At 68.3% G+C, this 110,534-nt stretch carries 113 protein-coding genes, 1 tRNA gene and 1 riboswitch (2 of these 115 only partly in view); of the genes, 55 read left to right on the top strand and 59 right to left on the bottom strand.

Annotation, left to right across the window (positions count from 1 at the left end; genetic code table 11):
- The 3 genes from bglX to asd all read left to right on the top strand — a co-directional run.
- A protein-coding gene (gene bglX, locus ACLBWH_RS12485; protein ID WP_447799213.1) for a beta-glucosidase BglX crosses the window boundary here: on the top strand, positions 1 to 1,940 show its 3' portion. Its footprint begins 337 nt before the window's first position; 1,940 of the gene's 2,277 nt are visible here — the last part of the coding sequence; its start codon lies beyond the left edge, outside the window; it ends in the stop codon at positions 1,938 to 1,940.
- Between the two features lie 115 nt (positions 1,941 to 2,055).
- Positions 2,056 to 3,144, top strand: coding sequence for an NAD-dependent epimerase/dehydratase family protein (locus tag ACLBWH_RS12480; protein WP_447799211.1), 1,089 nt, complete (start codon positions 2,056 to 2,058; stop codon positions 3,142 to 3,144).
- 29 nt (positions 3,145 to 3,173) lie between these two features.
- A complete protein-coding gene (gene asd / locus ACLBWH_RS12475) occupies positions 3,174 to 4,028 on the top strand; it encodes an archaetidylserine decarboxylase (RefSeq protein ID WP_447799209.1) in 855 nt (284 codons plus the stop codon).
- A gap of 21 nt (positions 4,029 to 4,049) precedes the next feature.
- On the opposite strand, the gene ACLBWH_RS12470 is transcribed toward asd, so the two are convergent.
- The 8 genes from ACLBWH_RS12470 to ACLBWH_RS12435 all read right to left on the bottom strand — a co-directional run bounded on the left by ACLBWH_RS12470 (position 4,050) and on the right by ACLBWH_RS12435 (position 11,008).
- A complete protein-coding gene (locus ACLBWH_RS12470; RefSeq protein ID WP_322850734.1) occupies positions 4,050 to 4,628 on the bottom strand; it encodes a class I SAM-dependent methyltransferase in 579 nt (192 codons plus the stop codon).
- Positions 4,625 to 5,284, bottom strand: a complete 660-nt coding sequence (locus ACLBWH_RS12465) for a PIG-L deacetylase family protein (RefSeq protein WP_447799208.1) — start codon at positions 5,282 to 5,284, stop codon at positions 4,625 to 4,627. Before ACLBWH_RS12465 ends, ACLBWH_RS12470 begins: the two co-directional genes overlap by 4 nt.
- Positions 5,281 to 6,270: an acyl-CoA dehydrogenase gene (locus ACLBWH_RS12460; protein ID WP_447799206.1), complete on the bottom strand. Its 990-nt coding sequence runs from the start codon at positions 6,268 to 6,270 to the stop codon at positions 5,281 to 5,283. The genes ACLBWH_RS12465 and ACLBWH_RS12460 overlap by 4 nt, the downstream gene beginning before the upstream one ends.
- A complete protein-coding gene (locus tag ACLBWH_RS12455) occupies positions 6,267 to 7,262 on the bottom strand; it encodes a glycosyltransferase (RefSeq protein WP_447799205.1) in 996 nt (331 codons plus the stop codon). The genes ACLBWH_RS12460 and ACLBWH_RS12455 overlap by 4 nt, the downstream gene beginning before the upstream one ends.
- Positions 7,263 to 7,278: 16 nt before the next feature.
- Positions 7,279 to 7,470 carry a hypothetical protein gene (locus tag ACLBWH_RS12450; RefSeq protein ID WP_447799203.1) on the bottom strand — a complete coding sequence of 64 codons (192 nt, stop codon included), beginning with the start codon at positions 7,468 to 7,470 and terminating at the stop codon, positions 7,279 to 7,281.
- Positions 7,471 to 7,473: 3 nt separating this feature from the next.
- Positions 7,474 to 8,607 (bottom strand): epoxide hydrolase family protein, encoded by a 1,134-nt coding sequence (locus ACLBWH_RS12445; protein WP_447799201.1) that lies wholly within the window; start codon positions 8,605 to 8,607, stop codon positions 7,474 to 7,476.
- Between the two features lie 401 nt (positions 8,608 to 9,008).
- Positions 9,009 to 9,995, bottom strand: coding sequence for an outer membrane protein assembly factor BamB family protein (locus ACLBWH_RS12440; RefSeq protein ID WP_447799200.1), 987 nt, complete (start codon positions 9,993 to 9,995; stop codon positions 9,009 to 9,011).
- Between the two features lie 110 nt (positions 9,996 to 10,105).
- Complete coding sequence (locus ACLBWH_RS12435) at positions 10,106 to 11,008, bottom strand: SDR family oxidoreductase (protein ID WP_322850727.1); 903 nt, start codon at positions 11,006 to 11,008, stop codon at positions 10,106 to 10,108.
- A gap of 94 nt (positions 11,009 to 11,102) precedes the next feature.
- Between ACLBWH_RS12435 and ACLBWH_RS12430 the strand changes: the two genes are divergently transcribed.
- Positions 11,103 to 11,969, top strand: a complete 867-nt coding sequence (locus tag ACLBWH_RS12430) for a helix-turn-helix transcriptional regulator (protein WP_447799197.1) — start codon at positions 11,103 to 11,105, stop codon at positions 11,967 to 11,969.
- Here the strand turns inward: ACLBWH_RS12430 and ACLBWH_RS12425 are convergent.
- Positions 11,919 to 13,697 (bottom strand): DUF885 domain-containing protein, encoded by a 1,779-nt coding sequence (locus tag ACLBWH_RS12425; RefSeq protein ID WP_447799195.1) that lies wholly within the window; start codon positions 13,695 to 13,697, stop codon positions 11,919 to 11,921. The genes ACLBWH_RS12430 and ACLBWH_RS12425 overlap by 51 nt on opposite strands.
- 152 nt (positions 13,698 to 13,849) lie before the next feature.
- On the opposite strand from ACLBWH_RS12425, the gene ACLBWH_RS12420 reads away from it, so the two are divergent.
- The gene (locus tag ACLBWH_RS12420) at positions 13,850 to 15,592 is read left to right on the top strand and encodes an adenylyl cyclase (protein ID WP_447799193.1); all 1,743 of its coding nucleotides are present in this window, start codon (positions 13,850 to 13,852) and stop codon (positions 15,590 to 15,592) included.
- A gap of 118 nt (positions 15,593 to 15,710) precedes the next feature.
- Positions 15,711 to 16,592 (top strand): alpha/beta hydrolase, encoded by an 882-nt coding sequence (locus tag ACLBWH_RS12415; RefSeq protein WP_447799192.1) that lies wholly within the window; start codon positions 15,711 to 15,713, stop codon positions 16,590 to 16,592.
- Positions 16,593 to 16,642: 50 nt separating this feature from the next.
- Here ACLBWH_RS12415 and ACLBWH_RS12410 read toward each other — a convergent pair whose 3' ends face one another.
- The 3 genes from ACLBWH_RS12410 to ACLBWH_RS12400 form a co-directional block, all read right to left on the bottom strand.
- Positions 16,643 to 18,097 carry a deoxyribodipyrimidine photo-lyase gene (locus tag ACLBWH_RS12410; RefSeq protein ID WP_447799190.1) on the bottom strand — a complete coding sequence of 485 codons (1,455 nt, stop codon included), beginning with the start codon at positions 18,095 to 18,097 and terminating at the stop codon, positions 16,643 to 16,645.
- Positions 18,094 to 18,588: a DUF427 domain-containing protein gene (locus ACLBWH_RS12405; RefSeq protein ID WP_447799188.1), complete on the bottom strand. Its 495-nt coding sequence runs from the start codon at positions 18,586 to 18,588 to the stop codon at positions 18,094 to 18,096. The genes ACLBWH_RS12410 and ACLBWH_RS12405 overlap by 4 nt, the downstream gene beginning before the upstream one ends.
- 130 nt (positions 18,589 to 18,718) lie before the next feature.
- On the bottom strand, positions 18,719 to 18,967 hold the full coding sequence (locus ACLBWH_RS12400) for a DUF3253 domain-containing protein (protein WP_447799440.1): 249 nt from the start codon (positions 18,965 to 18,967) through the stop codon (positions 18,719 to 18,721).
- A 185-nt stretch (positions 18,968 to 19,152) separates the two neighbouring features.
- Here ACLBWH_RS12400 and ACLBWH_RS12395 point away from each other — a divergent pair, with 185 nt between their 5' ends.
- The 3 genes from ACLBWH_RS12395 to ACLBWH_RS12385 all read left to right on the top strand — a co-directional run bounded on the left by ACLBWH_RS12395 (position 19,153) and on the right by ACLBWH_RS12385 (position 22,213).
- A complete protein-coding gene (locus ACLBWH_RS12395; RefSeq protein WP_447799186.1) occupies positions 19,153 to 19,749 on the top strand; it encodes an FKBP-type peptidyl-prolyl cis-trans isomerase in 597 nt (198 codons plus the stop codon).
- A 134-nt stretch (positions 19,750 to 19,883) separates the two neighbouring features.
- A complete protein-coding gene (locus ACLBWH_RS12390) occupies positions 19,884 to 21,056 on the top strand; it encodes an alpha-hydroxy acid oxidase (RefSeq protein ID WP_447799184.1) in 1,173 nt (390 codons plus the stop codon).
- A 143-nt stretch (positions 21,057 to 21,199) separates the two neighbouring features.
- On the top strand, positions 21,200 to 22,213 hold the full coding sequence (locus tag ACLBWH_RS12385) for a cupin-like domain-containing protein (protein WP_447799182.1): 1,014 nt from the start codon (positions 21,200 to 21,202) through the stop codon (positions 22,211 to 22,213).
- Positions 22,214 to 22,336: 123 nt separating this feature from the next.
- On the opposite strand, the gene ACLBWH_RS12380 is transcribed toward ACLBWH_RS12385, so the two are convergent.
- Genes ACLBWH_RS12380 through ACLBWH_RS12360 form a run of 5 tightly spaced genes read right to left on the bottom strand, consistent with a single transcriptional unit; the run spans position 22,337 to position 29,406 of the window.
- Entirely contained in the window at positions 22,337 to 23,347 is a 1,011-nt protein-coding gene (locus tag ACLBWH_RS12380) for a cupin-like domain-containing protein (protein WP_322850716.1), read from the bottom strand.
- A complete protein-coding gene (locus tag ACLBWH_RS12375; RefSeq protein ID WP_447799181.1) occupies positions 23,344 to 24,870 on the bottom strand; it encodes a tryptophan halogenase family protein in 1,527 nt (508 codons plus the stop codon). Before ACLBWH_RS12375 ends, ACLBWH_RS12380 begins: the two co-directional genes overlap by 4 nt.
- On the bottom strand, positions 24,867 to 26,471 hold the full coding sequence (locus tag ACLBWH_RS12370; protein WP_322850714.1) for a tryptophan halogenase family protein: 1,605 nt from the start codon (positions 26,469 to 26,471) through the stop codon (positions 24,867 to 24,869). The genes ACLBWH_RS12375 and ACLBWH_RS12370 overlap by 4 nt, the downstream gene beginning before the upstream one ends.
- Complete coding sequence (locus tag ACLBWH_RS12365; RefSeq protein ID WP_447799179.1) at positions 26,468 to 27,952, bottom strand: tryptophan halogenase family protein; 1,485 nt, start codon at positions 27,950 to 27,952, stop codon at positions 26,468 to 26,470. The genes ACLBWH_RS12370 and ACLBWH_RS12365 overlap by 4 nt, the downstream gene beginning before the upstream one ends.
- Positions 27,949 to 29,406: a tryptophan halogenase family protein gene (locus tag ACLBWH_RS12360; RefSeq protein ID WP_447799177.1), complete on the bottom strand. Its 1,458-nt coding sequence runs from the start codon at positions 29,404 to 29,406 to the stop codon at positions 27,949 to 27,951. Before ACLBWH_RS12360 ends, ACLBWH_RS12365 begins: the two co-directional genes overlap by 4 nt.
- Positions 29,407 to 29,768: 362 nt before the next feature.
- Here ACLBWH_RS12360 and ACLBWH_RS12355 point away from each other — a divergent pair, with 362 nt between their 5' ends.
- From ACLBWH_RS12355 to ACLBWH_RS12340, 4 genes are all read left to right on the top strand, one after another.
- Positions 29,769 to 33,221 carry a TonB-dependent receptor gene (locus ACLBWH_RS12355; RefSeq protein ID WP_322850711.1) on the top strand — a complete coding sequence of 1,151 codons (3,453 nt, stop codon included), beginning with the start codon at positions 29,769 to 29,771 and terminating at the stop codon, positions 33,219 to 33,221.
- A 267-nt stretch (positions 33,222 to 33,488) separates the two neighbouring features.
- Positions 33,489 to 36,941, top strand: a complete 3,453-nt coding sequence (locus ACLBWH_RS12350; RefSeq protein ID WP_447799175.1) for a glycosyl hydrolase 2 galactose-binding domain-containing protein — start codon at positions 33,489 to 33,491, stop codon at positions 36,939 to 36,941.
- Between the two features lie 96 nt (positions 36,942 to 37,037).
- Positions 37,038 to 38,564, top strand: coding sequence for a sialate O-acetylesterase (locus ACLBWH_RS12345; protein WP_447799173.1), 1,527 nt, complete (start codon positions 37,038 to 37,040; stop codon positions 38,562 to 38,564).
- Between the two features lie 106 nt (positions 38,565 to 38,670).
- On the top strand, positions 38,671 to 39,900 hold the full coding sequence (locus ACLBWH_RS12340; protein ID WP_447799171.1) for a glycoside hydrolase family 27 protein: 1,230 nt from the start codon (positions 38,671 to 38,673) through the stop codon (positions 39,898 to 39,900).
- Positions 39,901 to 39,914: 14 nt separating this feature from the next.
- Here ACLBWH_RS12340 and ACLBWH_RS12335 read toward each other — a convergent pair whose 3' ends face one another.
- The 3 genes from ACLBWH_RS12335 to ACLBWH_RS12325 form a co-directional block, all read right to left on the bottom strand.
- Positions 39,915 to 40,121 carry a hypothetical protein gene (locus tag ACLBWH_RS12335; RefSeq protein WP_447799169.1) on the bottom strand — a complete coding sequence of 69 codons (207 nt, stop codon included), beginning with the start codon at positions 40,119 to 40,121 and terminating at the stop codon, positions 39,915 to 39,917.
- Positions 40,122 to 40,296: 175 nt separating this feature from the next.
- Entirely contained in the window at positions 40,297 to 40,545 is a 249-nt protein-coding gene (locus ACLBWH_RS12330; protein ID WP_447799168.1) for a hypothetical protein, read from the bottom strand.
- A gap of 124 nt (positions 40,546 to 40,669) precedes the next feature.
- The gene (locus ACLBWH_RS12325; RefSeq protein WP_447799166.1) at positions 40,670 to 40,894 is read right to left on the bottom strand and encodes a hypothetical protein; all 225 of its coding nucleotides are present in this window, start codon (positions 40,892 to 40,894) and stop codon (positions 40,670 to 40,672) included.
- A 140-nt stretch (positions 40,895 to 41,034) separates the two neighbouring features.
- Between ACLBWH_RS12325 and ACLBWH_RS12320 the strand changes: the two genes are divergently transcribed.
- The gene (locus tag ACLBWH_RS12320) at positions 41,035 to 41,160 is read left to right on the top strand and encodes a hypothetical protein (protein ID WP_322850704.1); all 126 of its coding nucleotides are present in this window, start codon (positions 41,035 to 41,037) and stop codon (positions 41,158 to 41,160) included.
- Between the two features lie 145 nt (positions 41,161 to 41,305).
- Positions 41,306 to 42,118, top strand: a complete 813-nt coding sequence (locus ACLBWH_RS12315; protein WP_447799164.1) for a hypothetical protein — start codon at positions 41,306 to 41,308, stop codon at positions 42,116 to 42,118.
- A gap of 180 nt (positions 42,119 to 42,298) precedes the next feature.
- On the opposite strand, the gene ACLBWH_RS12310 is transcribed toward ACLBWH_RS12315, so the two are convergent.
- The 5 genes from ACLBWH_RS12310 to paoC all read right to left on the bottom strand — a co-directional run bounded on the left by ACLBWH_RS12310 (position 42,299) and on the right by paoC (position 47,771).
- The gene (locus ACLBWH_RS12310) at positions 42,299 to 43,912 is read right to left on the bottom strand and encodes a Na+/H+ antiporter (RefSeq protein WP_447799162.1); all 1,614 of its coding nucleotides are present in this window, start codon (positions 43,910 to 43,912) and stop codon (positions 42,299 to 42,301) included.
- 90 nt (positions 43,913 to 44,002) lie between these two features.
- Positions 44,003 to 44,758 carry an SDR family NAD(P)-dependent oxidoreductase gene (locus tag ACLBWH_RS12305; protein WP_447799161.1) on the bottom strand — a complete coding sequence of 252 codons (756 nt, stop codon included), beginning with the start codon at positions 44,756 to 44,758 and terminating at the stop codon, positions 44,003 to 44,005.
- A gap of 40 nt (positions 44,759 to 44,798) precedes the next feature.
- Complete coding sequence (locus tag ACLBWH_RS12300) at positions 44,799 to 45,038, bottom strand: tautomerase family protein (RefSeq protein WP_447799159.1); 240 nt, start codon at positions 45,036 to 45,038, stop codon at positions 44,799 to 44,801.
- Between the two features lie 4 nt (positions 45,039 to 45,042).
- A complete protein-coding gene (locus ACLBWH_RS12295; protein WP_447799158.1) occupies positions 45,043 to 45,528 on the bottom strand; it encodes a (R)-mandelonitrile lyase in 486 nt (161 codons plus the stop codon).
- Positions 45,529 to 45,560: 32 nt separating this feature from the next.
- Positions 45,561 to 47,771, bottom strand: coding sequence for an aldehyde oxidoreductase molybdenum-binding subunit PaoC (gene paoC / locus ACLBWH_RS12290; protein WP_447799156.1), 2,211 nt, complete (start codon positions 47,769 to 47,771; stop codon positions 45,561 to 45,563).
- 200 nt (positions 47,772 to 47,971) lie between these two features.
- Between paoC and ACLBWH_RS12285 the strand changes: the two genes are divergently transcribed.
- Positions 47,972 to 48,856 carry a LysR family transcriptional regulator gene (locus tag ACLBWH_RS12285; RefSeq protein ID WP_447799154.1) on the top strand — a complete coding sequence of 295 codons (885 nt, stop codon included), beginning with the start codon at positions 47,972 to 47,974 and terminating at the stop codon, positions 48,854 to 48,856.
- Positions 48,857 to 49,185: 329 nt separating this feature from the next.
- On the opposite strand, the gene ACLBWH_RS12280 is transcribed toward ACLBWH_RS12285, so the two are convergent.
- Positions 49,186 to 49,845 (bottom strand): hypothetical protein, encoded by a 660-nt coding sequence (locus tag ACLBWH_RS12280; RefSeq protein ID WP_447799152.1) that lies wholly within the window; start codon positions 49,843 to 49,845, stop codon positions 49,186 to 49,188.
- Positions 49,845 to 50,618, bottom strand: coding sequence for a DNA-processing protein DprA (locus tag ACLBWH_RS12275; RefSeq protein ID WP_447799151.1), 774 nt, complete (start codon positions 50,616 to 50,618; stop codon positions 49,845 to 49,847). The genes ACLBWH_RS12280 and ACLBWH_RS12275 overlap by 1 nt, the downstream gene beginning before the upstream one ends.
- A gap of 107 nt (positions 50,619 to 50,725) precedes the next feature.
- On the opposite strand from ACLBWH_RS12275, the gene ACLBWH_RS12270 reads away from it, so the two are divergent.
- From ACLBWH_RS12270 to ACLBWH_RS12255, 4 genes are all read left to right on the top strand, one after another.
- A complete protein-coding gene (locus ACLBWH_RS12270; protein WP_447799149.1) occupies positions 50,726 to 50,905 on the top strand; it encodes a hypothetical protein in 180 nt (59 codons plus the stop codon).
- Positions 50,906 to 51,028: 123 nt separating this feature from the next.
- Entirely contained in the window at positions 51,029 to 51,235 is a 207-nt protein-coding gene (locus ACLBWH_RS12265; RefSeq protein WP_447799147.1) for a hypothetical protein, read from the top strand.
- A gap of 141 nt (positions 51,236 to 51,376) precedes the next feature.
- On the top strand, positions 51,377 to 51,652 hold the full coding sequence (locus ACLBWH_RS12260; protein ID WP_447799145.1) for a hypothetical protein: 276 nt from the start codon (positions 51,377 to 51,379) through the stop codon (positions 51,650 to 51,652).
- A 354-nt stretch (positions 51,653 to 52,006) separates the two neighbouring features.
- A complete protein-coding gene (locus ACLBWH_RS12255) occupies positions 52,007 to 52,786 on the top strand; it encodes a helix-turn-helix domain-containing protein (protein ID WP_447799144.1) in 780 nt (259 codons plus the stop codon).
- Between the two features lie 71 nt (positions 52,787 to 52,857).
- On the opposite strand, the gene ACLBWH_RS12250 is transcribed toward ACLBWH_RS12255, so the two are convergent.
- The 3 genes from ACLBWH_RS12250 to ACLBWH_RS12240 form a co-directional block, all read right to left on the bottom strand.
- Positions 52,858 to 53,658 carry an antA/AntB antirepressor family protein gene (locus ACLBWH_RS12250; RefSeq protein WP_447799142.1) on the bottom strand — a complete coding sequence of 267 codons (801 nt, stop codon included), beginning with the start codon at positions 53,656 to 53,658 and terminating at the stop codon, positions 52,858 to 52,860.
- 591 nt (positions 53,659 to 54,249) lie between these two features.
- Entirely contained in the window at positions 54,250 to 54,504 is a 255-nt protein-coding gene (locus ACLBWH_RS12245; protein WP_447799140.1) for a hypothetical protein, read from the bottom strand.
- Positions 54,501 to 54,674 carry a hypothetical protein gene (locus tag ACLBWH_RS12240; protein ID WP_447799138.1) on the bottom strand — a complete coding sequence of 58 codons (174 nt, stop codon included), beginning with the start codon at positions 54,672 to 54,674 and terminating at the stop codon, positions 54,501 to 54,503. The genes ACLBWH_RS12245 and ACLBWH_RS12240 overlap by 4 nt, the downstream gene beginning before the upstream one ends.
- A gap of 32 nt (positions 54,675 to 54,706) precedes the next feature.
- Between ACLBWH_RS12240 and ACLBWH_RS12235 the strand changes: the two genes are divergently transcribed.
- The 6 genes from ACLBWH_RS12235 (at position 54,707) to ACLBWH_RS12210 (ending at position 56,922) form a co-directional block, all read left to right on the top strand.
- Positions 54,707 to 55,516 carry a phage major capsid protein gene (locus tag ACLBWH_RS12235; protein ID WP_447799136.1) on the top strand — a complete coding sequence of 270 codons (810 nt, stop codon included), beginning with the start codon at positions 54,707 to 54,709 and terminating at the stop codon, positions 55,514 to 55,516.
- Positions 55,517 to 55,666: 150 nt separating this feature from the next.
- Entirely contained in the window at positions 55,667 to 55,888 is a 222-nt protein-coding gene (locus ACLBWH_RS12230) for a hypothetical protein (protein WP_447799134.1), read from the top strand.
- Positions 55,885 to 56,082: a hypothetical protein gene (locus tag ACLBWH_RS12225; protein ID WP_447799132.1), complete on the top strand. Its 198-nt coding sequence runs from the start codon at positions 55,885 to 55,887 to the stop codon at positions 56,080 to 56,082. The genes ACLBWH_RS12230 and ACLBWH_RS12225 overlap by 4 nt, the downstream gene beginning before the upstream one ends.
- On the top strand, positions 56,079 to 56,297 hold the full coding sequence (locus ACLBWH_RS12220; protein ID WP_447799131.1) for a hypothetical protein: 219 nt from the start codon (positions 56,079 to 56,081) through the stop codon (positions 56,295 to 56,297). The genes ACLBWH_RS12225 and ACLBWH_RS12220 overlap by 4 nt, the downstream gene beginning before the upstream one ends.
- Positions 56,294 to 56,593: a hypothetical protein gene (locus ACLBWH_RS12215; protein ID WP_447799130.1), complete on the top strand. Its 300-nt coding sequence runs from the start codon at positions 56,294 to 56,296 to the stop codon at positions 56,591 to 56,593. Before ACLBWH_RS12220 ends, ACLBWH_RS12215 begins: the two co-directional genes overlap by 4 nt.
- Positions 56,594 to 56,673: 80 nt before the next feature.
- Positions 56,674 to 56,922 carry a hypothetical protein gene (locus tag ACLBWH_RS12210; RefSeq protein ID WP_447799128.1) on the top strand — a complete coding sequence of 83 codons (249 nt, stop codon included), beginning with the start codon at positions 56,674 to 56,676 and terminating at the stop codon, positions 56,920 to 56,922.
- Here the strand turns inward: ACLBWH_RS12210 and ACLBWH_RS12205 are convergent.
- Entirely contained in the window at positions 56,916 to 57,080 is a 165-nt protein-coding gene (locus ACLBWH_RS12205) for a hypothetical protein (RefSeq protein WP_447799126.1), read from the bottom strand. The two genes, ACLBWH_RS12210 and ACLBWH_RS12205, sit on opposite strands and share 7 nt — an antisense overlap.
- A gap of 71 nt (positions 57,081 to 57,151) precedes the next feature.
- On the opposite strand from ACLBWH_RS12205, the gene ACLBWH_RS12200 reads away from it, so the two are divergent.
- Positions 57,152 to 57,397 (top strand): helix-turn-helix transcriptional regulator, encoded by a 246-nt coding sequence (locus ACLBWH_RS12200; protein ID WP_447799125.1) that lies wholly within the window; start codon positions 57,152 to 57,154, stop codon positions 57,395 to 57,397.
- Complete coding sequence (locus ACLBWH_RS12195) at positions 57,394 to 57,675, top strand: hypothetical protein (protein WP_447799123.1); 282 nt, start codon at positions 57,394 to 57,396, stop codon at positions 57,673 to 57,675. The genes ACLBWH_RS12200 and ACLBWH_RS12195 overlap by 4 nt, the downstream gene beginning before the upstream one ends.
- 17 nt (positions 57,676 to 57,692) lie before the next feature.
- Here ACLBWH_RS12195 and ACLBWH_RS12190 read toward each other — a convergent pair whose 3' ends face one another.
- From ACLBWH_RS12190 to ACLBWH_RS12165, 6 genes are all read right to left on the bottom strand, one after another.
- Entirely contained in the window at positions 57,693 to 58,199 is a 507-nt protein-coding gene (locus ACLBWH_RS12190) for a Fic family protein (protein WP_447799439.1), read from the bottom strand.
- A 132-nt stretch (positions 58,200 to 58,331) separates the two neighbouring features.
- A complete protein-coding gene (locus ACLBWH_RS12185; protein ID WP_447799121.1) occupies positions 58,332 to 58,529 on the bottom strand; it encodes a hypothetical protein in 198 nt (65 codons plus the stop codon).
- A 346-nt stretch (positions 58,530 to 58,875) separates the two neighbouring features.
- Positions 58,876 to 59,118 carry a hypothetical protein gene (locus ACLBWH_RS12180; RefSeq protein ID WP_447799120.1) on the bottom strand — a complete coding sequence of 81 codons (243 nt, stop codon included), beginning with the start codon at positions 59,116 to 59,118 and terminating at the stop codon, positions 58,876 to 58,878.
- A gap of 75 nt (positions 59,119 to 59,193) precedes the next feature.
- Positions 59,194 to 59,433: a hypothetical protein gene (locus ACLBWH_RS12175; RefSeq protein ID WP_447799118.1), complete on the bottom strand. Its 240-nt coding sequence runs from the start codon at positions 59,431 to 59,433 to the stop codon at positions 59,194 to 59,196.
- 14 nt (positions 59,434 to 59,447) lie between these two features.
- Positions 59,448 to 60,806, bottom strand: a complete 1,359-nt coding sequence (locus ACLBWH_RS12170) for a tyrosine-type recombinase/integrase (RefSeq protein WP_447799116.1) — start codon at positions 60,804 to 60,806, stop codon at positions 59,448 to 59,450.
- A 166-nt stretch (positions 60,807 to 60,972) separates the two neighbouring features.
- Positions 60,973 to 61,063 (bottom strand) — tRNA-Ser (locus tag ACLBWH_RS12165).
- An 86-nt stretch (positions 61,064 to 61,149) separates the two neighbouring features.
- On the opposite strand from ACLBWH_RS12165, the gene ACLBWH_RS12160 reads away from it, so the two are divergent.
- The gene (locus tag ACLBWH_RS12160; protein ID WP_447799115.1) at positions 61,150 to 62,001 is read left to right on the top strand and encodes a peptidylprolyl isomerase; all 852 of its coding nucleotides are present in this window, start codon (positions 61,150 to 61,152) and stop codon (positions 61,999 to 62,001) included.
- A gap of 4 nt (positions 62,002 to 62,005) precedes the next feature.
- Here the strand turns inward: ACLBWH_RS12160 and ACLBWH_RS12155 are convergent, their stop codons facing one another.
- The 7 genes from ACLBWH_RS12155 to ACLBWH_RS12125 all read right to left on the bottom strand — a co-directional run bounded on the left by ACLBWH_RS12155 (position 62,006) and on the right by ACLBWH_RS12125 (position 71,485).
- A complete protein-coding gene (locus tag ACLBWH_RS12155) occupies positions 62,006 to 62,593 on the bottom strand; it encodes an ABC-type transport auxiliary lipoprotein family protein (protein ID WP_447799113.1) in 588 nt (195 codons plus the stop codon).
- A gap of 4 nt (positions 62,594 to 62,597) precedes the next feature.
- Complete coding sequence (locus tag ACLBWH_RS12150) at positions 62,598 to 63,560, bottom strand: MlaD family protein (RefSeq protein WP_447799111.1); 963 nt, start codon at positions 63,558 to 63,560, stop codon at positions 62,598 to 62,600.
- Entirely contained in the window at positions 63,560 to 64,465 is a 906-nt protein-coding gene (locus tag ACLBWH_RS12145) for an ABC transporter ATP-binding protein (protein ID WP_322849896.1), read from the bottom strand. Before ACLBWH_RS12145 ends, ACLBWH_RS12150 begins: the two co-directional genes overlap by 1 nt.
- Positions 64,465 to 65,565: an ABC transporter permease gene (locus ACLBWH_RS12140; protein ID WP_322849897.1), complete on the bottom strand. Its 1,101-nt coding sequence runs from the start codon at positions 65,563 to 65,565 to the stop codon at positions 64,465 to 64,467. Before ACLBWH_RS12140 ends, ACLBWH_RS12145 begins: the two co-directional genes overlap by 1 nt.
- 82 nt (positions 65,566 to 65,647) lie before the next feature.
- Positions 65,648 to 66,913: a DUF445 domain-containing protein gene (locus tag ACLBWH_RS12135; RefSeq protein WP_447799109.1), complete on the bottom strand. Its 1,266-nt coding sequence runs from the start codon at positions 66,911 to 66,913 to the stop codon at positions 65,648 to 65,650.
- A 152-nt stretch (positions 66,914 to 67,065) separates the two neighbouring features.
- Positions 67,066 to 70,296 (bottom strand): efflux RND transporter permease subunit, encoded by a 3,231-nt coding sequence (locus ACLBWH_RS12130; protein ID WP_447799107.1) that lies wholly within the window; start codon positions 70,294 to 70,296, stop codon positions 67,066 to 67,068.
- 1 nt (position 70,297) lies between these two features.
- Complete coding sequence (locus tag ACLBWH_RS12125) at positions 70,298 to 71,485, bottom strand: efflux RND transporter periplasmic adaptor subunit (protein WP_322849900.1); 1,188 nt, start codon at positions 71,483 to 71,485, stop codon at positions 70,298 to 70,300.
- 241 nt (positions 71,486 to 71,726) lie between these two features.
- Here ACLBWH_RS12125 and ACLBWH_RS12120 point away from each other — a divergent pair, with 241 nt between their 5' ends.
- A complete protein-coding gene (locus ACLBWH_RS12120; protein WP_447799105.1) occupies positions 71,727 to 72,422 on the top strand; it encodes an SIMPL domain-containing protein in 696 nt (231 codons plus the stop codon).
- 62 nt (positions 72,423 to 72,484) lie between these two features.
- On the opposite strand, the gene ACLBWH_RS12115 is transcribed toward ACLBWH_RS12120, so the two are convergent.
- The 3 genes from ACLBWH_RS12115 to ACLBWH_RS12105 form a co-directional block, all read right to left on the bottom strand.
- On the bottom strand, positions 72,485 to 72,742 hold the full coding sequence (locus ACLBWH_RS12115; RefSeq protein ID WP_038665458.1) for a GlsB/YeaQ/YmgE family stress response membrane protein: 258 nt from the start codon (positions 72,740 to 72,742) through the stop codon (positions 72,485 to 72,487).
- A gap of 107 nt (positions 72,743 to 72,849) precedes the next feature.
- The gene (gene sciP / locus ACLBWH_RS12110; protein WP_037531838.1) at positions 72,850 to 73,149 is read right to left on the bottom strand and encodes a CtrA inhibitor SciP; all 300 of its coding nucleotides are present in this window, start codon (positions 73,147 to 73,149) and stop codon (positions 72,850 to 72,852) included.
- A 102-nt stretch (positions 73,150 to 73,251) separates the two neighbouring features.
- Positions 73,252 to 73,497: a hypothetical protein gene (locus tag ACLBWH_RS12105; protein WP_038665457.1), complete on the bottom strand. Its 246-nt coding sequence runs from the start codon at positions 73,495 to 73,497 to the stop codon at positions 73,252 to 73,254.
- Positions 73,498 to 73,652: 155 nt separating this feature from the next.
- On the opposite strand from ACLBWH_RS12105, the gene mnmA reads away from it, so the two are divergent.
- Both mnmA and ACLBWH_RS12095 read left to right on the top strand, forming a co-directional pair.
- Positions 73,653 to 74,771 carry a tRNA 2-thiouridine(34) synthase MnmA gene (gene mnmA / locus ACLBWH_RS12100; protein ID WP_447799102.1) on the top strand — a complete coding sequence of 373 codons (1,119 nt, stop codon included), beginning with the start codon at positions 73,653 to 73,655 and terminating at the stop codon, positions 74,769 to 74,771.
- A complete protein-coding gene (locus ACLBWH_RS12095) occupies positions 74,768 to 75,022 on the top strand; it encodes a UvrB/UvrC motif-containing protein (RefSeq protein ID WP_447799100.1) in 255 nt (84 codons plus the stop codon). The genes mnmA and ACLBWH_RS12095 overlap by 4 nt, the downstream gene beginning before the upstream one ends.
- 322 nt (positions 75,023 to 75,344) lie before the next feature.
- On the opposite strand, the gene ACLBWH_RS12090 is transcribed toward ACLBWH_RS12095, so the two are convergent.
- Genes ACLBWH_RS12090 through pdxH form a run of 3 tightly spaced genes read right to left on the bottom strand, consistent with a single transcriptional unit; the run spans position 75,345 to position 77,661 of the window.
- Positions 75,345 to 76,142 (bottom strand): PhzF family phenazine biosynthesis protein, encoded by a 798-nt coding sequence (locus ACLBWH_RS12090; RefSeq protein ID WP_447799098.1) that lies wholly within the window; start codon positions 76,140 to 76,142, stop codon positions 75,345 to 75,347.
- Entirely contained in the window at positions 76,139 to 77,086 is a 948-nt protein-coding gene (locus ACLBWH_RS12085) for a cation diffusion facilitator family transporter (RefSeq protein ID WP_447799096.1), read from the bottom strand. Before ACLBWH_RS12085 ends, ACLBWH_RS12090 begins: the two co-directional genes overlap by 4 nt.
- Positions 77,083 to 77,661: a pyridoxamine 5'-phosphate oxidase gene (gene pdxH, locus ACLBWH_RS12080; protein WP_447799094.1), complete on the bottom strand. Its 579-nt coding sequence runs from the start codon at positions 77,659 to 77,661 to the stop codon at positions 77,083 to 77,085. The genes ACLBWH_RS12085 and pdxH overlap by 4 nt, the downstream gene beginning before the upstream one ends.
- Before the next feature lie 274 nt (positions 77,662 to 77,935).
- Between pdxH and ku the strand changes: the two genes are divergently transcribed.
- Both ku and ligD read left to right on the top strand, forming a co-directional pair.
- A complete protein-coding gene (gene ku / locus ACLBWH_RS12075; protein ID WP_322849907.1) occupies positions 77,936 to 78,811 on the top strand; it encodes a non-homologous end joining protein Ku in 876 nt (291 codons plus the stop codon).
- A complete protein-coding gene (ligD, locus tag ACLBWH_RS12070) occupies positions 78,804 to 81,323 on the top strand; it encodes a DNA ligase D (protein ID WP_447799092.1) in 2,520 nt (839 codons plus the stop codon). Before ku ends, ligD begins: the two co-directional genes overlap by 8 nt.
- 162 nt (positions 81,324 to 81,485) lie before the next feature.
- Here the strand turns inward: ligD and ACLBWH_RS12065 are convergent, their stop codons facing one another.
- The 4 genes from ACLBWH_RS12065 to ACLBWH_RS12050 all read right to left on the bottom strand — a co-directional run bounded on the left by ACLBWH_RS12065 (position 81,486) and on the right by ACLBWH_RS12050 (position 87,535).
- Positions 81,486 to 82,370 carry a transglutaminase family protein gene (locus ACLBWH_RS12065; RefSeq protein WP_447799437.1) on the bottom strand — a complete coding sequence of 295 codons (885 nt, stop codon included), beginning with the start codon at positions 82,368 to 82,370 and terminating at the stop codon, positions 81,486 to 81,488.
- Positions 82,371 to 82,533: 163 nt separating this feature from the next.
- Positions 82,534 to 85,005, bottom strand: coding sequence for a circularly permuted type 2 ATP-grasp protein (locus ACLBWH_RS12060; protein ID WP_322849909.1), 2,472 nt, complete (start codon positions 85,003 to 85,005; stop codon positions 82,534 to 82,536).
- A 195-nt stretch (positions 85,006 to 85,200) separates the two neighbouring features.
- Positions 85,201 to 86,280, bottom strand: coding sequence for a LacI family DNA-binding transcriptional regulator (locus tag ACLBWH_RS12055; RefSeq protein WP_322849910.1), 1,080 nt, complete (start codon positions 86,278 to 86,280; stop codon positions 85,201 to 85,203).
- 256 nt (positions 86,281 to 86,536) lie between these two features.
- Positions 86,537 to 87,535, bottom strand: a complete 999-nt coding sequence (locus ACLBWH_RS12050; RefSeq protein ID WP_447799089.1) for an NAD(P)H-quinone oxidoreductase — start codon at positions 87,533 to 87,535, stop codon at positions 86,537 to 86,539.
- A gap of 92 nt (positions 87,536 to 87,627) precedes the next feature.
- On the opposite strand from ACLBWH_RS12050, the gene ACLBWH_RS12045 reads away from it, so the two are divergent.
- Positions 87,628 to 87,825, top strand: coding sequence for a DUF1192 domain-containing protein (locus ACLBWH_RS12045; RefSeq protein ID WP_447799088.1), 198 nt, complete (start codon positions 87,628 to 87,630; stop codon positions 87,823 to 87,825).
- Positions 87,826 to 87,959: 134 nt separating this feature from the next.
- Positions 87,960 to 90,275: an ATP-dependent Clp protease ATP-binding subunit ClpA gene (clpA, locus tag ACLBWH_RS12040; protein WP_447799086.1), complete on the top strand. Its 2,316-nt coding sequence runs from the start codon at positions 87,960 to 87,962 to the stop codon at positions 90,273 to 90,275.
- A gap of 317 nt (positions 90,276 to 90,592) precedes the next feature.
- Here clpA and ACLBWH_RS12035 read toward each other — a convergent pair whose 3' ends face one another.
- On the bottom strand, positions 90,593 to 91,000 hold the full coding sequence (locus tag ACLBWH_RS12035) for an NUDIX hydrolase (protein WP_322849915.1): 408 nt from the start codon (positions 90,998 to 91,000) through the stop codon (positions 90,593 to 90,595).
- 105 nt (positions 91,001 to 91,105) lie between these two features.
- On the opposite strand from ACLBWH_RS12035, the gene ACLBWH_RS12030 reads away from it, so the two are divergent.
- The 8 genes from ACLBWH_RS12030 to ACLBWH_RS11995 all read left to right on the top strand — a co-directional run bounded on the left by ACLBWH_RS12030 (position 91,106) and on the right by ACLBWH_RS11995 (position 97,319).
- Positions 91,106 to 92,791: a diguanylate cyclase gene (locus tag ACLBWH_RS12030; RefSeq protein ID WP_447799083.1), complete on the top strand. Its 1,686-nt coding sequence runs from the start codon at positions 91,106 to 91,108 to the stop codon at positions 92,789 to 92,791.
- A gap of 58 nt (positions 92,792 to 92,849) precedes the next feature.
- Positions 92,850 to 93,041 (top strand): hypothetical protein, encoded by a 192-nt coding sequence (locus ACLBWH_RS12025; protein WP_322849917.1) that lies wholly within the window; start codon positions 92,850 to 92,852, stop codon positions 93,039 to 93,041.
- 90 nt (positions 93,042 to 93,131) lie between these two features.
- Positions 93,132 to 93,371: an exodeoxyribonuclease VII small subunit gene (locus ACLBWH_RS12020; RefSeq protein WP_038665424.1), complete on the top strand. Its 240-nt coding sequence runs from the start codon at positions 93,132 to 93,134 to the stop codon at positions 93,369 to 93,371.
- Positions 93,372 to 93,408: 37 nt separating this feature from the next.
- The gene (locus tag ACLBWH_RS12015; protein ID WP_322850046.1) at positions 93,409 to 94,266 is read left to right on the top strand and encodes a polyprenyl synthetase family protein; all 858 of its coding nucleotides are present in this window, start codon (positions 93,409 to 93,411) and stop codon (positions 94,264 to 94,266) included.
- 11 nt (positions 94,267 to 94,277) lie between these two features.
- Positions 94,278 to 94,784, top strand: a complete 507-nt coding sequence (gene coaD, locus ACLBWH_RS12010; protein ID WP_322849918.1) for a pantetheine-phosphate adenylyltransferase — start codon at positions 94,278 to 94,280, stop codon at positions 94,782 to 94,784.
- A 326-nt stretch (positions 94,785 to 95,110) separates the two neighbouring features.
- Positions 95,111 to 95,830, top strand: coding sequence for a peptidylprolyl isomerase (locus ACLBWH_RS12005; RefSeq protein ID WP_322849919.1), 720 nt, complete (start codon positions 95,111 to 95,113; stop codon positions 95,828 to 95,830).
- The gene (queA, locus tag ACLBWH_RS12000; RefSeq protein ID WP_447799080.1) at positions 95,827 to 96,861 is read left to right on the top strand and encodes a tRNA preQ1(34) S-adenosylmethionine ribosyltransferase-isomerase QueA; all 1,035 of its coding nucleotides are present in this window, start codon (positions 95,827 to 95,829) and stop codon (positions 96,859 to 96,861) included. The genes ACLBWH_RS12005 and queA overlap by 4 nt, the downstream gene beginning before the upstream one ends.
- Positions 96,861 to 97,319 carry an EF-hand domain-containing protein gene (locus tag ACLBWH_RS11995; RefSeq protein ID WP_447799078.1) on the top strand — a complete coding sequence of 153 codons (459 nt, stop codon included), beginning with the start codon at positions 96,861 to 96,863 and terminating at the stop codon, positions 97,317 to 97,319. Before queA ends, ACLBWH_RS11995 begins: the two co-directional genes overlap by 1 nt.
- Positions 97,320 to 97,324: 5 nt before the next feature.
- Here the strand turns inward: ACLBWH_RS11995 and ACLBWH_RS11990 are convergent, their stop codons facing one another.
- Positions 97,325 to 97,489 carry a hypothetical protein gene (locus ACLBWH_RS11990; RefSeq protein WP_322849922.1) on the bottom strand — a complete coding sequence of 55 codons (165 nt, stop codon included), beginning with the start codon at positions 97,487 to 97,489 and terminating at the stop codon, positions 97,325 to 97,327.
- Positions 97,490 to 97,558: 69 nt separating this feature from the next.
- On the opposite strand from ACLBWH_RS11990, the gene tgt reads away from it, so the two are divergent.
- From tgt to ACLBWH_RS11970, 4 genes are all read left to right on the top strand, one after another.
- Positions 97,559 to 98,695: a tRNA guanosine(34) transglycosylase Tgt gene (tgt, locus tag ACLBWH_RS11985; protein ID WP_447799076.1), complete on the top strand. Its 1,137-nt coding sequence runs from the start codon at positions 97,559 to 97,561 to the stop codon at positions 98,693 to 98,695.
- A 1-nt stretch (position 98,696) separates the two neighbouring features.
- A complete protein-coding gene (locus ACLBWH_RS11980; protein ID WP_322849924.1) occupies positions 98,697 to 98,885 on the top strand; it encodes a hypothetical protein in 189 nt (62 codons plus the stop codon).
- Between the two features lie 334 nt (positions 98,886 to 99,219).
- On the top strand, positions 99,220 to 99,423 hold the full coding sequence (locus tag ACLBWH_RS11975; protein ID WP_322849925.1) for a DUF5818 domain-containing protein: 204 nt from the start codon (positions 99,220 to 99,222) through the stop codon (positions 99,421 to 99,423).
- A complete protein-coding gene (locus ACLBWH_RS11970; RefSeq protein ID WP_447799073.1) occupies positions 99,420 to 99,695 on the top strand; it encodes a hypothetical protein in 276 nt (91 codons plus the stop codon). Before ACLBWH_RS11975 ends, ACLBWH_RS11970 begins: the two co-directional genes overlap by 4 nt.
- 1 nt (position 99,696) lies before the next feature.
- Here ACLBWH_RS11970 and ACLBWH_RS11965 read toward each other — a convergent pair whose 3' ends face one another.
- A complete protein-coding gene (locus ACLBWH_RS11965; RefSeq protein ID WP_447799072.1) occupies positions 99,697 to 100,830 on the bottom strand; it encodes a metallophosphoesterase in 1,134 nt (377 codons plus the stop codon).
- Positions 100,831 to 100,883: 53 nt separating this feature from the next.
- Positions 100,884 to 101,099 (bottom strand): hypothetical protein, encoded by a 216-nt coding sequence (locus tag ACLBWH_RS11960; RefSeq protein ID WP_322849927.1) that lies wholly within the window; start codon positions 101,097 to 101,099, stop codon positions 100,884 to 100,886.
- 181 nt (positions 101,100 to 101,280) lie between these two features.
- Here ACLBWH_RS11960 and ACLBWH_RS11955 point away from each other — a divergent pair, with 181 nt between their 5' ends.
- From ACLBWH_RS11955 to cobJ, 7 genes are all read left to right on the top strand, one after another.
- A complete protein-coding gene (locus ACLBWH_RS11955) occupies positions 101,281 to 101,652 on the top strand; it encodes a hypothetical protein (protein WP_447799070.1) in 372 nt (123 codons plus the stop codon).
- Between the two features lie 238 nt (positions 101,653 to 101,890).
- Positions 101,891 to 102,121, top strand: a riboswitch (cobalamin riboswitch).
- Positions 102,122 to 102,301: 180 nt separating this feature from the next.
- Positions 102,302 to 103,363, top strand: a complete 1,062-nt coding sequence (gene cobW, locus ACLBWH_RS11950; protein WP_447799068.1) for a cobalamin biosynthesis protein CobW — start codon at positions 102,302 to 102,304, stop codon at positions 103,361 to 103,363.
- A gap of 9 nt (positions 103,364 to 103,372) precedes the next feature.
- Positions 103,373 to 106,627, top strand: coding sequence for a cobaltochelatase subunit CobN (gene cobN, locus ACLBWH_RS11945; RefSeq protein ID WP_447799067.1), 3,255 nt, complete (start codon positions 103,373 to 103,375; stop codon positions 106,625 to 106,627).
- Positions 106,624 to 107,742: a cobalamin biosynthesis protein CobG gene (locus tag ACLBWH_RS11940; protein WP_447799065.1), complete on the top strand. Its 1,119-nt coding sequence runs from the start codon at positions 106,624 to 106,626 to the stop codon at positions 107,740 to 107,742. Before cobN ends, ACLBWH_RS11940 begins: the two co-directional genes overlap by 4 nt.
- Entirely contained in the window at positions 107,732 to 108,361 is a 630-nt protein-coding gene (locus ACLBWH_RS11935; protein WP_447799063.1) for a precorrin-8X methylmutase, read from the top strand. The genes ACLBWH_RS11940 and ACLBWH_RS11935 overlap by 11 nt, the downstream gene beginning before the upstream one ends.
- Complete coding sequence (cobI, locus tag ACLBWH_RS11930; protein WP_447799061.1) at positions 108,358 to 109,083, top strand: precorrin-2 C(20)-methyltransferase; 726 nt, start codon at positions 108,358 to 108,360, stop codon at positions 109,081 to 109,083. Before ACLBWH_RS11935 ends, cobI begins: the two co-directional genes overlap by 4 nt.
- Positions 109,080 to 109,832 carry a precorrin-3B C(17)-methyltransferase gene (gene cobJ, locus ACLBWH_RS11925; RefSeq protein ID WP_447799059.1) on the top strand — a complete coding sequence of 251 codons (753 nt, stop codon included), beginning with the start codon at positions 109,080 to 109,082 and terminating at the stop codon, positions 109,830 to 109,832. The genes cobI and cobJ overlap by 4 nt, the downstream gene beginning before the upstream one ends.
- Here the strand turns inward: cobJ and ACLBWH_RS11920 are convergent.
- Positions 109,811 to 110,534 carry the 3' portion of a cobalt-precorrin-6A reductase gene (locus ACLBWH_RS11920; RefSeq protein ID WP_447799057.1) on the bottom strand. It continues 23 nt past the right edge of the window, so 724 of the gene's 747 nt are visible here — the last part of the coding sequence; its start codon lies beyond the right edge, outside the window; it ends in the stop codon at positions 109,811 to 109,813. The genes cobJ and ACLBWH_RS11920 overlap by 22 nt on opposite strands.

Below are 110,534 nucleotides of genomic sequence, written 5' to 3'. Positions count from 1 at the left end.
TGATGCGGGGATCGCGGCTGAAGATCCCGCTGATCTTCGCCGCCGACGTGATCCACGGTCATCGCACCATCTTCCCCGTGCCGGTGGCGGAGGCGGCCAGTTTCGACCCCGATCTGGCGATGCGCACCGCGCGCATGGCCGCCTATGAGGCGGCGGCGGCGGGGATCGACTGGACCTTCTTCCCGATGGTCGACATCGCCCGCGACCAGCGCTGGGGCCGGACGATGGAGGGCGCCGGCGAAGACCCGCTGCTCGGCCAGATGTTCGCCGCCGCGCGCGTGCGCGGCTTCCAGGGCAGATCGCTCGCCGCCGACGATGCGGTGATGGCCTGCATCAAGCATTTCGCCGCATATGGCGCGACGGAAAGCGGCCTCGACTACAATGCCGTCGATCTGTCCGAACGGACGCTCCGCGAAATCTATCTGCCGCCGTACAAGGCCGGTTTTGACGCCGGCGCGATGAGCGGCATGGCCTCGTTCAACGAGATCAACGGCGTTCCCGCAACCGGCAATCCCTGGCTGATGAAGCAGGTGCTGCGCGAGGAATGGAAGTTCCCCGGCATCATCGTCTCCGATTACACCGGCGACGAGGAGATGATCGCCGCCGGCTTCGCCAAGGACGGCAAGGATGCCGCACGCCTCGCCTTTCTGGCCGGAGTCGACATGAGCATGCAGTCGAATCTCTATGCGCTGCACCTTGCCGACCTCGTCCGCGAAGGCGCGGTGCCGCAGGCGACGCTCGACCGGTCGGTGCGGCGCGTGCTGGCGGTGAAGCATCGGCTCGGCCTGTTCGACGATCCCTTCCGGCGCATCGACAAGACGCGCGAAACCGCGCGCTCGCGCACCAGGGCGGCGATCGCGCTGTCGCGCGAGGCGGCGCAAAAGGCGATCGTGCTGCTCCGGAACGAGGGCGATCTGTTGCCGCTCGACCGTAATCGCCGGATCGCGCTGATCGGCCCGTTCGCGAGCGGTCAGCACGATCTCAACGGGCCATGGGTGGTCTATGGCGACAACAACCAGGCGGTCGACCTCGTCACCGGCATCAAGGCGGCGGGCGCCCGTGCGGTCAGCGTGACGCCCGGCTCCGGCGTCGAGGAGGCGCTGTCCGGCGGCATCGCCGCCGCGGTCGCGGCGGCGCAGGCGGCGGACGTCGTCGTGCTGGCGATCGGCGAGAGCGAGGGCATGTCGGGCGAGGCGCAGTCGCGCACGTCGATCACCATCCCCGCGCCGCAGATGGCATTGGCCGAAGCGGTCGCCCAGACGGGAAAGCCGGTCGTCGTGCTGCTCAAGAACGGTCGCGGGCTCGCGCTGGAGGGGGCGGTCCGGGATGCGGCGGCGATCATGGTCACCTGGTTCCTCGGTTCCGAAACCGGCCACGCCATCGCCGACGTGCTGTTCGGCAAGGTCGGCCCGTCCGGGCGCCTGCCGCTGAGCTTCCCCCATGAAAGCGGCCAGGAGCCGTATTATTACGCACACAAGGCGACCGGCCGCCCCGCCCCGGCGGGCCCGCGCGAACCCTACAAGACGCAGTGGCGCACCGCGCCCAATGCCGCGCTCTATCCGTTCGGCCACGGCCTGACCTACGGCAAGGTGACGTATGCGGCGCCCGACGTGCCGCCGACGCTCGCCTGGGACGGCCGCATCCGGCTGGCGGCGACGGTCAGCAACGGCGGCACCCGCGCCTGCGAGGAGCTGGTGCAGCTCTACATCCGCGACCGCGTCGCCAGCATCACCCGGCCGGTCCGCGAGCTGAAGGCGTTCCGCAAGGTGGCGCTGGCACCGGGCGCCCGCGAGACGGTGACCTTCACGCTGACCCGCGCGCAGCTCGAATTCCTCGGCCAAGACCTGCGGCCTACGGTCGAGCCCGGCACGTTCGACGTATGGATCGCCCCCTCGGCCCAAGCGGAAGGCGTCCACGGCACGTTCGAGCTGCTGCGCTGATCGTCGGCTGGCGGTGGAGGTGCGGGTCCGGCGCGTCCGCTGGCTCGTCCTGCGGATAGTTTGGCGGCGCGGATCGTTCTGTGACCCGTCCCCGCTGTGAACCCGGAGCAATTGCTTGACCAACGTCGCGCTCGTCGCCGGTGCCGGTGGCATCATCGGCAAGGCTCTGCTCGAAGAGATCGCCCGAACCCCGGGCTGGCGCGGCATGGCACTATCGCGCAGCCATGGCGATGTCGTCGCCGACCTCAGCGACGCGCCGGCAAGCCGCGCTGCCCTGGCGGGCGCGGGCGACGTCACCCACGTCTTCTACGCGGCCTATGGACCGGGCGGCGGCCTGGCGGAGGAGGACCGGCGCAATTCGGCCATGCTCCGCAATCTGCTCGACGGCCTGGCGGCGGCGGGCGCGCCCGTTGCGCGGATCGTGCTGTACCAGGGAGCGAAGGTCTACGGCGTCCACCTCGGACCGGTCACGACGCCGTTCTACGAGGACGAGAACCCGCGCCCGATCGGCCCGAACTTCTACTTCACGCAGGAGCGCGAGCTGCAACTGCGCCGCGCCGCCGGCGGACCGGAATGGTCGATCCTGCGACCGGACGTCGTGGTCGGCGACGCCGCCGGCAATGCGATGAACATCGCGACGGTGATCGGCGCCTACGCCGCTTTGTCGGCCGCGGACGGCGCGGCTTTCCGCTTCCCGGGCTCGCGCACGACCTACGACGACTGCCTGATGCAGGTGACCGATGCACACGCATTGGCGCGTGCCAGCCTGTGGGCCGCGACCGCCGGCGCGGCGGCGGACCAGGCGTTCAACTACGTGCACCCGCCGTTCCGCTGGCGGCGCATGTGGGAAAAGATCGCCCGGCATTTCGACCTCGAACTCGGCGAACCCAACCCGTTCGCGCTCGCCGACCACATGCCTGCGCTCGAACCTCTATGGCAGCGGATAGCCAAAGGCTTGGTCCAGCCCGACCTTACGAAGGCGGTGGGCTGGGATTTCGGCGACTTCACCTTCGGCACCGAGGCCGATGTGGTCTCCGACATGACCAAGATCCGCCTCGCCGGCTTCCACGACGATCTCGATCCCGTCGATGCGTTGATCCGGGCGATCGAGCGGCAGCAGGACGCAGGCGTGATCCCGCGGATCGAGCGAAATCGCCCGCCGGAGGCAGGCGCCGACGGTGGATCCCCCGGCGCATCCGACTAGAGGTGCATGGCCGACGTTTCGAGGTGCCGATGTCCGATCGTTTGAAGATCCTCCTGCAGCATATGCTGCCCAAGCAGCGGCTGACCGCATTGGCAGGTCGGGTCGCGGGTGCGGAGCGCGGGCGGTTGACGACCCGGCTGATCCGATGGTTCGTCCGCACCTATGCCGTCGACATGAGCGAGGCCGCGGACCCGGACATCGGCAGCTACGCGAGCTTCAACGCCTTCTTCACCCGCCCGCTCAAGGCCGGCGTCCGCCCGATGACCGGTGCCGATTTCGCCTGCCCGGTCGATGGCGCGATCAGCCAGTTCGGCGCGATCGACGATCATCACATCGTCCAGGCCAAGGGGCATCGCTTCACCACGACGGAACTGGTCGGCGGCGACCGGGATCTCGCCGCGCATTTCCGCCATGGCAGCTTCGCCAATCTGTATCTCTCCCCCAAGGATTATCACCGCATTCACATGCCGTGCGACGGCAAACTCGTGCGGATGATCCATGTGCCGGGCACGCTGTTCTCGGTGAACCCGACCACGGCCCGCGGCGTGCCCAATCTGTTCGCGCGCAACGAACGCGTCGTCTGCGTCTTCGATTCACCCGAGCATGGACCGTTCGTGATGGTGCTGGTCGGCGCGACCATCGTCGGCAGCATGGCGACCGTCTGGCACGGCGTCGTCAATCCCAAGCGCCTGCGTGCCCCGTCCGAATGGATCTATGCCGGGCAGGACATCGTATTGCGGAAGGGCGAGGAGATGGGCCGGTTCCTGCTCGGCTCGACCGTCGTGATGCTGTTCGGGCGGGGCGTGATCGCCTTCGACGCGAGCTGGCAGCCCGAACGGTCGGTGCGCCTCGGCGAGGCGATGGGCAGCGCCTGCCCCGCGTGACGCGGCGCTTTGGTTTGGCGGTCAGCCCGTGCAGGTCGCGACGCAGACCCGCCACCGGCGTCGCGCGCGCACGCGCCTGACCTGCCAGCACCGCCCGGTCTGGCGAAGGAAGCGGTCCTGGATGCCGTCGGCATGCTGGGCGAAATCGTAGAAGTCGATCCGGTGGTGCGCCAGCACCAGCCGCCCGCCGGGACGCAGCGCGGCCGCCACGTCGACCGCGACCCGCGCCATGTCGCGCTCCGACAGATAATAGAGCAATTCCGCGACCACGATCGCATCGTACACGCCGCGCGGAAACGCCGCGGGCAAGGCGAGCCGCGACGCCCGCGCACGCGGATAGCGCGCGATCGCCGCGGCGGTCAGGCGGGTGCCCTCCGCCGTCCCCTCGGTCGCATCGAGGCGCAGCGCGCGCGGCGCGATGCCCGCGCTGTTCGATCCGTTGCCGCTGGCGAGTTCCAGCACGCGGCCGATCGGTCCCGGACCCAGCGCCTGCACGATCGCGCGGCGCTTGACCGCCTCGTCGCGGTTGCTGAACGTGCCCCAGGGATCGTCGTCGTCAGCGAATTTGCCGGCGAAGCCGCCGAGATCGATCGCGGTCATCGCCGCACCTCCAGATAGGCTTCGAGGGGATGGGAGAAGGCGTCGAGTTCGTGCCGCGCGATCGCGAAGCCCGCCGGATCGTCGGCGATCGCGCCGAGCTGGGTGCGATGGACGCGGATCAACGATCGCTTGGCGGCCGATCCACCGGGCATCGCGACGAGGCGCGATCCGCGGCGCAGCGGCGATTGCGGCGGCCACACCTGATAGGACAATCGCCGCGACCCGCCGCCGATCCGGTGCAGCGCCGCGGCGACCGCCTGATGGTCGGGATGCGCGTCGGCGGCGGCCGGGCCGACGATCAGGTCCACGTCCGCCCCCGCCCCGGCCTGCACGATGCGGCGTAGCGCGCGCGTGAGGTCGGCGCGATGCGCGCCGACGGCGCCATCGGGCAAGTCGAGGCGGCGCACCGCCCCCGCCGCCACGCCGAGGCGACGCAGCGCGCGCCGCGATTCGCGATGGCGTTCGGCGATCAGCCGCGCGCGCGGCCAGCGCCGGCTGCCGGGATGTGAGGCGGCGCCGTCGCTGACGATCACCACCGTCACCCGCGATCCGCGCCGCGCCAGCGTCGCGATCAGCGCCGCCGCGCCGATGATCTCGTCATCGGGATGCGGCGCGACCACGACGACATGGCGCGGCCGGCCCGGACGGAGCCTCACAGCGATGGGACGAGCGCCCCGCCGGCGACCGCCGCACCGACTCGCAGGCGCTGCGCGTCCGGCGCCGGCTGCCGCAGATAGACCGCCAGATCGGTCAGGGTCGCGGCGAGCGGATGGTCGCGGAAATGGCCGGCGAGGCCGACCGACTGCTGCGCGAGCGCGATCGCACGCTCGGCCGCGTCGGCGACCGCCAGCCGCGCGGCCGCCACCCGCAGCAGCCGTGCGTCGTCGCCGGGATCGAACCAGCCGCTCGCGACCCGGCGCACGACGCCCGCCGCGCCCTCCGCCAGATTGTAGAGGTCGGCGAGCCGCGCCGCCTGGAACGGATCGCCGGCGCGGTCGGTCACGGCCAGATGGTCGCGCGTCCGGTCGCACAGGGCGGCGACGCCGCCGGCATGGACCGCGACGAAGCGCAGCGCACCGCCGCTGAAATACGGCTCGCGCACGTAATCCTCGGGATCACCGATCGCCGCCGCGGCATCGATCGCGGCGCCTTCCCAGCACACCTGATGCGTCTCGGACCGCTGCATGCCGGTCATCCGCCACCAGTCGCGGTCGATCGCCGGCGGCACCTCCGCCAGATCGACCAGCAGCAGGCGATTGCCCTCGTCCGTCTGCGCGGTCACCAGCGCATGCGTCAGCACCCCCGCCCCCGACGCATAGCTCTTGCCGCCGCGCAGCCGGCCGTCGGCGAGGATCAGCGGTTCGCCCGCCAGCCCCGCGTTCCACACGCCGAGCATCGCCCCCGCCGCCAGCGCCGCGTGCAGCCGGGCGACCTGCGCGATCGTGCCGTAGCGCCCGACGATCTGCACCGCGTCGACATGCCCCTCCAGCAACCGCCCGAGCGGCAGGTCGCGCCGGCCGGTGGCATAGAGCGTGCCGAGCAAAGCCAGATACGCCTGCGCCGTCGCGGGATCGCCGGGCGGGTCGCGATCCCACCCAGCCTGCGCGATCGCCGCACGCAATGCGTCGCGCATGTCGATCATGCCGCCGCCTCGCACCAGGTTGCTTCGAGCCGCGCCAGTGCGTCCTCGGCTTCGTCCAGCGTCACCAGATCGGCCGCCCCCGGCGGTGCCGGCACGATCCGCATCGCGAACGCCTCCGCATTCGGGCAGTCGCGCGCGACGCCGAGCACATGGTCGCCGCTCAGCCCCAGCCGCTCGCCCAGAGCGGCGCGGGTCCTGCCACGATCGATCGTCGAAAAGCCGAAGCGCATCGCGGCATGTTCGCGCCACTGCCACGCCATCTGCGCGGGATGCGCGACGCGCGGCACCTCGCCGACATCCGCGGCCCGCAACGCGCTGGCCAGGCCCTGCGGCGCCCGTCCGTGCCGGCGCGACGACGTTTCGACCAGCATCGCGCCGTCCCGCCGCACCCGGAAGCCGGCGCGCGCCGCATCGTCGAGCAGGGTCGCATCCTCGGCGAAGGGCAACGGCCGGAAGCCGCCGATCGCGCGATACGCCGACGCGCGGATCGCCAGATTGGCGCCGCCGCTGAAATGATGCGTGTCGTGCGCTTCCCAGCTCACCGGGTCGAGCAGCCGCCGATACGCATGCAGCCGGTTGTAATAATGCTCCAGCCGCGACTGTGCGCCGTCGCGCGAACCGTGGCGGCGGACGATCCGGCCCGCGACGACGTCGGCCTGGTCCAGCGCCGCACGGCCCGCGGCGATCCAGTCCCGCTGCGGCCGGCTGTCGGCATCGGTGGTGAACAGCATCCCGTCGGCGCCGCCCAGATGCGCCAATCCCATCGCCATCGCCGCGCGCCGCGCGACCCCCGCATTGGACGCCGCGCTGCCCGGTCCCTTTTGCATCCGCAGCGCGAACGGCATGTCGGCGGCGGCCTGCCGCACCAATGGTTCGCTGTCGTCGATGCATCCGTCCAGATAGAGGCACACCGTCAGCGTGCCGCGCGCATCCAGCCGGCCGAGCGCGGCGAGCAAGCCGGGCAAGGCCTGCGCCTCGTTGCGCGCCGGCACGCAAATCACCGCAGCATCAGTCAGGGATCGTCTCCAGCCAGCCGCGGATCTCGCGGCAGGGATATTGTGTCGGGCTCGCCGCCGTGTGCACGACATTAACCGTTCGAAAACAACAGTCTACAGCAGCGATGGTCGCTCTCGAACCCGCCCCGCCATCGCCGGTCGGCAGCGTGTCGATCCTGGCGAGGAACGGCGCGAGATCGTCCACGCGTCAGCCCGGCGAGACGGCGTCGAAAAAGCCGCGCATGTCGGCCAGCAGGCTCTCGGGCTGTTCCAGCGCCGCGAAATGGCCGCCCCTGGCCGGCTCGGTCCAGCGCACGACGTCATAGGTCTTCTCGACCTGCGAACGCGGTGGCGGCGGAAAGACGGGATCCGGAAAGGCGGCGACCGCGGTCGGCACGCGGAGGCGCGTTCCCGCCGGAAACTGTCCGGAATCCTCCAGCGTGCGTCCGCGATACATCCAGGTCGAGGTGACGAAGCGTTTCGGCCCCAGGTACAGCATCACGTTGTCGATCAGAGCGTCGGGATCGAACGCCGCCCACAGGTCCGGCCGCCCCGCGTCATCGCGGGGGACGTCCGCCCAGGCACCGAATTTCTCCAATATCCAGGCCGCGACGCCGATCGGGCTGTCGCTCATCGCGATCCCCAGCGTCTGCGGGCGACTGCCCTGCTCGTGGCTGTAGCCCGCTTCCTCCTTGGCGAGGTCGGCACGTTTCGCCGCCCAGGCCAGCTCCGGCGCCCGCGTGGGCACCGCATCGGCGGCCTGAACGATCACCATGTTGAGATGCAGCGCGGCGACCGCGTCGGGATGGCCGAAAGCCATCCAGGCGGTGATCGCCGCGCCCCAATCGCCGCCCTGAAGCAGATAGCGGCCGGCACCGTACAGCTCGACCATCAGCCGATGGAACAGCTCGGCGGTCTGCCGCGGCCCGATCGGCGTCGCGGGACGTCCCGAAAAGGCATAGCCGGGCAGCGAGGGCACGATCACGTCATGCCCCGCGGCGGTGAGCGGCGCGATCAGCGCCTCGAATTCGAGGAACGAGCCGGGCCAGCCGTGGATGAGCATCACCGGCAGCCGCGATCCGTCGCCGCGCACGTGGAGGAAGTGGAGCGTCTGCCCGAGGATCTCGGCGGTGAACTGCGGCAGCGCGTTGAGCCGCCGCTCGGTCGCGCGCCAGTCGTAGCCGCCGAGCCAGCGATCGGCGAGGCGGCGGAGATCGGCGAGGCCGACGCCCGAGGTCCAGCCGCCCGCGTCGGGAAAGTCGTCCCAGTCGAAACGCGCGATGCCGAGCCTGATTTCGGCGAGCCGCTCGTCGGGGATCGCGATGGTGAAGGGCTGCACCATCAGCCGCGCCGCCCGATCGCCACACCGGCGGGCACCGCGCCCGCCCTTCCGCCGGCGGGATCGAACCCGTGGGTCATGCAGGTGAACGGCGCCGGATGCATACGTCTTTCCCCCAAGCAACGGGTAACAATCCCTGCCTCAACGGCCGCGAAGCCGACGCGATCCGCGAGCCTGGACCGACGGCCCGTTTCGTAAGACCGAAAGGCCGATGGGATCCGTGCAGGGGCACGGAAAACGAAGCGCCCCACCCTCGGCGCTGCGCGCCTCCTCCCCTCTCCCATCGGGAGAGGGGACAAGCCGGCGCAGCCGGCGCGGGGTGAGGGCGAGTGCGCAACCTACGTTCGATCGGCGACACACTCGAACTTCGACGCCGCGATCGCCGCGTTCGGATCGGCCAGCCGCTAGAATAGCACCGACGAATCGGGCGCCGCGCCCGTCGCGAAGCCGCCGGTGATCGCCCACCGGCGCGTGTCGATGATCGCCACCCGGTCGTTTTCGAGCGAGGCGTACAACGTGTCGCCGGCGAGGTTCAGCCCCGGCGCGCCGGCGTCGAGCGACAGGCGATCCTGTTCGACGAGCGTGGTCGGGTCCAGCCGCGACAGGCTCTTGTCCGCGGTGTTCGACACGATCAGCCGGCCGTCGGCCTGCGTGACGATGCGCACCGCCTCGCCGCGCAACGGCCGGCGCGCGCGCTCGTCCAGCGTCGTCGCATCCAGTGCGTGGATGGTCCCGCTCGGCCGGTCGATGACGTAGAGCGTCCGTTCGTCCGCGCTCAGCGTCATGCCTTCGGGCGCGGTGCCGATCCGCCGGCGCACCGGGGCGACGCCGATATCCTCGGGATCGACCATGATGACCGCGCCGCTCAACGTGTCGGCGACATAGGCGCGGGCGCCGTCGCGCCGGACGATCAGATAATGGCTGCGCGCGCCCGTCACCGGGATCAGCCGGGACGGCGCGGTGTCCTTGGCGGGATCGTCGAACCGCGCCAGCATGCTGTCCTGCTCCGACAGGACGTACAGCCGCCCGCGCGCATCCATCCGGACGGCGTGGAGGCGGCCGAACGGCGCCATGTCGATCGTCCGCGCCAGCGTGCGCGCGTGCAGGTCGATCACCCAGATCTGGCTGCCGCCCGCGCCGGGCGCCTTCCAGCTCTCGACGCCGTAATGGCCGATATAGGCAAATCGCCCCGCCGGATCGGCGACGATCTCATGCGGTTGCGTCCCCAGCGCGATCGTACCGAGCCGCCTGCCGTCGGGCAGCGCATGGAAAGCGACGCGGCCCGCCTTCTTCTCGACCAGCGCGAGCGTCCGCCCCGGCGCTGCCAGCGCCTCTTTCGCCATCGCCCGCACGCCGAGCGCCGTCGCGGCGACGGCGCTCCCGGCCAGCATCCACAAACCTTGGCGACGATCGATCAGCTTCATAGTCTATCTCCCCTCGCTGAAGGATCGGGCGCTTCGGCGGTTCCGCGGGCCGGCAGAATTCGCCGCGCGGCGGTCGATCAGGCCATCGCGGGCGCCGAATAGTCCATCGCGGCAAGGTCGGTGAGCAGGTCGGGGCCGCTCGGCACCCACCCCAGCCGCGCACACGTCCAGGCGTTGGATGCGATCATGTCGAGCCCGGCGAACGGTGCCATCCAGCCGAAATAGCGCTCGATGTCCTCGTTCCCGATCGACCGGACGGGCAATCCCGTTCCCGCACCGATCGCGTCGGCGATGTCGCGGGCGGACACGCCGTCCTCCACCGACGCATGGTAGCGCGCGCCCGGCTCGCCCTTTTCCAGCGCCAGCACGTACAGCTTCGCCACGTCGCTGATATGCGCCGCGGCCCAGCGCGTCCGCCCCTCGCCCAGATACGCCACCGCCCCGGCGCGGCGTGCCTCGGCGACCAGCGGGGTGATCAGCCCCGCCTTGGTCGTATCGTGGACCTGCGGCAGGCGGATGGTGCGCACGTCGATGCGCCGCGCGATCAGCGCCGCGCCGGCGAGTTCGGTGGCGATGCGCGGATTGGCGTGGTGCGGGTTGAGCACGTCTTCGGTCGCCGCGCCGCCGTTCACCGGCGTACCGATACCGACGCCGGAAGTGATCAGGATCGGCTTGCCCGTGCCTTCGAGCGCCTCGCCCATCGCGGTGATGTTGCGGTCGTCCTTCTTGGTATTTTCGAAGAACGTCGCGAAATTGTGGTCGAACGCGCAATGGATCACCGCGTCCGCCGCCGCCGCACCGCTGGCGAGCGTCTCGGGCCGGTCCAGGTCGCCGCGATGGACCTCGGCGCCCACCGCTTCGAGCTGCCGCGCGCCGGCATCGGAGCGGGTGAGGCCGAGCACGCGATGACCGCGGCCGAGCAGTTCGGGAATGACGTGCGAGCCGATGAAGCCGGTCGCACCGGTCAGGAATACGCGCATGGGAAATCTCCTTCTTACCCCTGCGGTATCGCGAGCAATTCCAACGTGTTAAAGTAGGGACGATATCGTGGTATAACGTTCAACAGGATGTGCGATGGCCAGTGACGCGTCCAACCCGCTCGGCACCTATCTGCGCGATCGGCGCACCCGGCTCGATCCGGCGGCGTTCGGGGTCGCCGGCGGCCGGCGGCGCACGCCCGGCCTGCGCCGCGAGGAGGTGGCAAGCCGCGCCAACATCAGCCCGACCTGGTACACCTGGCTGGAGCAGGGGCGCGGCGGCGCGCCGTCCGCTGACGTGCTCGACCGCATCGCCAAGGGGCTGATGCTGACCGAGCCGGAGCGCGAGCACCTCTACATGCTCGGCCTCGGCCGCCTGCCGGAGGCGCGCTACCGGCCGGTCGACGGCATCTCGCCGCGGCTGCAACGCGTGCTCGACGGGATGGTGCTCAGCCCGGCGATCATCAAGACCGCGATGTGGGACGTGGTCGGCTGGAACCGCGCCGCCGCGGTGCTGCTGACCGATTACGCCAAGCTGCCGCGCGAGGGGCGCAACATCCTGCGCCTGATGTTCGGCAGCGACCATGTCCGCGCGCGCAACGCGGATTTCGCCGACATCGCCCGCTTCGTCGTCGGCGCCTTCCGCGCCGACGTGGCGCGCGCCGGCGCCAGCACCAGCGCCGAGGTCACGTCGCTCGTCGCCGAACTGTCCCGCCTCAGCCCCGATTTCGCGGCGCTGTGGCAGGATAACGACGTCGTCGCGCACGGCGAGGGCACGAAGCGCATCCATCACCCCGATGCGGGGCTGCTCGCGATGGAATTCTCATCCTTCGCCGTCGAGGGACGCCCGGAACTCGGCATGCTCATCTACAACCCCGCCACACCCGCCGATGCCGATCGCCTCGGCCGGCTGCTACTTGCGCGCGGCGATCCAGCCGTCGACCTGCCGCTCGAGGATCGGTAGCGGCAGCGAGCCGGAACCGATCAGCAGGTCGTGAAAGCCGCGAATATCGAATTTCGGACCCAAGGCAGCCTCCGCCTTGCGCCGCAGTTCCACGATCTTGAGCATCCCGATCTTATACCCCGTCGCCTGTCCCGGCAGCGTGATGTACCGGCGCACCTCGGACCGGCCCTGGTCGGGCGCGGCGCGGCCGGTGGTGACGATATAGTCGATCGCCTGCTGCTCGGTCCAACCCTTGGCGTGGATGCCGGTATCGACGACCAGTCGCGCCGCGCGGAACAGCTCGGCATCCAGTCGCATGAAATCGTCGGATGCTTCGGGGAACGCGCCCATCTCCTTGCACAGCGCCTCGGCATACAGGCCCCAGCCTTCGCCGAACGCGACGTAGCGCGTGCTCTGCCGGAACTTCGGGCCGCCACTCTGCCCGACCTGAATGTCTCCCTGCATCACATGGCCAGGCACCCCCTCATGACACATCAGATCGCGCAGCGCCGCGGGCGGGGTCGCGTCGGTGGTGCCGAGCAGGTGGACGTAGACGCGGCCCGGCCGAGCGCCGTCGCGGCTGGGTCCCGCCGCATGCGCCGCGCCGCCGGCGACCTCGCTGAACGACGGCTCGCGGACCACTTCCATGGCATGGACCGGCAGCTTGCCGAAATATTCCGGCAGCAGCGTGCGGTTGAAGGCCAGCGCGGCATTGGCGTCCTGCAGATATTTCGCGCGCAAGGCGTCGGTCCACGGCACCACCGGGAAGCGGCGGGCGATCTGCGCATAGAAGGCGTTGCGGTCCTTCAGCCCGGCGGCACGGGCGAGCGCGTCCTGCTCGCCTTCGATCCGCGTCACTTCGGCAAGACCGATTGCGTGGATCTGGTCGGCGGTGAGGTCGGTCGTCGTATTGAGCTTCAGCGCGGCCGCATACCAGACCGCGCCGTCGGGCAGCGTCAGCGCGCCGACCCGGCCGCTCGGCGCGGTCGGCAGATCCGCCTGCGCCCAGGCGATCACGCGGTCGTAAGCAGGCTTGATCGTCATCAGCGCCGCGCGGGTGTCGGCGAGGAGGGCTGCGGCCTGCGCCGCGTCGAGCGTCCCGCCAGCGCGCAGCTTCGCGACCTTCGCCTGAGCATCGGCCCACAGCGGCGACGCCGGGCCGGCATCGAACGGCGCGCCGGTCACGATCGCGCGGCTGCCGGAAATAACGCGCTCGATCTGGAATTTAGGCGCGCGCACGCCGGCGGCATCGGACACCCGGCTCAGCGCGATCGCGGTATCGAGCACGCCCGGGATCGCCCGCAACCGTGCCGCATATGCGCGCATGTCACCGGCATCCTGGACGGTGTGGGTGTTGATCAGGAAATTCGGGAGCTGCGCATGCACCGAATAGAGAAAGGAATAGAATGGCGGCGCCTGCAGCCGGTAACGATAGCTCAGCTCGGCGCGGTCGAGCTCCAGCGTCCAGATGTCGTAATTGACTTGCGCGTCCGGCGACAATTTCGCGCGATCGAACCGGGCCTTCAGCCGCGCCACGCTGGCGCGGCGCCATTGCAGCCGGCGCAACGTCGCGGCATCGCTGATATCGTCGAGCCGATCGTTGCCGTCCTTCTGCCCGAGCTGCGTCGCAAGCTGCGGACGATCCCGCAGCTCCTCGGCGAACTCCTGATCGAGAAACGCATAGAGCCGCGCATCCTCGGCGGGTGCCGGCGCCGCAACCGGCGCTTGCGCGACCTGCCCGCCCGGCATGGCGAATGCGAGAGCGGCGGCTCCGAGCCAAGGCAGTGCGTGCATTGTGATCCCCCGTTACGTGTCGGATGAACCCTATCGTCGTGACGCAAGACGGTGAAGCGTTAAGGTGCCAAATCGTCGCGGCGGGATTCGATCGGAAGGACAATGGGTTGACGGCAGAGACGACACGTCGCGGCGTATTGGCGGGCATCGCCGCCGTCGGGATAGCACCGGCCGGCGCGAGGCAGCGCGCGGCGCTGGACGAGCCCGATTTCGGTTCCAACGTGCTCGTCGTCGATCCGGGCATGCCGGGTGCGCAGCGCCGGATCGACGGCTGGTTCGCGCAGCAGGAACGCGCGCATTTCACCGACCGCCGTTATGCCGTGCTGCTCAAGCCGGGCGCGCACCGGCTCGACATCAACGTCGGGTTCTTCACGCAGGTGGCCGGCCTCGGCCTGCAGCCCGGCGACGTGACCGTCACCGGACACGTCCATGCCGAGGCCGATTGGGCCAAGGGCATGGCGCTGGTCAATTTCTGGCGTGCCGTGGAGAATCTGTCGGTCCGGCCGCCCGACGGCGCCGACCGCTGGGCGGTGTCGCAGGCCGCGCCCTATCGCCGCGTGCACCTGGCGGGCGATCTTGCGCTGGACGACGGCGGCTGGTCGAGCGGCGGCTTCATGGCCGATTGTCGCGTCGACGGCACGATCCATTCGGGCACGCAGCAGCAATGGTTCACTCGCAGCTCGCAGATCGGCGGCTGGCAGGGCGCCAATTGGAACATGATGTTCATGGGCGTCGTCGGCGCGCCGCCGGGCAGTTTCCCGGAGCCGCCCGTCACCACCCTGCCCTCCGTGCCCCTGATGCGCGAGAAGCCGTTTCTCCACGTCGCCGCCGATGGCCGCTGGGCGGTGTTCGTGCCGGCGCTCCGTCGCGACGCGACCGGGACCTCCTGGCAGGGCCGGCCCGCCGGGCGGGTCGTGGGGTTGGACGAGTTCCTGATCGCCACCCCTGCCACCCCGATCGCGGCGATCAACCGCGCGCTGGCGGCGGGGCGCCACCTGCTGCTCACGCCGGGCGTGTACCGGTTGCGCGAGCCGATCCGCGTCGTCCGGGCGAACACGATCGTCCTCGGGCTGGGGCTGGCGACGCTGCTGAGCGAGGCGGGCAACGCCGCGATGACGATTGCCGACGTGCCGGGCGTGTCGGTCGCCGGCCTGCTGATCGACGCCGGGCCGCGATCCTCACCGGTGTTGATGGAGGTCGGACCGCGGGGCGCGGCGCGCGACCACCGCACCGATCCGACGCTGCTCGCCGATTTGTTCTTCCGCGTCGGTGGCGCGGCGATCGGCAACGCCGGAACGTGTCTGGAGATCAACAGCCATCACGTGATCGCGGACCATCTGTGGATCTGGCGCGCCGATCACGGCGACCGGGACGGCGGTCGCGTCCATGTCGGCTGGAACGAAAGCCGCGGCGACCACGGACTGGTCGTCAACGGCGACGACGTGAGCTGTTACGGATTGTTCGTGGAGCATTTCCAGCGCTGGCAGACGGTGTGGAACGGAGAGAACGGCCGCACCTTCTTCTACCAGAACGAACTGCCCTACGATCCGCCGAGCCAGCACGCCTGGCGGCAGGATTCGCCCCGCGGCTGGGCAGCGTACAAGGTCGCCGACCGGGTTCGCCGTCACGAAGCGATCGGCATGGGCGTCTATGCGAACTTCACCGCGGACCCGACGATCGTTCTGGCCAGCGCGGTCGAGGTGCCAGACACCCCCGGCGTACAGGTAGAGAACGTCACCACCATCTCGCTGGGGGACGACAAAGGCACGATCGCGCATCTGGTGAACGATGCCGGCGCCGCCGCGCGGCCCGGCAGCATCCGCCAGACGCTGCGACGCTACCCGGCGTGATGCCCCCGTGCGCTGGCCCAAGCGGGCCATCGGAACGATGCGCGCCAGCGTTCGTCCTGCCCTCGCCCTTCCATAAAAAGGCCGCATGCGTGACCGCACATCCCACGACCCCGGCGGCATGATCCGTCCGCGGGTCACGTCCCGCCACCTCGGCGTGCTTGCCCTGCTTGGCGCGCTGTGCGCGGCGTGCTCGCCGCTGACCACCTTCGACACCTTGGTGCCGAAGGATCGGGGCGGCGTGCTCGTCGCCAGGAACCTCGCATATGGCGGCGCCCCGCGTCAGCGCCTCGACGTCTATGCGCCGCGCGCCGGTTGCGGGCAGGCGCGACCGGTCGTGGTGTTCTTCTATGGCGGCAGCTGGAACAGCGGCACGCGCGCCGGCTATGCCTTCGTCGGACGCGCGCTCGCGGCACGCGGGTTCGTCACCGTCGTGCCGGATTACCGCCTGGTGCCGGACGTCCATTATCCCGCTTTCGTCGAGGATGGCGCCGCGGCGGTGCGCTGGGCGGTCGCGCATGCCGGGGATTATTGCGGCGACGGTGCATCGGTGGTGCTGATGGGCCATTCGGCGGGCGCCTATATCGCCGCGATGCTGGCGGTGGACGCGCGCTGGCTGGGCGCATCGCGAACGGCGGTGAAGGGCCTGGTCGGGCTGGCCGGCCCCTATGATTTCGCGCCTTTCGACGTGGCTGCGAGCCGCGCCGCTTTCGGCCAGTCGTCCGACCCGGCCGAGACGCAGCCGGTCACCTGGGCCGGCGCCGGCGATCCCCCCGCGCTGCTGCTCTACGGGACCGACGACACCGTGGTGCAGCCGCGCAACAGCAAGGCCTTGGCCGCGAAGTTGCGCGCGGGCGGCGTGGCGGTAGACGAGCGCGCTTATGCCAAGCTGGGCCACGTCGGCATCCTGCTGGCGCTCGCGCGACCCTTCCGCGGTCGCGCGCCGGTGCTCGACGACGTTTCCAGCTTCGTCCGTCGGACCGCGCGCCCCGATCAGCGTTGACGGGCTAACGCGAACGAGCGCCGCGGCGGATCACCGGCGACGGCGCTGCGCTAGACATAGCGCCCCCGAGGCAATTCGGCCGGGACGGTGACCGCTGGTACGTCACGCGACGCCGCCTTGGCGAGCCACGCGTCGCCGCCCTCCCTCGCCCGTGTCGACCCGTCGCCGCGCGTGGCGACGCGGCCGTAGACGGGCCGGTCGGTGTCCGCCGGAGCGCCGCCGAACATCGCCGCGATGTTCCCGTACGTCGACGGGTCCCGCCCATCCAGGCTCAGCCGATCGTTGAGGTAACAGGCCGTCGCCCAGGCGGTTTCGGGATCGGGCGTCATCGCCAGGATGCGCTTCGCCCAATACATCCGCAGATTGTTGTGCATCCAGCCGAAGCGGAGGAACTGCCGCTGGCAGGCGTTCCAGGTCTCGTCGTGCGTCTCGCCGCGCAGCATCGCCGACAGGCTTTCGAGATGCGGCCTTGGGTCGTCGGCATGCTCGGCCAGGGTGGCGCGCGCCCAGCCGGCGACGCGGTCGTAACACGCGGGCGCGGCCAATGCGCGTGCCTGATAATGGAACCACTCGCGCCAGCCCAGCAGTTCGTCGGCGAATTTCGTCTTGTGCCGGGCGCCCGCCGGCGACGACGCCACTGCCCGCATCGCCTCGCGCGGGCCGAGCACCCCGAAATGCAGATAGGGTGACAGGCCGCTCGCCCCTTCGCGCCGCGTCGCATCGTTGCGGGTCGTGGCATAGCCGGGCAGCACGTCGCGGATCAGGCGGTGCAAGCGTGCCTCGCCAGCCGCGCGGCCGGCGGGGAAGGCCGCGCTCGGGGGCAGGCTGTGGTCGATGTCCAGCCCGGCGACGAGCGCCTCGATATCCCCATCCGGATCATCCGGCACGAACGGCAACGCGCCGTCATAGGCGGGAAGGTCGGTCTGCACGTCCTCGCCGTCTGCCCAGGCCGCCCGCGCGGGTTCGTGGCGGCGCAGGAAGCCCGACCGGCCGCCGATCCCGTCCCCCAGCACGGCGGGCGGCACCAGACAGGCGGCGTTGACCGCATAGGTCGGTATCGCGATCCGCTCCGCGACCCGTTCCGTCTGCCAGCGCGCGACGAAGGTCGGCTGATCCTCCAGCACCAGCGCCGCGGCATCGGCGCCAAGCCGATAGACCAGGCCCTTCTCACGATGATCCGCACGGTCGATATGCTGGACGCAGGCGAGACCGCGCGCGCGGCATCCCGCGGCGAGATCGCGGCTGGCGCCAAGGATGAAATGGTGCAGCCGGTCCGAGGCATATGGATAATCCTCGCGGACGCCGTGATAGACGAGCACCGGCAGTCCCAGCGCGTTGCCGAGCCGCACCGCGGCGTCGATCACCGGATTGTCGGTCGCGCGCAACGCCTGCTGAAGCCAGCACAGCACATAAAGAGCGCCGCTGGCGATCGGCCGATCGTTCATCGCGCGGACGCGCGGGCACTCGTGCCAATCGCCCAGCCCCGGTGGCAGCGCGCCGCTCACCAGCCCATGCTGCCCGGCACGCCCTTGAACGGGCCGGCGAGGTCGGAGGTGATCCAGCCGCCGTAGAAGCCGCCCGGCTGCGGCTGCACGCGCTCCCCGTCCACCGCGCAGCGGTCGAACGGTCCGGCGTAGAAGGCGATGTGATCGCGCAGGATCGCGAATGCCGGCGTGGGATTGGCATAGCTCCATCCGACGTCGCGGAACGTGTGTCCGCCGATCTCGATATGCCAATAGCGCGCCTCGCCCTTCCATTCGCAGAACGAACGGCGGGTCGATGAACGCAACAGGCCGGGCGTGATCGCATCGGGTGGAATGTACCAGCTCGGCGGATGGCTGGTCTCGATCGTGCGCACCGCCGCATCGCTGTCGGCGACGACGATGTCCGCATGCACGATCTGGATCCGCCGGCGGCTCGGCTCGGCGATCGCGGGGCGCGGATAGGACCAGACGCTTTCCTGTCCCGGCGCAGGCGTATCGGGTCGCGGCCTCATATGCGCGCCGCGGGACCGGGCTTGCGCCGGTCGGCCGCGCCGACGCTGGCGTCGGCGATAAAGTTACGACGGGACATGATCTTGCGCTCCTCTGCACGGCACAACGGTCGGGCAGCGATTCGGTCGCCTGTCACGCCGGGGGCATCGGACGACCGATGCGATAAGGCCCGTCGCGGACGGCCAGCGGCCTCCCTTTCCAACTGAGCCGCACGCGACCCTCCGCGACGAGACCATCGACCGCGGCATGCACCAGCGGCATCGCGTCGCGCCAGGCCTCCTTGGGCGCGATCGCGCGCGCTACCTCGCTCGGGCACACCGTCGCTTCCGGAGATCGCGACGCCAGCAGCGCGAGCGTCGTATCGCGCGCGCTCATCGTCATGCGCCGCGGGCGTCTGTTATCGGCGGTGCCGACGGCATTATCGCAGGATTCGTCACCATCGGCACCCGGATCCAACGCACGATGATGCGTCCCGGTCGCACGGCGATCCGCGTTCGGCACGCAGAACGGTCGACGTGCGACGATCGGGTTGGCGCGGATCGCCCGCCGTGCATATAGCCGGGTGCATGCCCTTCACTAAGCACGCTTCATCCCGCCTGATCCTCGCCGCGATCCTGCCGCTGCTCGCCGCGCCCTTGCCGGCGGATGCCGCGGCCACCCGCCGGCAGAAGCCGCGTGCCGCGGCCCCGGCCCCGGTCAGGGCGGACAATGCGATCATCGCCTTGCCGCTCAACCCCGTGGTGCCGGCCGGGCAGCGACTGTGTTCGACGACGGCGCCGTCCGGCCTGGGATCGACATTGCTGCGCGCCGGCACCGGTGCCAAGCCGGCGGCGGGCGATGTCGTGCTGGTCAATTACATCGGCTATATCGCGGCGACGGGGGTTGTGTTTGATCAGGGCATGCGATCTCCCCTGCCGGTGAACGGCGTGATCCCCGGGTTTTCGCAGGGATTGCAGACGATGGCCCGGTCCGGCGTCGCCCGGTTCTGCATTCCCGCGGCGCTGGGCTATGGCGCGCAGGCGTCGGGGCCGATCCCGGCGAATGCCGATCTCGTCTTCCAGGTCGAATTGCTCGACTTCAAGACCGCTGCCGAGGTCGAGAGCATGAACCGCGCGCAGGGCGGCGAACCGCCGGCGCCGAAGGATACGCCGCCGCAGCCATAGGCCCGCGCCGGCATGCACAGTCGGCCATCGCCCCGGCACACCCAAACAGCTTGGCGATCGGCGCCCGGCTGACGCAGCCTGCGGCGACGCAGGCGGCACGCGGGAGGCTTCAGGCGCGAAGGGACATAGGCACCATGACGCGACTCGAGCGGGCGAACAACGTCGCCGACCTGCGCCTGATGGCGCGTCGGCGGCTGCCGCGGCCGATCTTCGACTATATCGACGGCGGTGCCGACGACGAAGTGTCGCTGCGGCGGAACGTCGGCGCCTTCACCGACTATGAGCTGATCCCCGACGTCCTCAACGACGTGTCGGCGATCCGGACGCAGACGCGGATCTTCGGCCAGCCCGCGCGCTGGCCGCTGATGCTGTCGCCCACCGGACTCACCCGCATGTTCCACGGCCATGCCGAACTCGCCGTGGCCCGCGCGGCAGCGCGGCACGGCCTCCTCTACAGCCTCTCGACGATGGGCACGACCCGGCTGGAGGATCTGGCGCAGGCGTTTGCCGGGCCGAAGGTCTTCCAGATCTACATCTTCCGGGATCGCGGCCTCACCGCCGAATTCGTCGCGCGCTGTCGGGAGGCGGGCTTCCACGGCCTGGCGCTGACCGTCGACACGCCCGTCGCCGGCAATCGGGAACGCGACCGGGTCAGCGGCCTGTCGCTGCCCCCGGCGCTGACGCTGCGCTCGTTGCTCAGCTTCGCGCGCCACCCCGCCTGGTCGATCCCCGCGCTGACCGGATCGAAATTCGACCTCGCCAACGTCAGCCACAAGGTCGATGCGCTGGCGGCGGGGCCGATGAGCCTGTTCGACTATATCGGCGGTCAGTTCGATCGCTCGGTCGGCTGGCGCGATGTCGAATGGCTCGCGCGCGAATGGAACGGGCCGCTCGCGATCAAGGGCGTGATGACCCCCGAGGATGCGCGCCGTGCGGTCGAGTCCGGGGCGACCGGCGTCATGGTCTCCAACCACGGCGGGCGACAGCTGGACGGCGCCCCCGCCCCGATCGACCAGATCGAGGCGGTCCGCGCCGCCGTCGGCGATGCGCCGGATGTGATCTGCGACGGCGGGATCCGCCGCGGTTCGGACGTGGTGAAGGCGCTCGCCCTGGGGGCTACCGCCTGCGCGATCGGCCGCCCCTATCTCTACGGCCTCGCCGCGGGCGGCGAGCCGGGCGTCGATCGCCTCCTGACGCTGCTGCACGAGGAATTCGAGCGCACGCTGACGTTGGCGGGGGTCAACGATATCGGCGCGTTGTCCCGCCGCCACCTGCGCCATCGGCCGGGCCACCGCGCGGTCGCCTAACCGCATCATATGCTTGACAATTCCATGCCCGCGCCTGACCGGTACGATCGGATGACGCGCCTGCGTTCGCCGCGAAGCCGAGCCCCCCGAAGACAGGCGCCGCGCCACCAGCGAGAGGCAATAGCCATGGAAAGCCAGCGAGGATGACCTCGGCCGTAATCGAGCGCACCGCCGTCGACGCCGACACCTTCGCGCGCGACATTGCGGGCTGCTATGTGCCGGTCGTCCTGCGCGGGCAGGTCGAACATTGGGCCGCGGTGCGCGCCGGCAGCCGCGGCGACCGGGCGATGGCGACCTATCTCGCCGGATTCGAGGGTGGGCAGACGCTCGACGTGATGATCGGCGCCCCCGAAATCGCCGGCCGGTTCTTCTACAACGACGATCTGACCGGCTTCAACTTCCAGAAGCAGAAGGTCGCGTTGCGGCAATTGCTCGGCCAGCTCGTCCGCTACAGCGAAGACGCGGTCGCCGACGCGCACGCCCTCTATGCCAATGCGGCGACCGCGCCCGAGCATCTGCCGGGGTGGGACGCGGAGAATCGCCTCGACCTGCCGACCGGCGGTGCGCCCGCGCGGCTGTGGATCGGCAACGCCACCCGCGTCGCGACGCATTACGACGAATCGAGCAACATCGCCTGCGTCGTGCACGGGCGGCGGCGGTTCACGTTGTTCCCGCCCGATCAGATCGCCAACCTCTACGTCGGGCCGCTCGATCATACGATGGCCGGGCCGCCGTCGAGCATGGTCGATCCCGAACATCCCGATCTCGATCGGTATCCGCGGTTCGCCGAGGCGCTGGCGCACGCCCAAGTCGCGGAACTCGGGCCGGGCGATGCGATCTTCGTGCCGGCGATCTGGTGGCATCACGTCGCTGCGCTCGATCCGCTCAACGTCCTCGTCAATTACTGGTGGGGCGATGCGCAGGCGGCGTCGCCCTTCGGTGCGCTGGTGCACGCGCTGATGGCATTGCGCGATCTTCCGCCGGCGCAGCGCCAAGCCTGGCAGGGATGGTTCGATCACTATGTCTTCGCGGACGGCGCCGAAGCGGTCGGCGAGCATCTGCCCGTATCGGCGCGCGGCATCCTCGCCGCGGCCAGCCCCGCGCGGACCGAGCGACTACGCGACTTCCTCATCCGCCTGCTCGGCGGGACGCGCTAGCGAACCGGTCCGATGGTACCACGGCGGAGGCCGGGGCCCATCCGGCATTGCTTCGAGGTCCCGCTCAAGTCCGAAGGTATCGCAGCGGTTAGGCATGTCGATCGGCTTCAGGGCGGGCCGGTGTTACGGTCGGGCGAGGCTGTCGCGCAGCGTCGCGCGGATCCGTGCCGCGGTGGTCGCGTCGATCGGTCCCAATACGCCCTTCGCATTATCCGGCAGATGCCCCGACGGGTCGCCATGGCCGCGGAACACCAGATGTTCGAAGACGGCGCGGAACGCGTCGCGCTGGTCCTCCGGCAGCGGCGCGATCGCCAGAAGCGCGTGCAGCAGCGCGTCATAGGGATTGCCCAGCTCCGCGGGTGCCGCATTCCACCAGTAATTGACGAAGGCATTCACCGGATCGAGCGATTCGACCGCATGCCACCAGTGGAACGGAATGTAGATCGCGTCACCCGGCGCCAGCGTCGCGCTCTGGGCGACCTTGGCGGCGTCCGCGAAGCGCGGGAAGCGCGCGAGATCCGGCGCGTCGGGATCGACGAGGCTGACCGGCGTGCCCGCCGGCGTCAGCTCGAGCGGCCCCATGTACAGATTGGCGACCTGATCCGGCGGGAACAGCGTGAAGCGTCGCCGCCCCATTACCACCACGCCGACGTTCTCCATGAGGTCGTAATGTGTCGCGACGCGGATCGCATTGCCCAGCCAGATCCGCGGCACCACGTCCGGCGCGACCAGATCCGTCGCATTCGCCTCGGCGAACCCCGGCAGCAAGGTGGGCAGGGGCACCGACTGGACCGCCATCGCAAAGGGCTCGCTGCGATCCCGATCGCGCAGCAGCCGCGCGAGGAACGGGTCGAGCGGGGTTTGCCCGCGCACGAAGTTCATCCCGGTGAGATCGTCGTTGTAGAAGAACCGGCCGCCGATCGACGGTTCGCCGAGGATCGCGGCGACCGGTTCGCCGTGGCTGAACCGCCTGAGATAGGCGACGCCCTCTTCCGCCGAACGCTGCGCCGCCTGCACCGCGGGCCAGTCGCGCCCGACCTGCCGCAGCACCACGGGCCGGCCGGCGGGACGGATATCCTCCTCGAAGGTGCGCCGGTCGACGTTGGCGATCTCGGGCAAAGCCTGCGCGGTCATGCGGCGACGCCCGTCAGCGTGCATCCATATTGTGCCAGCAGGTCGTCCTGCCGCGGCAGCAGACCCGCCGTATCCGCGACCACGCGCCGGATATGGTCGAGCCGTGACAGCGTTTCGGCATCCGATAGCAGATCGGCGGCGGGGTGATATCCACCCGCCGGCACACCCTGCCCGACCATCACCGACAGCCAGCTCGTCTCGGTGAACAATTCGTCGTTCTCGCGGAACACGCGGCCGTTGGCGGCGAAGACGGCGAGTTTCTCGGCGAGGCCCGGCGGCGGTGCCAGCATGCGGCAATAATCCCAGAAGGCGGTGTCGCGACGCTGCGTCGCCTTATAGTGCAGCACGAGGAAATCGCGGATGTCGAGATAATCGGCGACGTGCGCGGCGTTGAACCGGTCGATCTCGACCTGGTCGAAGCGGCGCGTCGGCCAATAGGTCAGCAGGCGCGCGATCGCCGACTGGACGAGGTGGATGCTCGTCGATTCCAGCGGTTCGAGGAACCCGCCGGCCAGTCCCAGCGCGACGACGTTGCCGACCCACGCACGGCGGCGATGCCCGGCGGTGAAGCGCAGGAAGCGGGGATCGCCGAGCGGCGCGCCGTCGAGATTGGCGAGCAATGTCGCGGCCGCCTCGTCGTCGGACAGATAGTCGCTGGCATAGACATAACCGTTGCCGATGCGATGTTGCAGCGGGATGCGCCACTGCCACCCCGCCGCGCGCGCCGTCGAGCGGGTGAGCGGCTGCCGGTCGCCGCCATGCGCGCAGGGCACCGCCACCGCGCGGTCGCAGGGCAGCCATTGGCTCCAGTCCTCGAACCCGGCCTGCATCTCGCCTTCGATCAGCAGCCCGCGAAAGCCCGAACAGTCGATGAACAGGTCGCCGGCGACCCGCGTGCCCGAGGCGAGCGAGACCGCGCTGACATGGCCGGTCTCGCCGTCGCGTTCGGCCCCGACGATCCGCCCCTCGATACGGCGCACGCCGTTCGCCTCCGACAGCCGCCGCAGGAGCTGTGCGTACAGGCCCGCATCGAACTGGAAGGCATAGCTCAGCTTCGACAGCGGCGATCCCGGCTGGTCGGGACGCGGATGGCTGAACCGCCCCTGCATCCCGGCAACGATCGCCAGCGAATAGGCGTCGAGCGGCGTCGTATCGCCCAGCGCCTGCCCCTTCAGCCAGAAATGGTGGAATTCGATCCCCTTCATGTCGAGCCCGTAGGTGCCGAACGGGTGGACGTAGCGGTGGCCGGGACGCACCCAGTCGACGAACTCGATGCCGAGCTTGTAGGTCGCGCGCGTCTCGCGCATGAACATCGCCTCGTCCAGGCCGAGCATCTTGTTGAACAGGACGATCTGCGGGATCGTCGCCTCGCCGACGCCGACGGTGCCGATCTCGTCCGATTCGATCAGTTCGATGCTCAGTCCGGGCATCTCGCCGAGGACACGCGACATCGCCGCCGCCGCCATCCACCCGGCGGTGCCGCCGCCGACGATCACGACGCGGCGGATCGCATCCTCCCTCACAGCGGGTCCGCCGAAAAGTCGAACGGCGATTCCGACGCGAACGAAAAGGTCGGGCCGGCGGCCGCGGCCGGTGCCGCGGGGGCGGTCGCCGGCGCGGAGGGCTGGCCGGCGATATGGCGGAGGAAGTCGCCGTGGCTCGGCAGGCGGCCCGCGATGTCGAGATACTCGCGGCGCATCTCCTCCAAGGCCCCCGCGACCCGCTCTTCGTCGAGCGCGTCGACCGCGGGCTCGTAATCCTGCGGCACGATATCCTGGCCCAGGCACACGCTGACCCAGCTGGTCGTCGCGAACAATTCGCGGTTCTCGCGGAACACGCGTCCCTTGCCGCGGAACAGCTCGATCTTGCGCGCGAGGCTGTCGGGGATATCCATCGTGCGGCAGCGATCCCAGAACGGCGTGTCGCCGCGCCGCGTCGCCTTGTAATGGAGGATGACGAAGTCGCGGACGTCGGCATACAGCTCGTGCATCTGCGCGTTATATTCGTCGCGCTCGACCGGATCGAAGCGCCGGTCGGGGAACAGCGCGATCAGCCGTGCGATCCCGGACTGGACGAGGTGGATCGAGGTCGATTCGAGCGGCTCGATGAAGCCGCTCGCCAGCCCCAAAGCGACGACGTTGCGGTTCCACGCCAGCTTGCGACGGCCGGTGGTGAAGGAGAGATGGCGCGGCGCGGCGAGCGGTGCCCCCTCCAGATTGGCGAGCAATTCGCGCTCGGCGGCGTCGGGCTGCAGGAAGTCGCTGCAATAGACGAGCCCGTTGCCCATGCGCTGTTGCAACGGGATCCGCCATTGCCAGCCCGATCCGCGCGCGGTGGCGCGGGTGAACGGATCGGGATCGCCGCTATAGGCGCTGGGCACCGCGACGGCACGATCGCACGGCAACCAGTGCCGCCAATCCTCGTAGCCGGTCTCCAGCGCCTCCTCGATCAGAACGCCGCGGAAGCCGGAGCAATCGATGAACAGGTCGCCGCCGACGACCTGCCCGTCGTCCAGCCTGAGCGCGGTGACATGACCGTCCTCGGGCCGCTGCGCCACCGCGACGACCTTGCCCTCGACGCGCTGCACCCCGTTGCGTTCGGCGAAGCGGCGCAGGAAGCCGGCGTAGCGTACCGCGTCGAAATGATAGGCGTAGAACAGGTCCTTGACCGCCGATTGCGCCTGCGGTGCCGGCGGTGCGAACTTGCCGGCCTGCGCCGCGACCGCGCTCATCGACCAGGCGGAGATATCGGGCAGCACCCGCCGCTGCCGCTCGCGCAGGTAGAGCTGGTGGAAGTGCACCCCGCCGAGGTCGTGGCCGTGCGCGCCGAACGGATGGAAATAGCGTTCGCCGATGTCGCCCCAACCGACGAATTCGATCCCCAGCTTGTACGTGCCGCCGGTCTCGCGGATGAACTCATGCTCGTCGATGCCGAGCATGCTGTTGAAGGTACGCAGCGGCGGGATCGTCGCCTCGCCGACGCCGACGGTGCCGATCTCCTCGGACTCGATCAGCGTCACGCGCGTCACGCCGTTGTTGAGGAAGCGTGCCATCGCCGCCGCCGCCATCCAGCCTGCCGTTCCCCCGCCGAGGATCACCACGCTGCGGATCGTATGTTCGTTCATCTGCCCAGCCGTTTCCGCTGTGAGTGTAGATACGCGTCCAGATCGGGACACCGCGACACCGCCTGCCCGATCGCCGCGCGATAGGCGGCCATGGCGCGTTCGCTGTCCGCGACGTCGGTTGTCTCGATCAGCGGGTCGATGCGGCGCGGCATCGCCCCCTGCCCGATCAGCACCGTCAGCCAATCGTCGCGCGAGAAGGTCTCTTCCTCGAAGAACGGCAGGCGGCCGCGTTCCCGAAACGCCGCCAGCGTCCGGGCGAGGCTGTCGGGAAGCGCCGGCAAATCGCGCCAGAACGGTTCCGCTCGCTGCGCCGTGGCATAATGACACAGTACGAAGTCGCGTACGCGCACCACCTCCGCCTGCGCCTGCCGGTTGTAATCGGCGATCTCCAGCGGATGGCAGGCACGGCCCGGCAGCATCGCGACGATCCGGTCGATCGCGCTATGGGCGAGATGAAGGTTGGTGAATTCGAGCGGCTCGATCACCGTCGCGGCATCGCCGATCGCCACGCAATTGCGCGCCCACGGTTCCGGCCGGGTGCCCTGGCGGAAGGCCACCGCCGGCGCTATCGCCGTCGCGCCCGCCGTCGCCAGCGCCTGCTGCGCGTCGGCGTCCGACATGAAGGCGCTCGCATAGCAACAGCCGTGCGACGTCCGGTCCGGCGTCGGCGTGCGCCAGCGCCAGCCTGCCGGCATGGCCTGCACCCGGTCGAGCCCGGTCGACCGCTCCGCCGCGCCCTCCGCCGTGACGAGCCGGTCGCACCGCAGCCAGCGCTGCCAGTCCTCCCACATATCGTCGATCGCGCCGCGGACGACCGCGCCGGGACCGGCGGCGTCGACGAACACGTCCGCGGTCACCGCGCTGCCGTCCGCCAGCAGCACGGCGTCGACGAAACCGTCCTCGCCGCGCAACCGCACCGTCGCGACGTCCCCGTCGCGCACCTCGACCCCCAGATGCCGCGCGAACGCCTCCAGCATCGCCCGATAGCGGGGCACGTCCAGCATCACCGCGGCCTGCGCCTCCGCAACGATCCCCGTCGGCGGGATCGGCATCCGCCTGGCCCGCGCCAGCATCGCCGCGGGCGCGTGCGCCTCGAACGGGGCCGCGGTCCCGTCCCGCGCCGCGCGCAGCCAATGGTGGTGAAAGGAGGCCGTACCGAACGGCTGGCCGCACGGTCCGTATGCGTGGACGTAGGGCGGTCGTCCCGGCGCCCAGTCTTCGAACTCGGTGCCCAGCCGCCACACGCCGCCGGCGCGCAACACCGCATCGTCCTCGCCGAGTCCCAGATCGTCGTGGAAGCCGATCGTCGACGGCAGCGTCTGCGCGATGCGATCCGCAAGCGCGTCGGGCGGCGGCGGCGTCGCGACGATCGTCACCGCCACGCCGGGGACGCGCCGGCGCAGCGCCACCGCCGCCGACCAGCCGACGATGCCGCCGCCGATGACGGCGATCCGCGCGATGGGCGCATCGATCGACGTCACGTGGCGGCCGGCATCGGGCAATAGCCGGCCAGGAACGCGGCATGCGCCGGCATCGCGCCGACCGCCGCGGCGATCTCGCCCCGCATCCGGTCGAGCCCCGCGACGAGGCTGTCGGTGGACGGCGCCGCAACACGCGGGTCCGCACCCGTCGGAACGACGCGCTGCCCGAGATAGACCGACACCCAACTGGCATCGAGGAACGCGCCCTCGCGATATTTGACGACCCGACCGCGGCGTTTGAACAACGCCATCTTCTCCGCGAGACTCTCCGGGATCGGCATCGTCCGGACGTAGGTCCAGAACGGCGAATCGTCGCGCTCGGTCGCGTGATAATGCAGGATCAGGAAATCGCGGACGCGGTCATATTCCATGTTGATCAGGCGGTTGAACTCGTCGCGATCGACCGGCGCGATCCGTTTCTCCGGAAACAGCTCGATCAACGCGGTGATCGCCTGCTGTACCAGATAGAGACTCGTCGATTCCAGCGGCTCGAGGAATCCCGACGCCAACCCGACCGCGACGACGTTGTTCACCCAGCTGCGCGCGCGCCGTCCGGCCTTGAACCGCAGGATGCGCGGATCGGCGAGCGGCGTGCCCTCCACCGCGCCGAGCAGCGCGTCGGTCGCCGCGCTTTCGGACAGGAAGTCGCTGGCGAAGACATAGCCGTTGCCGGTGCGATGCTGCAGCGGGATACGCCAGCGCCAGCCCGACGGCATCGCGATCGCGCTGGTGTACGGCGTCACCGCCGTCGCGGTCCGGCACGGGACCGCGACGGCGCGATCGGCCGGCAACCATCGCGACCAGTCCTCGAACGGTTCGGCGAGTTCCTTGCCGATCAGCAGGGCGACGAAGCCCGAACAGTCGACGAACAGATCGCCTTCGACGCGCCGCCCGTCCTCCAGCACGAGAGCGGTGACGTCGCCGCTCTGCGAATCGCGCTCCGCCGCGACGATCCTGCCCTCGGTCCGGCGCGCGCCGAGCCCTTCGGCGATCCGCCGCAGATACGGTGCGAAGGCGACCGCATCGAACTGATAGGCATACCCGAAGGTCGAAGCGATCTGTTGCGGGTCGCGCGCGGGCTGGCCGAAGCGATTGGCCCGCGCCAGCGAACAGGCCATCGAATAGCTCTCGATCGGCGGCAGCGGCACGCCGTCGCGGAGCAGGCGGGTGTAATAATGGTGGAATTGCACTTCGCCGCTGCCGCGGCCGAAGGTGCCGAACGGATGGATGTAGCTATCTCCGATCCGCCCCCAGTCGCGGAACTCGATACCGAGTTTGAAGGTCGCGCGGGTCGCCGCCATGAACTCGGCTTCGACGATCCCGAGCCGTTCGTTGAAGGCGCGGATATGCGGAAGCGTTGCCTCGCCTACCCCAATGATTCCAATGGCTTCCGATTCGACGAGTTCGACGGTGCAGCGGCTGGGCAACAGCTTGGCGAGCGCGGTGGCGGCCATCCAGCCGGATGTGCCCCCTCCCACGACCACCACCCGCTGCCGCTCCGCCCGTTCCATCCACTCTGCCCATGATCGGCGCGGTAATGCTCTCCGCGTTTGTCCGCGTCATACCGGAAATTCGGTGGCCGGGAACCGTCTTTTGGCAGCGTGCGGGAAGTTAGTGGTAGCGCAAACAAATTGGCTTGCGTCCAACAAGTTCCGGTCGTACCTGATGCTGCAAGATGCCGCACGGTCTGCCGTGACGAGACATCGACAGGGAAGACGATGGGGATGTTATGATGGCCGACGATAGGCAGCTTGCGCGCGTGGTTCGTACCCGGATCCGCAGCGGGGCTATTCTCAGCAGTGTTTCGGCTACCGCGATGTGCGTGTTCGCACTCAGCGTACCCGCTTATGCACAGACCGGCGCGACCAGCGGCCAGAATACCGCAGGCAGCGCGACTCCGACCAACGTACCGGGCGGCGATCCGGCCGCGGCGCAGAGCGGCGAACCCGCTGCCCGCGATGATTCGGGCGCAAATGACATCGTTGTCACGGGTATCCGGCAGAGCCTGGCCAACGCGCAGACGATCAAGCGCAATTCCGATACCGTCGTCGACGCGATCACCGCGCAGGACATCGGCGCACTCCCCGATCGTTCGGTGACCGAGGCGCTGCAGCGCGTGCCGGGCGTGTCGATCAACCGCTTTGCCGGCAACAACGATCCGGACCATTTCTCGGTCGAAGGATCGGGCGTCAACGTGCGCGGGCTCAACTTCGTCCGCTCGGAATTCAACGGCCGCGACACCTTCTCGGCCGGTATCGGCGGTCAGGCGATCAACTTCGCCGACGTGCCCTCCGAACTGCTCGGCTCGGTCGAGGTCTACAAGAACGCGACTGCCGATCTGATCGAGGGCGGGCTCGCCGGCACGGTCAACCTCAACACGCGCAAGCCGTTCGACAACAAGGGCTTCCACATCGGCGGTGGGCTCGAGGCGAATTACGGCGACTTCGCGAAGAAGTGGGCGCCGACCGGATCGCTGCTCGTCTCGGACACCTGGGACACGCCGATCGGCCGGTTCGGCATCCTCGTCAACGGATCCTATTCGCAGCTGAAGAGCCGCGCCGACGGCATCCAGGTCACCAACTTCCAGACCCGCGACGGCATTCAGGCGGCGACCGGCACCGGGACTAATACGACGGTCACCTGCCGCAACCAGCTTCCGGGCACTACCGATGCCTTCACGCTGCTGCCCGGCACGGTCAACGGCCTCGACGGTTCGGCCCTGCCCAATCCGGCGAACCTCTGCGGCGCCACCGGCACGGCGGGCGCGGACGGCTTCGCCGATCCCACCGGCATCGCTTACGCCCCGATCGGCGGCCAGTTCCGCAGCCAGGACTATAACCGCAAGCGCGACGGTCAGGCGCTGGCGGTCCAGTGGGAAAGCACCGACGAGCGCACCACCTTCACCGCGCAGTTCCTGCGTACCCATTCCACCAATGCTTGGGGCGAACATACGTTCGAGACCGCGCCCGACCTGTCGGAATACAGCACCTATCCGGCCGGCTGTCAGCAGAATGCCAACGGCCCGCTCAACGGTGCAGGCAACGCCACGACGCGCGCGGAATGCCAGCTCAACGGTGCGGGCCAGTTCCAGTTCGGCACCGACCAGCGCGGCGGCGGCTACAATCCGGCCGGCGGCGCCTATCCGAACTTCGTCTACGACAACAACGGGCTGTTCCAGAGCGGCTTCGTCACGCTGCCCGGCGCCGGTTGGCGGACCGCGGGAAGCGGCACGGCGACCACCACCGTGCCGACCGGCGGCACGCAGCAATCGCTGTCGCGGCGGCAGGTCTATGACGAAAACCTCGTCAAGGATGCCGGCTTCAATCTGAAGATCAATCCGGACGACCATTGGTCGATCGGCCTCGACGTCGACTATACCTATGCCAAGCACGACGTCACCGATCTCAGCGTGTTCGGCTCGACCTTCGCCGATTCCGAGCTCGACCTGACCGGCAATCTGCCCGTCGTCGTCCCGCACAAGCCGCTTACGCTTGCGGCAAACTGGGCGACGCCGAATCCCGCGCTGGCGGCGGCCTCCGACAGCCAGTATTTCCAGAGCCGCGACTTCCAGTTCTGGCGCGCGGCGATGGATCACATCGAGCACAGCGTCGGTTCCGAATATCAGATCAAGGGCGATTTCGCCTACAAGTTCGACGACGGCAAGTTCCTGCAGCGTATCAAGTTCGGCGCCCGCTATGCGGAGCGGACGCAGGACGTGCGCTACACGGCATACAATTGGGGTGCGATCAGCGAAATCTGGTCGGGCGCGCCGGTCACCTTCAACCAGGGCGATACCAGCCGGTCGTCGCTGTACAATTTCGACAATTTCTTCCGGGGCAAGACCAGTGCCCCGCCGAGCGCTTATTATTATAACGGCGACCTGATCAACGGCTACAATTCGGCGACGAGCTTCTTCCAGACGCAGAACGACATCTGGCGCAACACCAACGGCGCCACCGCGACGAACCGGTTCCTGTCGGCGGGCCAGCGCGCCGGCGCGATCCCCGGGACGTCCTTCCTCCCCTCCGAAGTGTCGAACGTCACGCAGCAGGACAGCTCGGCCTATGCGATGTTGCAGTTCGGCAGCAACGACCCGATGTTCGGCAATATCCGCGTCTCGGGTAACGTCGGCCTGCGCTACGTCCGCACGACGGTCAATTCGCAGTCGGAAACCGCGGTGCCCAACCGCACCGAGCTGGGTGTCGTCGATCCCTATGCCACCCGCTGCGTCGCGACATCGCGAACCCTCCCGGACGGCACCGTCCAGGTCACGCAGCCGGGCGGCGTCTGCAACCTGGGCGCGACCGAATATGAGCGGCTGCGGTCGTTCGCGACGGCCGGCTATGCCTCGCAGGCAGCGTTCTTCACCAACAGCTACGGTTATTTCCTCCCCAGTGCGAACCTGAAGCTGGGCGTCACCCGCGACGTCATCATCCGCCTTGCGGGATCGAAGGTGCTGACGCGTCCGGACTTCGCCAACATCCGTCCCTATGTGACCTATGCACTGGAGCCGGGTTCGGGCACCGTCACGATCAACGCCGGCAACCCGTATCTCAAGCCGGCCACGGCGTGGCAGTTCGACGCTACCGCGGAATGGTATTTCGCCCGCGTCGGCCAGTTGTCGGTCGATGCCTTCTACAAGACGGTCGATGGCTTCTTCTATCAGTCGCTGGTCAATCGCTCGATCACCAACAACGGCATCACGCAGAACATCCAGGCGCGCGGTCCGGCCAATTACGACGGCAAGGGCAAGATCAAGGGCTTCGAGGTCGCCTATCAGCAGACGTTCGACTTCCTGCCCGGCTTCCTGAACGGCCTCGGCTTCAACGGCAACTATACGTTCATCAGCAGTTCCGGCCTGCCCAATTCGTTCCTGAACGGTGGCACGCCGTCGTCCGGCTCGACGATCGCCAAGGGCAATCTGCCGCTGGAAGGTCTGTCGAAGCACAACTTCAACGCCACGCTCTTCTACGAAAAGGGACCGATCTCCCTGCGCGCTGCCTACAATTGGCGTTCGCGGTTCCTCCTGACCGCAGCGGACGTGATCTTCCCGTATACGTCGATCTTCAACGACGCGACCGGGCAGCTCGACGCTTCGGCGTTCATCAATATCAACAAGTACCTCAAGCTTGGTGTTCAGGGCGTGAACCTGACGAATACGACCACCAAGCTGCTGCAGGCCTATAAGGCGGGCTCCGATGATCTTGCGCCTCGTTCGTACTTCACGAACGATCGCCGGTATTCGATCATCCTGCGGGCGAATTACTGAAGTCCGTCGACTACGCCTCGTTGCTAAGACCGTCTGCCTCCCAACATATAAGATGTTGGGGGGCAGATGCTTTACCGGCGCCACCGTCGATCATGTTCGATCGTGTGAGGAGCAATGGCGCGGCGCCACGCGGACCGCTCCCAATCACCCTCTTCTCCGCCGTCACGCTCGCCGCCACCATCGTCTGCTGGCTTTGACAATTGGGTCATGGCCATAAGACGACGATAGAGAGGTGCCGGCGAAGACCGCACGTCATCAGAGAGGATCATGATGCGACCATTGCCGCCCATTGCCGCCTTGCTGCTCGGCGCCGCGTCGCCCTTGCCGCTCGTCGCGCAGACCGTTCCGAGCGACACTCCGGGCGTCATCGGCAACGCCGGTCCCTATAATGTCGCGATCCTGGCCGGAGGCATCGGGGTCGAGCGCGCGCTCGACAATGCCGGCGACGCGGTCGCGGCGGGGGCATCATGGACCCTGTCCGCATGGGTGCGTCCCGATGCCGGCGCGGCCAACGGCATCCTCGTCGCCGTCGGCGACCCGCTCGGCGCCTGCCGTTGTCTCGGCCTGGTCGATGGGCGGCCGAACGTCACGGACGGGGCGGTGCGGATCACCGGTGGACGCACGCTTGCCGCCGGCCGCTGGACGCAGGTGGCGGCGGTTGCGGACGGACAGACGCTCACGCTCTATGTCGACGGTCGCGCGGTGGCGTCGCAGGCGAGCCGCTCGGTGGGGGTCGCGCGGCGGCTGGGGATCGCGCCGGTCGTCGGCGTGGGCGACGCACAGCGGCATTTCGGCGGTTCGCTCGCCGATGCCCGCTTCACCCCCGGCGCCCGCACCGCGGGCGAGATCGCCGCGGCGACGCGCGCCCGGCCCGATTTCGCCTCGGTTCAGTTCTGGCAGGTCGGCGTCGGCTGGCCTTTGCAGAGGCAGGCGAACATCGGCCTCACCCAGCAGCAAGACGCCTGGACGCTGCCACGGGCGCGGGGCGATGCGACGACGCCGCCGGGGGTGCATCTGCCGCTGCCGCCCACCGGCCTGGCACGCACCAGCGACGGGCGCTGGCGGGTCAATGGCTGGCAGCTCGCCGCCGCCCCCGACGTCCGCGAGGACGGCGCCGCCTTGTCCCGGCCGGGACGCGCGAGCGGCACCTGGCGCCCCGCGACCGTGCCCGGCACGGTGCTGACCACGCTCGTCGACCGCGGCGTCTATCCCGATCCCTATTACGGCCTGAACAACCTCAAGATCCCCGAAAGCCTCGCCCGACAGGATTATTGGTACCGCACCAGCTTCACGGTGCCGGCCGAAGCGGCAGGAAAGCGGCTGACGCTGGTGTTCGGCGGTATCAATTACGCCGCCGACATCTGGGCCAATGGCCGTAAGCTCGGCGACACCCGCGGGGCCTTCATCCGCGGCCAGTTCGACCTGACCCCCGTTGCCGGCGAAAACGTGCTCGCGGTCCGCGTCTCGCCACCGCCGCACCCCGGCATCCCGCACGAACAGTCGATCAGCGCCGGCGTCGGCGAAAATGGCGGTCAACTCGCGATCGACGGGCCGACCTTCGTCGCGACGGAAGGCTGGGACTGGATCCCCGGCATCCGCGACCGCGACACCGGGCTGTGGCGCCCGGTCGATCTGCTCGCGCACGGCGACATACGCCTGCTCGACCCGCACGTCGTGACCGATCTGCCGCTACCGCGCACCGATCGCGCCGACGTCTACGTCACCGTCCCGATCCGCAACGATGGCGCGACGCCGCGGCAGGTGACGGTGCGCGCCGCCTTCGGCGACGTTCGCGTCGAAAAGACGGTCGCCGCCCCACCCGGTGAAAGCCAAGTGGCGTTCACGCCCACCGACTTCGCGCAATTGCACGTCGCCAATCCCAAATTGTGGTGGCCGAACGGATATGGCGAGCAGGCTTTGTACCAGCTCTCGCTCGAGGTGCTGGCCGATGGCCGAATCTCCGACACCCGCACCGATCGCTTCGGGATGCGGGAGGTGAGTTACGATTTGTCGTTGTTCACCACGGTCGGCGGTTTGCGTCGGGTCAACGTGCAATTCACCGATGGCAGCCTGCGTGGCGAGCGGTTGGTCGACATTCGGCATGCGGCGATCAAGCAATCTCCCAAGGGCTGGGCGGAGTCGCTGACCGCAGCCGGCGAGCGATCGCCCGCGGTGACGTCTATCGCCACGACCATGCCGGAACCGCACCTGACGATCCGCGTCAACGGCGTGCCGATCGCCGCGCGCGGCGGCAATTGGGGGATGGACGACGCGATGAAGCGCGTCAGCCGCGACCGTCTGGCGCCGTATTTCCGGTTGCAGAAGGAGGCGCATATGAACGTCATCCGCAACTGGATGGGCAACAACACCGAAGAGGAATTCTACGATCTCGCCGACGAGACCGGCATGATGATCCTCAACGATTTCTGGCAGTCGACGCAGAATGCGCAGGTCGAACCGCAGGACCCGCAGCTGTTCCTCAAGAATGCCGACGATGTGGTGCGCCGCTACCGCAACCATCCGTCGATCATCCTGTGGTTCGGCCGCAACGAGGGCGTGCCCTATCCCGCGCTCAACGAAGGCCTCGACGACGTCATCGCGCGCGAGGACGGCACCCGCTGGTTCACCGGCAGCTCCAACGTCATCAACCTGCAGGGGTCCGGCCCCTATAACTACCGCCCGCCCGTGGGCTATTTCACCGGACTGGCGACCGGCTTCTCGGTGGAGACGGGAACGCCGTCGCTGTCGACGCTGGAATCGGTCCGCGCCACGATGCCCGACAGCGAGACCTGGCCGCTCAGCGACACGCTCGCCTACCATGACTGGCATTTCGGCGGCAACGGCGACACCAAGACGTTCATGGCGACGCTCGCCACGATGTTCGGTCCCGCGACGAGCTTCGCCGACTTCGAGCGCAAGGCGCAGATGATCAACCTCGAAACGCACAAGGCGATGTACGAGGGGTTCCTCGGCCATCTCTGGACCAAGAATTCGGGGCGCTTGCTGTGGATGACGCACCCGGCCTGGCCATCGAACACCTGGCAGATCTACAGCTGGGACTATGACACGCACGCCGCTTATTACGGCGCGAAGAAGGCGAGCGAACCGCTGCACGTCCAGCTCAACCTGCCCGGCAACGAGCTGGTCGTGCTCAACACCACGCGCGAGGCACGCAATGGCCTCAATATCCGCACCCGCGTCGTCGGCCTCGACAATGCCCAAGTGTTCACGCGCGAGGACCGGGTGGACGCCACCGCCAACGCCGCCACCCCCCTCGCCGCCATCCCGCTCGACCGGCTGTTCGCCGTGCATCCGATGCTGCTTGTCAAGATCGAGATGTCCGACCCGTCGGGGCGGATCGTCGCCGATAATTTCTATTGGCGCGGCAAGGACGAGGCCGCCTATCGCGCGCTGAACGATCTGCGGCCCGTCACGCTGACCGCATCGGCCGCGGCGACGCGGGTCGAGGGCGACGACCGCGTGGTGACGGTGACCCTTGCCAATCACACGGCCGTCCCCGCGCTCAGCGCCAAGCTCACCTTGGTCGACGCGCACGGCACGCGGGTTCTTCCGGCGTTCTACAGCGACAATTACATCGCGCTGTTGCCCGGTGAGGACCGTCGTATCGAGGTGCGTTATCCCAGGACCGGCAGCGCCGACGCGACCGCGCTGACGCTGCGGGGCTGGAACGTCGCGGCGGGCGACATCGCGATCCGCTGAGACAAGTTTTCGCAATCTTACTAGCCGGTTGCCCCGGTGCTGATAGGCTGCGCCAAGTCCGGCGCGACCGTCAGGCCGGGACGCCTGGAAGGACCCATGATGAAACGCCTGCTCGCCACTGCCGTGTTCGCCGCCGTCCTGGCCTCGCCCGCCGCCGCGCAGCTCAAGCTGCCGCACCTGTTCAGCGACCATGCCGTGCTGCAACGCGACCGGCCGCTGCATATCTGGGGTTGGGCGCATGCCGGGGCGACCGTCGCGGTCGCGCTGCACGACCGGCGCGCGACGGCGATCGCAGACCGTCTCGGCCGGTGGGAGGTGTGGCTGAAGCCCGCGGCGGCAGGCGGACCCTATGTCCTCACCGTCGACGGCGGCGCGACCGAGGGCACGTTGCGGGTCGAGGACGTCATGCTGGGCGACGTGTGGTTCGCATCGGGCCAGTCCAACATGGAGTTCCCCCTCAAGGGCTTCGACGGGGCGCCGTTGAAGAACGCCGCGGCCGAGATCGCCGCCGCGACGAACCCGCGTATCCGGTTGCTCCGTATCGCGCACAAGGCCAGCACCCTCCCGCTGCGCGACATCGACGCGACCTGGACGACCACGACGCCGGCGACCGCCATCGACTTTTCGGCGATCGGCTATTTCTTCGCGCGCGAGATCGCGGCGCGCGAGCACGTGACGGTCGGGGTGATCGATTCGACCTGGGGCGGAACGCCCGCCGACAGCTGGGTATCGACCGATGCCTTCGCGACCGACGCCGCGCTTGCCCCGGCGATCGACGCACGCGCGCGTTTCCAGCAGGACCAGACCGACGCCGACCTCGCCCTTGTCGCCGAGGCGCGGGAAGACGCCGCCATCCGGGCCACCGGCGGCACGCCGCCATCGCATCCCTGGCACCCGCCTGAGGAGGCGTATCGGCCGTCGTCGCTCTACAACGCCATGGTCGCTCCGTTCACCGGCTACGGCATCAAGGGCGTGATCTGGTATCAGGGCGAAACCAACAGCAACGTCGCCCGCGCGCCTTATTATGCCGATCTGTTCCGCGGCCTGATCACCGACTGGCGCCACAATTTCGCGCAAGGGGCGTTCCCGTTCCTCTACGCGCAGATCTCGTCGTTCAACTCGCCCGCCGAGGAATGGGGCTTGGTCCGCGACGCGCAGCGCCGTGCGCTGGGACTGGCCGGCACCGCGATGGCGGTGACCACCGACGTCGGCGATCCCGGCAACGTCCACCCCGCCGACAAGCAGACCGTCGCCGCCCGGCTCGCGCTCGCCGCGCGCAGCGTCGCTTATGGCGAGCGCGTCGCCTATGAAGGCCCGCTGTTCCGCCAGGCGAGCGGCGAACCGGGCGGGATGCGCATCTGGTTCGATCATGCCGCGGGATTGACCAGCCGCGGCGCGCCGGTGGCCGGTTTCGAGATCGCCGGGTCGGATCGCAGCTTCGTCGCGGCGACCGCCACGATCGACGGCGACACCGTGGTGGTGGCCGGGCCGGTACGGCAGCCGCGCTATGTGCGGTACAATTGGGCCAATGTCGTGCCCGGCAGCCTCTACAATGCCGCGGGCCTGCCGATGTCGACCTTCACCTCCGAGGAGCGCATCCAGGGGCATATGGCCTATCCCTAAGCGCATCGAACCCCTCGGCCTTCGGCGGAGACGCCGACCTCGGATGACGATCGGATGGCGCGTACCGAGGGCACGCCCGCACGCTCACAGGATTGGAAGATCAGGCATGGTTAGACAGGCGTTGTTCCAGATCATGGCGGCCGTGCTGCTGCTGCACGCCGCCCCGTCGTCGACGCAGGAGACGCTCGACCCCGACCCGAACACGCTGGCGCCGTCGAAGGACCCGAAGCGGGTCGCGAACGGCCTCGCGCAGACGCCGCCGATGGGCTGGAACAGCTGGAACAAATTCGCCTGCAAGGTCGACGAAGCGACCATCCGCGCCACCGCCGACGCGATCGCGTCCAACGGCATGAAGGCAGCCGGATATCGCTACGTCGTCATCGACGATTGCTGGCACGGTACCCGCGACACGAACGGCTTCATCACCGAGGACAAGGCGCGCTTCCCCGGCGGGATGAAAGCGCTGTCGGATTATGTCCATGCCAGGGGGCTCAAGTTCGGCATCTACTCGGACGCCGGCACGAAGACGTGCGGCGGCCGCCCCGGCAGCCAGGGGCACGAATATCAGGACGCGCTGCAATATGCGCGCTGGGGTGTCGACTATCTCAAATACGATTGGTGCTCGACAGGCGTCCGCAACGCCGAGGAGGCCTATGCCTTGATGTCGGACGCGCTGCGCGCCTCGGGTCGCGACATCCTGTTTTCGATCTGCGAATGGGGTACGGCCAAGCCGTGGCTGTGGGCGTCCAGGATCGGCAACATGTGGCGGACTACCGGCGACATCACCGACACATGGACCGGGCATCACGGCTATAGCTGGGGCGTGGCATCGATCGCCGACATGAACGAGCCGCTGTGGCCGTATGCGGGACCCGGCCATTGGAACGACCCCGACATGCTGGAGGTCGGCAACGGCGGCATGACCGACAGCGAATATCGCGCGCATTTCTCGCTTTGGGCGATGATGGCCGCACCGCTGATCGCGGGGAACGATGTGGCCCGGATGGACGAGGCGACGCGCGCGATCCTGCTCAACGCCGACGTCATCGCGGTCGATCAGGACGCAGCGGGCATCCAGGGCCACCGGGTGTGGAAGGACGGCGACCATGAAATCTGGTCCAAGCCGCTGGCGGACGGGGGTCGCGCGCTGTTGCTGTTCAACCGCGGCGATGCGCCCGCGACGATCGCCGCCGACTGGACGATGCTGGCATTGCCCCGATCGGTGCGGATGCGGGTGCGCGACCTGTGGCTGCACAAGGATCTGGGTAAATTTGCGGGCCGCTATGCGGCGTCCGTCGCTCCGCACGGCGTCGTGATGCTCCGGCTCACGCAATGATCGCGACATGCGCCCTATGGCGACGGATTGCCGATGCCGGCATCCTCGAGACGATCGGGATCACGGTAGGTCAAATCGATGCTTCTCATCCGGTGCAGGCTGAACAGATGCGCGTGCGCGACGGCTGACCTGGCGCAGCGGGCCCGGCGCATGCGCGCCTTTTCCTGTTCGCACCGCGTCTCGTGGTAAATCCTCAGCGCCCTTGATTCGTCGGTCAGCACGCGTCTCTCCTGATGACGCGTGCATCGTTGATGATCGGGATTATCCGGAGGTTAAACAGCCACTCTTATGACTATCCCGGCTCCGGGTCGGTCGGATTAGCCCAGAATCGCATCGATAAACGGCGCTGCGTCCTATCTCGCGACGTAACCGGCCAGCCGAAGCGGCAATAGCCGGTCAGTTCTTCGCGGTAAGGGGTACCGAGATCCGCCCATCCCGGCGCGGCATCGCTTTCGCAGCATCCGCCCCGCCCTCCCCCGCATGGCGAGTGGCGTACAAACGGCGGAGGATCAGCGCGAGATCGCGCTCGGTGAGTTGCGATGCGGGGTCGATGACCGCCCCCTCGGGCAGCGGCTCGACGAAGGCCGCCAGGCGGTTGCACACCGCGCCGAGTTCCGGGTCGAATGTGTCGTCGAAGTCAGCCATCGGCGGAATCTACGCATTCCACCGATGGCTGCAAGATGACGGGAGTAGGACGGATCGCCATTCAGAAAAATACCTCCCCCGCCAGGGGGAGGAATTTTGGCTAAATCCCGATTGTCGATCCGGCCTAGGCCTGCTCGGCGTCCGGATCGAAGGCTTTTCCCGCCGCTTCGTCGCTTGCCTCGGCTTTGTCATCGGTCTGATCGGTGCGGCCGGTATCGCTCTGTCCCTTGCCGTCATCGGTCCTGCCGGCGGTCGCGCGGCTTTCGGCGCTGAGCGCTGCGGCCTTGTCGATCGCCTCGCCGCGATCGTCCGAACGCGCGCTTCCGGTCGTCTGCTTGTCGTCGGGCATAAGGCTCTCCTGTTCCGCTGCTCAACGTCCAAGACACGGATTCGGCAGCCGATCTTCGGCGTGGGCGGAAATGGTGTGCAACGATCCCGGTGGAAGGGTGTACCGCAGAAACGGGCGCTCCGCCCCGAAGGATAACGACGATGGCCAAAAGCCAGCACAAGTCGAACAAGGAAGTCCGCAAACCCAAGGCAGAGAAGGTCAAGACGATCGCTGCCAATGCGTCTACCAAAGACAATCCGGTCGGCATGGTCACGATCCGGAAATAAGCGGACGCGACGGTCGGGGATTGCGGGCGGACACCGGAGAACGTCGCCAGCATGAGCGCGCGGCTGCGCTCGCCGGCGTCCGGCGCGCAACGGGATTTTAATGGCTGCGCGCTAGCTACCGGGCTCTTTCCGGAGCGAAATCAAAATGAAACGCCTCTTGCTCTGCCTCTTCTTGGTCGGAATCGGCGGGCCGGCATGGGCCGGCGGCAAGCCTCCCTATTACGGTCCGATAAAGAAGGGCGGGATCGGCTTCAAAGTCGGGTACGAGGATCGCGTCGAGAAGGACGGATCGTGGCGTATCGGTGCCACCACCCGCGGCGGTGGCGATGCCATCGACATGGCGCTGTATCGCGCTGCCGAACTCGCCAGAGATGCGGGCTACCGGTATGTCTTCCTTCTGGGTGGCCGATGGTCGAAGACGCCGGGGCTGGATGTCGCCGTTCTCTTCGCGCGCCCGAGCCACGAGGCGGTGGCGCCGATCGGGTGCAAGTCCAAGAAGGTGACCACCTGCTACACCGCCGACGCAGGCGAAGTGATGCGGATCCTCGGCGGACCCGGCGGGACGCAACCCGGCGTGCCGATCGTCGATCATCGCGACGAATACGGACGCGAGGTCTTCCTTTCCGGCTACGGTACCGGTGGTGTGGCGACGCTCGTGCCCGGGGCCGGAATCGGCAGCGGCATCACCACGATCGTCGATGGCAAGTTGCAGATCCGCACGCTCGGGCGATCGGTGGCGGCCCAGCCGGCTGCTGTGCCGCCCGCGACGGTCTTGCCAGCCCCTGCCCTGCTCCCGCCTCCTGCGCCGCTCGCTGCCGCCCCGATGCCGGTGATGATGACGGCGGAGGCCAGCGGATCCGCACGCGTCGACGCGATGGAACGCTTCGACCAGGCTCGTAATGCCGTGAAACCGATCCGCGGGGGCAGTCCGACGCAGGGCTGGACGATCAGCGACTGATCCCGTCGCCGCGTGATGCTCATCCGACCGCGACAGGCAGCTTCGCGCCCGGATCGGCGTCGCCCGTGCAACGGAGCGGACCAGCCTCCCGGCAATCGGAGACGCCCCGCCGTCCGTAGTGACACAAGCTGGCGGGGCGCCGGGCCGAATTGCCTTGGCGACCGCAATAGCCTGCTATGGTTAAGACGGAGCTAACGCGGCGCTGGGCGATTCGCCTTTCGCTGCCACGGCGGCGAGTTCCTCCAGGTCGAGGTCGTGTTCGAGGTCGTGGAGCGTCTCGTCGTCGATACGCCCGGCGCGGTGTAGGCGGACGAGCTCGGTGCGGCCGGCGGTGACCGCGGCGATGATGACGTCGAAATGGCTGGCGATCGCCACGTCGCGCTGCTCCGCCGTGCCGTCGAACGCATCCGCTGCGGTCGCGCGGGTGCGGTAACGCCGCAGCAATTGGGGGTGGATGACCGTGCCATCGGCCGCCACCGCCTCGCGTTCGACGACGACCAGCTGCGCGCGGAACAGCATCGTCTCGGCGGCATGAAGATCGAGCGATGGTCGCGTGCCGGCGTCTTCCGGCGGCTTCGCCCAGCGGATGATCCAGCCGAGCGAGGTGCCCTGCACCAGCACCGTGACCAGGATCACGGTGAAGGCGGTGACGAGCATCAGGTCCCGCGCCGGCATCGACTCGGGCAGCGAGAGCGCGACCGCCAGCGTCACCACGCCGCGCATCCCCGCCCAGCCCATCACCACCGCCGCGCGCGGCCCGAGCGGGTGCTGGCGCGTCCACCCGATACGGCGAACGGCCGCGACACCGGCATCGACACCGAAGATCCACAGGAAGCGCGCGGCGATCACCGCCGCGACGATGAGCAGCACGGGCTGCGCCATCGTATCCACCACCACGCCGAGCCCGCCGACGCGGTCCAGCAATCCCCGGAGCGACAGGCCGATCAGCAGAAAGACGGCGGCTTCGAGCAGGAAGACGAGTACCTGCCAGAAGGCGAACGCCCGGATGCGCACGCGCGCGCTGAAGACGACGTGCTGGAACCAGCCGCAGGTCAGGCCCGCGGTGACGACCGCGATGACGCCCGAGACGTGCAGCAGTTCGCCCGCGATATAGGCGCTCCAGCAGACCAGCACGGTCGCCGCGATCATCAGCGTATCGTCGCCGAGCCGGCGGAGCAGGGTCACCCACAATCCGCCGATCGCCGCGCCCACCGCGATGCCGCCCGCCACCAGCAGGAAGAAGGTCCCGGTCGCCGCACCCATATGGAAGCTGCCGGTCAGCACCGCCGCCACCGCAAAGCGGAACAGGACCAGCCCTGCGGCATCGTTCAACAGGCTTTCGCCTTCGAGCAGCGTGGTGAGCCGGCGCGGCAGCCTGACCCGCTGCAACACGGCGCGGGCGGATACGGCATCGGGCGGCGACAGGATCGCGCCCAATGCGACGCAGGCGGCCCACGGCAGCTCGGGCATCAGCAGCCTGGTCATGACCGCCACGACCGCGGTCGTGAAGAAGACCGCGCCGACCGCCAGCGACAGGATGCCCGCCATGTGCCGCCGGAACGGCGCGATGGCGGTGAACCACGCACCGTCCATCAGCAGAGGCGGGAGGAAAAGAACCAGAACCAGTTCCGGATCGATCGCGATGCCCTGCACGCCCGGAACGAAGGCCACCGCGCCCCCGCCGACGATCAGCGCGGCGGCGGGCGGCAGCGACAAGCGCCGAGCGAGATAGTGAAGCCCCACGACCACCAGGAACATGCCGATGATCAGCTCGAAGTTCGCCGCTGGATGCACGAAGCCGCCCTTTTCCCGCTCGTTATCGTGCTGTGCAGTTTGCCCCCAACGCCGTCAACGTGATCGCGGAGCGTATCGGGTCGCCGGCGATCAGAGCGACCAGCCGCCATCCACGGAGATCGCGGCACCGGTGACGAATCCGCCGAGATCGGCGCTCATCCAGAGCACGGCATCGGCGATCTCCTCCGGCTTGCCCAGGCGGCCGACCGGCTCGAGGTCGATGGCCTTCTGAATGTCGCCGTTGGTGAAGCGATCCATCATCGGCGTCTCGATATTGCCGGGAAGAATGGCGTTCACGCGGATATTCTGCTTCGCATAGTCGAGCGCGGCCGATTTCGTCAGGCCGATGATGGCGTGCTTGGAGGCCGCATAGGATGCACCGCCCGCCACGCCCCGGACACCCGCGCCCGACGAGGTATTGACGATCACGCCGCCGCCCTGACGGACCATCTGTGCCAGTTCGTGCTTCATGCAGACGAACGTGCCACGCAGGTTGATGTCGAGGATGCGGTCCCATTCGGCGAGGTCGATCTCGGCGACGGGCGCGGCCTTGTTCTCGACGCCGGCATTGTTGAAGGCGATGTCGAGCCGGCCGAAGGTCTCGACCACCCGTCCGATCGCCGCCTCGACCTGTTCCGGTCTGGACACGTCGCATGCCATCACCAGAACCTCTGCACCCGCGCTCCTGATGGCATCCGCGGTGTCGGTCAGCGCATCTTCGGTAAGATCGAGGATCGCGACACTGGCGCCCTCGGTGGCGAAGGCGACGGCCGTCGCGCGGCCGATACCGCTGGCTGCGCCGGTAACCAAGGCGACTTTGTCGGAAAAACGATGGATAGTAGACATAGGGATATCACTCAATTCTTGGTGGCTGGATCGCGGTCGATCAGTCGCTCGGCCGCATGCCGTATCCAGGCTGTTTGGTGAGACTTGGCCATTTGGCCAGGATGTCGGGCTCGTATACGCAGGGCGTCCATTCGGCGGGGGCGACCTCCTCGAAGGCGACCGACACGGCGTCCGCATCGTATTCCAGAACGTCCGTGACGCCGCGCGTGATCGCCTCGGTCAGGCGCTGCTTCTGGTCGTCGGATTTGCCAGGCCAGAGTTTCACGATAACGTGCGGCATGCGATCACTCCGTCCCCAGCGGCGCGAGATACTCGTCGTCCGTCACCTTCTCCATCCAGGTCACGGGCGATCCGTCGAGCGACTCCTGGATGGCGACATGGGTCATGCTCTCGTGCGGCGTCGCGCCATGCCAATGTTTGTGCTCGGCGGGGCACCACAGGATATCGCCCGCGGTGAATTCCAGCTTTGGACCACCCGCGATCTGCGTCCAGCCGATGCCTTCGGTCACGATCAGCGTCTGACCGGCGGGATGCGTGTGCCAGGCGGTCCGCGCGCCGGGTTCGAAGTGAACGATGGCGCCCGAAACGCGCGACGGTGCGTCGCGTTGGAATTGTCCGGTGATCGTCACCTTGCCGGTGAAATAATCCTCCGGTCCGTCGACGGTCTTCATCTCCGATTTGCGTGCGATGGCCATATCAGAAGATCCTCTTTGCGGTTGAGCGGGGTCGACCGGCACCAGCAGGGCGACGAAAGTGCCGATGTTCAGCATGAATGCCGTGTGTGGCGACATCGATGGTCCGATCACGTGAGCGCCGGCAGGCCGTCGAGATGCTTTTCGAGCGTGATGGGATAGTCGCGCACGCGCACGCCGGTGGCGTTGTAGATCGCGTTGGCGACCGCCGGCGCGACCCCGGTCAGGCCGAGCTCGCCCACGCCCTTGGCCTTCACCGGCGAGATCGTCGGATCGACCTCGTCGATGAAGAAGGCGTCGAGATGGGGGATGTCGGCATGGACCGGCACCTCATAGCCGGCGAGATCGTGGTTCACGAAGAAGCCGAAGCGCTGGTCGATCGCCATGTCTTCCATCAGCGCCGCGCCGACGCCCATCACCATCCCGCCGATCACCTGGCTGCGCGCGGTCTTCGCATTGAGGATCCGTCCCGCCGCGCAGATTGCGAGCATGCGCCGCACGCGGACCTCGCCGGTATAGGCATCGACCGCGACCTCGGCGAAATGCGCGCCGAAGGTCTGCTGCTGGAATTGATCCGCAAGCTTGGCGAATTCCATCAGGTCCTCGACCACCAGGTCACCGTCCCTGGCCGCGTCGGCGAGCGTCACCGACCGGTTGCCGCCACGGACCTGCCCGTCCGCGAAATCGACGTCGGCGGTGTTGAACCCCAGCCGCTGGGCGACCGCCTCGCGCAGCTTCATACAGGCCGCATAGACGCCTGCCGTCACCGAGGGTGCGCCCTGCTGCCCGCCCGAACCCGGCGTTTCCGGGAAGGTGGAATCGCCGAGCTTGACGACGATGCGGTCGGGCGCGACCCCCATCATCTCCGCCGCGGTCTGCTGGACGACGGTGTAGCTGCCGGTGCCGATATCGGTCATGTCGGTCTCGATCGTCACCACCCCGCGACGGTCGAGCCGGGCGCGGGCACCTGCCTTGGCGATCTTGCCGCCACGGATCGCGCCCGCCATCCCCATGCCGATCAGCCATTGTCCCTCGCGAACCGCGCCGGGCGTGCTCTGACGCTTGTCCCAGCCGAACCGATCGGCGCCCTCGCGCAGGCAGCGGACGAAGGCCCGCGTCGAGAAGGGCTTGTCCGGATTTTCGGGATCGACCTGGGTGTCGTTGACGACGCGAAGCGCGATGGGGTCCATCTTCAGCTTCTCCGCCAATTCGTCTATCGCGATTTCCAACGCCATCAGCCCCGGCGCTTCACCGGGCGCACGCATCGCATTCCCCTCGGCCAGGTCGAGCGTCGCCAGCCGCATCCGCGTCAGCCGGTTCGCGCCGGCATATAATGTCCGCGTCGAGGTGACGGTCGGCTCGGTCCGCCCACCGGCGAGGTTGCCCGACAGGCTGTCGTGGCCGATCGCCGTCAGACGCCCGTCATGTCCCGCTCCCAATTGCACACGCTGGATCGTCTTGGGCCGGTGGATCGTGGCGTTGAACATAAGCGGACGTTGCAGCGCGATCTTCACCGGGCGCTTCACCACGCGTGCGGCTATCGCCGCCAGCGCGAGGTCGACCTGCACGGTCCCCTTCCCGCCGAAGCCCCCGCCGATATAGGGCGAGATCAGATGGACGTTCTGCTTGGGGATGCCCAGGATCAGCCCAAGATCGCGTGTTCCCCAATTCATCTGCTGGATCGACGTCCAGCACGTGACGCGGTCGCCGTCCCATTTGGCGATCGACGCATGCGGCTCCATCATCGCATGCGCCTGATCGGGCACCGTATAGGTCTCGTCGACCTTGATCGGCGCCGCAGCGAACGCCTTGGCGAAGTCGCCGACCTGCTTCTCGTTGGGGCCGCCGAACTCGCCCTGCGGCGGGACCGGCGCGCTGCCGTTCTGGGCCGCCAGATCGAACCGCCCGGCGGTCCGCTGGTAGTCGACGTGCACCAGCGCTGCGGCGGCACGCGCCTGTTCGAACGTCTCGGCGACGACCACGGCGACGGGTTGGTGGTAATGATCGACATCCGGCGCCGCGAGCATCTTCTGGACGTAGAATTTGCCGACGCCGGGTTTGCCGGCATTAAGGTACGTGACGACCCCGACCACGCCGGGCGCGCGCTCGGCGTCGCGCGTATCGATCGTCGCGATCCGGCCCTTGGCGATCGCGGCGCCGAGGATGTAGCCATAGGCGAAGCCGGGTGCGACATCCTGCCATTCATAGGCATAGGTCGCCGTGCCGGTCGTCTTCAGATGCCCTTCGTAACGGTCCAACGGCTTGCCGAGAACCTTCATCCGATCGGTCGGATTTGCACCTGCGGGCGTGTCGAAGATCATGATTTTGCCTCCGCGAGCGGGATCTTGCATGCGTCGTCGTCATCCGGCCGCGTCCTGATGGCCATCGGCGATCCTCCGCATGCTTTATGAACGCCGGTCAGGATCAATAACGCGTCAGGGCAGAGCAGGTTACTGCCACACGAGTTGATGCGATGATGAATCCGGTTCAGCATGCCGCGATGCCCGTCACCCGCACGAATTTGACCGACCTCGCCTATTTCCTGGCGATCGCGCGGCACCTGAACTTCCGCCGCGCCGGGCTGGAGCTCGGCGTGTCCGCCTCCGCGGTCAGCCACGCGCTGAAAAGCTTCGAGGAACGCGCGGGCGTGCGGCTGATCAACCGGACGAACCGCTCCGTGACGTTGACCTCGGCGGGCAAGGCGCTGGAGGCATCCGTCGCCGGATCGTTTGCCGACATCGGATCGGCGCTCGAAGCTCTCGACCGGCTTCGTGCCAGTCCGGGCGGCAAGATCCGCATCAACGCGGTGGTCGATGCGGTGACGTTGGTGCTCGGCCCCGTGCTCGCCGAACTGTCGCGTCGCCACCCCGATATCGAGGTCGATCTCGTCTCCAGCAACCGTATCGTCGATGTCGTCGGCGAGGGATTCGATGCGGGCGTACGCTATGGCGGCACCGTTCCCGAAGATATGATCGCGCAGCGGCTCTCCGCCGACCTTCGATGGGTCGTCGCGGCATCCCCCGCTTATCTGGAAGCGCATGGCACACCGGTCCATCCGGATGATTTGAAGCAGCACCGATGCCTGGGGGTCCGGCTCGGCGACGACAGCATTTACCGATGGGAATTCGAGGGACCCGACGGTGACTTCGATATGCCCATCACAAGCGCGATGACCGCCGACGACAGCCGATCGACGCTGGCGATGGCGCTGAACGGTGCAGGCCTGACGTTCGGTCTCGAGGCGCTATTTGCCAGGCATGTCGCTGACGGCAGCCTTCGCCTTGTGCTCACCGACTGGGCGACGACGGGACCGGGCTTCTACCTTTATTATTCCGGACGACGGCAGGTGCCCGCAGCGCTGCGCGCACTGCTGACCATAGCGGGCGAACTCAAGCCGCTCGGCTGACGCATGCCTGCGTTATGCGCTACCCGTGTGGATTTTCGTCGCGGCGTTCGCCGTTCGGAACGGTCTCGACAGCGCTTGGTGCGCGAATGGCGCCGCGTTTCCGGGGGGTCTGCAGGGAGAGCCCGTCAGCAGACCGGTTGGCGGAGCGGGAGGCCGACACACCAAGCCCTTAAAGTGGCTGAAAAGCGTGTGTTTTTTGCGGCCTTCTTCTAACATTCCATGGAAGATACCATGGATTTTAGAAGTGCCTGTGTTCGGATGCGGGACGTGCCAGACAGGGTACCCATTTCCTTATTCGAGAACGGGTACACACGGTCGTGGCGTGCGCCTTACCAGTCGAAGTCAGCGACCGCTTCAAGATCTCGCGGCGGGATGGAGAACATGCCGTTTTCGGGATGCTCCCATACGGTCTGAGCTGCGGCTATGGCATGTTCGACCGTATGCCCGAAGTGGCGAAGTGCTCGCGCGCAGGCGATCAGGTGCCCGCCCGTCGTTACCACATCATCCACAAGGACGATCGTCGACGGCGGATAGGGATGCAGCACCCGCAACTTTCCAAACAGCGTATCAGCGTCACGCTCCCCGCCGGCTTGAGCTTTCTGCATCGCCTCGTCCCAATGAAGCGCGTCTAAAGCGAAATGCCCTGCCGAATAGCTCGCGATCGTGTCTATAAGCTTGCGACCCTTCAGATCGCTGCCCAGGGCGATGCAGGAAGAGGACGGGACGGCGACAAGCGGGCCGGCTGGCAAATTGAGATCGGCGATAACCTTCGCCGCCCAGGTTCCAAATAGAGTGAATGCCGGTTCGGGTTTCTCGGTTGTCGCCCGATGCCAGATGCCGTCCACCCCCTTCAAGGTGACGTACCCGTTGATCGGGTTGCCCTTCAGCGTTTGAGCGAACATGTGGGCGTCGTGGTCAACTCCACGCCATCCGGCACCGCTGTTCGCATAGCTTGGATAGCCGCCGTGAACATGCAGGTGCAGCGCCATCAGGCGTATATCGTCTCAAGAAGCTGGGCGGTGCTTTCGAGGACCATCGTCTTAGGCTTCCCGACAAACTTGGCGGGCCATGATAGGTCTGTATCGTCGACCACGCTCCGGGCAATGACCAGCCATCGCCCAAGCCTTTGGCACTCCGCGGCCTGATGCAGCGTCCCGGAACTATCCGACGCCTCAATCACAACGCTCGCGTCGGAAAGCGCGGCCATAGTACGATTTCGCGCTGGAAAATTGGAGGGATAGACCCGCTCGTTCGCGGCAAATTGCGAGATAAGCAGGTGATCCCGATAGATCATTTCCTGCAAGACCTTGTTCTTCGCAGGATATGCTTGATCAATCGGCGTGCCAATGACGGCGATAACTCGGCCGCCCGCCTCGATCGCACCAGTGAGCGCTTCAGTGTCGATCCCCTCGGCGAGCCCTGACACCACCACGACGCCGGACTGCGCAAGCTGGCGGCCCAACTGGCGGGCGCGGCGGCGCCCCATATCACTGGCTTTGCGAGCGCCAATCACGGCGATGCACCGGCCGTTGAGCAGGTTGCAGTCGCCGGCAATGAACACACGCCCCCCGGGACCATCGCTCTTCGTCACACTGCCGAGCATATCGAGCTGCTTGCGCTCTAGGGCGTCACGTCCGCCAAGTGCCAGCAAACTGGCGAACGGAACGGCTTGTACAACGGCGGGCGGGGTATAGCGCGCACCGCGGGCGCCTTCAGGCGATCCGCGACGACGGCTATGGTCTGGCACTGGCAACACCTGCATGTACGACCCCGGATTACGAGCTGACCTTACCTACTCGGCTCCGACAAGCAAATAGCTGTTCCGCCATTGCGGCACAGTCGTAGGCGCAACCTTCAGGCACTTGGCTGGTGCAGCAGAAGGATCGCGGAGGCCTGATCGGTCAGCTCGCGGCCGGCGCCGCCGCAGATCGGCGGTTTCCGAAGAGCGGCGACGTTGGCGTGATCCGCGCCCACCTCTCCGCTATGCAGGCAGAGGGCGATATGTTTGCGGCGCTCGATGACGCCGAGCTAGACTATCTTTGCATATGAGGACGAGCGGTGCGGGGGCGTCCCACTCATGCACATGCCGCTTGATCCTCCTTGAGGACATGCGGCTATGCGATCGGTAGAAGACGTTGAATCGCGCCGTCAGGGCCACAGACAGGAGGGATGATGTTCCAGATTATCGGCGTGCAGCGTAACGAGCAGCAGCGGCTCGTTGCCACTCCTAAGACAGCCCGGGAAGCGCTTACCCACTACCGCGCGGCACAAAACTTGTTCACCACCGTCATGATACACATGCCGGACGGCACGGCGATTGATGGCTTCGAGCTGAGCAGACTGGCTAAGGCGGAGGCAGACGAAACCTTCAAGGACTGATGCCGACTCACCGTCCTCGCACGCGGAGGAACCGCGCTCGTCCGATGGACGGGCCGCATAGGTGCTGCTGCCACTGGTTCCCTTCGACGGCAACCGTAAAATCAGACGCGGTATCCTAATCGTCCGATATTGGAGAACACCATGAATGATGATGATTTGACCAAGCTGAAAGCGCGGGTACGAGCGCTTGAGGTTGCGACCGTCACAGATTTGTTCATCCGGGCATTCGATCGCGGTGAGACAGACACTCAAAAGGTTGCCGCTCGCCGCGGCGAGGTTTGGCAGGCGCTCGGCGAAGCTGCGGCATCCGGCGATAACAGCGACCCCGAGCTTTCTGCTGCACTTCATAACCTCGCCGGATTGGCAGCCACGCTAGGCGAAATCATGAAGGATGGGCCTGCCGAAGGTCAGCCGTAACTAGGTTTCGGAAACGACAGCGCCGGATACCGGCATCCCCGAGTGAATCGGGGTTTGAGGAACCGGAGGTAGCGGAACTGGCGCAGCTTGTGCCGCACCGCCCGGTCCCGATTGGCAATCAGGTGGGCGGCGCGCGGCGACTTCGCCCGCTGCCCGCCGGCCTCCAGAAGCGGGTTGCCGTGGACAGCCGCCTGCAAACTATGCACGCGTCTTACGCTCACGCCGCTCAACACTCAGGCTTCTTCGTTAAAGGCACTTCTACTATCGCGTAGTTTCATCGTTTCGCACCAAAGATCTTGTGGACCGCTCGCTTCCGTGATGCTCCTCAAGAGCAAGGCCTGCCGGAGCGACTCGATGAAAAGTGATCCGCCTGCATGGACTGAACGTGACGCGATGTACGCAGAAGGCTTGAGTGATCGGCAGATTGCAGCACGACTTGGTCTAGATCGCGCTACCATTCGCCATTGGCGACGAACCAAGAATTTGCCCCCAAACTTCGTCCCGGCAGCGCTGGCTCCTCCAGAGCGCCGCGAGAGATACGATGCTGGGATGAACGACACTCGTATGGCTCTGTTAGAAGGGATCACAAAGGCATCAATTGTCGATTGGCGTGAAAGGAACAAACTCAAAGCCAATCATGACTTTTATAATAGGCCGGCAGACGAAGATAAGCGCAGGCGTCGTCTACTTTTCTATTCGCTAGGCTGGGACGACGTGATGATGGCCCGACAAGAGAACTGCAAGGTTCAGAGCATCTTTTCTTGGCGCAAACGTCTTGGATTGACTGCCAATCGTAAGCCTGGTCGCGGCCCCGAGACGGTGGGCACTCCAATCAACGATATTATGTCTCGCATCCGCCGGGCTGTTGGTCGGGGCTTGCCCAGAGATTTGGCTGATGACGCTGTCGCGAATATGTTTGCCGCCCTTCTCGACGGGACGTTGCCGATCGCCGATATTGAAAAAACGGCTCGCAAATTCGGCAACAAAGTTTTGGACAGCTACGCCAGTAAGTTTGGGCCAAGATCCCTGGACGAGGATATCTCCGATGACGGTGACGGCTTCCGCATGATTGATATGCTGAAAGATGACAACTCATCGAGTTGGCTTGAAGAGATGGGTGCCACCGTATGGTAGAAACGAATACCTGGAGACCGCAAAAGGGGCATCCGATTCGGACGCCCCCTCGATGGACAGATAAGTGACCGCTAAACGCCAATAGGTGCCAGCTCGTGATCGGCTGTCAGGTATTTGATAATTGTACTGGACCATCGGAGTTGACGAACCGGCGTACCGCTGGCGTGCTTTTTACCAGTGTCCTGCATCACCGCGCCTTCCCTTATTCCTGCCTCGGTAGGTTCATAATATTTATGACCTTTCGAATCAGTGAAACACTGTTGAAGCCCGCTGCGACACAGCAAAAGGTTCACAGACTGGGCAGACCCTAGTTCCGCCCTAGCACCAATCTCCGTCGGTGTTAGTAACACTGTATTCTGCGGCGCCGGCAGATGTGAGACGCCGAGCAGCCCGAGCGTGTCGATCCCGGTCAAAGCGACGGTAGCTCGGTTGGCAGCGATCAGGGCCTGATTGCCGTCTAGGCCGGCCATCTTCGCCCACCGCACGTTCTGCTGCATGGTCAGACGATATTCGCGGCTGACATCGGCATGGGCGACATGAGCGGTCGGAGCAGTGGATGTTTTTGCTCGCTTCTCGCATTCAATGAAGTAGCGGCGAGCCTGCTTGCCCTTGTCGTTGCGCTCGACCATCGACAGCTCCTTCGCCATGTCGACGCTGATGGCGTAATCCTTGGCCGGCCGCCCTTTTTTGGAATCCACCAAATAAGTCACGAAGTCCGACGCTTCGATGAAGCCGTACTGGCGGACGCGGTCGCCAATCCAGTTCGCGAACGCATCCCCGTTTTCCAGGAAGGCGTGCAAACGCCGCGCATCGACAGTCTCGACCAAGGAGCCGCCGATGTCGCGCGTCTCCAAGACGAGGTCGGTCGTCATATGCGTTGAAAGTGCCCCGCCGTTAGGGGTATGGCTATGGTCGGGCATGTAACAGATGCTCCATTCACGGTGAACGGGCGGCAGTTTTAAGCCAGCCGCCGCCCATACGCTGGGAAAGAACGGTCGGAAGGGCCTCGCCCTAGGAAGCAAACCCTTCCGACCGTCCACGTGGCTGGAGATCCCTGCCGCGATTCCCGCAGCCCAAAAGGTGCGGTGGAAACTGATGCAGCACGCGGTCCATGAGACCGAGATATTGCCGCTGTTCGTATTGTCGCCGAGTCGAGGCGTACGAGCAAGCTTCTCGAACGCGATGCGAGACGAATGGTGAACGAAACGCCCAACTTCGATGGTGGATAACGGTGGCGGTTGCCCTGCCCGCCCTATCGTAAGCTCTCATCAGAGAAGGCGGCGGAGTGGATCGTGGCTCCGCGGATTGCATAGATGGTGCCGCAAACGCGGAGGGATCGCATGCGTCCGGGCGCACGAAGCTGACCTGAGAACGCCGCTAGTTTTGCGATTGAGGCAGGTGAGCCTTCGATCAACATCGTCGAGGATGTAGAGAACGCGTTCCACCGAGGTCAGCAGCGCCGGTCAGGAAATCGCCCGGACGGTCGCTACCATCATTTTCCGATCGGTGGCGCTCCGCTCCAGGGTGAGGATCTCGACTTCCTCGCCGCCGAGCTTGCCGGTGGCCGGCAAGCGCTCGATCGTTACCTCTCCGCGATAGGCGACTTCGATCAGGTCGGAACCGTTGCGGGTGCGGATGCCGACCGCGCCCTTGTAGAACGGGAAGTCTGCTTCGGCAGTGCCGCCGTTGTCGACGACGCCTGTGATCTGATCTGTCATTGCTGTGCCACCTTTACGATGAGGTCGACGAGATGCTTCACGTCGTTCTCATCGGCTTCCCGGCGGCACATGGAGAAGGTGTGAGCGAGACTGCTTTTGCTCGCGGGGATACGCGGGGTTGAGTTCGTCTGTTCACGCGAACGGGTCGCGCGCTGTGCTTCGGTGGCCATCAGCCAACCTCCCTCATCTGAGTCAGAACAGATTGGGGTGGGCGAAGTCGATCACCTGCGGCGACAACGGCGGCTACATGCAGCCGATGCACGCCAAGGCGAAGAGCCAGGACGGGCACAATCCGCACCTCGTCACGATGGACGAGCTGCACGCCCACGCCGATCGCGGCCTATTCGACGTGATGAACTCGGCTTTCGGCGCCCGTCGGAACCCTCTGATGTGGATCATCACGACGGCGGGCTTCAACCTGCATGGCGTCTGTTACGAACAGCGGACCCTCGCGACCAAGGTGCTCGAACGTTCGGTCATCGCCGAGCATATCTTCGCGATCATCTTCACGATCGACCGGGCCGAGGATTACGGCGACGACCGAAAGACCGGCGACGACCCCTACGACGCGTCGAAGTGGATTAAGGCGAACCCGCTGATCGAAGCGTCCCGGCCGCTACGTGACGAGGTCGCCAAGCGCGCGATCGAGGCGCAGGCCAGCCCGGCCGCCGAGGGTGCGATCGTGCTGCACGAGACCGACTGGACGGACATCGAGCTGACCAAGGACAGCAACGGCCGCTACATCTTCGCCAATCCGACCGGCGTCGCCGGCCCGGTTCTCTGGGGCAAGCGCGTCCTGTCGACCGTCTCGATGGCGCAGGGCACCTTCCTCGTCGGCGCGTTCCGTGTGGCGGCTACGCTGTACGATCGCCTGTCGCCGGAGGTGCTGATCTCGTCGGAAAACGCCGACGATTTCGAGAAGAACCTGCTGACCATGCGCTGCGAAGAGCGGCTCGGCCTCGCCGTGAAGCGCCCGGCAGCGCTGATCAAGGGTCCGTTCGCCAACGCGTAACCTCTGCCGGGCTGGCGATGCGCCAGCCCGGTTCTTCGAAGCCGCGGTGAGCCACGGTTTCGGAGAACCTCTGGAGACCCAGCATGAAGACTTTCTACGTGCAGGAGCCGCACCTCGACGGCACCAAGCTGTACAACCCCGGCGACAAGCGTGAAAGCGCTGGACGTGGTCGAGCGCTCGAACGGTCTCACCGCCGACGAGGTCGCAGGCCGCCTGGGCTTGTCGATCCTCTCCATCCGTCCGCGCCTCACCGAACTCGCCCGCCTCGGCAGGGTCCGCGACAGCGGCTCTCGCCGCCGCAACGTCAGCGGCAAGCAGGCGATCGTGTGGGCTCCCGTCAACCCGGCCCGCCTGAAAGGACAGAACCGTTGAACGACGACGAAGAATTTCGTGCCGGGTATGCGGATGGCCGCGATCCTGACAGCCCCGCGCCGAGCGCGAACCGCTCCCATGCCTATCGGCACTCGTTCGCAGTTGGCCGCGCCGAGCGTGCCAACGCTCCGATCCCCGCCGCGCGGTCGCGCTATGCCGCCGCGGCGGCGGTCCAGAAGGATGCCTCTCGATGAGCCAGATCGACGTGCTCCCGTTCAAGGGAGCCTTCCTAATCCACAAGAGCACCGCCCCGCGCGCGCGCCACGACAGCTTCACCGCTGCCGAGACGGAGGCGTGCCGCCTGCTCGCTGCCGATCCGTCGGCCACGTTCATCATCAGTCGGGAGGAAGCGCGCGTGCAGCTGCGGCGCAGCGCGTCCGGCGTACCCATAACCCGGAGGCACCCATGATTTCGAACCCCGCATCAGACGAGCTCAACCAGATATCGAATGCCGCCAGCAACGTCATCGCCGATGCCATCATTGAGGAAGCAGCACAGGCGCAAGCCGAGATCCTTGACGCCGGGGGCGTGTTCTTCGCTGTCGTGTGCGGAGCGATAACGGGCGCGCTGAAAGTACTCAACGCCGCTGCCGAGGCCGGCACCGTCCACGATGCAGACAGCAAGGTCGACGCCTTGCTTCGTCAAGCAGCGGACACCTGGGGGCAGATCAATGGTGAGCGCCCGGCGGGAGGCACTGTGCAATGATCCCGCCGCCAGACCAAGGAAGCGCGGTGCCGAGCGGCGTTTATACGATAACGCCTGCTCAGGTTTCGAGGCTGCGTAAGGTGCTGACAATCGCCGCGCGCCAAAGTGATGAGGCTGCAGCGCTTCTCGCTATGCTGCCTGAGCCGCCTGATCCAGATTTGCCGCTCGCTCGGCAGATCGTGATCGATACGCTCGATCCCGAGAGCCACCGGCGCTGCGACTGCCGGGATAAGATTGCCGCCGGCGAATGGGACCGCGGCCAGAAGGTTCGCATCGCCCTGGCTGCCTTCGCCAAATTTCGTACCTTAGTTGCGGGAGATGCTCAATGAAGAACCACGGCCAGACGCCAAGTGCCATGGCACTTCACCTGGGCTACGCTGTCGAGCAGCTGTTTCAGGTCACGCAAGTCGCTGAGGAAGATCGCCGGGCTGACTTTAGCGGAAAGTGGAAACGCGCCGCAGAGAGGCTTGGAATACAGCAGCGTCACCGGTCTCGCCGACCCAGCCTGATCTATTACGCGATCCGATGGGTCCGGACCCTTCCAAAACGGAGGATGCGATGACAGATCGCCGCGAGAACTTCGCCGCCTTGGCAGCCTTGCCTGCTGCCACCGCCGAAAATGACCGGCTCATTCCCTTCGCGCGCGTCGAAGAAATTGCTGGGCTGAAGCGGACACGCATCTACGCCATGATCCGCGCGGGCTCCTTCCCCGCCCCATATAAGCCCGGCGGCGCCGGTTCACGGTGGAGTGAAGCTGAGGTGCGAGCTTGGCTCGAAAAGGTGAAGGAGGCCCGAGCAGCATGACTGAGGCAGTTTTCCATCCTGATGGCCCCGCCGCCGATCGCGTCGAAATCACCAACGGGCCGCAAATCGGCCCAGCCAAGCTGACCGGCCAGTTCGGCACGACGCTAGATTACACGAACGCAGGCCGCATGCTGTTCTGCGTCGACGTGGTCGATGTCGAAGGCGGAAGGCTCACGCTCTATCATGATCCCAGCTATGAGGTGGCGATCGTCGAGGCTGAGGAAGCCGCCCGCGATTGGGGAGTGATAGTCAATGACCTAGTCGCGCCAATAGCGTGACCATCGGCGCAGGGCGCCTAAACGGCGGGCTCGCCTGGCTCTTCCGCCCCGACAAACGGCTCAAGCTGCTCATTGAGCAGCTGCTGCAGAAGTGCATGCAATGCCGTCAAATCGACCGGCCCCACGGCAAGGCTCGCATCGGCCGCCTGAAGCGCAGCAACGTAGGCCCTGCGCTCGCGCCGCAATAAGTCGGGTAGTAACGTCTCCCCGGGCAACCATCCGCCCATGCTAAGGCAGATCACATAATAGGCCGCGACCCTAGCCGTGCGCCCATTGCCGTTTATAAATGGATGGATCCAGTTCAGCCGCCAGAGAACATACGCGGCCAAAAACACCGGATCGTGCTTGTCCCACCACCGGTTCAGATCATCGATCACGATCGACATTAGCGCCGGCACCCTGTGGTGCGCTGGCGGAGTGTAATCTCCGACGTAAACCTGACAGGGCCTTATTTCACCCGCATGCGCATGGAGACAGGAGATGGCGTGATAATTTAGCGCTTTCACAACCTCGAGGCCAATCATCGGCCTGTCAAGCTGGAGCGATGCCTGTACCAGCGAGCGGAGGAAGTCGTACTGCCTAGCGAGGTTGGCAACAGCCAATTCCTCGTAGACGGGATGATCCTCGCGCTCGCCGACTAGTTCGAAAACGTACACTCAGGCGTACTGGCGGGTGCCTTCGTGCTGCTCCAACGCTTTTTCGATCTCATCACGGCTCATCGTGCTCTCGTGAGGCATGTTGCCGTGGATAAAAGAAACGCGCTGCTTGCGCAGCTGGTCACCCGTCATCACCGTGGTCGCCGCTTTACGAAGGCGAGCGAGCAAAGCCGCGTCGGTCCTAATTTCGTGTGGCATGGTGGTCTCCGTGGCGGGGTGTCTGATCCGTTCCTGCTTCGTCGCTGGTCCGTATCAGAGGCTGTACATGTTCCAGGTAAACGAAAGTTGCAACGGGTTGCTCCATCGTTCGTCGCATACGGCTTGTGCGTTCGCGTGCGTGGTTGTTCGGTACCGTTCGCATTTTCCGCAGGTTAGTGGGTGGTTGATGCCCGAACCCACAATGCGTTGAGCGCAAAATTTTTTCGCTTCGTTCCCCGCTTTGTGGGAAATGATTTCCTATCCGTCGCATTCGGGGCCAACCCGCTGTTGGCGTCAGGCGGCCTTCAAACGCGATTCGTCATTCGAAGGCGCCGTCAGCGCAACGTTATCCCTCGCCAAATTTCTTGGCGTCTTTTAGCTCGACGCTGTCACCGCCGAGCGCATTGCTGCCTTCGGATCGAATCATGATTTGAATGCGGGGCTGATCTGGAAACCGTTCAACCGTCGCTTCAAGGCCGACGAGCATGCTGAAACCCTCGACCTCTATCCCCAGATCGTCGATGCGCTTAGCGACGGCGCGGGCCTCGTCCTCGGTCAGGTCCAGTGTGGTAATTACACGACGGGTCATACGTAATTCCTCTAGGTAGTGCCTGTTAATGTCGTCTAGCCGATAGGCCTCGACACGCGGCGGGAGACGTAAGGTTCAGCGACGGTGCATAGCGATCCCGGTGGGCATATCCGGGCCGCCCAACGCATCACTGCCCTCCGAGCGATAGCCCATCCCAAAATGGGCTGCGCCAGAGTTCATTTCGATCCCCGACTTAATGCCAGGTCCGATAAGCGCGCCGTTCGCCGTTTTGTAGGGAAGATCCAATAAACGATCGGCTATTGCCAACGCCTCTTCCTGCGTAACATCGAGTAAGATCTGCACTCGTTTATCCACGCGATTGCCTCCTATCATTTCCGGACGGGGCCGGGGCCGGTGGCAGCAAACCTTATAGGCTTTCCGAGATGATCGATAGGGGATGCAAGACCCTCAGCGATCAGATCCGCCCATTCGCAAGCCAGCTCGCGCCGCCGCCCCATGTAGGCGGCGCGGTTGTAAGCGCCCTCGACCTTGTTGCCCGGCACGTGCGCCAGCATCAGGTCGATCACCGCCCTATCACCGTCCCGCCGCTCTTCGGCCGGGCGGTCGTTCATGTAGGTCGAGAAGGCGGCGCGGAAGCCGTGCGGCACGTGGCGCTGGTAATAGCCGGCGCGGATCAGCAGCGCGCGCAGCGTGTTCTCGCTGATCGGCTTGTGGACGTGCCGCTCGCTCGGGAAGAGGTACGGTAGGCCGCCGGACAGCCGGTAGGTTGCGTGAAGCACCTCGACCGCTTGCGGCGACAGCGGCACGACGTGCTCGCCATATTCCTCCGCCTTGCGATCCTCGTCGCCCTTCATGCGCTCGGCAGGGATGCGCCACACCGCCGCCGGCGCCGGCTCGTCGGGCTTCGTCCAATCGATCCCCTCGAACTCGGGCCAACTGGCGAACCGCAGTTCACCCGGTCGGACGGCGGTCAGCGCGAGGAAGCGCAGGCCGAACTTCGTCCCCGCCCGGCAGCGCTGCGCGTCGCAGTCGGCCAGCATCTTGCGGATGATCTTCATCCGTTCGGCTTGATCGCGGATGCCGTCGACGATGGACGGTTGTTTCTTCGACCGCGGCTTGTCCTTCAGCGCCTTGCCGAGGCTCGCCGCCGGGTCCGCGTCGCAGATACCAGACGCGATACCATAGACGAAGATGGCACTGGCACGCTGGCGCAGCCGGTGCGCCGTCTCGATCGCGCCGCGGCGCTCGACGGCCTGCAACACCTCAAGCAGCTTGGGCGCACCGATCGCGGTGATCGGCAGGTCGCCGATCGCCGGAAACAGGTCGTTCGTCAGGCTGTCGATCACGTCCTTGGCGTGCACCGGCGACCAGCCGCCTTTCCGCAGATCGTACCAGCGACGGCCGACGATCTCGAAAGTGTTGGCGTCGGTCTGCGCGCGCGCCTTTGCGGCGACCTTCTTCTCGACGGCGGGATCACGGCCGGCGGACAGGAGCTTCTTGGCCTCGTCGCGCTTGGCGCGCGCCTCGACCAGCGACGTGCTTGGATAGGCGCCGAGGGTAAGCGTCTTCTGAGCCGGCTTGCCGTTGGCGTTGGTCCCGTAAGAATAATTCATGCGCCAATGACGGCCGCCGGCCGTCGTGACGTAGAGATAGAGCTGGCCAGAATCGCCAAGCTTGTACGCCGCCGCCTTGGGCTTCGCGGCCTTGATCTTCGCGTCAGTCAGCACGCGCAGCCTCCATACCATGGACTTTCGAGGTCCGTACCATGCGGTATGCCATGCCGGGTGCCGAACGCGACCGAACAGCAGCGCACAACCGCAGCATCAAAATGCGCGGTTTTCTGCGGGTTACAAGTCCCGAGTGAACGGGAAAGAACGGTAAAATATGGTATGTTGGCGGAGCGGGAGGGATTCGAACCCTCGATACGCTTTTGACGTATACTCACTTTCCAGGCGAGCGCCTTCGACCACTCGGCCACCGCTCCGCATGTCCTGGAAAGGCGCGCGTAGCCGGTCCGCATCCGGGCTGCAAGTGATTGCGTGATCGGCGGGCCTGGGCCAGTCTCGCGGCATGCTCAGCCTGCTCCTTCTCGCCGCCGCGCCACCGCTCCAGGCCGCGCCCGCCGCCACCCCCGCCGACCCGGTCGAGGCCGATTGGCGGGCGGTGCCCGACGACGAACTGCTGGTGATGACGCTCGCCACGGGCAAGCAGGTCGTCATCCGCCTCGCGCCGGCCTTCGCCCCGGCGCACGTCGCCAACATCCGCGCGCTCGCCCGGGCGCGCTGGTGGGACGATGCCAGCGTCTACCGCGTGCAGGAGAATTGGGTGGCGCAATGGGGCGACGCCACCGAGAAGAAGCCGCTGCCCGCGGGCATCACCGATCATCCCGCCGCAGAATTCGAGGTCGCCGCCTTCCAGCCCGCGGTGCGGATGACCAAGGCGGACAGCTATTCCACCGCGAGCGGCATCACCGCCGAGGGCTGGCCGGTCGCCACCAACGGGCGGCAGGCGTGGCTGACGCATTGCTACGGCATGGTCGGCGTCGCGCGCGACGCGCTCCCGAGCACCGGATCGGGAGCGGAATTGTTCACGCCGATCGGCCAGTCGGCGCGGCGGCTCGATCGCAATTACACCGTCGTCGGGCGGATCGTCGAGGGGATGGGCTATCTATCGGGCCTGCCGCGCAGCGAGGCGGCGATGGGCGTCTATGCGACCGCGGCGGAGCGGCTGCCGATCGTCTCGGTACGGCTGGCGAGCGACATGGCCGCGGGCGACCGGCCGCACTTCCAATATCGCAGCGCCGACAATCCGCGGTTCGCCGCGGCGGTGGCCAAGCGCGAGACCCCCGACGCGCCCACGGTGGGCCTGGGCGGCGCGGCGGTGTGCGACGTGCTGCCGGCGGTCCGGCGCACGCCGCGCTAGCCGATCAGCTCGCCGCGACCCAGGTGGCGACCTCGACCGCGACCTGGTTGGCCGCCTGGCTGATCGCCGGGCCGGCGGTCGCCGCATCGATCGCGGTCACCGGCACACGCGCCTCGAAGCGGCGCTTCTCGACCGTCTCCTTGCCGGCGCGGACCAGCGAGGCGTCATAGGTCACCACCGCCTCGCGCGTCGTCGCGTCGAGGCCGAAGCGGCGCAATTCGCCGGCGAGCGTCGCGCTTGGGTCGCCGATCGACTGGACAGTCGAGAGCACCACCATGTTGCTGCGCGCCGACACCGTGTCGGACAACAGCCGCGCGAACAATCGGGCGGGCGGCTCGGCCCAGAGCGCGTCCTTGACGTAGGCGATCGTCGTCGGCGTCGCCTGCACCGGCACGCGGCCGCCGGCGATCGCGGTCGGCGTCGCGGGCACCTGGATGGTAATCGAGCGCGTCTTCGCCGAATTCTGATCGGCACCGACCGCGGGCGCGGAGGTTGCGTCGAGGGTCAGCAGCGAGGGCGGCGGCTTGGCGCCGAAGCTGATGCAACCGGCGAGCGGCAGCGCCGCGGCGAGGAGGAGAAGCTTGGTCTTCATGATCTCACTTGCCCTTGTAATCGGGGAGCTTCTGCTGGCCGATCAGCGAGCTGGCGCCGCCCTGATCGACCTTGTCGGCGATCGACGACAGCGCCGTCGCGGTGACGCGCAGGTCGCGGACCAGCCGGTTCGCCTCCGGTATCGTCTGTTTCGAGAAGGTCTGGAGGCCGGGGCGCGCGTCCTGGATCGCCGAGTTGAGCGTTTCGGCGCTCTGCTGCGCCGATGCGATCGCCTTGTTGAGGTTCTGCATCGTCGGCTTGACGTCCTGGGCGATCAGGCCGTTGGTCGTTTCGGCGAGCTTGCCGATCTGCTGCGAGGCATCGCCCGCCTGCTGGATCGCGATGCGCGTCTGCGCCAGCGTCGCGGCGATCTCCGGCCCGCGATCGGCGAGCGCGCCCGACAGGCGATTGGTGTTGTCGAGGATGCCGGCGATCGACGCCTGGTTACGATCGGTGAGCAGCCCGGTCAGCCGCTCGGTCAGCGTCGACAAACGCTCGAGCAGCTGCGGTGCCGAATTGAGGATCGCGCCGATGCCGCCCTGCTTGGTCGGGATGACCGGCACGCCATAGGGGCATTGCGTCGCATCGGGATGGTCGGGGCAGACGATCGGCGGCGCACCCTTGCGCGCGCCGTCGAGCGCGACCGTGCTGGTGCCGGTGAAGCTGCCCTGGATCGTCGCGGTGGTGCCGAGCAGGATCGGCGTTTCCTCGTTGACGGTAACGCGGACGCGGACGAACTGCGGATCGGGCTTCCACAGCGCGATCGTCTTGACCTGACCGGTGGGAACGCCGGAATAGGTCACCGTCGACCCCTTCGCCAGACCGTCGACCGACTGTTTGAAGAAGATGTCGTATTCGCGTTCGGTGGCACCGCCGAGCCGGGCGATCCAGATCGTGAAGATCGCGAGCGCGGCGAGCAAGATCAGCACCACCGCGCCGACGATCACATGGTTGGAACGGGTTTCCATCAGTCGGTCCCTACAGGGGGTCGGGCCGGTTCGGCCGGTTCGGTGGCGGCGGCCGGACTTGCCGCGATCTGCTGCGTCTTCACTTCGGTCGGATGCTGCGACGCCTCCGCCTGCGCTTCCTGCGTCGCGATCGCGGCGCGGCCGCGCGGACCCTTGAAATATTCCTCGATCCACGGGTGATCGAGCGCGAGCAATTCGTCGATCGTGCCGACCGCGATCACCTTCTTGTCGGCAAGCACCGCGACGCGGTCGCAGATCGCATACAGCGTGTCGAGATCGTGGGTGATCAGGAAGACGGTGAGCCCCAGCGTCTTCTGCAACGATTTAGTCAGGCCGTCGAACGCCGCCGCGCCGATCGGGTCGAGCCCCGCAGTGGGCTCGTCGAGGAACAGCAATTCGGGGTCGAGCGCGAGCGCGCGGGCGAGGCCGGCGCGCTTCTTCATGCCGCCCGACAGTTCGGCGGGATATTTGGGGCCGGCGTCGGGCGACAGGCCGGTCATCACCACCTTATAGGCGGCGATCTCCGCCATCAGCGCCGGGTTGAGGTCATTGTAGAACTCGCGCAGCGGCACCTGCACGTTCTCGGCGACGGTTAGCGTCGAGAACAGGGCGCCGCCTTGGAACAGCACGCCCCAGCGCTTGCGGATGTCGGTCGCCTCGGTCTCTTCGCGGCCGATCGTCGGTTCGCCGAAGACGGTGATGTCGCCTTCGACGGGGGTCTGCAGGCCGATAATCGAGCGCATCAGCACCGACTTGCCGGTACCCGAGCCGCCGACGACGCCGAGGATCTCGCCGCGGCGTACGTCGAGATCGAGATCGTCGTGGACGACCGAATCGCCGAACGCATTCTTGAGGCCGCGCACCTGGATGATCGGTGCGTCGTCCTGCGGCTCGCGCTGCGCCATCAATTCCACCCCACCCAGGTGAAGAACACCGCGAAGAAGGCGTCGAGCACGATGACGAGGAAGATCGCCTGCACCACCGCCGACGTGGTGCGCAGGCCGACCTGTTCGGCGTCCGATTCGACCAGCATGCCCTGGAAGCAGCCGGCGATGGCGATGATCGCACCGAATACCGGCGCCTTGATCAGGCCGATATAGAGGTCGGTGATCGGCACGACCTCGCGGATGCGCTGGATGAAGGTGACCGGCGGGATGTCGAGCGACACCCAGGCGAGCAGGCCGCCGCCGATGATCGCGATCAGCGACGAATAGAAGCCGAGCAGCGGCATCAGCAGCACCGCCGCGATCGTCCGCGGCAGCACCAGCGCCTCCATCGGCGAGACGCCGATCGTGCGCATCGCGTCGATCTCCTCGGTCAGCTTCATCGTGCCGAGCTGCGCGGCGAAGGCCGAGCCGGAGCGGCCGGCGACCATGATCGCGGTCATGAGCACACCGAGTTCACGCAACGTGAGCCGGCCGACCAGATTGATGGTGAATACTTCTGCCCCGAATTGGCGGAGCTGGACCGCGCCCTGCTGGGCGATGACGATGCCGATCAGGAAGCTCATCAGCCCGACGATGGCGAGCGCCTGAACGCCGACCACCTCGAACCGGTGCACCGTCGCGTTGAAGCGGAAGCGGCTGGGGTGGCGCACGACGTTGACGAAGGCGATCGTCGTCGCGCCCATGAAGCCGAGCAGCCCGTACAGCGTGCGCAGCGTGATGATGACCGCATCGCCGATCTCGCCGAGCATCTTGCTGAACGCGTTGCGCGCATGTGGCGGCAGCGCGACCGGCCGGTCGGCGGCGACCACCGAATCGAGCAGATAGCGGCCGTCCTCGTCGAGCCCCTCGATCGCCGCCTCGTGGCGGGTCGCGAGGCGATGGACGACCCAGGCGCCGACGGTGTCGATCCGGCCGATGCCGCTGAGGTCGATCCGCTCGACCGGGCCGCTGATCGCGTCAAGCCGGTCGGGCAGCGTGCCGAGCGTCCGCAACAGCAGATCACCGGAAAAGCGAAGGGTTCCGCCGCTGTCCTGCTCGAATTCGGCTGTGGCGCTCATCGCCTGTGCTTGTGCGGCAAGTTCCGATCCACGGCAAGGCGTTTATCATACGAGACGGTTGGGTTGGCCGGACAGCGCGGGTTCACAACAGCACGTCGACGGCGTGGATGGCGAGGCCGACCAGCCCGCCGACCAGCGTGCCATTGATGCGGATATATTGCAGGTCGCGGCCGACCGCATTCTCCAGCCGGCTGGTGATCGTATCGGCATCCCAGCCGCGCACCGTCTCCGACACCAAACGGACGATGCCGTCGCCGTAATCCGCGGCGATGCCGACCACCGCGCGGCGGACGAAGCGGTTGATCGTATGCGACAGTCGCGGGTCCTGCGTCAGCGTCTGGCCGAGCTGGCGCAGCATGTCGCCCAATTGCCCCTGCATCGCGCCTTCGGGGTCGCGCGCGACCCGCAACAGCCCGGCGCGTGCGGATTCCCACAGGCCGTCGAGCCAGCGCTGCATCGCCGGATTGGCGATCAGCTCGACCTTCATCGCCTCGACCCGCGCGCGGGTGGCGGGGTCGAATTGCAGGTCCCAGGCGAGCCGGTCGAGCCCTTCCTCCGCCTTGAGGCGCAACGGATGCTGCGGATCGTCGGCCATGTCGGCGACCAGTTTGTCGAGCCCGGCGATGAGCTTGTCCGCCACCGTCTCGTCGAGCCCGGTCCAGCGCAGGATCGAGCCGGCGCGGTCGTGGACCATCTGGCGAACGAGATGCTCGTTAGCGGCGAGCGCCTTCGCCCCCCAGCGGATCGCGCCGTCGAGCAGCGGCGCATGGCGCTGTTCGGCGAGCGCGGCGTGCATCACCCGGCCGAGGATCGGCGCGACCTCGGTCTCGCGGAGGCGGGCGGCGATGCCGGCCTTGACCATGCCGCCGAGCCGCTGCGGATCGAGCCCGTCGAGCACCTGCGCGACGAGTTTCGACGCGCCCTGGCGGAAGCGGCCGCCTGCCCCCTCGGGCGGATCGGTGAGCCAGCGCGCGATCGCGGTGGCGACGTCGACGCGGCGCATGCGCCGGCCGATCACCGCGGGCTGGAGGAAATTGGTGCGCAGGAACGCGGCGAGCGTGTCGCCGATGCGATCCTTGTTGCGCGGGATGATCGCGGTGTGCGGGATCGGCAGGCCGAGCGGGTGGCGGAACAGGGCGGTGACCGCGAACCAGTCGGCAAGCCCGCCGACCATCGCCGCCTCGCCGAACGCCTGCACGAAGCCCCAGCCGGGGTGCGTCGCGGCGAGCTGGCGGCTGACGAGGAACAGCGCCGCCATCGCGACGAGCAGCCCGACGGCGATACGCCGCATCCGGACCAGCGCGGGCGGTGCCGCCTCGGTGGTGCTGGCGCGGGGGAAGGATGTCATGCGCGAAACAATCCCCGAGCGCGGGGGAAGTTCAAGTGGATTGGCTGATTGGGCTGGGCGATGGGGTGCGGGCGGTGCGCGGCTTGCGCCGATCGTCATCCCGGCGAACACCCGGGATGACGATCAGATGGCGCGTGCGCGCCGCCGCCCCATCACTCCGCCGGCTGGGCGCCCGGGTCGTCGCGGCCGATGCGGCCGGGGACGGGGGCGATGCTCGGCTGGTCGGGGCCGGCGATGCCGACGACCGTGCTGCCGTCGTCGCCGGGGCGGTAGGTGAGCAGGCGGCTGCCGAGGCGGGGGCCGATGTAGCGTTCGATGCCGACCGCGAGGCTGAAGGCCGCCGGCACGATCACCAGCGTCAGCAGCGTCGAGAGGAGCAGGCCGCCGATCACGACGATGCCCATCGGCGCCCGCCACGACCCGTCGCTGCCGATCGAGGCGGCGGTCGGCACCATGCCCGCGACCATCGCCACCGTCGTCATCACGATCGGCTGCGCGCGCTTGTGCCCGGCGTCGATGATCGCGGTGAGCGTGTCGACGCCCTTGTTGATCTCCTCCAGCGCGAAGTCGATCAGCAGGATCGAATTCTTGGCGACGATGCCGAGCAGCATCAGCAGGCCGATGAACACCGGCAGCGACAGCGGATTGCCCGTCGCCCACAGCGCGATCAGCCCGCCCAAGGGCGCGAGCAGCAGCGAGGCCATGTTGACGAACGGCGGCAGCGCGCGGCGGTAGAGCAGCACCAGCACCGCGAAGACGAGGAAGGTGCCGGCGATCACCGCGACGACGAAGTTGTTGAGCATCTCCGCCTGCCATTTGGCCTGGCCGAGCGTCAGCTTGTTCACGCCCAGCGGCAGGTTCTTCATGATCGGCAGATTGTCGATCTGCTTCTGCGCGACGCCCGAGACGATGTTGGGGGCAAGATCGGCGCCGACGGCGATGCGGCGCTGCTGGTTGACGCGATCGATCTGCGTCGGCCCCGAGCCCAGGCTGATGTCGGCGATCAGCGACAGCGGCACCGAGCCGCCGGTCGCGGTGGAGACGGGCAGATTCTGGATCGTCGACAATTCGGTACGCGCGCCCTGATCGAGCGCGACGCGGATCGGCACCTGCCGGTCCGACAGCGAGAAGCGCGCCGAATTCTGGTCGATGTCGCCGAGCGTCGCGATGCGGATCGCGCTGGACAGCGCCTGCGTCGTCACGCCGAGATTGGCGGCGAGGTCGAAGCGCGGCTTGATGACGATCTCGGGCCGCTGGAGATTGCCCGAGATGCGCGGCTGGGTGAGCGTCGGCAGCGTCGCCATCTGGTCGACCAGCGTGTTCGCGGTCTTCTGGAGCAGGACGGGGTCGTCGCCGCCGAGCACGACGGTCATGTCGCGACCCGACGAGCCCCAGCCGAATTGCGAGCGGAAGCCGACGCGGGCATCGGCGATCTTGGCGAGTTCGGGCGCGAGGTTGCGCTCGAATTCGGTGCTGGTGACGGTGCGGTCTTCCTTGAGCGTCGCGGTGACGCGGCCGGTGTTGACCGCGCCGTTCGAGCCGGTGCGGGTATAGACCGAGGCGACCTCGGGCTGGCGCCGCAGCAGCTCGCCGACGCGGGTGACGACCTCGTCGGTCTGGGCGAGCGTCGCGCCCGGCACCATCTCGATCGTCGCGGTCGAATTGTCGCTATTCTCGGCGGGCGAGAATTGCATCGGGACCGCGCCGAACATCAGGATCGTCGCGACGAAGGTGAGGAAACCGAAGCCCATCACCCACATGCGATGATCACGCCAGCGGCTGGTGAAGCGGTGGACTCCGCCGCGCGCCGCGCTCGCCTTTTGCCGGCTGCTGTCGAGCGTCCAGCGCAGCACCGCCATATAGACGTCCATCAGCCTGCCCTCGCCATGGCTGGCGTGACCGAAGCTCTTGAGGAAATACGCGGCGATCATCGGCGTGATGAGGCGCGCGACGGCGAGGCTCATCAGCACCGAGACGACGACGGTGAGGCCGAAATTCTGGAAATACTGGCCCGAGATGCCGGGCATCAGGCTGACCGGCATGAACACCGCGACGATCGACATGGTGGTGGCGAGCACCGCGAGGCCGATCTCGTCGGCGGCGTCGATCGATGCCTGATAGGCGGATTTGCCCATCCGCATGTGTCGGACGATGTTCTCGATCTCGACGATCGCATCGTCGACGAGCACGCCGGCGACGAGGCTGAGGCCAAGCAACGTCATCTGGTTGAGGTTGAAGCCGAGCAGCTCCATGAACCAGAAGGTCGGGATCGCCGACAGCGGGATCGCCAGCGCCGAGATCATCGTCGCGCGCCAGTCGCGCAGGAACAGCAGCACGACGAGCACCGCGAGCACCGCGCCCTCGATCATCGCGTGGATCGCGGATTCATACTGCGCCTCGGTATATTTGACGCTGTTCGACCGCAGGATGAAATGGACGTTGGGGTTGCGCTTCTCGAGGTCGGCGAGCTTCTTGACCGCTTCGTTGAAGACGGTGACGTCGGAGGCGCCCTTGGCGCGCTGGAAGTCGAAGCTGATCGCCTGGCGGCCGTCGACCGCGGCGCGGCTGCGCTGTTCGGCGTAGAGATCGCGGACGGTGGCGATGTCGCCCAGGCGGATGGTGCGGCCGTTGCCGACGTTGATCTGCGTCTGCGCGAGGTCGTTTGCGTTGCGGGCGTTGCCGAGCACACGGACCGATTGCTCCGACCCGGCGATCTCGGCGCGGCCGCCGGCGGCGTTTAGGTTGATCTGGCGCAGCTGCGCGTTGACCTGGCTGGCGGTGAGGCCCTGGCTTTGCAGGCGCAGCGGATCGAGGATGACGCGGATCTCGCGGCTGACGCCGCCGTTGCGGTTGACCGCGGCCATGCCGGGCACCGACAGCAATTCCTTGGTCACCGTATTGTCGATGTACCAGCTCAATTGCTCGACGGTCATGTCGCTGGCGATCGCCGAATAACTGGCGAGGTCGTTGTCGGTGGTGTCGGCGCGGAATATCTGCGGTTCGAGGATGCCCTCGGGCAGGTTGCTGCGGATCTGCGCGATCTTGTCGCGGGTGTCGTTGACCGCGCGGTCGATCGGCGTGCCGATCGCGAGCTGGACGACGGTGGTCGACTGGCCCTCGGTGACGGTCGAGGTGATCTCGTCGATACCCTGGAGCGAGCGGACCGCGGATTCGACGCGGTTGGTGACCTGATTCTCCAGCTCGGTCGGCGCGGCGCCGGGCTGGCTGATCACGACGATGACGACCGGGAAGTCGATGTCGGGATCGTTGTTGACGTCCATCCGCATGAAGCTGACGATCCCCGCCAGCGTCAATGCGATGAACAGCACGATCGGCGGAACCGGGTTACGGATCGCCCAGGCGGAGATGTTGCGGAAGCTCATCTTAGCTTGCCCCTGACTGCGACTTGGCGATCACCGGTTTGACCTTCTGGCCGGGTGCCAGGAACCCGCCCGCCGAGCGGACGACGCGTTCGGTGCCGTCGAGGCCCGAGACCACCGTCACGCCGGCATCGGAGACCTGGCCGATCTTGATGTTGCGACGTTCGACCTTGTCGTCCTTGCCGACGATATAGACGAAGCTGCCCTTGTCGTCGCTCTGCAAGGCGGCATCGGGAAGCAAGGGCGCGACCGCGGCGCCGCCGACGATCGTCGTCGAGGCGAAGCCGCCCGGGCGCAGCGCGGGATCGTAGCGCAATGCGATGCGGGCGATGCCCTGGCGCGTGGTCGAATCGATGATCGGCGAGACCTGCCACACTTCGCCGGCGAAGGTCCGGTCGCTGCCGACCGGCGTCACCTGCGCGCGCGCGCCGGGGCGCAGGCTGGCGAGATCGGCCTCGGCGAGCTGCGCGCGCATCTCGATCTGGCCGCCCTGCGCCATGCGGAACAGCACGCCGCTGCCCGAGCTGACGATCTGGCCGGGCTCGACGCCGCGGGTGAGGACGAGGCCAGCTTCGGGCGCGCGGATGTCGAGCCGGCCGTTGCGGGCGTTGGCCTCGCGCAGGCTGGCGGCGGCGACCTGGACGCGCGCGGCGGCGGCGTCGCGGGTGGCGGCCTTGCGCTGCAGATCGGCCTTGGAGATGAAGCCGCGGTCGACGAGCTGCTGCGCACGGTCCAGCTCGGCCTGTGCGATCGTCTGGTCGGAGCGCGCGACCGCGACCTGCGCGGCGAGCGACGCGGCGGTCTGCGTCTGCACCGAGCGATCGACCGTGGCGAGCACCTGTCCGGCGTTGACCCACTGGCCGGGCTCGACGAGGACGCGGTTGATCATCCCGCCCTCGCCGGCGACGCCGACCGGCATCTCGCGCCGCGCCGCCAGCGTGCCGGTGGCGGTGAGCGTGCGGTCGACCGTCTTGCGGCCGGGGACAACGACGGTGACCGTCGGCATCTGTTCGGTCTTCTGGCCGGCGGCGGGGTCGGCCTTCTTGCGGCCGAACATCGCCCAGGTGACGATCGCGAGCAGCAGCACGATGACGGCGACGACGACGATCTTGCGGCCGCGGCCCGACGGTGCGGGCTCACCCGGCAGAGCCAGCCGCTCCTCGTGACCGATCGAACCCTGATAGTCGTTCATGCCTGTCCCATCCCCGTGCCGGCCACTGCTTGGCCATCGTCCGTCGCGACTGTGTTATCTGAATATAGCACCGCGCTCAACCCCCGCCGACGCGATGGCGCTGCCATGCCCGAAATGCACAGTGTCCGCAACAAGATCGCCCGTTCAGCTAGGGTTGACCTCGATCAGGGCAAATGCTCGGCCTGGCCATCACCAGCACGGGAGAGACTAAGTGAAATATCTGTCAGCAATGGCGCTAATGATGATCCCGACGGCCGCCTTGGCGCAGAGCGCCGCGACCAGCGTCGAGCCGTTGGTGCCGGCGCAGGGGACGATCCTGGACGTCAGCGCGGAGGGTCGCACGACGCGGGTGCCCGATCTGGCGACGATCCGCGCCGGCGTGGTGTCGCAGGCGCCGACCGCTGCCGCCGCGCTCGCCGACAATGCGCAGCGGATGCAGCGCGTGCTCGCGGCGCTGAAGCGCGCCGGCATCGCGCCGCGCGACCTCGCCACGTCGAACGTCGGGCTGAGCCCGCAATATCGCTATACCGACGGCCAGCCGCCGGCGATCACCGGCTATCAGGCGACCAACACGGTCAGCGTCCGCTTCCGCGACGTGACCAAGGCGGGCAGCGTGCTCGATGCCCTGGTGGCGCAGGGGGCGAACCAGATCGACGGCCCCAATCTGTCGATCGACAAGCCCGAGGCGGCGCTGGACGAGGCGCGGACCGATGCGGTGAAGCGGGCGCGGGCGCGCGCCGATCTGTATGCGGCGGCGGCGGGGATGAAGGTGGCGCGGGTGATCTCGATCGCCGAGGCGGGGCAGGATGCCGGCGGGCCGGGGCCGCAGCCGATGTTCATGGCGCGCGCGATGAAGGCGGATGCCGCATCGACCGAGATTGCGCCGGGCGAGAAGGACGTCACCGTCACCCTGTCGGTGCGCTTCCTGCTGCAATGACGCGAAAAGGACCGCCCGGTCGCCCGGACGGCCCTTTCGTTTCGCGTGACGAAGCGAACGTCTTAGCGGACGCTACCGCGACGCACGAGGTTCACGATCGCAAGCAGGATCACCGCACCGAGCAGCGACACCAGGAACGAGGTGATGTTGAGCGGCTGGTTGTTGATCGAACCACCCGACAGGATCAGGCCACCGATGAACGCGCCGACGATGCCGACGACGATGTTCAAAAAGATGCCCTGCTGCGCGTCAGTGCGCATGATGATGCTGGCGAGCCAGCCGATGACACCGCCGATGATAAGCCAAAGAATGATACCCATAGGTCCCTCCGTTGTGCCCGCCGTGGGCTCCGCTCGGAAAGACTCTCAACCCCGTAATAATGTTCCGCACGCGTTTCGTTTTTCGGGTGCCAGGGGTGCCGGATCGCTCAATATTTCTGCTGGCGTTCGTACAGCGATTTATAGTGCTGGATGCGGGTGACGCGCAGTCCGGGCATGCCGGAGCGGTCAATCGCGCGCTGCCAGCTGGCGAATTCCTCGACCGTCAGACCGTAGCGCGCGCAGACTTCGTCGACGGTCAGCAGACCGCCGTTGACCGCCGCGACCACTTCCGCCTTGCGTCGCACCACCCAGCGCGTCGTCGACGGCGGCGGCAGCGAATCCAGCGTGAGCGACTCGCCGAGCGGGCCTATCACTTTGGCAGGACGGATTTTCTGGTTCTCGATCATCACTCAACCTCGATCGGGGCTGGGGGCCCCCTCTCAAACGCGATACTGAACCCTAGCGAACGGTCTTGAAGATCGCCTTGCACGCCAAGGTTAACGGCGGATTCATTCTTCTGGACGCGGAATTCCGTCCCTCCATTGGGCGAGCAGCGCCGCGGTCGGACCGTTGAAGGCGCCGTCGAGCGGCTGCAGCAGGCGCGAGGGATGACCGATCCGGCCGAACCGCGCCTGTGCGACGGCGGTCGGCGATGCCGTCTGCCGTGCGGCGATCCCGACCATGAGCACCGCCAGATCGCCGGGAAGCTTGGTGACTTCCGTATTTCTGTCGAAGCCTGGAAAGCTGAGGTCCAACGCTGATCCACTCGTATTGCCTGTTCGAACCTCCCTTGTAGCGGCGAGCAATGAAGGCGGGGTAAAGCCGCCGTCACTTTCGTGTGAACCTATGTGAACCCATGTTAACCGTAGCTGGTTTTGCGGTTCGCCGCGGGAACGGGTATGATGCCGGCATGGACGATGTGGATTTCCAGCTCGGCGAAGCGCTTACCGGCAAAAGAATCGTCGTGGCGATGTCCGGCGGGGTCGACAGTTCGGTGGTCGCGGCGCTGGCGGCGCAGACCGGCGCCGAAACGATCGGCGTGACGCTGCAATTGTACGACCATGGCGAGGCGACCGGACGCGCGGGCAGCTGCTGCGCCGGGCGCGACATCCGCGATGCGCGGGCGGTGTGCGACCGGCTCGGCATCGCGCATTACGTGTTCGATCACGAGACGCGGTTCCGCGAGACGGTGGTCGACACCTTCGCCGACGCCTATCTCGCCGGGCAGACGCCGATCCCCTGCGTCCAGTGCAACACCGGGCCGAAGTTCACCGACCTGCTGAGCCTGTCGCGCGACCTCGGCGCGGATTGTCTGGCGACCGGCCATTACGTCCGCCGCGTGCTCGGGCCGGCGGGGGCGGAATTGCATCGCGGCGCCGATCCGGCGCGCGACCAGAGCTATTTCCTGTTCGCGACGACGCAGGCGCAGCTCGACTATCTGCGCTTTCCGCTCGGTGCGCTGCCCAAGGCGCGGGTGCGCGAGATCGCCGCCGAACTCGGCCTCGGCGTCGCCGCCAAGCCCGACAGCCAGGACATCTGCTTCGTCCCCGACGGCGATTATGCCGGGCTGGTGCGCAAGCTGCGCCCCGAGGCGGATACCGCGGGCGATATCGTCGATCTCGCCGGGCGGCGGCTGGGCAGCCATCGCGGCATCATCCACTTCACCGTCGGCCAGCGCCGCGGGCTGGAGATCGGCGGCACGCCCGAGCCGCTGTACGTGGTGCGCGTCGATGCCGCGACGCGGCAGGTCGTGGTGGGGCCGCGCGCGGCGCTTGCGGTGGCGGCGGCGCAGGTGACCGGCCTCAACTGGATCGGCGGCGATCATGCCGGTCCGATCACCGCCAAGGTCCGCTCGATGGCCAAGCCGGTGCCGGCGCGGCTCGACGGCGACCGGCTGCGCTTCGCCGCGCCCGAATATGGCGTCGCGCCGGGTCAGGCGGCCGTTCTCTACGCGGGCGAGCGGGTGCTCGGCGGCGGCTGGATCGCGGCGACCGAAGCCGCGCTGGCGACCGAGGCGGTCGCGGCGTGACCGTCTCGATCGAGGCGCTGCGGCTGGAGATGGAAGCGGCCGCGGCGGCGCTCGATTTCGAGACGGCGGGGCGGCTGCGCGACCGGATCAGCCTGCTCCGCAGCGGCGGCGAGGATGTCGATCCGGCCGGGCTGGAGCGGCAGCGGCCGGGTGCGATGGGGCTCGGAACGAGCCAGTCGCGCGTCATCCCGCCCGAGGGCTGGGTGAAGCCGGTGAAGCCCGATCCGATGACCAAGCGGCGGGGGCGGTAGCGCGGAGGAGGCGTTGAGGCAGCGATCCCTCGCCTCATGCGCGCGCGCCCTCCCCGATCGTCATCCCGGCGGACGCCGGGACCCATGGTTGCGGGCGGCCGGCGAGGGACACCACCATCCGCGACATCGTGTCCATGGGTCCCGGCGTTCGCCGGGATGACGACTGGGGGTAGCGGCCGGAGGGGTGGCAGCGGGCACCAGCGGCACCCCCATTTCCGTCATCCCCGCGCAGGTGGGGATCCATAAACGCTGACGTCGCGGCTCGATCGAAGAGCCGCGCGTCTGGATCCCCGCCTTCGCGGGGATGACACTTCGGGGGGACTTACGGCAGCAGGAACGTGCCCTCGATCACCGTGACGCAGGCGCCGCCGAGCACGACGCGGTCGCCCTCCAGCCGGCAGGACAAGAACCCGCCGCGCGCGCTGGCCTGATACGCACTGAACCGGTCGGTACCGAGCTTCTCCGCCCAATAGGGCACGATCACCGCATGCGCCGAGCCGGTCACCGGGTCCTCGTTCACCCCGCCGCCGGGGGCGAACATCCGCGTGACGATCGCCGCGGTATCGCCGCGTGCGGTGACGATCGCCTGATTGTTGCCGATCGCGGCGAGCGCGCGCAGGTCGGGGCGGACGGCACGGACCGCGGCTTCCGACCCGAGCACGATCACGCCGTAACCACCCTCGCGCCACAGCGTCTCGACGACATCGGTGACGCCCAGGGCCGCAACGATCTCGGGGAGCGGCTTGGCTTCGGGCTTCCACGCCGGCAGCGCCAGCGCATATCCCGTGCCTTCCCGCATGACGGTCAGCACCCCCGCCCAGCGCGTGCGGAAGCGGACCTGCATCGCGTCGCCGTCCGACGACAGCACGAAATGGCCGCTCGCCAGCGTGCCGTGGCCGCACAGTCGCACCTCGTGATCGGGGGTGAACCAGCGCAGCTCGAAATCGGCCTCGCCGCTCGCGTCGGGGATGAGGAAGGCGGTTTCCGACAGGTTGTTCTCCGCCGCGATCGCCTGCAGCACGTCGTCGGCAAGCCAGGCGGACAGCGGCATCACCGCCGCCGGATTGCCGCCGAACGGCGCGTCGGCGAAGGCGTCGATCTGCGCGAAGGGGATCCTCACAGGCGTTTGCCGAACCAATGCGGCGTGACGTCGGCCTCGACCAGCGGATTGTCGGTGTCGACATGGCCCTCGGGATCGAGGTGGATCAGCACCTCGACCTTGGGGAAGGTGCGGCGCAGATTGCGCTCGACCGATTCGACGATGTCGTGCGCCGCACCGACGGTGAGGTCGCGGTCGACCTCCATGTGGAATTGCGCGAAATCGTGGCTGCCCGAGCGGCGGGTACGGAAGTCGTGGATGCCCTTGAGGCCGGGCTGGCGCGCGGCGACGTCGAGGAAGGCGGCGCGCTCGTCGTCGGGCCATTCCTTGTCCATCAACTGGTCGATCGCGTTCGACGACGCCTGGAACGCGCCCCACGCCAGCCACAAAGCGATGACGATGCCGAGGATCGGATCGGCCTTGTGCCAGCCGAAATATTGATCGAGCACCAACGCGATGATCACCGAGCCGTTGAGCAGCACGTCGGACTGATAATGGACGTTGTCCGCCATGATCGCGACCGAGCCGGTCTGGCGGATGATCTGACGCTGGTACCAGAGCAGGACGATCGTCGCGCCGATCGCGACGATCGACACGCCGATGCCGAACTCCGCATCCGCGGTCGGGCCATTCTCCGACAAAGCGGCGATCGCGCGCCAGGCGATGCCCGCCGCCGAGGCGGTGATCAGCGCGACCTGGAACAGCGCGGCGAGCGCTTCCGCCTTGCCGTGGCCGAAGCGATGGTCGTGATCCGCCGGCGTCGCGGCGAGGCGGACGCCATACAAAGTGACGAGGCTGGCGAGCAGGTCGAGCGCGGTGTCGGCAAGGCTGCCGAGCATCGCCACCGAGCCGGTATGCCAGGCGGCGAAGCCCTTGAGCGCGAGCAGGAAGCACGCCATCGCCACGCTGGCGAGCGCAGCGCGCGTCGCCAGCGGCAGGAGCCGGCGCTGTTCGTCACGGGTCATGGGAACAGCAATCCTTCGTTCCAGCCATCGCCGGCGCGGGTGAACAACCGGCGTTCGTGCAGGCGGTGGGCGCGATCCTGCCAGAATTCGATCGCCTGCGGCGTGACGCGATAGCCGCCCCAATGCGGCGGGCGCGGCACGTCGCGGCCTTCGAATTGCGCCTTGGCGGCGTCGACCCGCGCCTCGAACGTCTCGCGCGAGTCGAGCGGGCGCGATTGGTCGGAGGCCCAGGCGCCGAGCTGCGAATCGCGGCCGCGGCTGGCGAAATAGGCGTCGGATTCGGCGTCGCTGGCGAGGCTCACCGGCCCCTCGATGCGGATCTGGCGGCGCAGCGACTTCCAGTGGAACAGCAATGCCGCCTTGGGGACCGCGGCGAGATCGGCGGCCTTTCGCCCTTCGCGGTTGGTGTAGAAGACGAATCCGTCGGGGCCGTGCCCCTTGAGCAGCACCATGCGCACCGACGGCTGCCCCGCCGCATCGACGGTGGCCAGCGCCATCGCATTGGAATCGTTGATCTCGCTCTCGCGTGCCTCGGCATACCAGGACTCGAACAGCGCAAAGGGGTCGTCAGCCATGCGCGGCCCTTAGCGCATGTTGGCGCGGCGGGAAATGCAGCCATCAATTCCTCCCCCGCCAGGGGGAGGTGGCACCGCGTAGCGGTGACGGAGCGGTGACGGAGGGGGAGGATAGGGTGGAAGCCTTGTTACGACGCTCCCGACCTATCCTCCCCCTCCACCACTCGGCTAGCGCCGAGCGGTCCCCCTCCCCCTGGCGGGGGAGGAATTGAACGGAGCGGAACGACTCCCGCGCCCGGGGATTGAATCGCTTCCGCAACGGAAAGACCCACACATGCCCGCACGCGCCTATTGGCAAGGACAGATCCGGCTCGCCTTGGTGTCGATCCCGGTCGAGATCTATGCCGCCACCAAGAGCGGCGCGTCGGTCGCGTTCAAGCAGATCCACGAGCCGACCGGCCAGCCGATCCATTACGAGAAGATCGTCACCGGCGTCGGCCCGGTCGATACCGACGAGATCATGAAGGGCTATGAGGTGTCGAAGGGCGAGTTCGTGCTGCTCGAGCAGGACGAGATCGACGCGGTGAAGCTCGAATCGAAGAAGACGCTGGAGCTGACCCAGTTCGTCGATGCGAGCGAGATCGACGTGCTCTATTACGAGAAGCCGTATTTCGTCGTGCCCGCGGACGATCTCGCCGAGGAAGCGTTCATCGTGCTGCGCGAGGCGCTGCGGCGGACCAAGAAGGTCGGGCTGGGGCAGCTGGCGATGCGCGGGCGCGAATATGTCGTCAGCCTGAAACCGTGCGGACGCGGGCTGGTGCTGGAAACGCTGCGCTACGCCGACGAGGTCAACAAGGCGCAGAGCTATTTCCGCGAGATCCCGGAAGGCAAGCCCGATGCCGAATTGCTCGATCTCGCCGAGGCGCTGATCGACAAGAAGACCTCGGCGTTCGATCCGCAGGAATTCCACGACCGCTATGTCGATGCGCTGAAGGACCTCGTCGAGCGCAAGCGCAAGGCGAAGGGCGCCAAGGTGATCGAGGAGAAGGACGACGGCGGCAAGACGTCGAGCAACGTCGTCGACCTGATGGCGGCGCTCAAGAAGTCGATGGAGAAATCGGGCGCGGCCAAGGCAGGGGCCAAGGCGGAGACGGGGGCGCCCGCGAAGAAGGCACCGGCCAAGAAGGCGCCGGCGAAGAAACGTGCCTGATCCGCTCGAACGCTATAACGCCAAGCGCGACTTCGCGAAGACCGCCGAGCCGGCGGGGACGCTCGCGCCCGGCCATGGCAACAGCTTCATGGTGCAGAAGCATGACGCGACGCGGCTGCACTGGGACTTCCGGCTGGAGGTCGACGGGGTGCTCAAGAGCTGGGCGGTGACGCGCGGGCCGAGCCTCGATCCCGACGAGAAACGGCTGGCGGTGCGCACCGAGGACCATCCCTTGTCCTATGCGACGTTCGAGGGGACGATTCCCAAGGGCGAATATGGCGGCGGTACGGTGATGCTGTGGGATCGCGGCACCTGGGCGCCGGTGGCGGGGAAATCCGCCAAGGACATCGACAAGGGCCATCTCCACTTCACGCTCGACGGCGAGCGGATGAAGGGCGAGTGGCTGCTGATCCGGCTGAAGCCGCGCGCCAAGGAGAAGCGCGAGAACTGGCTGCTGCGCAAGCTCGACGACGCTTATGCCGGCGGCACCGATACACTGGTGGAGGAGGCGCTGACCAGCGTCGAGACGGGCCGGACGATGGCGGAGATCGCCGAGGGCAAGCCACCCAAATCCTCCCCGGCACGGGGGGGGGGACCAGCGAAGCTGGTGGAGGGGGGTGGCCGCAAGCGCGCTGCCCGCGGCAGCCCCCCCTCCACCACGGCGCGAAAGCGCCGCGGTCCCCCTCCGCGTGCCGGGGAGGATTTGCCCGCGTTCCGCGAGCCGCAGCTCTGCACCTTGGTCGATGGCGTGCCCGCCGGCACCGGCTGGCTGCACGAGGTGAAATACGACGGCTATCGCGCGCTGGTCGCGGTCGCCGGGGGCGAGGCGAAGGTCCACACCCGCAGCGGGCTCGACTGGACCGACAAATTCGCCGCGATCGCCGAGGCCGCCGCCGACCTGCCCGTCGACAGCGCGCTGATCGACGGCGAGATCGTCGCGTTCAAGGACGGGCGGCCCGATTTCTCGACGCTCAAGGATGCCATTTCGGCCGGCGGCGACATGACCTTGTTCGCCTTCGACCTTCTCGAACTGAACGGCGAGGACCTGACCGCGCTGACCACCGTCGAGCGCAAGGACCGGCTGCGCGCGATCCTGACCGACGGGCCGCGCCTGCAGTTCGCCGAGCACGTGCTGGGATCGGGCGAGGCGCTGTTCGAGGCGATGTGCAAGGAGGGGCTGGAGGGCGTCGTCTCGAAACGCGCCGACGCGCCCTATGCCGGCAAGCGCAACCGGACGTGGCTCAAGGCGAAATGCACGCGGCGGCAGGAGTTCGTCATCATCGGCTGGACGCCGTCCGACAAGAAGCGCGGCTTCAAGTCGCTGTTGCTCGGGCTGCACGAGGATGGCGGCTTCCGTTATGCGGGCAAGGTCGGCACCGGCTTCGATCAGGCGATGATGGACGATCTCGCCGAGCGGCTGGCGGGGCTCGCGGTCAAGACGCCGCCGGTCGATGCGGAGAGCCTCAAGCCGTTCAAGGCGGCGCTCCGCGGTGCGAAATGGGTCAAGCCCGAACTCGTCGCCGAGATCGCCTTTGCCGAAGTGACACCCGACAAGGTGCTGCGCCATTCGAGCTTCCTCGGCCTGCGCGGCGACAAGGCGGCGGCGGACGTGGTCGCGGAAGTGCCCGAACCCGCGCCGACCGCGCCCGAGGTGCATATCAAGGTCAGCAGCCGCGATCGCGTGATCTTCCCGGAGAGCGACGTCACCAAGGGCGAGCTCGCCGATTATTATGCGCAACTCTCGCCAATCATGCTGCCCTGGGCGGGGCGGCGGCCGGTCAGCCTGGTGCGCTGTCCGCAGGGACGCGCCAAGCAATGCTTCTTCCAGAAGCACGACGCGGGCAGCTTCGGCGACACGGTGCATCATGTCGACGTCACGGAGAAGGACGGCTCGGTACAGCCCTATCTCTATGTCGACGATGCCGACGGGCTGGTCGCCTGCGTGCAGATGGGGACGATCGAATTCCACGGCTGGGGCTCGCGAATCGACGCGCTGGAGAAGCCCGACCGGCTGGTGATCGACCTCGATCCCGATGAGGGGCTCGATTTCGCCGACACCAAGCGCGCGGCGGAACATGTCAGCGCGCAGCTTGCCGAACTGGGGCTGGTCAGCTTTCCGTTATTGTCGGGCGGCAAGGGCGTGCACGTCGTCGTGCCGCTGACGCCGCAGGCGGAATGGCCCGCGGTGAAGGACTTTGCGGATCGCTTTGCGCGGGCGTTGGCGGCGGCGGAGCCCGACCGCTACGTCGCGGTGATGACCAAGGCGAAGCGCAAGGGGAAGATCTTCATCGATTATCTGCGCAACCAGCGCGGCAGCACCGCGATCATGCCCTATTCGGCGCGCGCGCGCGCCGGCGCCCCGGTCGCCGCGCCGGTGTCGTGGACCGAGCTGCGCGACATCGACACCGCGGCGCGCTGGGGCGTGCGCGATGCCGACGAGCTGATGCGGCGCGCGACGTCGCGGGCGCTGGCGGGCTGGGGCGTGGCGGACCAGGTGTTGCCGGATTTGTAAGGGTTAGGCCGGAACGACAATCAGTTCGGGGACTATAAAATCCTCCCCCGCCAGGGGGAAGTGGCATGCCGAAGGCATGACGGAGGGGGAGGTAAGCGACACCTCTGCTCCGTGTCCTTCAGGACAGGCGTCGACAGGCTCAGCGCAAACGGGGAACGTGAATCAGCCCTCGGCCAGCGGCGCGACGTCGACGCTTACCGCCATGTTCTGCGCCTGCGAGCCGAGCACGACGCCGTCGACCGGCGCGATCTCGGCATAGTCGCGGCCGACCGCCATGACGATATGGTCGCCCGCCATCCAGATGCCGTTGGTGGGATCGAGCCCGACCCAGCCGTGCACCGGCCCGCACCATAGCAGCACCCAGGCATGCGTCGCATCCGCGCCGACCAGCCGCGGCTGGCCCGCGGGCGGGATGGTGCGGATATAGCCGCTGGCATAGGCCGCGGGCAGGCCGGCGGCGCGCAGGCCGGTGATCATGATCTGCGCGAAATCTTGGCAGACGCCCTTGCGCTTGAGGAACGCCTCGTGCGGCGGCGTGTCGACCAGAGTCGCGGTCGCGTCGAAGGTGAAATCGTCCTGGATACGCCGCGCGAGCGCGATCCCCGCCTCCAGCGCGCCGCGCGTCGGATCGAGATCGGGCGCGCAATAAGCGGCGATGGCGTGGTCGAGCGGGATCAGCGGCGACGGGAACAGATAATTGGCCGGGCTCGCCGCCGACAGGTCGCGGCTGGCGCGGGCGAGCGCCGCGATCTCGCCCAGCGTCGGGTCGTCGGGCAAGGCCATTGGCACCAGCCGGTCGACGCGCATCCGCGAACGGCTCTCGATCGTCAGGCTGCGCACCGGCGTGTCGATCACCAGCCGCGTGACGTTGGCGAGCCCCGCCTCGGCGCGCGCCGGGCTGAGCCGGCCGACCGGCTCGACGGTGAGCGCATAATCCTCGAGGCTCTGCCCCGGCCAGTCGATCGGCTTCAGCCGCAGGTTGCAGCGCGCGAACTTGACGTTGCCGCCATAGTCGAACCGGGTGATGTGGCGGATATCGTAGAGCATTTCACCGATCATGCGGTTTCCGCCGGACAAGCGGCACGGATGCCTATGATGAATGGCTTGGGGCAACCGGTTTCCCTACCCATCCCGTCACCCTGGAACGAGTCCGGGGTGACGGGGGAAAGCAGGAAAGCGCCCGAACCCCAACCGCCGTGCTGCATTGCCCTCATGCCAGCGTCAGCCCGCCGGCGCGCAGCGGCTCGGCGCCTTGCAGGAAATAGCGGCGCGCGACGCCTTCCGACAATTGCGCCAGCCGCCGCTCGATATCGCCGAGCACGTCGGGTTCGAGCGTCGCCGCGGTCGTCATCGCCAGCGCCGCGGCGAGGCTGCGGCCGTGCGTCTGTTGCGGTTCGGGCATGCCGTCGTCGCTCAGCACCGGCAGGTCGCGCAGCCGCTCGTTGATCCGTTCCGCCTGATAGGCGAGGCTGCGCGGATTGCCCGGATCGAGCGCGACGAGGTCGACGACGGGGACGCGCGCGATTCCCGTGAGATAGCGCTGGCGATAGCTGATCTGGCTGTCGGCGAGGTCGAGCAGGGTCGACAGATCGTCCGCGGTCGCGCCGGGCATGCCGAACAGCCGCAACGCGCGGGTCATCGCCATCGCCCGCTCGACGCGGCGGCCGAGGTCGTGGAACCGCCATGCCGCAGTGCGCCCCATATGCTCCGCCGACAGGCCGGCGATCGCGACATAGCGGCGCTGGAGCGAACCGGCGCGGTCGAGCATGCCGCGATGCGTCGGGAACGGCGCTTCGAGCAGCCGCACCATGTCCGCCGACAGCCGGTCGCGCGAGCCATCGCCGATGCCGCGCGCGAGCCGGTTGATCGTCGCGACCGAATGCCAGCCCTCGTCCTCCATCGCGGTGCGCGCGAAGGCGGTGAGGTCGCCGCGATGCAGCGAGGCGGGATGCGGCGCGGCGCCGCCGCCGGTGATGAGGCCGACCAGCTTGCCGACGGTCGCCGGCGACAGCGCCGCGCCGCCATCGGCGTCGATCGAATTGCCGAGCATGACGCGGATCGCCGCCAGCAACGCCTCGCCGCGCTCCAGATAGCGGCCGAGCCAGTAGAAATTGTCGGCGACGCGGCTCGGCAGCGTGCCGGGATTGCGGCGGACGTGGTGCGAATCGGGTGCGGGGAGCAGCGACACCGGCTCGACCGTGTCGGCGCCGTGGATGCAGACGTCGGCGGACCAGACCCCCTCGCCCATCACGCTCGCGCGCGCATCGGTCGTCTCGCCGATCCGCGCGAAGCCGCCGGGCAGCACCGTCCATTCGCCATTGCCGTCGCGCGCGGCGAACACGCGCAGCGTGAACGGCCGCGGCACCAACCGGTCGTCGATCACCACCGGCATCGTCGACAGGCGGACGATCTCCTGCCCGACATAGTCCTGCGGCCGCCGCGCCATGTCGGCGAGCAAGGCGGCGCGTTGGCCGGCGTCGAGCTCGGCACCCGGCACGGTGCGGCCGCCGGGCAGGCCGAGCGGCACCGGGCCGAACGCCGCGCCGACCAGCAGCCGGTCGAGATCCTCCTCGACGCGCGCGCGCTCGGACGGCTGGCCGCACCACCAGGTCGCGATATTGGGCAGATGCAGGCTCTCGCCGCACAAGCGCGTCGCGAGTTGCGGCAGGAAGGCACCGAACGCCGGCGCCTCCAGCACGCCCGCGCCGGGTGCGTTCGACAGCACGACGTTGCCCGCAGCATAAGCGTCGATCAGCCCCGGCACGCCGATCTGCGAATGCGAATCGAACGCCAGCGGATCGAGCATGCGCGGATCGACGCGCCGCCACAGAGCGTCGACGCGCTTCAGCCCGCCGATGGTACGGACGTACAGCTGGTTCTCCAGCGCGGCGAGATCGGCGCCCTCAACCAGCAGCAGGCCGAGATAGCGCGCGAGATGCGCCTGTTCGGGATAGCTCGGGTTGAACCGGCCCGGCGTCATCAGGCCGATGCGCGGATCGGTACGCCGGCACATCGCGGCGATGCCGGCGCGGAAGGCGGCGAAGAACGGCGCATGGCGCTGGACGTTGATCCGCGCCTGTAACCCGCCGAGCGTCCGGCTGACCGCGAGCCGGTTCTCCAGCGCATAGCCGGCGCCGGCGGGCGCGCGCAAATGATCGGCGAGCACGCGCCATTCGCCGGTCGGGCCGCGGCCGAGGTCGATCGCGATGAAATGGAGATGGCGGCCGCCGGGCGGCTCCAGCCCGACCATCGGCCGCAGGAAATACGGGCTGCCGGTGACCAGAGCGGCGGGGATCAGCCCGCGCTCGACCAGCTTGCCGGGGCCGTAGAGATCGGCGATCACCGTCTCCATCAGCGCGGCGCGCTGGGTAACGCCGCGGACGATATGCGCCCATTCGCGCGCCTCGATCAGCAGCGGCACGGGCGAGACCGGCCAGGGCCGCTCGTCCGCCTCGCCGATGATGCGGAAGCCCATGCCGATATCGGCGGCGTGGCGCTGCACCCGCTCACGGACGTGATCGAGATCGTCGGAGGCGACGGTGGCGAGTTCCTCGAACATCGCCGCCCAGGCGCGATCCTCGCCGCCGCACAGGACGTCGCCCGCAGTGGCGCGGGCGCAATAATCGGCGATCCATTGCCGCGCATGCGTCGCGGCATCCAAAGGCGCAGCCTGCGTCGCCATAGCTTAGCGTGTCACCCTCATTCGCCCCGCCGGCACCGTCTACGCTTGCGCGCTGCGACGCAACCCATAACCGGCCGCCGCGGCCGATTGCGGTCTCGCTGCGCATGGCGCGGGATCGGCAACCGGCGTCGGCCTGCGCGGGGAGAGGAAGAGACGTTCACGCGGAGGCGCGGAGGCGCGGAACGTTGATCCAAGCTACAGGCTGGCGCGCGGCCGGCGCCGCGGCGGGGCGTCGGACTGGCGGCGGATCAGCGTATAGTCGAGCACCTGGTGGCGGGGCGCGTCGCCGCCGCGCTGGCGGCGGATGGTGCCGACGAGCAGCGCGACCGCGGCGCGCGCCATGTCGGCGATCGGCTGGTGGATGGTGGTGAGTTCGGGCCAGATCGCGGTCGACAGCGTCGTGTCGTCGAAGCCGCAGACGGTGAGGTCGCCGGGCACGTCGAGCCCGCGGCGATGCGCCACCGCAACCGTCGCCGCCGCCATGTCGTCGTTGGACGAGAAGATCGCGGTCGGCGGATCGTTGAGGCCGAGCAATTGCTCGGCGGCGTCGAGGCCGGAGAGATAGGTGAACAGGCCGTCGACGATCAGGTCCGCATCGATCGCGATCCCGGCCTCGGCCAGCGCCTCGCGATAGCCCTCCAGCCGCTGGTCGCTGGCGGACAGATTGGGGTTGCCGGCGATGAAGCCGATGCGGCGATGGCCGAGGTCCATGATATGCCGGGTCATCGTCGCCGCGGCGGCGCGATCGTCGATGCGGATCGCCATCTGGCGTTCGGCGGGCAGGCCGGTGGCGACCGCGACGCTGGGGATATTGGCGGCGTCGAGCAGCGCGAGCAGCGCCGGCGCCTCGCACAGCGGCGGCGGCAGGATGATGCCGTCGATACCGCCGTCGATGAGATGCTGCGCGACCTCCAGCTCATGATCGCCGAGGTCGCATTTCTCGACGATGATCTGCACGTCGCTGCGGCTCGCCTGGTCGAGGCTGCCGAGCAGGAATTCGCTGAGGAAGCCGGCGCTGGGATTGCTGTAGAGCAGGCCGACGCGCGACGGCCCCGCCCCCGCCAGGCTGCGCGCGGCGGGATTGGGCGCGTAGTTGAGCGCGGAGATCGCGTCGTTGACCCGGTCGCGGGTGGCGGGGCGGACGTTGCTCTCGCCGTTGATGACGCGCGAGACGGTCATCGGCGACACGCCGGCGCGGGTGGCGACGTCGCTGATCGTCGGCGCGGAACCCGCCCGGCGGGAGGAACGGGGCGGAGAAGCGGGAGGAAGAGTCATGACGCGCGCGGGACAATCCATTGGGGATGAACCGCAGGCATGGACGCAAGCGGCAAGGGGAGCAAGAGTTTCGCCAGTAAGAGCATGCCCGGTGCGCCAGCGTACACCACGATCGACAAGAGTCCTCTTGCATCCAGAAGACGACGATGCCCGGATCGTGGCATCAGCCTTGCGTAGGCTTTTACAGTTTAGTTCTTTAAGATGAGGGGGTTAATGATGCACTTATCATCGACCCCGACATCATCGCCGGCGCGGGTCAGACGGTGAGCACGATCTTGCCGACGTGATCGCCCTCTTCCATCCGGGCGTGCGCCGCGGCGGCTTCGGCGAGCGGGAAGACGCGGTCGATGATCGGGCGGAGCCGGCCCGCCTCGACATGCGGCCAGACGGTGCGGCCGATCTCGTCGGCGACCAGCGTCTTGAACGCGGTGTCGCGCGGCCGCAGCGTCGATCCGGTCAGCGTCAGGCGGCGGCGCATGATCTCGAACAACGGGATCGTCGCCTGCGCGCCGCCCTGCACCGCGATCGAGACGTGGCGGCCGTCGTCGGCGAGGCATTGCAGGTTGCGCGGCACGTAATCGCCGCCGACCATGTCGATGACCGCCGTGACGCCCTTGCCGTCGGTGATCGCCTTGACCCGCTCGACGAAATCCTCGGTCTTGTAGTTGATCGCATGCGTCGCGCCGAGTTCGAGCGCGCGCGCGCATTTCGCGTCCGAGCCGGCGGTGACGATGATCGTCAGGCCGAAGATGTTGGCGAGCGCGATCGCCATCGTGCCGATGCCGCTGGTGCCGCCGTGCAGCAGCACGCTGTCGCCCTCGGTCGCGAAGGCGCGTTCGAAGAGGTTGGTCCAAACGGTGAACAGCGTCTCGGGGATCGCCGCCGCCTCGACCATGTCGAGCCCGGCGGGCACCGGCAGGCACTGGCCCGCGGGCGCGACGGCATATTGCGCATAGCCGCCGCCGGCGAGCAACGCGCAGACCCGCTGGCCGAGCAGCGCCTCGTCGACATCGGCACCCAGCGCGACGACGGTGCCGGCGATCTCCAGTCCCGGGATCGACGGCGCCCCCGGCGGCGGCGGATAGCCGCCCTTGCGCTGGAGCACGTCGGGGCGGTTGACCCCGGCGGCGGCGACGCGGATCAGCACCTCGCCCGCGGCGGGCCGCGGTACCGGCCGCTCGACCAGTTGCAGCACCTCCGGCCCGCCGGGCGCCTCCGGATCGATCGCCTGCATCGTCTCGGGCACTTCGCTCATCCGGTCGCATCCTGTCCGTAGCTCGCCCGACCGCAGGGATACGGGCCATAGGGCCTTATTGACATCGCGCGGGCGGGGGTCAACGTTATGCGATGATGGAATCGGACGACGCCCCGTCGCGTCCCAACGACGCATTGACCGAGCTGCTGCGGCAGGATCTCGATCCGCTGTCGGTTGCCGAACTCGATGGCCGTCTCGTCGCGCTGGATGGTGAGATCCTGCGCACCCGGTTGGCGCGCGAGCGATCCGTTAACCACCGCGCAAGCGCCGACGCGTTATTCCGGCGATGAACCGGCACCGCACTGGACCGGCCGCGTGCAGGATGCCGGACGTGCGACGTCAAGTGCTTGATGCGGACGCCCGCGATACCGACATGGTTGGAAAGGGTTCGGCCACCCACCGCGACCCGACTGGAGTAATCTGAATGCCATCCTTCGCTCCCGCGCTCGAGACCACGCTGCACAAGGCGCTCGAAGCCGCGTCCTCGCGTCGGCACGAATATGCGACGCTCGAACATCTGCTGCTCGCGCTGATCGGCGACGAACATGCCTCCAAGGTGATGGAGGCGTGCCACGTCGAGCTCGGCGATCTCAAGACCACCGTCGCGCATTACCTCGACACCGAGCTCGACGCGCTCAAGGTCGATGCCGTGACCGATCCCTCGCCGACCAGCGGCTTCCAGCGCGTCGTGCAGCGCGCGATCCTGCACGTCCAATCGTCGGGCCGCGACGAGGTGACCGGCGCCAACGTGCTCGTCGCCTTGTTCAGCGAGCGCGAAAGCTATGCCGTCTATTTCCTGCAGCAGCAGGACATGAGCCGCCTCGATGCCGTGAGCTTCATCAGCCACGGCGTCGGCAAGGGTGCCGGAGCCGCCGAAGCCACGACGCCCAAGGGCGCCGAGGAGGATAAGCCCGCCAAGGGACAGGAGAAGGGCAAGACGGAAAGCGCACTCAAGCAATTCACGGTCGATCTCAACGAGAAGGCGAAGATCGGCAAGGTCGATCCGCTGATCGGACGCGGGCCGGAGGTGGATCGCACGATCCAGATCCTGTGCCGCCGGTCGAAGAACAACCCGCTCTATGTCGGCGATCCCGGCGTCGGCAAGACCGCGATCGCGGAAGGGCTCGCGCGCAAGATCGTCGAGGGCGAGGTTCCCGACGTGCTGCTCGAGGCGGTGATCTACAGCCTCGACATGGGCGCGCTGCTCGCCGGCACCCGCTATCGCGGCGATTTCGAGGAGCGGCTGAAGGCGGTCGTCAACGAACTCGAGAAGCTGCCGCACGCGGTGCTGTTCATCGACGAGATCCACACCGTGATCGGTGCCGGCGCGACCAGCGGCGGCGCGATGGACGCCTCCAACCTCCTGAAACCCGCGCTGTCGGGCGGCACGATCCGCTGCATCGGCTCGACCACCTACAAGGAATTCCGCAACCACTTCGAGAAGGACCGCGCCTTGCTGCGGCGCTTCCAGAAGATCGACGTCAACGAACCGACGATCGAGGATACGATCAAGATCCTGGCCGGCCTGCGCTCGGCGTTCGAGGATCATCACAACGTCAAATACACCCCCGACGCGATCAAGTCGGCGGTGGAACTGTCGGCGCGCTACATCAACGACCGCAAACTGCCCGACAAGGCGATCGACGTGATCGACGAAGTGGGCGCGATGCAGATGCTGGTGCCGCTCAACAAGCGCAAGAAGACGATCACCGCCAAGGAGATCGAACAGGTGATCGCGACGATGGCGCGCATCCCGCCGAAGTCGGTCAGCACCGACGACAAGGCGGCGCTGGAAAGCCTCGAAACCGATCTGAAGCGCGTCGTCTTCGGCCAGAACAGCGCGATCGAGAAGCTCGCCTCGGCGATCAAGCTCGCCCGCGCCGGCCTGCGCGAGCCGGAAAAGCCGATCGGCAACTATCTGTTCACCGGCCCGACCGGCGTCGGCAAGACCGAGGTCGCCAAGCAATTGTCGTCGATCCTGGGCATTCCGCTCCAGCGCTTCGACATGAGCGAATATATGGAGCGGCATTCGGTCAGCCGGCTGATCGGTGCGCCTCCCGGCTATGTCGGGTTCGACCAGGGCGGGCTGCTCACCGATGCGGTCGACCAGAACCCGCATTGCGTGCTGCTGCTCGACGAGATCGAGAAGGCGCATCCCGACCTGTTCAACATCCTGCTGCAGGTGATGGACAACGGCCGCCTCACCGATCAGCACGGCAAGTCGGTGGATTTCAGGAACGTGATCCTGATCATGACCACCAATGCCGGTGCGTCGGACATGGCGCGCGAGACGGTCGGCTTCGGCAATCTCACCCGCGAGGGCGAGGACGAGCAGGCGGTGCAGAAGATGTTCACGCCGGAATTCCGCAACCGGCTCGATGCGATCGTGCCGTTCGGCTATCTGCCGACCGAGGTGGTCGCGCGGGTGGTGGACAAGTTCATCCTCCAGCTCGAACTCCAGCTCGCCGACCGCAACGTCCACATCAACCTGGACGATGCCGCCAAGAGCTGGCTGACCGAGAAGGGCTATGACAAGCTGTACGGCGCGCGTCCGATGGGCCGCCTGATCCAGGAGAAGATCAAGCAGCCGCTCGCCGAGGAACTGCTGTTCGGCAAGCTCGTCCATGGCGGCGAGGTTACGGTACGGATGAAGGATGGCGCTTTGTCCTTCGGCATCGAGCCGGCGGCACCGAAGAAGCCGAAGAAGAAGGGCAAGGCCGAACCGGTCGACGCGAAATAAACGTCGGACGATGATGGCAGAGCGGGCCGGACTGGCGACAGTCCGGCCCGTTTTCGTTTGGGAGTGCGAGGGCCGCGACATTCCGCGAAATTCCTCCCCCGCCAGGGAGTGCCGGGTTGAACGGCCGCCGGCCGTTCAAGGTCATGCCAGGGGCATGACCGACCCGGCACTGTGGCGCGGCGAAGCCGTGACGGAGGGGGAGGTAAGCAATGACTTCGGTTGCGTGTCCTCCCCCTCCGTCATGCCTGCGGCATGCCACCTCCCCCTTGCGGGGGAGGACTTTGGTCAAATGTCGTTTCACTAACCCTCCGGTCGCGCTACCGCCCGGTCAGCGCCGCCACCGCGACCCGCGTCGGCGTGGTCAGCCGTTCCGGCAGCGCGTCGAGCGCGAACCATTGCGGTCCCTCATGCTTGGTCGGCTCGCAATTGCGCGGCGTGCCGGTGAAGTCGCGGACGCGATAGACCGGCGCGACCCAATGCGTGCCGGCGTCGGTATCGATCTGGTCGACCCAGCACAGCCAGTCCGCAGCACCGACGGTGATGCCCAGCTCCTCCGAAACCTCGCGACGCATCGCCGCCTCGGCCGTTTCGAACAGGTCGATCTTGCCGCCGGACAGGCCCCAGCAGCCCGCCTCGGGCGGTTTCAGCCGGCGCAGCAGCAGGATCTGGCCATCGACGACGATCGCCGCGCCGCAGCCGACGCGCGGTTCGGACATGGAATGCATGCGGTCCTCCCTCGCGTACCATTTTGCCCGATCGCCCGGCACCGCGCAAATCGGCTTACCCCGTTGTTAACCAATGGTTTGCACTCGGCTGCTAGCCGCCAGCTCATGTCGAGCGCACCCGCAATACGATGGATCCTCACCGTCCTGTTGCTGGTCCTGACCACGATCGCGGCCGATCCCGCCCGCGCGGAGACGCACGTCCCGCTACGCGCCTGCATCCTCCCCGCCGCAGGCCAGGCGGACGGCCGCACCGCCGCGACGCTGTTCGCGCAGCCGCAGCGCTTCGATTGCGCGGGCAAGCAGACCAGTTACGGCCCGGGCGATTATTGGGTGCTGTCGCAACCGTTGCCCGCCACCGACGACGCAGCGCTGCGGGTGCGCCAGGCGAGCCTGTGGCAGTCGCGCGCGACGCTCTACGTGCTCTATGCCGATGGCGCGATCCGCCACACCGGCTTCACCAGCGCCAATGCCGGCCGGCACCTGCGGCTCGGGGCGATCATTGAACTCGCGCTGCCGCGTCACGCCGCGCCGCCGGTGCGATTGCTGTGGCACGTCGAGGGTGCGCTCAACCGCCGCGGCGTGCTGGTCGGGCCGACGCTGATCGATCGCGACGCCGCCGCGGCCGCCGACATGACGATGGCCGCGCTCTATGCGGCGTTCGCCGGCATGTGCCTCGCGCTGCTCGTCTACAATCTCGCTTTATGGGCGGCGCTGCGCCAGGCGTTCCAGCCGGCCTATTGCCTGATGGTGCTGTGCCTTCTCGGTTACGCCTTCACCTCGTCGGGGCTGCTCGGCCAGATCACCGGCATCGACAACAACGATCGCCAGCGGATCAACTACGTGCTGCTCGCCGGTTCGGCCGCCGCGGCATTGGTCTTCGCGCGCGCCTTCTTCGAACGTCGCGTGTTCGACGGCTGGCTGCGGTCGTACAGCAGCGCGGTCATCGCCTTCGTGTTGCTCGCCGCCGGCACCTATGCGTGGCTGACGCCGCGCTTCGCCGCGGTCACCGACCTGATCAGCACCGCGAGCTATCTGTTCGTCATCACCCTGCTCGCCCCGATCCTGATCCGCGCCTATCGCCGGCGCAGCAACTATCTGTGGGTCTTCGGCCTCGCCTGGGGGGCGCCGGTGGTGCTCGGCAGCGTGCGGATCCTGGCGGCGTTCAACGTCTTCGCCTGGCAATTGTGGATCGACAATTCGACGCTGCTGGCGATGGCGCTGGAGGCGGCGCTGTCGTCGCTCGGCGTCGCCTATCGTATCCGGCTGCTCAGCCTCGAGCGCGACGCGGCGCGCGAACAGGAGATCGCCGCCCGGCTGCTCGCCGCGACCGATCCGCTCACCGGCCTGCTCAACCGCCGCGCCTTCCTCGACGGCGCGATCGGCCGCGAGGACGAGCATCAGCTGATCCTCGTCGACATCGACCATTTCAAGCGGATCAACGAAACGATCGGTCATGACGGCGGCGACGAGGTGCTGCGCCTCATCGCCCGCTCGCTGCGCGCCGCCGCCACGCCCGAAGCGCTGGTCGCGCGGATCGGCGGCGAGGAGTTCGCGATGCTGGTGCGCGCGGATACGCCGCTCGACGCGCGCGCGGTGCTCGACCGGTTGCGCATGGAGCGGATGCCGTTCGACCTCGTCGTCACCGCCAGTATCGGCACCTGCACCGGCACGCTGACCCGCGAGACCGACTGGAAGGCGATGTACCGCTGCGCCGATCGCGCGCTGTTCGCCGCGAAGGCGGCCGGGCGCGACCGCGTCCGCCACGGCGACGCCCTCGTCCAGGTGGCATGACCCGCTGGCCGCCGTACCGGCTTTCTGGTACGCCGTGCGCGATCGGGAGGATAACGCGATGAGGGACCGTCGGAAACTGGCCGTGGCAGGGCTCGCGCTGGCCATGCTGCTCGCCCTGCGCCACCCGACGCCGGATATCCGATTGCTCACCCACGACATCGGCGATCCCCGCCCGCATCGCGTCCAGGCGGCGATCGACCTCGGGCTGGTCGGCGTATCGGTGCTCTACACCTGGACCGCGCACCGCTGACCGGACGCGGCGATGCCGGCATCGCCGGGCGAAACCATGCCGGCGCCGCCCGCGCTTGCGCCTGCTTCGACGCTGCCGCATAGCGAGGCCATGGATAATCCTATCGAAAGCCTGTCGTTCGAAGACGCGCTCAAGGAGCTCGAACGCATCGTCGGCCGGCTCGAAAGCGGCGAGGCGACGCTGGACGAATCGATCCAGCTCTACGAGCGCGGCGACCGGCTGCGCCAGCGCTGCGCCGAGCGGCTCGACGCCGCGCAGGCGCGGATCGAGGCGATCCGCCTCGATGCCGAGGGCAAGGCGACGGCGACGCGCCCCTTTGCCGCAGGCTGATCGCGTGACGACGACGCTCGACGCGGCCCTGGCGCGCATGTCCGCGGACATCGACGCGCGGTTCGACCGGCTGCTCGCGATCCCCGACGATCCCCGTGCCGATCTGTATCGCGCGATGCGGCATGCGGCGATCGGCGGCGGCAAGCGGCTGCGGCCGCTGCTGGTCGGCGCGACCGCCGACCTGTTCGGCGTCGACCGCGACTGTTCGGGCGACGTCGCGCTCGCGGTGGAGGCGATCCACGTCTATTCGCTGATCCACGACGATCTGCCGGCGATGGACGACGACGACATGCGCCGCGGCAAGCCGACCGTGCACAAGGCGTATGACGAGGCGACCGCGATCCTCGCCGGCGATTGCCTGCACGCGCTGGCGTTCGAGATCCTCGCCGATCCCAGGACGCACGCCGATCCCTTCGTCCGCGCCGAGCTGGTGATGGAACTGGCGCGCGCCTCCGGGCCGAGCGGCATGGCCGGCGGGCAGATGATGGACCTCGTCGCCGAACGCTCGCGCTTCGATCTCGCCACCGTCACCCGGTTGCAGCAGATGAAGACCGGCGCGCTGATCTCCGTCTCGGTCGAGCTGGGCGCGATCCTCGGCCGCGTGCCGCCGGAGGGACGGCGCAGCCTGCACGGCTATGCGCACGACCTCGGCCTCGCCTTCCAGATCGCCGACGACCTGCTCGACGCCGAGGGCGACGAGGCGGTGGTCGGCAAGGCGCTGCGCAAGGACGGCGAGGCGGGCAAGGAGACGTTCCTGTCGCTGCTCGGCGTCGATCGCGCGCGCGAGCAATGCCGCATGCTCGTCGACCAGGCGGTACAGCACCTCCACGGCTACGGTTCCGAGGCCGACGTGCTGCGCGAGGTCGCGCGCTACGTCGTCGAACGCGATCGCTGAAGGGAAACGACATGGCAGAGCGGATCGGCGTCTATCCCGGCACCTTCGACCCCATCACTTTGGGGCATATGGACATCATCCGGCGCGGCGCGAAGCTGGTCGACCGGCTGATGATCGGCGTCACCACCAATCCCTCCAAATCGCCGATGTTCACGATCGAGGAACGGATGGCGATCGTCCGCCGCGAGGTGGCGGGGATCGGCGGCACGGTCGAGGTCGTCGCCTTCGATTCGCTGCTGATGGACTTCGCCGAACGCCAGGGCGCCAAGGTCATCATCCGCGGCCTGCGCGCGGTGGCGGACTTCGAATATGAATATCAGATGGCGGGCATGAACCAGCAGATCAATCCGCGGGTCGAGACCGTCTTCCTGATGGCCGACGTCGCGCTGCAACCGATCGCCAGCCGCCTGGTCAAGGAGATCGCCCTGTTCGGCGGCCCGATCGGCAAATTCGTCACCCCCGCCGTCTGCGCGGAAGTGGTCGCCCGGGTCGAGGTGATCGGCCGCAAGGGCAGCTGAGGGCGTTCCGCCCGTTACCGCACGGCCAGGGCCATCGGACAGGGGGGCATGACGAGGCTCGATCGATCTCCCCAACGACTCGTCACTCCGGACCCGTTCCGGGGTCCACCGGGCCGCCGTTGCGCGCCTGCCCCTCAAGCCTCTCTCCTCGCCGCAGAGTAGGCCCCGGAACGGGTCCGGGGTGACGACGTGAGTGCGATAGCGGATCGACCAGCGGGGCAGCGACGCGCGACGCAGACAAGCATCAGGAACGTCTGACCACGTTCAGTTTGGTGCAATCCGCATTTTGTTCTAAGCCGCCGGCACCACCCAAGGTTGGATATTCCATGCGCCCGTTCGCCCGTCTGTTTGCGTTTCTTCTCTGCCTGTTCGCCTTGCCCTTCGCCGCGGCTGCCGCCGCCGCGCAGGCGGTGCCCGGGGTCGCCGAGCGGGCGACCCCGCCCGCGACCACCGACAAGGAGAATCTCTGGCTGATCGATCTGTCGGACGGCGGCCGGGTAACGATCTGGCTGCGCCCCGATGTCGCGCCGAAGATGGTCGAGCGGGTCAAGACGCTGACCCGGCAGGGCTTCTACAACGGTCTGCTGTTCCATCGCGTGATCGACGGCTTCATGGCGCAGGGCGGCGATCCCAAGGGCGACGGCACCGGCGGATCGACGCTGCCCAACGTCGCCGCGGAGTTCAACTATCTGCCGCACGTCCGCGGCGCGGTGTCGGCGGCGCGCGCCGACGCCGAGAACAGCGCCAACAGCCAGTTCTTCATCGTCTTCCAGCCGCGGCTCAGCCTCGACAAAAAATATACGGTGTTCGGGCGGGTGATCGACGGGATGCAATATGTCGACGCGATCGAGCGCGGCGAGCCGCCCGCCAATCCGACCCGCATCGTCCGCGCCTATATCGCCGCCGACAATCCCCCGCCCTACACGGCCGCTGCCGCACCGACGCCGGTGACGCTCGGCGCGCCGGTGACGCTGCCCGGCGCAGGCCCGGCCGGCACCGCCGCGCCCAAGCGTGCGCCCGCCGGGGCCGCGCCTGCGCGCAAGTGAGGGTCGACCTTTTCGACTTCGACCTGCCGGCCGAACGGATCGCGTTGCGCCCGGCGGTGCCGCGCGACGCGGCGCGGCTGCTCGTCCTCGACGGCGAGGCGACGCGTGACCTGACCGTCGGCGCCCTGCCCGGCCAGCTTCGCGCCGGCGACTGCCTCGTGTTCAACGACACGCGCGTCATCCCGGCACAGCTCGAGGGGCGGCGGGGCGATGCGGCGATCGGTGCGACGCTGCACAAGCGCGAGGGACCGCGCCGCTGGCGTGCCTTCATCCGCAATGCCAAGCGGCTGCGCGACGGCGACACGATCGACTTCGGCGCGGGGGTCGGCGCGCGCGCCTCCGATCGCGGCGAGGACGGCAGCTTCGCGCTCGACTTCGCCGGCGACGAGCCGGTCGAACTGCTGCTCGAGCGTGCCGGCCGCATGCCGCTGCCGCCCTATATCGCCGCCAAGCGCCCGACCGACGCGCAGGATGCGACCGATTACCAGACGATGTTCGCCGCCGAGCCCGGTGCGGTCGCCGCGCCCACCGCGGCGCTGCACTTCACCCCGGCGCTGGTCGACGCGCTGGCGGCGGCGGGGATCGCGCACGAGACGCTGACGCTGCACGTCGGCGCCGGCACCTTCCTGCCGGTCAAGGCGGAGGACACCGCCGATCATCGCATGCACGCCGAATGGGGCCGGATCGACGCCGCGACCGCCGACCGGCTCAACACGGTGCGCGCGAACGGCGGCCGGGTGATCGCGGTCGGCACCACTTCGCTGCGCCTGATCGAGAGCGCCGCGCGCGCCGACGGCGTCATCGCGCCGTTCGAAGGCGACACCGCGATCTTCATCACCCCCGGTTATGCCTTCCGCGGCATCGACGGGCTGGTGACCAACTTCCATCTGCCCAAATCGACCCTGTTCATGCTGGTATCGGCACTGATGGGGCGGGAGCGGATGCAGGCGGCTTACGCGCATGCGATCGCCGCGGGGTATCGCTTCTACAGTTATGGCGATGCGTCGCTGTTGCTGCCGGCGCGCGGGTGATGCTGCTCGCGCTCCTGCTCCAGGCCGCCGTTCCGGCCTTGCCGGTGCCCGCGGTGCCCGGCCAGCCGCCGGCGACCTTCGTCGTCGAGCCGGTCGGCATGACGATCGCCGGTTTCGATAGCGATGGCGATGGCCGTACCTCCCGCGTCGAACTCGATGCGGGCGTGCGGCGCAGCTTCGCCGCGATCGACAGCGGCAAGGCGGGGACGATCGGCTATATCGCCTTCGCCGATTGGGCGGAGCGCTGGCTGGGCGACCGCAACGCGCTGCCGAGCCCGTTCGAGGTCGACAGCGACGGCGACAATCGCATCACGCTCGCCGAGTTGCAGGCGACGTTCGCGCGCATTTTCGCGCGACTCGACGTCGACAAGGACGGCGTCGTCACCCGCAAGGAGCTGCTGACGATCCGCGCCATGGCCGGCCGGACGATGGGACCGCCCGGCAAGCGCAAGCGCTAGGCGGCTCAGCCGCCGCCGATCCCCTCGATCACCACCCCCGACCCCGCGCAGGTCGGACAGGCGTCGTCGCCGATCCGTCCGCTGCCGTTGCAGCGCGGACAGACGTTCTCGCCCGTGCCGGGGGTGCCGGCGGGGGCCTGATCGCCGGGCGCCATAGGTTCGTCGGCCATGATCCATCTCCTTGTTGTCGCGCCCCAACGCTCGACACCGCCGGCCGGCTTCGCCAAAGCGGAGCGATCATGTCCTCGCGTTTCGCCTTCACCATCGCCGCCACCGACGGCCGCGCCCGCACCGGCTCCATCCAGATGCATCGCGGCACGATCCGCACCCCCGCCTTCATGCCGGTCGGCACCGCCGCGACGGTCAAGGCGATGAAGCCCGCCGACGTCGCGGCGAGCGGCGCCGACATCATCCTCGGCAACACCTATCACCTGATGCTGCGCCCCGGCGCGGAGCGGGTGGCGCGGCTCGGCGGCTTGCACGGCTTCATGGGCTGGGAACGGCCGATCCTCACCGATTCGGGCGGCTATCAGGTGATGAGCCTCGCCGACCTCACCAAACGCTCCGAGGAGGGCGTGTCGTTCAAGTCGCATCTCGACGGCACCCGCCATCTGCTCAGCCCGGAACGGTCGATCGAGATCCAGCGCCTGCTCGGCTCCAACATCGTCATGGCGTTCGACGAGCTGGTCCCGACCACCGCGACGCGCGAGGTGCAGGCGGCGGCGATGGAGCGGTCGATGCGCTGGGCGAAGCGCAGCCGCGCCGCGTTCGACGCGGGCGGCGAGCATGGCGCGAGCAATGCGATCTTCGGCATCCAGCAGGGCGCGCTGGACGAAGGGCTGCGCAAGGCGTCGGCGGATGCGCTGATCGACATCGGCTTCGACGGCTATGCGGTCGGCGGCCTCGCGGTCGGCGAGGGGCAGGAGGCGATGTTCGGCTGCCTCGACTTCGCGCCCGCGCAACTGCCCGCGGACCAGCCGCGCTATCTGATGGGGGTCGGCAAGCCCGACGATATCGTCGGCGCGGTCGAGCGCGGCATCGACATGTTCGACTGCGTCATGCCGACGCGGTCGGGGCGGACGGGGCAGGCGTTCACCCGCGGCGGGCCGATCAATCTGCGCAATGCGAAATTCGCCGAGGACCAGGGGCCGCTCGACGCCGAATGCGCCTGCCCCGCCTGCACGACGTGGAGCCGTGCGTATATCCATCATCTCGTCCGGTCCGGCGAGATTCTCGGCGCAATGCTGATGACTGAGCATAATATCTGGTTCTACGAACGCTTGATGGCGGACCTGCGGCAGGCCATTGCAGCCAGGGAACTGACCCCGTTCGCGAACGCGTTCCGCGCGCGCTATAAGCGGGGCAAGGGAGAGTAATATGTCGGATCAGCCCAATGAGATTCTCGCCGCGGCCGCCGCGGCCAAGGCGCAGCAGGACGCCGCCGCGAAGACTCGCGATCCGTCGACCAAGAGCCATTGGCCGATGCGGATCATCGGCGTCGGCATCGGCTCCGCCGCGGTCGCGGCGGCGGTGCTGTTCGCCAATTCGGGCAAGAAGCAGGACTGACCGGCCCGAAACGCGTTTCCCATCGCGATTGCAAACTTTGCATGTTGAGCGCTACCATTTGCACTTGCGGGAACAGGTGCTGCGCTGCACAAAGAGCGTGCCTTTCAGGCATCCTCTCCTAAAAACTTTTACGGCCGGTCGTCTCGATCGGCCTTTCTTTTTGCCCTGACATCCGGCACGTCGTGGCCACCGTGTTCGGGCGGATAGACAAGAAACGGCAGGAGAGGAGCCGCCGGCAAGACCGGCAACGGCCCGACCGGATGGGCGGGGGATGCGAGCCCGCGGCTCTCCCCCGCCGCCTCTTCCGGCATCACCAGCACGAGGCACCGCCAAGATGATCGCGATCGGAACCAGGGTCGATGAAACCGGCACGTTGATCCGCGACGGCGGCGCCTTCTATCTGCGCCGCGATTCGGGCGGCCGGTTCGAGCTGGAGCTGCACCGCACGCCGGTCGATCTGGTCGAGAAGCGCGTGCGGCTGGTCGGCACGTTGGTCGGGCCGGATCTCGTCAACGCCGATGGCGTGGCGCCGGCGTGAAGACCCCGCCCCCGTCCGACGACTATGCCCGCGGCCGGCGCGACGGATTGCGGCTGGCGCTGGCGATCCTCGCCGTCGAGGAAGCGAAATGGGCGGCGTTGCTGGGCGAGAGCCCGTCGTGGCGGACCAATGCGACGCGCGAGGTGCGCTACAAGACGCTGCAGGTCGCGCAGACCCGCGTGCAGACCGCGCTCAACCGCCTCACGCCGAAGGGCGAGGCGGCGGCGATCGACACGGAACTCGCCGCCGCGCTCGACAAGCTCGGCCTGTAGCTCAGCCCGCCGCGGGCGCGGTGCGGAGCGTGATCCGGGTGATCTCCGGCGGCCGGCCGAGGCGCAAGGCGAAGCCCGGCCACAGGCCGGTGCCGTTGCTGACGTAGAGCGTCATGCCGTCCACCGCATACCGGCCCGACACGAAGCCACCGTTCGCGGGCCTGAACAACCGGTCGAGCCCGACGATCATCCCGCCATGCGTATGGCCGGACAGTTGCAGCGCGACGCCGCGCGCCGCCGCCAGGCGCGCGTTGCGCGGCTGATGGTCGAGCAGGATGACCGGCGCGGCCGGCGGCCGGTGCGCCAAGGCGGCGTCGAGATCGGGGCCGGCCTCGCCATGCGACGGCGCGGAGGCGTCGGTCACCCCGGCGAGCACGAGCCCGTCGCCACCGCGGGTCAGCACGCGATGCGCATTGGGCAGCATGCGAAAGCCGAGCCCGGACAGGTGCCGCATCCAGCCGGCATAATCGAAGAAATATTCGTGGTTGCCGGGAATCGCATAGACGCCGTCGGGCGCGCGCAACCCGGCGAGCGGGGCGACGTCGGCGCGGCGCATGTCCACCGATCCGTCGATGAAGTCGCCGGTGACGACGATCAGGTCGGCGCCCGCTTCATTGGTCCGGTCGACGACCGCCCGCGTCCAGCGCTGCGGGAACAGCCGGCTGATATGCAGGTCGGTGAGCTGCACCAGCCGATAGCCGTCGAACGACGGTGGCAGGTCGCTTACCGCGACGGTGACGTCGCGGACCGGCGGCACCCGGATCGCGCCGGCAACGCCGATCGCGGCGAGCAGCGCCGCGACGCCGGCGATACCGTAGCGCGCCGCGTCGGGTGCCCCCGCCACCTCGCGCCGGACCAGCATCGTGGCGAGCGTGCCGAGATCGAGCACGATCTGGAGCAGCGCGAGCAGCACGAGCGCGCCGAAGGCCCAGTTGAACAGGATGACGATGCCGCGGGGGAATTCGGGGGCGAACACCGATCCCGACGAAAGGCGGCTCCAGAAATGATATTGCGAGGCGGCGAGCAACGTCACCGCGACGCCCCCCTTCGCCCAGAACGGCAGGGACAGCGGCAACAGCCAACGGACGATGACGTACAGGGACGGCGTCGCAAAGATCAGGTGGAAGATCGTCATTCTCCTTGGCGCGCCACGCGGCCGCGTCGCCGTCCCGTCACGCCGCCCGTCGATCAGCTCGGGTGCGCGGCGCTCTCGACGGCGGCCTCGCTCGTGTCGGTCGGCGTCACCGCGACCGAACCGACGTCTGCCTCCGCCTGTTCGGCGAGTTTCATCTGCTCATAGGCGATTTCGAGATCCGCGACACCCGAACCGGTCGGCTGGATCGGCAGATCGCCGAAGCCTTCGGCGGGGCTAGCGTGGTCGGCGGGGTTGGTGGTCTCGGTCATCATTCTCTCCTTGTCAGCGGCGTCAACGCATCGTCGCGGGGACCGGACGCATGACGCCTTCCGTCAGGACAAAAATCACCTCGATCAGGAACTTAGATCAGGATGACGCATTAGGGGCCGGTTCGGGAGAAAGCATCGCCACCTCTGGCCTGCCGGCGTCCGGGCACTGCCGGGAGGCGTCATGACCCATGTGCTGATCATCGAGGATTCCTATCTGTTCGGGCAGTTCGTCTCCGACGCCGCGCTGCTCGCCGGGGCCGACAGCACCGAGATCGCCGAGACGCAGGCGGCGGCGGAAGCGGCGGCGCAGCGCTGCACGCCGGGGATGATCATCGCCGACGTCAAGCTCGCGCACGGCTCGGGGGTGAGTGCGGTCGAGCGGATCGCCGGGGGCCGCCACATCCCGATCCTCTACGTCACCGGCTATCCCGAACGCTGCGGCGAATGTCCGCCGGGATCGACGGTGATCGAAAAGCCGGTGTCGCACGACACGCTGCAACGTTCGATCAGCCGCCTGATCGACGATCAGGCCGCGCTTCTCGCCGCGCACTGACGCGGTCGAGGTGGAGCCGCCACCACGGATGCGGCGACGGCTCCGACAGTCCTGGAGAACTGCACACGAAGGATCGGGAGAACCCTTCCTGCTGCGCACGGGCTCTAATGGTTAACGGCCGCAAGTCGACCGGAAACGGGCTATGTACGATACCGTACAGAGTGCCGGTCGCCCGCGCTCGCCTGCGCGATTGGCAAAGCCGGCGGTAGCGGCTAAGTCGATCGGCGGTGCCGGTTCCCGGTGCCATGATCGCGTCGGTGCCCTTCGCAAGGGGGCGTAAATGGGAATGCGGTGCGGGGCTTCGGCTCCAATGCCGCGGCTGTCCCTGCAACTGTAAGCGGCGAGTGACGGACACATGCCTTCCCCTGTCGGGAAGGCGGCCACTGGCAAGGGTTCGCCCGATCCGGGAAGGCCGTGCCCCGAACCATGACCCGCGAGCCAGGAAACCTGCCGGCGATAAGGTCGCTCTTGCTTTGGTCCAGGGGATGGCCGGGGCACGGTGTTCCGTCTGAGCGACGAAGACCCATGCGGTTGGCCCGCATCGGTGCGTGGCGCGGGCGACATGCGAAGCGCCCGTCCGTCGCTCGCGCATCGGCGATATGTGGCCCCACCGTGCTTTCGTCGTCGCGGCGCTCGCGAAGGAACATCCGTGGCCGATCCCCTGCCCCATGCCGCCTCCCGGCTTACCAAGGTGCCCGTCACCATCGTCACCGGCTTCCTCGGCGCCGGCAAGACGACGCTGATCAGCCATCTGATCCGCAACGCCAATGGCCGCCGGCTCGCGGTGGTGGTCAACGAATTCGGCACTTTGGGCGTCGACGGCGACATCCTGAAGGGCTGCGCGATTCCCGACTGCCCGGCGGAGAATGTCGTCGAACTCGCCAACGGCTGCATCTGCTGCACCGTCGCCGACGATTTCATCCCGACGGTGGAGACGCTGCTCGCACTCGATCCGCGCCCCGACCATATCCTGATCGAAACCTCCGGCCTCGCGCTGCCCAAGCCGCTGCTGAAGGCGTTCGACTGGCCGGCGATCCGCTCGCGCATCACCGTCGACGGCGTCATCGCGCTGGCGGATGCCGAGGCGGTCGCCGCCGGCCGCTTCGCCACCGATGTCGCCGCGCTCGACGCGCAGCGCGCCGCCGATCCGGGGATCGACCACGAGACGCCCCTGGCCGAGGTGTTCGAGGACCAGCTCGCCTGTGCCGACATGGTGCTGCTGACCAAGGCCGATCTCGCCGGGCCGGAGGGCGTCGCCGCCGCCCGCGCGGTGATCGCCGCCGAGGCGCCGCGGCCGGTGCCGGTGGTCGAGCTGGTCGACGGCGTGATCGATCCCGCGGTGATCCTCGGCCTCGACGCCGCCGCCGAGGACGACATCGCCGCCCGCCCGTCGCATCACGATGGCGAGGACGAACATGAGCACGACGATTTCGACAGCCTCGTCCACGAGACCGGCGAGATCGACGACCCAGCGGTGCTCGTCGCAGCGATCGAGCGGCTCGCGCGCGAGTCCGACGTTCTGCGCGTCAAGGGCTATGCGGCGGTGCGCGGCAAGCCGATGCGGCTGCTCGTCCAGGCGGTCGGCGCGCGGGTGCGGACGCAATACGACCGGCCGTGGCGGCCGGACGAGGCGCGCGCCACCCGGCTGGTCGTCATCGCCGAGCACGACCGCATCGATCCCGCGACGATCGGACCCGTGCTGAACGGCTGAGCACCCACGATGCATATCGTCTTCCGCGAGAGCCACGGGCTGGAGGAGACCGCCACGCCGCGCGATCTCGGCCAGCGGCCGGCGGATCTCGTCGTCCTGTCCTTCTCCGACAGCGACCTCGGCGCGTTCGCCGCCGGCTGGCATGCCGCGCGCGGCGGCGGCGTGCCGCTGCCGTCGCTGCGGCTCGCCAACCTCGCCGATCTCGCGCATCCCTTGTCGGTCGATACCTATGTCGAGCGCACGCTGGCGGGCGCGAAGGGGATATTGATCCGGCTGATCGGCGGCCGCTCCTATTGGTCCTACGGCCTGCAACAGGTCGAGGCGCTGGCGCGGACGCAGGGCATCGCGCTGGCGGTGCTCGCCGCCGACGGGCGCGAGGACGCCGCGCTGGCCGCCGCCTCGACCGTGCCGGGCTCGACGCTCGGCCGACTCGCCGCCTTGTGCGACACCGGCGGCGCGGTCGCGGCACAGGCGGCCCTCGCGCAGCTCGCGCTCGCCGCAGGGCTGGCGGCGGGACCGGTGCGCGGGGTGCGCGCGGTTCCGCCGGTCGGCGGCTGGACCCCGGCGGACGGCGTCACCTGCCCCGCGGCGCTCGCGATGCGGCCGGCGGCGCGGCCGCGGGTGCTGCTCACCTTCTACCGCTCCTATCTGCTCGCCGCCGATCTCGATCCGGTCGCGGCGCTCGCCGGGGCGCTGACGGCGCGCGGCTTCGACGTCGTCCCGCTGTTCGCGCCGTCGCTCAAGGATGCGCACGCGCGCGGCTGGATCGCGCGCTGGGTCAGGGCGCTGGCCCCCGTCGCGATCCTCAACGCCACCGCCTTCTCGGCGCGCGACGATGCCGAATCGCCGCTCGACGGCGCCGACGTGCCGGTCTTCCAGGTCGCGCTCGCCACCTCGACGCAGGCCGCCTGGGCGGAGAGCGCGCGCGGCCTGTCGCCCGCCGATCTCGCGATGCACGTCGTCCTGCCCGAGGTCGACGGCCGCATCTTCGCCGGGATCGCCAGTTGCAAGCAGGATGCGGTGCGCGATCCCGATCTCGATTACGCCCGCCGCGCGCATCGCGCCGACCCCGCCCGCATCGCGGCGATCGCCGATCGCGTCGCCGCCTGGGTCTCGCTCGGCCGGACCGCACCGGCGGCGCGGCGGCTGGCGCTGATCCTCTCCACCTATCCCGGCAAGAGCCACCAGGTGGCGCATGCGGTCGGGCTCGACGCGCTCGCCTCGGCGGAGGCGATGCTCGCCGACCTCGCCACGGCCGGGCACGCGGTCGCGGCCGGCGCGCCGCTGGCCGAGGCGTTGACCGCGGAGCGGCTATGCTGGCCGGTCGCCGCCTATCGCGCCGCGCTCGCCGCATTGCCGCCGAGCCTGCGCAACGACCTCGCCGCCGCCTGGGGCGAGCCCGAGCATGATCCCGCGGTCGCCGATGGCGCCTTCCGCTTCGCCGCGACGCTGCGCGGCGCGACGCTGGTCGCGCTCCAGCCCGAACGCGGCACGCCCGCGACCCGCGCCGACGACTATCACGACCTGTCGCGCGTCCCCCGCCACGGCTATGTCGCTTTCTATCTCTGGCTGCGCGCCCGTGGCTGCGATGCGGCGATCCAGGTCGGCGCGCACGGCACGCTCGAATGGCTGCCGGGCAAGGCGGTGGCGCTGTCCGACGCCTGCTGGCCGGAGGCGCTGACCGGGCCGTTGCCGATCCTCTATCCCTTCATCGTCAACGATCCCGGCGAGGCGGCGCAGGCCAAGCGGCGCACCGCCGCGGTGACGCTCGGCCATCTGCCGCCGCCGATGATCGCGGCGGAGGGCGGCGCGGGGCTGGGCCGGCTGGAAACGCTGCTCGACGAATTCTCCAACGCCGACGGGCTCGACCCGGCGCGGCGCGACCGGTTGCAGCGCGACATCGCCGACGAGGCGCAGGCGATCGGCCTTGCCGCCGAACTCGATCTCGCCGGTGCGACCACCGCCGCCGAGGCGATCACCCGCATCGACGCCTTCGTCTGCGACGTGAAGGACAGCCGCTTCGGCGACGGCCTGCACGTCTTCGGCCGCGGCGCGTGCGGCGCGGCGGAGCGCGACGGGCTGCTCGCCGCGCTCGCCGGCCGCCGCGTCGCCGCCGGCCCGGCGGGATCGCCGCACCGCGGCCGTACCGACGTGCTGCCGACCGGGCGCAATCTGTTCGCGGTCGATCCGCGTGCGGTGCCGTCGCGCTCGGCGCATCTGCAGGGCCAGCGGCTCGCCGACGAACTGATCCGCCGCCACCTGCAGGATCACGGCGACTATCCGCGCGGATTGGTGGTCGACCTGTGGGGATCGGCGACGATGCGCACCGCCGGTGAGGAATTCGCAATGGCGCTGCACCTGCTCGGCGCCGCGCCGGTCTGGGACCTGGGCTCGGACCGAGTCACCGGGGTCGACATCCTGCCGCTGGCGATGCTCGACCAACCACGGATCGACGTGACGCTGCGCATTTCCGGCCTGTTCCGCGACACGTTCGCGCCGCTGTGCACGCTGTTCGGGCAGGCGGTGCGGGCGCTGGCGGCGCGCGACGAGCCCGCCGACTGGAACCCCTTCGTCGGCCGTGCCGCCGCGCCGCGCGTCTATGGCCCCGCGCCGGGCCGCTACGGGCTCGGCATCGGCGACGCCGCGGACACCTATACCGACGCGGCGCGTGCCGTGGCGGGCGAGGCGTGGCTGGCGGCATCGTCCTTCGCCTTCGACGGGGCCGAAGACCATGCCGATGCCGCCGGCCTGCGCGCGCGCGTCGCCGCCGCGGACGCCTTCGTCCATCTGCAGGACCTGCCCGAAAGCGACCTGCTGCTTGCCGCCGATTATGCCGCGCACGAAGGCGGGTTCGCCGCCGCGCAGGCGGTCGCGGGCGGCCGCGCGGCGCTGTACCATCTCGACGCGCGCGATCCCGCGCGGCTGCGCGCGCGCACCCTGCGCGAGGAGATCGCGCGCGTCGTCCGCGGCCGGGCGACGCAGCCGGCGTGGATCGACGGCATGATGCGCCACGGCTTCCGCGGCGCTGCCGAGATCGCCGCGACGCTCGACCATCTCGGCGCCTTCGCGCATCTCGCGCGCGTCGTGACGCCCGAGCTGATCGACCTCTATTACGATGCGACGCTCGGCCGCGACGAGGTGCGCGCCTTCCTCGCCGCCGCCAATCCCGCCGCGCTCGCCGCGATGGAAGCGCGCTTCGCCGCGCTGCACCGCTCCGGCCTGTGGCCGACGCGGCGCAACGCGATCCTCGCGGTGCTGGCATGAGCGTCGTGCGCGGCTGGTGCCCGACCGCGTGGCAGCCGATGGCGGCGGGCGACGGGCTGATCCTGCGCGTCCGCCCGCGGCTCGCCCGGCTGACGCCGGCGCAGGCGCGGACGATCGCGTCGGTGGCACGCACGCACGGCAACGGCCTGATCGACCTGACCAACCGCGCCGCGCTCCAGCTGCGCGGGATGCGCGAGGCGGACTGGCCGGTCGCGCTCGCCGCGCTGGTCGCCGCCGGACTGGTCGATCCCGACCCGGTGCGCGAGGCGCGCGCGCTGCTGATCGCGCCCGACTGGCGGGAGGGCGACGACACGCATCGCATCGCCTGCGCGCTGCTCGATCGCCTCGACGCGCTGCCGCCGCTGCCCGGCAAGATCGGCATCGCGATCGATGCGGGGCGCGCGCCGGTGCTGACCGGCAGCCCCGCCGACTTCCGGATCGAACGTGGCGCGACCGGGCTGATCCTGCGCGCCGATGGCCGCGCCGACGGGTACGCGCTGGCGCGGGGCGAGGAAGCGACCGCGCTGATCGCGCTGGCGGAATGGTTCGTCGCGAGCGGCGGCGTCGAAGCGGGTCGGATGGCGCGCCATGTCGCACCATTGCCGGCAAGCCCTGCGGGGGTCGCCGCGCCCGGGGAACGCGAGACGCGCCCGCCACGCCCCGCCTGCGGCACCGCGATCGGCCTGCCCTTCGGCCGGATCGACGCGGCGACGCTCGCCGATCTCGCCGGCCGGCCGGGCGTCACCGGCATCCGCGTGACGCCGTGGCGGACAGTGCTGGTCGAGGGGCTCGATCCCGCCGGCCCCGGCCTTCCCGCCTTCGCGGCCGCGGACCTCGCCGTCGACGCCTGCGTCGGCGCCCCCGCCTGCCCGCAGGCGACCGTCGCGACGCGCGCGCTCGCGCTGCGCCTCGCGCCGCACGTCGCCGGGCGGCTGCACGTCTCGGGATGCGCCAAGGGCTGCGCCCGCGCCGCGCCCGCCGACGTCGTCGCGACCGGCCGCGACGGCCGTTTCGATCTCGCCTTTGACGCGCGTGCCGGCGATCCCGCCACCATCGCCGGCCTGTCGCCCGACGCCCTCATCGCCCTGCTCGAAAGCTCCTCCCGTGTCGCATAGCTACGAAACCGACGGCGCCGCAATCTATCGCCGCTCGTTCGCCATCATCCGTGCCGAGGCCGATCTCGCCCGCTTCCCGGCCGAGGAGGAGCCGGTCGCGGTGCGCATGATCCACGCCGCGGGCCTGGTCGAGCTCGCCGCCGCGATCCGCTTCTCGCCCGGCTTCGCGACGCAGGCGCGCGCCGCGCTCGCCGGCGGCGCACCGATCCTGTGCGACGCGCGCATGGTCAGCGAGGGCATCACCCGCGCCCGCCTGCCCGCCGACAATCCGGTGATCTGCACGCTGCACGATCCGCAGGTGCCGGCGCTCGCCGCGGCGATGGCCAACACCCGCTCCGCCGCCGCGCTGGAATTGTGGCGGCCGCATCTCGCCGGTGCGGTGGTGGCGATCGGCAATGCGCCGACCGCCTTGTTCCACCTGCTCGACATGCTCGCCGACCCCGCCTGCCCGCGCCCGGCGGCGATCGTCGGCTGCCCGGTCGGCTTCGTCGGCGCGTGCGAATCGAAGGACGCGCTCTGGGCCGAGCAGCCGGCGCCGTGCGCGATCGTCGCCGGGCGGCTCGGCGGCAGCGCGATCACCGTCGCCGCGGTCAACGCGCTGGCGAGCCACGCCGAATGACGATCGGCACCGTCCATGGCGTCGGCCTCGGCCCTGGCGCCGCCGACCTGATGAGCGTGCGCGCCGACCGGCTGGTGCGCGGCGCGCGCCACCTCGCCTATTTCCGCAAACAGGGCCGCGCGGGCCGCGCCCGCCGGTTGGTCGACGGCCTGCTACGTACCGACGTCGTCGAATATGCGATGGACTATCCGGTGACCACCGAGATCGCCGTCGCCGACCCCGCGTATAACGACTGCCTCGCCGCCTTCTACGCCGACTGCACCGCGCATCTCGCCACGCTGGCGGAGGCGGGCGAGGACGTGGTGGTCTTGTGCGAGGGCGATCCGTTCTTCTACGGATCGTTCATGCATCTGCATGCGCGGCTCGCCGGCCGCGTGCCGGTGCGGATCGTGCCGGGGATCACCGGCATGTCGGGCGCGTGGACCGCGACCGACCGGCCGATCACCTGGGGCGACGACGTGCTGACCATCGCCACCGCGACCTTGCCCGAGGCGGAGCTGACCCGCCGCATCCACGATACCGACGCTCTGGTGGTGATGAAGATCGGCCGCCACCTCGCCAAGCTGCGCCGTGCGGTCGCCGCCGCCGGGCGCACCGATGCGGCCTGGCTGGTCGAATATGCCGCGATGCCCGAGGAGCGCGTCACCCCGCTCGCCGCGGCGGGGGAGACCGCGCCCTATTTCGCGATCCTGCTGATCCACGGCCAGGGGCGGCGGCCATGAGCGGCAACGGCTGGCTGGCGATCGCGGGACTGGGACCGGGCGATGCGGCGCTGATCACGCCCGAGGTGACCGACGCGCTGACCCGCGCGACCGACGTGATCGGCTATATTCCTTATGTCGCGCGCGTCGCGCCGCGGCCGGGCCTGCGGCTGCACGCCAGCGACAATCGCGTCGAGATCGACCGCGCCGGCCACGCGTTGCGGCTCGCGGCGGAGGGTGCGCGCGTCGTCGTGGTGTCGTCGGGCGATCCCGGCGTGTTCGCGATGGCGGCCGCGGTGTTCGAGGCGCTGGAGGCGGGGCCGCCCGACTGGCGCGACCTCGACATCCGCGTGCTGCCCGGCATCACGGCGATGCTCGCCGCCAGCGCCCGCGCCGGCGCGCCGCTCGGCCATGATTTCTGCGCGATCAACCTGTCCGACAATCTGAAGCCCTGGCCGCTGATCGCGCGCCGCATCGCGCTCGCCGCCGAGGCGGATTTCGCCATCGCCTTCTACAATCCGCGCTCGCGCGCGCGGCCCGATACGCTCGATGCCGCCTTCGCGATCCTGCGCGCGGCATGCGGCGACGATCGGCCGGTGCTCTTCGCCCGCGCCGTCACCACCGCGGAGGAAGCGCTGCGCATCGTGCCGCTGCCCGCGGCGCGGGGTGCGATGGCCGACATGCGCACGATGGTGATCGTCGGATCGAGCCGCACCCGGCTGATCGCGCGCGACGGCGCGCCGATCCTCTATACGCCGCGCTCGGCATGACCCAGCCACGTCAACACCGCGGCGACGTCGTGCACCTCGGCGCGCGCGGGCAGCATCGGCCGGTCGATCAGCAGCACCGGCAAGGCGAGATCGCGCGCCGCCGCCAGCTTCGCCGCCGCGCCGGCGCCGCCGGCATTCTTCGCGACGACCAGGTCGATCCCGTGCCGCGCGATCAGCGCGCGGTCGCCGGCAGGGGTGAACGGACCGCGATCGACGACCAGATCGTGCTGCGGCAACGCCGGAGGACGATCCGGCCGGTCGACGAAGCGGAGCAGATAATGATGCTGCGGCTGCGCGGCGAAGGCATCGACGTGCATCCGGCCGAGCGCGAGCATCACCCGCCGCGCCGGCCCGTCGAGCGCCGCCACCGCACCGGCGATGTCGGGTACGTGCGTCCAGCGGTCACCGGCCTGCGCCACCCAGGCCGGGCGGGTCAGCGCGAGCAGCGGCACGCCCGCGGCGGCGGCGGCGGCGACGGCATGGCCGCTCATCTGCGCGGCGAAGGGGTGGGTCGCATCGACCAGATGCGTGACGCGCTCCCGGCGAAGATGCTCGGTCAGCCCGGCCACCCCGCCGAAGCCGCCGATCCGCACCGGCACCGGCTGCGCCGCGGGGGCCTTTGTACGCCCGGCATAGCTCAGCGTCGCCGCCACCCCGTGCGCCGCGCAGGCGGCGGCGAGCGCGCTAGCCTCGCTCGTCCCG

This window comes from Sphingomonas sp. M6A6_1c, assembly GCF_053345135.1.
The sequence above is the reverse complement of the archived record's forward strand: the minus strand, read 5'-3'. Positions and strand labels throughout refer to the sequence as shown.

Excerpts from the sequence above, each read along its gene's own strand:
- asd (WP_447799209.1), top strand. The coding sequence starts at position 3,174 with ATGTCCGATCGTTTGAAGATCCTCCTGCAGCATATGCTGCCCAAGCAG.
- ACLBWH_RS12470 (WP_322850734.1), bottom strand. The coding sequence starts at position 4,628 with ATGACCGCGATCGATCTCGGCGGCTTCGCCGGCAAATTCGCTGACGAC.
- ACLBWH_RS12460 (WP_447799206.1), bottom strand. The coding sequence starts at position 6,270 with ATGATCGACATGCGCGACGCATTGCGTGCGGCGATCGCGCAGGCTGGG.
- ACLBWH_RS12445 (WP_447799201.1), bottom strand. The coding sequence starts at position 8,607 with ATGGTGCAGCCCTTCACCATCGCGATCCCCGACGAGCGGCTCGCCGAA.
- ACLBWH_RS12440 (WP_447799200.1), bottom strand. The coding sequence starts at position 9,995 with ATGCTGGCCGGGAGCGCCGTCGCCGCGACGGCGCTCGGCGTGCGGGCG.
- ACLBWH_RS12435 (WP_322850727.1), bottom strand. The coding sequence starts at position 11,008 with ATGCGCGTATTCCTGACCGGTGCGACCGGCTTCATCGGCTCGCACGTC.
- ACLBWH_RS12430 (WP_447799197.1), top strand. The coding sequence starts at position 11,103 with ATGGCCAGTGACGCGTCCAACCCGCTCGGCACCTATCTGCGCGATCGG.
- ACLBWH_RS12425 (WP_447799195.1), bottom strand. The coding sequence starts at position 13,697 with ATGCCGGGCGGGCAGGTCGCGCAAGCGCCGGTTGCGGCGCCGGCACCC.
- ACLBWH_RS12415 (WP_447799192.1), top strand. The coding sequence starts at position 15,711 with ATGATCCGTCCGCGGGTCACGTCCCGCCACCTCGGCGTGCTTGCCCTG.
- ACLBWH_RS12405 (WP_447799188.1), bottom strand. The coding sequence starts at position 18,588 with ATGAGGCCGCGACCCGATACGCCTGCGCCGGGACAGGAAAGCGTCTGG.
- ACLBWH_RS12400 (WP_447799440.1), bottom strand. The coding sequence starts at position 18,967 with ATGACGATGAGCGCGCGCGATACGACGCTCGCGCTGCTGGCGTCGCGA.
- ACLBWH_RS12395 (WP_447799186.1), top strand. The coding sequence starts at position 19,153 with ATGCCCTTCACTAAGCACGCTTCATCCCGCCTGATCCTCGCCGCGATC.
- ACLBWH_RS12390 (WP_447799184.1), top strand. The coding sequence starts at position 19,884 with ATGACGCGACTCGAGCGGGCGAACAACGTCGCCGACCTGCGCCTGATG.
- ACLBWH_RS12385 (WP_447799182.1), top strand. The coding sequence starts at position 21,200 with ATGACCTCGGCCGTAATCGAGCGCACCGCCGTCGACGCCGACACCTTC.
- ACLBWH_RS12380 (WP_322850716.1), bottom strand. The coding sequence starts at position 23,347 with ATGACCGCGCAGGCTTTGCCCGAGATCGCCAACGTCGACCGGCGCACC.
- ACLBWH_RS12370 (WP_322850714.1), bottom strand. The coding sequence starts at position 26,471 with ATGAACGAACATACGATCCGCAGCGTGGTGATCCTCGGCGGGGGAACG.
- ACLBWH_RS12360 (WP_447799177.1), bottom strand. The coding sequence starts at position 29,406 with ATGGCCGCCACCGCGCTCGCCAAGCTGTTGCCCAGCCGCTGCACCGTC.
- ACLBWH_RS12355 (WP_322850711.1), top strand. The coding sequence starts at position 29,769 with ATGTGCGTGTTCGCACTCAGCGTACCCGCTTATGCACAGACCGGCGCG.
- ACLBWH_RS12350 (WP_447799175.1), top strand. The coding sequence starts at position 33,489 with ATGATGCGACCATTGCCGCCCATTGCCGCCTTGCTGCTCGGCGCCGCG.
- ACLBWH_RS12345 (WP_447799173.1), top strand. The coding sequence starts at position 37,038 with ATGATGAAACGCCTGCTCGCCACTGCCGTGTTCGCCGCCGTCCTGGCC.
- ACLBWH_RS12340 (WP_447799171.1), top strand. The coding sequence starts at position 38,671 with ATGGTTAGACAGGCGTTGTTCCAGATCATGGCGGCCGTGCTGCTGCTG.
- ACLBWH_RS12330 (WP_447799168.1), bottom strand. The coding sequence starts at position 40,545 with ATGGCTGACTTCGACGACACATTCGACCCGGAACTCGGCGCGGTGTGC.
- ACLBWH_RS12325 (WP_447799166.1), bottom strand. The coding sequence starts at position 40,894 with ATGCCCGACGACAAGCAGACGACCGGAAGCGCGCGTTCGGACGATCGC.
- ACLBWH_RS12320 (WP_322850704.1), top strand. The coding sequence starts at position 41,035 with ATGGCCAAAAGCCAGCACAAGTCGAACAAGGAAGTCCGCAAACCCAAG.
- ACLBWH_RS12315 (WP_447799164.1), top strand. The coding sequence starts at position 41,306 with ATGAAACGCCTCTTGCTCTGCCTCTTCTTGGTCGGAATCGGCGGGCCG.
- ACLBWH_RS12305 (WP_447799161.1), bottom strand. The coding sequence starts at position 44,758 with ATGTCTACTATCCATCGTTTTTCCGACAAAGTCGCCTTGGTTACCGGC.
- ACLBWH_RS12300 (WP_447799159.1), bottom strand. The coding sequence starts at position 45,038 with ATGCCGCACGTTATCGTGAAACTCTGGCCTGGCAAATCCGACGACCAG.
- ACLBWH_RS12295 (WP_447799158.1), bottom strand. The coding sequence starts at position 45,528 with ATGCTGAACATCGGCACTTTCGTCGCCCTGCTGGTGCCGGTCGACCCC.
- paoC (WP_447799156.1), bottom strand. The coding sequence starts at position 47,771 with ATGATCTTCGACACGCCCGCAGGTGCAAATCCGACCGATCGGATGAAG.
- ACLBWH_RS12280 (WP_447799152.1), bottom strand. The coding sequence starts at position 49,845 with ATGGCGCTGCACCTGCATGTTCACGGCGGCTATCCAAGCTATGCGAAC.
- ACLBWH_RS12275 (WP_447799151.1), bottom strand. The coding sequence starts at position 50,618 with ATGCAGGTGTTGCCAGTGCCAGACCATAGCCGTCGTCGCGGATCGCCT.
- ACLBWH_RS12265 (WP_447799147.1), top strand. The coding sequence starts at position 51,029 with ATGTTCCAGATTATCGGCGTGCAGCGTAACGAGCAGCAGCGGCTCGTT.
- ACLBWH_RS12260 (WP_447799145.1), top strand. The coding sequence starts at position 51,377 with ATGAATGATGATGATTTGACCAAGCTGAAAGCGCGGGTACGAGCGCTT.
- ACLBWH_RS12255 (WP_447799144.1), top strand. The coding sequence starts at position 52,007 with ATGAAAAGTGATCCGCCTGCATGGACTGAACGTGACGCGATGTACGCA.
- ACLBWH_RS12250 (WP_447799142.1), bottom strand. The coding sequence starts at position 53,658 with ATGACGACCGACCTCGTCTTGGAGACGCGCGACATCGGCGGCTCCTTG.
- ACLBWH_RS12245 (WP_447799140.1), bottom strand. The coding sequence starts at position 54,504 with ATGACAGATCAGATCACAGGCGTCGTCGACAACGGCGGCACTGCCGAA.
- ACLBWH_RS12240 (WP_447799138.1), bottom strand. The coding sequence starts at position 54,674 with ATGGCCACCGAAGCACAGCGCGCGACCCGTTCGCGTGAACAGACGAAC.
- ACLBWH_RS12220 (WP_447799131.1), top strand. The coding sequence starts at position 56,079 with ATGAGCCAGATCGACGTGCTCCCGTTCAAGGGAGCCTTCCTAATCCAC.
- ACLBWH_RS12215 (WP_447799130.1), top strand. The coding sequence starts at position 56,294 with ATGATTTCGAACCCCGCATCAGACGAGCTCAACCAGATATCGAATGCC.
- ACLBWH_RS12200 (WP_447799125.1), top strand. The coding sequence starts at position 57,152 with ATGACAGATCGCCGCGAGAACTTCGCCGCCTTGGCAGCCTTGCCTGCT.
- ACLBWH_RS12195 (WP_447799123.1), top strand. The coding sequence starts at position 57,394 with ATGACTGAGGCAGTTTTCCATCCTGATGGCCCCGCCGCCGATCGCGTC.
- ACLBWH_RS12190 (WP_447799439.1), bottom strand. The coding sequence starts at position 58,199 with ATGATTGGCCTCGAGGTTGTGAAAGCGCTAAATTATCACGCCATCTCC.
- ACLBWH_RS12185 (WP_447799121.1), bottom strand. The coding sequence starts at position 58,529 with ATGCCACACGAAATTAGGACCGACGCGGCTTTGCTCGCTCGCCTTCGT.
- ACLBWH_RS12180 (WP_447799120.1), bottom strand. The coding sequence starts at position 59,118 with ATGACCCGTCGTGTAATTACCACACTGGACCTGACCGAGGACGAGGCC.
- ACLBWH_RS12160 (WP_447799115.1), top strand. The coding sequence starts at position 61,150 with ATGCTCAGCCTGCTCCTTCTCGCCGCCGCGCCACCGCTCCAGGCCGCG.
- ACLBWH_RS12155 (WP_447799113.1), bottom strand. The coding sequence starts at position 62,593 with ATGAAGACCAAGCTTCTCCTCCTCGCCGCGGCGCTGCCGCTCGCCGGT.
- ACLBWH_RS12150 (WP_447799111.1), bottom strand. The coding sequence starts at position 63,560 with ATGGAAACCCGTTCCAACCATGTGATCGTCGGCGCGGTGGTGCTGATC.
- ACLBWH_RS12145 (WP_322849896.1), bottom strand. The coding sequence starts at position 64,465 with ATGGCGCAGCGCGAGCCGCAGGACGACGCACCGATCATCCAGGTGCGC.
- ACLBWH_RS12140 (WP_322849897.1), bottom strand. The coding sequence starts at position 65,565 with ATGAGCGCCACAGCCGAATTCGAGCAGGACAGCGGCGGAACCCTTCGC.
- ACLBWH_RS12135 (WP_447799109.1), bottom strand. The coding sequence starts at position 66,913 with ATGACATCCTTCCCCCGCGCCAGCACCACCGAGGCGGCACCGCCCGCG.
- ACLBWH_RS12130 (WP_447799107.1), bottom strand. The coding sequence starts at position 70,296 with ATGAGCTTCCGCAACATCTCCGCCTGGGCGATCCGTAACCCGGTTCCG.
- ACLBWH_RS12125 (WP_322849900.1), bottom strand. The coding sequence starts at position 71,485 with ATGAACGACTATCAGGGTTCGATCGGTCACGAGGAGCGGCTGGCTCTG.
- ACLBWH_RS12120 (WP_447799105.1), top strand. The coding sequence starts at position 71,727 with ATGATCCCGACGGCCGCCTTGGCGCAGAGCGCCGCGACCAGCGTCGAG.
- ACLBWH_RS12115 (WP_038665458.1), bottom strand. The coding sequence starts at position 72,742 with ATGGGTATCATTCTTTGGCTTATCATCGGCGGTGTCATCGGCTGGCTC.
- sciP (WP_037531838.1), bottom strand. The coding sequence starts at position 73,149 with ATGATCGAGAACCAGAAAATCCGTCCTGCCAAAGTGATAGGCCCGCTC.
- mnmA (WP_447799102.1), top strand. The coding sequence starts at position 73,653 with ATGGACGATGTGGATTTCCAGCTCGGCGAAGCGCTTACCGGCAAAAGA.
- ACLBWH_RS12085 (WP_447799096.1), bottom strand. The coding sequence starts at position 77,086 with ATGACCCGTGACGAACAGCGCCGGCTCCTGCCGCTGGCGACGCGCGCT.
- pdxH (WP_447799094.1), bottom strand. The coding sequence starts at position 77,661 with ATGGCTGACGACCCCTTTGCGCTGTTCGAGTCCTGGTATGCCGAGGCA.
- ku (WP_322849907.1), top strand. The coding sequence starts at position 77,936 with ATGCCCGCACGCGCCTATTGGCAAGGACAGATCCGGCTCGCCTTGGTG.
- ACLBWH_RS12065 (WP_447799437.1), bottom strand. The coding sequence starts at position 82,370 with ATGCTCTACGATATCCGCCACATCACCCGGTTCGACTATGGCGGCAAC.
- ACLBWH_RS12060 (WP_322849909.1), bottom strand. The coding sequence starts at position 85,005 with ATGGCGACGCAGGCTGCGCCTTTGGATGCCGCGACGCATGCGCGGCAA.
- ACLBWH_RS12055 (WP_322849910.1), bottom strand. The coding sequence starts at position 86,280 with ATGACTCTTCCTCCCGCTTCTCCGCCCCGTTCCTCCCGCCGGGCGGGT.
- ACLBWH_RS12050 (WP_447799089.1), bottom strand. The coding sequence starts at position 87,535 with ATGAGCGAAGTGCCCGAGACGATGCAGGCGATCGATCCGGAGGCGCCC.
- ACLBWH_RS12045 (WP_447799088.1), top strand. The coding sequence starts at position 87,628 with ATGATGGAATCGGACGACGCCCCGTCGCGTCCCAACGACGCATTGACC.
- clpA (WP_447799086.1), top strand. The coding sequence starts at position 87,960 with ATGCCATCCTTCGCTCCCGCGCTCGAGACCACGCTGCACAAGGCGCTC.
- ACLBWH_RS12035 (WP_322849915.1), bottom strand. The coding sequence starts at position 91,000 with ATGCATTCCATGTCCGAACCGCGCGTCGGCTGCGGCGCGGCGATCGTC.
- ACLBWH_RS12030 (WP_447799083.1), top strand. The coding sequence starts at position 91,106 with ATGTCGAGCGCACCCGCAATACGATGGATCCTCACCGTCCTGTTGCTG.
- ACLBWH_RS12025 (WP_322849917.1), top strand. The coding sequence starts at position 92,850 with ATGAGGGACCGTCGGAAACTGGCCGTGGCAGGGCTCGCGCTGGCCATG.
- ACLBWH_RS12020 (WP_038665424.1), top strand. The coding sequence starts at position 93,132 with ATGGATAATCCTATCGAAAGCCTGTCGTTCGAAGACGCGCTCAAGGAG.
- ACLBWH_RS12015 (WP_322850046.1), top strand. The coding sequence starts at position 93,409 with ATGTCCGCGGACATCGACGCGCGGTTCGACCGGCTGCTCGCGATCCCC.
- coaD (WP_322849918.1), top strand. The coding sequence starts at position 94,278 with ATGGCAGAGCGGATCGGCGTCTATCCCGGCACCTTCGACCCCATCACT.
- ACLBWH_RS12005 (WP_322849919.1), top strand. The coding sequence starts at position 95,111 with ATGCGCCCGTTCGCCCGTCTGTTTGCGTTTCTTCTCTGCCTGTTCGCC.
- ACLBWH_RS11995 (WP_447799078.1), top strand. The coding sequence starts at position 96,861 with ATGCTGCTCGCGCTCCTGCTCCAGGCCGCCGTTCCGGCCTTGCCGGTG.
- ACLBWH_RS11990 (WP_322849922.1), bottom strand. The coding sequence starts at position 97,489 with ATGGCCGACGAACCTATGGCGCCCGGCGATCAGGCCCCCGCCGGCACC.
- tgt (WP_447799076.1), top strand. The coding sequence starts at position 97,559 with ATGTCCTCGCGTTTCGCCTTCACCATCGCCGCCACCGACGGCCGCGCC.
- ACLBWH_RS11980 (WP_322849924.1), top strand. The coding sequence starts at position 98,697 with ATGTCGGATCAGCCCAATGAGATTCTCGCCGCGGCCGCCGCGGCCAAG.
- ACLBWH_RS11975 (WP_322849925.1), top strand. The coding sequence starts at position 99,220 with ATGATCGCGATCGGAACCAGGGTCGATGAAACCGGCACGTTGATCCGC.
- ACLBWH_RS11965 (WP_447799072.1), bottom strand. The coding sequence starts at position 100,830 with ATGACGATCTTCCACCTGATCTTTGCGACGCCGTCCCTGTACGTCATC.
- ACLBWH_RS11960 (WP_322849927.1), bottom strand. The coding sequence starts at position 101,099 with ATGACCGAGACCACCAACCCCGCCGACCACGCTAGCCCCGCCGAAGGC.
- ACLBWH_RS11955 (WP_447799070.1), top strand. The coding sequence starts at position 101,281 with ATGACCCATGTGCTGATCATCGAGGATTCCTATCTGTTCGGGCAGTTC.
- cobN (WP_447799067.1), top strand. The coding sequence starts at position 103,373 with ATGCATATCGTCTTCCGCGAGAGCCACGGGCTGGAGGAGACCGCCACG.
- ACLBWH_RS11940 (WP_447799065.1), top strand. The coding sequence starts at position 106,624 with ATGAGCGTCGTGCGCGGCTGGTGCCCGACCGCGTGGCAGCCGATGGCG.
- cobI (WP_447799061.1), top strand. The coding sequence starts at position 108,358 with ATGACGATCGGCACCGTCCATGGCGTCGGCCTCGGCCCTGGCGCCGCC.
- cobJ (WP_447799059.1), top strand. The coding sequence starts at position 109,080 with ATGAGCGGCAACGGCTGGCTGGCGATCGCGGGACTGGGACCGGGCGAT.